The sequence below is a fragment of the Acidiferrimicrobium sp. IK genome (assembly GCF_025499425.1).
Taxonomy (GTDB): domain Bacteria; phylum Actinomycetota; class Acidimicrobiia; order Acidimicrobiales; family Palsa-688; genus Acidiferrimicrobium.
The window spans coordinates 168,232-283,574 of record NZ_JAIMCB010000005.1 but is presented as its reverse complement, the minus strand read 5'-3'; the positions used below and the strand labels follow the sequence as shown (position 1 = coordinate 283,574).

The following is a 115,343-nucleotide window of genomic DNA, read 5'->3' as shown; positions in this document are numbered from 1 at the left end:
GAGTTCTACCGGGCCCTCGGGTTGCGCCGCGTCGAGCTGATGGTCAACTCCCTCGGCGACGCGACGTGCCGGCCGCCGTACCGGGCGCTGCTGATCGAGTACCTAGAAGCACGAAGCGGCGACCTCTGCGACGAGCACCGCGACCGGTTCAGGGAAAACCCGCTTCGGGTCCTCGACTGCAAGCGCCCGACGTGCAAGGCGGTGGCCGCTGACGCACCCAAGCAGGTCGAGCACCTCTGCGACGCGTGCGGCGCCCACTTCGCCCGGGCCACCGGCGGCCTCGACGCGCTCGGCATCCCCTGGACCCTGGCCACCAACCTGGTCCGAGGGTTGGACTACTACACCCGGACCACCTTCGAGTACGCCGGACTGGCCCTGGACTCGGCGCAAAACGCCGTCGGCGGCGGCGGCCGCTACGACGCGTTGGTCGAGGAGATGGGCGGCCCGTCGACGCCCGGTATCGGCTTCGCTCTCGGCGTCGAACGGATCCTCATGGCCTGTGACGCGGAGGGGACCCTGGCCGCCCCCGACGCCGCGGTCGACGTGTTCGTCGTGGACTTCGCCGGCGGGGACGCCGCCCGCGACCTCACCGCCCAGCTGCGGGCGGCGGGCGTCCGCGCCGACCGGTCCTTCGACGGGCGGTCCGCGAAGGCCCAGTTCAAGGTGGCCGACCGCTCCGGCGCCCGCCTGGCGCTGGTCGTCGGTCCCGACGACGCCGCCGCCGGCACGGTCATGATCCGTCCCCTGACCGGGGACCGGACCCAGTGGGCGACGCCTCGCGACCAGGTCGTCGCCGAGGTGGCGCGGCTGCTGGGCTCGTAGTGCCCGACGATCTGTTCGCGGCCGCGGTCAACGACCGTCTGGCCGGCCAGGCGCCGCTGGCGGCCAGACTGCGGCCGAGGACCCTCGACGAGGTCGTCGGCCAGGAGCATCTCCTCGCCCCGGGGAGGCCGCTGAGGGCCCTGATCGAGGCAGACCGCCTGTCGTCGGTCATCTTCTGGGGTCCGCCCGGCACCGGCAAGACCACCCTGGCGCAGCTGGTGGCCGGCGCCACCTCCCGGGCCTTCGTGCCGATGTCGGCGGTGACCGCCGGCGTGAAGGACGTGCGCGAGGCGGTGGCCGAGGCCCGCCGCCAGTTGGGGGAGCAGGGGAGGGGCACCATCCTCTTCCTCGACGAGGTGCACCGCTTCAACCGGGCCCAGCAAGACGCCCTGCTCCCGTCGGTGGAGGACGGCACCTTGACCCTGATCGGCGCCACCACCGAGAACCCGTACTTCTCGGTCAACGCCCCGCTCCTGTCGCGCTCCACCTTGTTCCGGCTGGAGCCGCTCAGCCCCGACGCCCTCACCACCCTGGTCCGCCGGGCGCTGCAGCGGGAGGGAGCCGACGCCGAGCCCGAAGCGGTGGCCCTCCTCGTAGGCCTGGTCGACGGCGACGCCCGAGCCGCCCTCACGTCCCTGGAGGTGACCCTCGCGCTCACCGACAGCCGGGCGGCCTCCCGCCCGGGCGCCGACACCAGCGGCCGGGTCGTGACCGTGGCCGACGTCGAGGCGGCCCGCTCCACCCGGGCGTTGCGCTACGAGGAGGACGACCACTACGACGTGGTGAGCGCCTTCATCAAGTCCATCCGCGGTTCGGACCCAGACGCCGGCCTGTACTGGCTGGCCCGGATGCTCGCCGCCGGCGAGGACGCCCGGTTCGTGGCCCGACGGCTGGTCATCCTCGCCAGCGAGGACGTCGGGATGGCCGACCCCCAAGCGCTGCTCGTCGCCGACGCGGCGGCCCGCGCGGTGGAACTGGTCGGGCTGCCCGAGGCCCAGCTCAACTTGGCCCAAGCGGTCGTGCACCTGGCTCTGGCCCCAAAGTCCAACACCGTGACCGCCGCCCTGGGCGCGGCGCAGGCCGACGTCGCCGGGCAGCCGGTCGGCCAGGTGCCGGCCCACCTGCGCGACGCCCACTACCAGGGAGCGGCCCGCCTGGGGCACGGCGACGGATACCGCTACCCCCACGACGACCCGCGCGGCTGGGTGGAGCAGGCGTACCGGCCCGAGCACCTCGAGGGCCGGAAGTACTACCAGCCGTCGTCTCACGGCGCTGAGCCTCGCCGGGCGGAGGACTGGCGGCGGCGGAGGGAGAGCTGACCTGCCTAGCCGGCGGCTGGGTCGCTGATCGGGGCGGTGCTGCGTGACGGCTGGATGAGGGCCTCGACGTCGGGGAGGACTACCAGCGGGGGTGCGGCCTGCGCAGGGCGGCCTTCCAGCGGCTGGTAGGGGCGCTGCACCCTGCCTTTGCGGTGGAGCGGAACCGGCTTTTCGGCCTTCGGCTGCCTGAGCTGTCCCAGCGCCGCGACGCCGAGGACGGCGAGTTGTACCGCGCCGGCCAAAGCGAACGCCGGTCGTAGCCCGAGGGTGGTGGTCCCCAGCCCTCCGGCGAGCGCCCCGAGCACGCTGGATCCGATCAGCACCATACGGAACGTGATGGCTACCCGGCCCATCATGACGTCCGGTATGAGGCGTTGACGCAGCGACATGCTGGCGACGTTGCCGACCGACACGCTGGCGGACTCTGCTGCGACGGCGACGCCAGCGGCGACCACCGAGACGTCCCCAGCCAACAGCAGGTAGGCCAGGCCGGCCACCACCCCAGAGGCCACGATCGACCCCCTGGGGCCGAGCAGACCGGCGCAGCGGCGGGCGATCAGCGAGCCGCCGATGGCGCCGACGGATCCGACCGCCAGGAGCACCCCGTAGCCCGCCCGGCTGGTGTGCAGCGCGCCCGTGGCGTAAAGGACCAACACCCCGAGAACCGCGCTCTGGGCGAAGGCGAACGTACCGATGACCAGCGCCAGAGACCGAAGCTCGCGATGTCCGATGAACCACCAGAACCCCTCGGCGATGTCCTGGCGCATGGAAGAGGCGCGTCGGGCGGGCTGGGAACTCGGCAGGCAGCGCCGGAGAAGCACCGCTGACACCGCGAACGACAGGGCGTCGACCAAGAACGGAAGCGGCCGGGCCAACTCGAATACCAGGCCACCCAGCCCTTGGCCGGCCAGCTCGCGGCTCGTCAGGTCGACCGCTCCCAGGCCGCCGTTGGCCGCCTCGAGCTGATCGGACGCGACGATCGCTGGTAGCGCGGCCACGGTGCAGGCCTTGAACACGATGTCGCCGCAGCCGAGCGCGCCCAGGGTGAGGTAGATCAGGGGGAGCGAGTCGTGACCACTGGCGACGGCCCCCGCGAACGCCGCGAAGATCAGCAGGCGCCCGACCTCGACGATGAGAGCGAGGCGGCGGCGGTTGGTCCGGTCGACGACGGCGCCGGCGATGGGACCGATCAAGAAGGCGGGTAGCTGCCCGGCAACGGTGACCCCGGCGATCAGCAGGGGGTCGTGGGTGAGGGACAGCGCAAGGAGAGGGAAACCGATGAAGACCAGCCCGTCGCCGAGGGACGACGCGCCCGTGGCCACCCACAGACCCCGGTAGCGGGCGCCGAGGTGGTGTCGTGACAGCCGAAGAGTCACGATGCCCTTTCGAGTGACAAAGCCGGCAGGAGACGACGCATCCGGCGGCGACCAGCAAAAATCTCTCAGGTCGCCGCCGGAAGCTGCCGATATTGCACTTGCGCCCGGCTATGCGGGTTCAGCCACATCGGCGGGCGCGGTGCGTAGAGATCAGGACCACATGTTCTTGCGCATCGTGGGAAACCTCCCTTCGTTCATCACCTGTGCGTGGAGAGGGCAGGGACCCGTCACATTCGCGTGTGGCGGGTCCCGCACACTTCTGTGCCGATCGAACGGTCCCGCACCAGGCGGTGCCATCGCTGGGTCACAGATGCGCCACGTAAAGTAGCGAAGTTCGGAAAAGCCCGCAAGTTTTGGCTCCTGACAGTGGTCAATCAGACCGATAAGGAATAAATACGCCTCCCGATTTGACCGGGCGGCGCTGACCGGTAGGCGCGATGTTCACGAGGCAGGTCCATGACCACGACTGACCAGGCCGTCTCAGCCAGGCGCCGGATCAGTCGGCACGCGGTGGCATCCTGGCTGCTCGTCGCCGGGCTGCTGGCAGGATCGGTCCTCGTAGGTTGGCGTCTGGCCCTTCGCACACCAACCACCTGGTCCGGCCGCCTGCCCGTCATCGTGGTCGGCGTGTTGCTGGTCGCCTCGCTGCTAGCGCAGTGGGTCATTCCTGTCAGGCAGCACGGCATCTCGGTGTCGCCCGCCAACTGCGTGGTCGTCCTAGGGATCGTGTTTCTCAGCCGGATCGACCTACTCGCCGTTGCGGCAAGCGCGATGTTGCTGTGCACAGTGCTCAAGAGGCACGCCCCGCTCAAGGCGATGTTCAACACGTGGAACACGACGCTGGCCACAGGTCTGGCTGCCTTTGCCTTCGACGCGGTGCTCGGCCACGCCACCCCGGCGAGCGGGAGAGGCTGGCTGGCCCTGGTGGTAGCGTCGCTGGTCTTCGACGTGGCGACCACGGCCGGCATCATTGGTGTGCTCAGCCTGCAGGGCGTCTTCACCTTCGACCAGCTATCGGCGTTCGTGCTGCCGCTCATCGTGACGCCGGCGGTCAACATCGTCCTGTCAATCGTCGCGGTCGACGCAGTGTGGTCAAACACCTGGGCCCTCGCTCCCTTGGCACTCATACCAGCAGGGATCACCCTCGGCTTTCGCTACCACACCCGCCTGGCCGGCCGCTTCGCCAACCTGGAGAAGCTCTATCAGTTCACCCAAGGAGTCTCTGGTCTTTCCGACGAGGGTGACGTCCTCTCGTCATTGCTCTCCGGCCTGCTCAACGCTCTGTCGTGTGAGTACGCGCAATTGACGATCTCCGACCTGGGAGTGGTGCGCAGCTACCAGCTGCGACGAGACGGGGTAGTGGCGCTCACCGAGGCCGACCGGTTGCCGCCGGTGGTCGCGGAGTTGGGTCCCGGCCAGGACGTGCTGCTTCTCCCCAGGCGTGCCAGCGGCGACGCCGGGCGGGCGCTGGCAGAGCAGGGGTTGAATGACGCGATAGTGACCCGCCTCCCGACCGATGGACCCGAGCGGCGCTACCTGGTGGTGGCCGATCACGATGGTCCCGATACCTTCGGGCGAGCCGATCTTCGCTTTGCCGAGACCCTGGCTGCCCAGAGCGCCCTGGCCCTGCGGAGCACCCGGCTGCTCGACGAGCTGCGCCAACAGGTGATGATCCGCGAGCACGAAGCTCTCCACGACTCGCTGACCCAGCTGGGCAACCGGGCCCTTTTCGCCCGGCGGACCGCGGCGGCGCTCGCTGCGCGCCCAAGCATGGCCCTGGTCGGCGTGCTGCTGCTCGACCTGGATGGCTTCAAAGACGTCAACGACACCTTGGGGCACCACATCGGCGACACCGTCTTGCAGGAGGTGGCCGAGCGGTTGCGCACGACTGTCGGCGCCATCGGGGTGCCGACCCGCCTGGGCGGCGACGAGTTCGCCATCCTGGTCCCGGTGATCGAGAACGTCGCCCGGCTTCGGGACCTGGCCCACCGGGTCTTCGACGCGGTGTGCGAGCCGATGAGGGTGGACGACCTCACGCTGGCGGTGAGGACCAGCATCGGCGTCGCGTTCGGGCCCGACCACGGGGAGGACACGGCCTCGCTGCTCAAGGGGGCGGACGTCGCCATGTACGCCGCCAAGGTTTCGGTGGAGCGCATCGCGGTGTACGACCAGGCCGGAGACGGCAACTCCACCCGCCGGCTGCTGCTCGGGTCGGAGCTGCAGACCGCAGTCCAAGCCGGGGACCTGTCGCTCGACTACCAGCCCAAGGTCGACATGGCGACCGGCGACGTCCTCGGTTTCGAGGCGCTCCTCAGGTGGCGCCACCCGGTGTTCGGTCTGGTCCCCCCCGAGGAGTTCGTTCCGGTGGCCGAGCAGTCTGGGCTGATCGACTCGGTCACGTGGTGGGTGCTCCGCGAGTCGCTGTGCCGGCAGGTCGACTGGGCGAGGGCTGGCTTCGACGTCAGCGTCGCGGTCAACGTCTCGGCTCGCTCGCTTCTCGACAGCACGCTCGCCCAACGGCTGCAGGACCTGCTCGTCGAGACAGGCGCCACACCGCAGCGGCTGACCCTAGAAGTCACCGAATCCTCGGTGATGGCCGACGCGGTGCGCGCCGCGACGATCCTGCGCGAAGTCTCGGCGCTCGGGGTCTGCATCGCCGTCGACGACTTCGGCACCGGCTACTCCTCGCTCAGCCGGCTGCTCCAAATGCCCGTCGATGAGCTCAAGGTCGACCGTTCGTTCGTGTCGACGATGATGGAGTCACCGGACAACTGGGCCATCGTGTCGAGCACCATCAGCCTCGGGATCTCGATGGGGCACTCGGTCACAGCAGAGGGCATCGAGGACGCCGAGACATGGAAGTCGCTGAGCGCCATGGGATGTCACGCCGGCCAGGGGTACCTGATCTCCCGTCCGATGCCGTCGTCGAAGACCCTCCCTTGGCTGCGGACCTACGCCAAGCGGACCGCCCGCCGTCCCTTCGAGGTCAACCCCGCGGAAGGCGACCAAGTAGAGGTCTGAACCCGGCGCGCGGGTTAGGGTTTCGGGCATGGGCACCCCGCTTGTGCGCTCGAGGTCGTGACCGCGGCAGCTGGACAGTCGGCGGACGTCGCTATAGCCGTCAGCGTCGTGGCCACCCTCATAGTGGTGGCGCTCCTGGCTGCTTTGCGCTCATGCCTCTCGGCCGCCCGGCGGCTCCGGGCGGCGGCCGACACTCTTGAGGCCGACGTGCGCGAAGTGATGCGCTCCGTCGACGGCACCCTCGCCCAGGCCAGCGCCGAGCTGGAGCGAGTTGATGACCTGATCGGGTCAGCCGAGCAGCTCACCGAGGTCGTAGGGGCGGCGTCCCGAGTGGCGTACACCTCCCTGGCCAGCCCGCTGATCAAGGTGCTGGCGTTCTCTCGGGGGACCAGCCGGGCCTCGCAGCGGCTCCGCGGCCGTAAGCGGGCCCTCCGAGCGAGAGGCCGCTAGGGATGTTCAAGCGGGTCCGGTGGGTCGGTATCGGAGCGGTCCTCGGTGCCGGCGGCTCCATCTACGCCCAGCTGAAGGTCCGCCGCACCGCGCAGCGTTACCTCCCGCCGGAGGTGAGCGCGCGGGTTGCCGACCGGGCTCGATGGCTGGGCCAAGAGGTGCAAGAAGCGGTCGCCGAGGGGCGCAGCGCGATGGCCGAACGTGAGGCCGAGCTGCGGGCCCGGATCGACCCCGGGGCCTCCCAGAGGGGTACCGACGTCCGAGACGCGGTGGCCCGACCGCTGCCCGCTCCCCGGTCGAGGCGGGGCGGCCTTCCGGCTCGGCGCGATCCGCGGGCCCGACGGCGCTAGCCTCTAGCGGTCATGCCTGACGTTGCGCCCAGCCCGGCGTGCCCGTCGGCCGGCGCCCCGGGGGACCCGGTGACCGGATCCGTCGAGCGTGCCGCCCGACCCCTCGCGGCCACCGGCCGGCTCCTCGGCCTCGACCTGGGCAGCCGCCGGATCGGCGTCGCCGTATCCGACTCGCAGCGTCGCTTGGCGACGGGAGTCACCGCGATCGCCCGCCGGGACCCTGCATCGGACCACCGGACGGTCGCCGACCTGGTCGACGAGTACGAGGCGGTAGGGGTGATCGTCGGCGTCCCGCTGTCGCTGTCAGGCGCCGCGGGACCCGCGGCTCGCGCTGCTACAGCCGAGGTCGAGCAGCTCCGAGCAACGCTCGACGTGCCGGTGGACACCGTCGACGAGCGCTTGACCACCGTGCAAGCGTCCGCCGGGATGCGCGCCGCAGGCCGGCGGTCCCATCAGCAGCGAAGCGTGATCGACCAGCAGGCCGCTGCCGGGCTGCTCCAAACGTGGCTCGAGCAGCACCGGGAGGGGGGATGACCGACGGTTACGGCGGCCGCCGGCCGCCCGCAGGGTGGGAGGACGACCGGGCCTACGGGTCGGGCGGAGCTCTCGCAGGGGAGGGCAGTTACGCCCATCTGGCTGGGACCCGCTCGGAGCCCTACCACCACGACCCCTACGAGGACGGCGGGGGGGCCGGAGAGCACTACGCGCCGGGCGAGCACTACCGCTCCGACGAGCACTACCCAGAGGACGACCACGCCAACAGCTGGGCCGACGAGGAGGGCTACCCGGAGGACGCCGACTACCTGGAGGAGGAGGACTACTCCGAGCACGGCGGTCACGTCGATGAGTACGGCCGTTGGGTCTACGACGGCGATCTCCACGACGGCCGGGACGGCTATCGAGGTGGGCCCGGGGGGCGGGCCGGGCACGCCCGGCGCCGTCCATCCCGGCGCCGTCACCCGGTGCTCACCGTGGTGGCCGCCTTGTTCGCGGTGTTCGTTCTCGTCGTCGTCGGGTTGTTCTTCCACTTCGAGGGAGAGATCAGCCCGAGCGGGCATCCCGGCAAGCTGGTCAGCGTGACCATCCCCGCTGGGGCATCGTCGGCGGAGATCGGCTCGATCTTGGCCAAGGCGGGGGTGATCCACGGGTCGAGCCTGTTTAGGTACTACGTGAAGCTGAAGGGTGCGGGTCCCTTGCTTCCCGGTACCTACTCGCTGGCGGTCAACGAGAAGTACGACCAGGCCATCGCCGCGCTGAGCGCCGGGCCTCCGCTCGTGGTCGAGCGGCTGGTGATCCCCGAGGGTTTCACCATGCAGCAGATCGCCGCCCGCATCGCCTCGCTGCCCAAACTCGGCTTGTCCGCGCCGAAGTTCCTCGCCGCGGCCAGCAGCGGGCAGGTCCGCTCGCCGTATGAGCCCTCCGGCGTCAACAACCTCGAAGGACTGGTGTTCCCCGCGACTTACGAAATCAAGCAGGGGATGAGCGAGACAGACGTGCTCCAGTCCCTGGTCGACCGCTTCGACCAGGAAGCTACCAGCCTCAACCTGACCCAGGCGGCGGCCACCTTGAAGATGACGCCCTACCAGGTCATCACCGTGGCGTCCATCGTCGAGCGGGAAGCCAAGCTCGACGTCGACCGAGGCCCGGTGGCCAGCGCCATCTACAACCGGCTGCGGATCGGCAAGCCCCTCGGCGCCGACTCGACCCTGGTCTATGCCCTGCGCCAGTCCAACCCGGCGATCTCGGTGAACTCGATCAACTACAACCAGCCCAACCCGTACAACACCCGCCTCAACCGGGGGCTGCCTCCCACCCCGATCGCCAACCCCGGCGTGCCCTCCCTGACCGCCGCCGCGGCGCCGCCGGCCACCAACTACCTGTACTTCGTGGAGACCAACCCCGACGGAAAGCTGAGCTTCGCGTCGACCGACACTGGGTTCGCCCACCTGGAGGCGCAGTGCCGGGCGGCCAACCTCTGCTAGCGCCGAGCGCCAGCACCCACCTGGCCGCAGTCATCGGCGACCCGGTCCGCCACTCCCTCTCGCCGACCATCCACAACGCCGCCTACCGGGCGATGGGGGTGGACTGGGTGTACGTGGCGCTGCCGGTCCCCGCTGGCCGGGGCGCCGCGGCTGTGGAGGCCATGCGGACCCTCGGGCTGGCCGGCATGTCGGTCACCATGCCCCACAAAGCGGCCGTGCTGCCGGCGTTGGACCGACTGTCGGATACGGCCCGTCGGCTGGGCGCGGTCAACACCGTCAGCCGCCACGGCGACGATCTCGTCGGTGACAGCACCGACGGAGCCGGCTTCATAGACGCGCTGCGCGAAGAACGCAGCTGGGAGCCGCCCGGTCGACGCTGCCTGGTGCTGGGCACCGGCGGCGCGGCCCGGGCCGTCAGCCACGCGCTCGGCCATGCCGGCGCGGCGTCGGTGGGGGTCGTCGGCCGGCGACCCGACGCGGCCGCCAGCTGCGCGGCGCTGGCGGGCGGCGCCGGGGCGGTGGTCGCAGTCGAGGCCATCGCCGACGCCGACATCGTCGTCAACGCCACGCCGGCGGGAATGCCTGGCCGTCCGGACCTGCCGTTCGACCTCGATCCGGCGCGCCTCGGCAGCGGCCAGCTCGTCGTCGACTTGATCTACAACCCGCGCACCACGCCGCTGATGGTCGCAGCCCGCGCCCAGGGCGCGGCGGCCGCCAACGGCCTGGGGATGCTTATCCACCAAGCAGCCAGGCAGATCGCGGTGTGGACCGGGCAGCCGGCCCCGATCGATGCCATGCGCAGCGCCGTCGACAATTCGTGACAAACAGGCGACGCCCGTAGCTGGTGCTCAAGGGTGCCTCCTGTCCGGCCGATATCTACCGAAGCACGCATGGAGGAGGCCCTGGCATGTCGCTCGCCGGATCGCTGGACGAATTCGCTCTCGCCGACATCATGTCGCTTCTGGCGGCCACCTCCTCGCGGGGAGTGCTCCACCTCGACGCGCCGGCCTACTCCGTCGAGCTGGCGGTACAAGGCGACTGCCTGCTGGACATCCCCGGCACCTCCCTCGTCGATGTCCTCGATCGGCTCCTCAGCACGAACGGCGTCCGCTTCCGGTTCGAACCCGATTCCCACCACCGCGACGGGCAACTGATGCCGTCGGCCCCGGCGGTGGAGGAGGCGATGCAGCGCCGGGCCGCCCGAGCCGAGATGGCCTCCATCGTGCCTTCCGGAGCCTGGATGCTCTCCCTCGCCGCGGTGCCAGTCGCCCAGCCGCTCGTCATCGATCACGATGGGTGGGCGGTCGTAAGGGCCGTCGGTGACGGGCGCGACATGGACGCTGTGGTCGCCCGGCACGGGGCCGACCCGCTGTCGGTCTACCGCACGGTGAAACGGCTCATCGACAGCGGCGTGGTGCGGGTGGCGCCCCCCGCCGGCCAAGACTGGCCTGCGGTCGAGCAGCCGGACGCCCTCGGCGGCTCCGCCGCTGACGAAAGCGCTGTCGTCGCCGGCGAGCTCGCCCCGGCGCCGCAAGACTTGTGGGGCCCGACCGCTACGCCCTTCGACCACGCCGTCCCAGACGCGGTCACCGCAGGAGTCTGGGACACCCCCTCGGGCGAGGTGCCCGAGCCAAGCAGCGTCACCCATCACAGCCGCAGCCTGTTCGGGGCGTTCGTGAGCGAGACGTGGCCCGCGCCTGAGATCCTGCCCGGATCCGACGCCGACGCCGGTTTGCGCTTCCCGGAAGCACCCGCCCCCGCGGCGCCTGCCGTGGCAGCCCCGGCGACCCCCGTGGCCGTAGCGGTGGCGGACACCGAACCGGCGCTGGCCGACGCCGAACCGGCGCTGGCCGACGCCGAACCGGCGCTGGCTGACCGCGGCCCATGGCCGGCTGCGGAACTGGCGTCCCTGCTCGCCCAGGCCCGCAACGAAGAGTCAGGGTGGCGCAACGAGCGGCCCCGGCACGCCGACGCCGTGAGCGACCCGCCGGTCGCGGAGCGGACCCGTCCCCCGGAGCGAGCGGCTCGCAAGCGCTTCTTCTCCTCCGCGAAGGCGTGAGATGACCGCGCCTGCAACCAGCGGGCACTCACAGCAAGACGAGCAGATCGGAGCCCTGCTGGTCAGCAGCGGGCGCCTGAGCGCCGGCCAGCGCGACGCCGCCTTGGCCGCCGCCGACCAGCGGGGTGTCCCGCTCAGCCGGGTGCTGATCGAGGACCGTCTGATCAGCGAGGCCGACCTGGTCGCCACGCTCGCCACCCACCTGGGTATGGCTTTCGTCGACCTCTCCGAGTACCCAGTCGACGCGGCCGCCACCCGGCTGATCTCCGACGCGGTCGCCCGCCGGTACATGGCGATCCCGATCGGTTGGGACAACGGTCAGCTGCTCGTCGCGATGGCCGACCCGTCCAACGTCGTCGCCATCGACGACATCCGCACCCTCACCGGCGCGTCGATCAAACCGGTAGTCACCGTCGCCAGCGGCATCAACGACGCACTGGCGCGCTACCACCGCTTCGACAACGAGGCGGAGAGCGTCTCGATGGAGGCGGCGAGCAGCTACGAGACCGACAGCGGCCTGACCTCGATCCGCGAGGTGGTCGAGGACGCGCCGATCGTCAAGCTGGTCAACATGATCATCACCCAGGCGGCCGCCGACCGGGCGTCGGACATCCACATCGAGCCGGGGGAGCGCGACCTGCGGATCCGCTACCGAATCGACGGCGTCCTCCACCAGGTGATGATGCCCCCCAAGAGCATCCAAAACGGCATCATCAGCCGGCTCAAGGTCATGGCCGACCTCAACATCGCCGAACGGCGGGTCCCCCAAGACGGGCGGATCACCACCGTCATCGACGGCCGGTCGATCGACCTGCGGGTCGCGACCCTGCCGACGGTGTGGGGCGAGAAGATCGTCATGCGGATCCTGGACAAGTCGACAGCGCTGCTGCGCCTCTCCGACCTCGGCTTTCTCCCCGAGAACATGGAGCGCTACGAGCGGTCCTACCGCAAGCCCTACGGCACCATCTTGGTCACCGGACCCACCGGTTCGGGCAAGTCGACGACGCTGTATTCCACCTTGAACATCCTCAACGACGAGTCCAAAAACGTCATCACCGTCGAGGATCCCGTCGAATACCAGCTCCACGGCATCAACCAGGTCCAGGTCAACATCAAAGCCGGCCTGAGCTTCGCCGCCGCGCTGCGCTCGATCCTTCGCTCCGACCCCGACATCGTGCTGGTGGGGGAGATCCGGGACAAGGAGACCGCGGTCATCGCCATCGAAGCCGCCCTTACCGGTCACCTCGTGCTCTCCACCCTCCACACCAACGACGCGGCGAGCACCCCGAGCCGCCTCATCGAGATGGGCGTCGAACCCTTCCTCGTCGGCAGCGCCATCGACTGCATCGTCGCCCAGCGCCTGGCCCGGCGGGTCTGCGAGAAGTGCGCAGAGCGCTACGTGCCCGACCGCGCCGAGCTGGAAGCGGTCGGCTGGGACTACGAACGCCTCGGCGGCCTCGATGACACGCTGGTGCTGCGCCGAGCCGTCGGGTGCGGGGCGTGCGGCCAGACCGGCTACCACGGCCGTTTCGCCATCCACGAGGTGCTCGAGGTGACCGAGATCGTCGAGCGGATGATCGTCGAGCGCAGCCACTCCGACGACATCCGCAAGGCCGCGGCAGCGCAGGGGATGCTGACCCTGCGCCAAGCCGGGCTGCAAGAAGCGCTGCGGGGCCGGACTTCCATCGAGGAGATCCTGCGCGTCACCGCCTGACCGGCGCCGTCTCAGCAAAATAGTCCTCAGCCGGCGGCGCCAGGATGCCGAGTACTAGACATGGCCTCAGCGTCGCGCCAACTCGGTGAATACCTCGTCGAGCACAAGGTGATCTCCCGCAGCCAGCTGGAGGCTGCGCTGTCCCGGGAAAGCTCAACGGGCGTACCGTTCAGCAAGATCGTGATCGCCGAGCGGCTGGTGTCGGAGCGTGACCTGGTCGGCGCGGTGGCTCACCAGCTCGGCTTCCGGTTTTGGGATCCGGTGACGATGCCGATCCAGCCCATGGTCCAGGGGCTCCTCCCCGAACCGATCGCCAGGGCCCACCGGGTCGTGGTGATCGACATCGTCGATGACAAGCTCCTCGTCGCCATCGGCGACCCCCACGATCAAGAGGCCCTCAACGCCGTCAAGGAAGCCACCGGATGGGACGCTCTGCCGGCGCTGGTGTCGCCGGCGGACCTGATCCGGGCTATCGAGGTCGAGTACGGTCCCGGACCGGAGGCGGCGTCGAGCGGGGCCCCGAAGAGCGACGAGGGCGACGAGATCAGCGGCGGCCGGCTTCACCTGAACTCCCTGCTGGCGGAGATGATGGCCTTGGACGCGTCGGACCTCCACCTGAGCGCAGGGCGCCCGCCGAGCGTTCGGGTCCACGGCGCCATCCGCCCGTTGGAGGGGCACGAGCCGATGATCGGCTCCGACCTGCGGGAGATGGTCTACGGAGTCCTGGCGCAGCGACAGCGGGAGCGTTTCGAGGCCGAGCACGAGCTTGACACTTCGCACACCGTCCCTGGCTTGGGCCGCTTCCGGCTCAACGTGTTCCAGCAGAAGGACTCGGTCGGCGCGGTGTTGCGGGCCATCCCGTTCAAGATCCGCCCGCTCGCCGAGCTGGGCATCCCGGCGACGGTAGAGCAGTTCGCCAAGCTCCCTCGCGGCCTGGTGCTGGTGACCGGTCCCACCGGGTCGGGAAAGTCCACCACCCTGGCGTCGCTCATCGACATGATCAACTCCTCCACGCCGTCGCACATCATGACCGTCGAGGACCCCATCGAGTTCCTCCACGACCACAAGCGGTCGGTCGTCAACCAGCGAGAGGTCGGCGTCGACACCCACTCCTTCGCCGAAGCGCTCAAACACGTCCTGCGCCAGGACCCCGACGTCATCCTCGTCGGCGAGATGCGCGACCTGGAGACCATCTCGACCGCGCTGACCGCGGCCGAGACCGGCCACCTGGTCTTCGGCACCCTCCACACTCAAGACGCCCCGCAGTCGGTGGACCGGGTCATCGACGTTTTCCCGTCCCACCAGCAGCAGCAGATCCGGGTGCAGCTGGCCTCGGCCCTGCAAGGCGTGGTCACCCAGCAGCTGATCCCCGTCGCTCGTGGGGGAGGCCGGGCCGTGGCCACCGAGGTGCTGGTGGTGACCCCCGCCATCCGCAACCTGATCCGGGAGGGCAAGGTCCACCAGATCTACAGCAGCATGCAGGCCGGCGGCCAGTACGGGATGCAAACCATGGACCAGTCACTCGCCCAGCTGGTCCGAGACGGTGTGGTCAGCCTGAGCGCGGCGCTGGAGCGCTGCGCCAACCCGGCCGACATCCACCGTCTCGTCGGCTCCGGCCGCTGACCCCGAGGATCTAGAGAAAGAGACGGTCGTGGCAACCACGTTCGCTTACAAGGTCCGCAACTCCGACGGCAAGGTCCTCACCGGAACGCTCGACGCCGACAACACGGCGCTGGTCGCCAACAAGCTTCGGGCGATGGGCTACACGCCGATCGCCATCGACCAGAAGGCAGCTGTCAGCTTCAAGACCGAGATCACCATTCCCGGCCTGTCGAACCGGGTGAAGCTGAAGGACCTGTCGGTCTTCTGCCGGCAGTTCGCGACGATGATCGACGCCGGGCTGACGCTGTTGCGCAGCCTCGCGATCCTCGCCGAGCAGGCAGACAACAAGTACTTCGGCAAGATCATCGACGAGATCCGCCTCGACGTAGAGCAGGGGCTCTCCCTCTCCCAGGCGCTGGCCAAGCACCCGAAACACTTCTCCAACCTGTTCGTGGCCATGGTCAAGGCCGGCGAGGCCAGCGGCTCGCTGGATCGGACCCTCCTCAAGCTGGCCGACACGCTGGAGAGCCAGGTCGAGCTGCGTGGGAAGATCCGCAGCGCCATGGCCTACCCGGTGGCAGTCCTGTGCCTTGTGATGCTCATCATGGCGGCGATGCTGCTGTTCATCGTCCCGATCTTCTCCAAGATGTACAAGGACCTCAACGGCACCCTGCCCTTGCCAACGCGGATCGTCATCGGCGTTTCGCACGTCCTGACCACATCCCTGCCGTTCGTGATCGTTGGCGCGGTGATCAGCGGATACCTCCTGCGTCGCTGGCTCAAGACCGACACCGGCAGGGCAGCATGGGATCGGACGAAGCTCAGGATCCCGGTGTTCGGCAAGCTGGTCCAAAAGACAGCCATGGCTCGGTTCGCGGGCACGTTCTCCACGCTCCTCCGCTCCGGCGTTCCGCTCCTCGACGCGCTGGACATCACCAAGGAGACCGTCAACAACACGGTTATCGCTAACGGCTTGGAGGCGGTCGCCGAGGGGGCCAAGCAAGGCGAATCGCTCACTCAGCGGCTACCGGATCACCCCGTCTTTCCTTCAATGGTCGTGCAGATGATGTCTGTCGGCGAGGAGACCGGCGCGCTCGACGACCTCTTGGCGCGCATCGCCATCTTCTTCGAGCAGGAGGTGTCGGCGACCGTCGACGCCCTCACGTCCCTTCTCGAGCCGATCATGATCGTCGTCCTGGGCGGTGCCGTGGGCACGATGGTGATCTCGCTGTACATGCCGATGTTCAACATCATCAAGCTCATCAAGTAGCTCACGCGGGCTCGACGTGCGCCCCGGCCCAAGGCTGGGTCGGGTGGCCGGCGTGTCAGCGGTGCCGGTCTCTGAAAAAGGCCTAAAGGTCGGGCGCTTACAGCACGACACCATAAGTGCGAGCGATGCTCTTGACATCAGATCCCCAAAACATCCGAAGAGTAATCGGTTGCTGAGGGAGCCTGGAGGACTCAGTGCCGGCGAAGCCGGCGAGGCCGAGAGGCCGAACACGCTGGCTCGCACCACTGACAACAGAACCCCACAAAGGAAGGCAACATGTTCAAGTCCATCACCGATAAGGCCGAGCGTGAAGAGGGCTTCACCCTCATCGAGCTCATGGTCGTCGTTCTGATCATTGGCATCTTGATGGCCATCGCCATCCCGACGTTCCTCGGCGCCAAGAACAGCGCTAACGCCCGAGCCACCCAGTCCGACCTCCGCAATGCCATCACTGCGGAGCAGACGTACTACACGAACAACGGACAGGTGTACGGCGCGGCAACTGACGTCAGCGCCCTCGAGCCAGCGCTGAAGTGGACTGCCATGGCTTCCAGCACCGCTGCCTCGACAGGCAACGGCGTCGACGTGGACCTCACGAGCAGCACTCCCGGGTCGTCCGCAGTGGTAGTCGGCGCCCTGGGCGCTGACGGGAACGCCTACTACGTCTATGACAACAACGGTGTCGTCTCCTACGAAACCATCGCCAAGGGCACATCGCCGATGGCGTACACGGCCCTTCCCACCACCACGGTGACTGCAACCAGCTCAAAGGGAGCGTGGGCAACCGCCTGGTAGGTCGCTGCAAAGAGTCAAACCCAACTGGTGAGGAGGGAGGCCTTAGGCCTCCCTCCTCGACGCGTCAGGGAGCCGTTTAGGTCGAAGCCTGGTTAGGGCGGAGGGATTGGAGTCCGTCAACTGGAGGCTGCGTGACCATGAGTACCGCCACTTGTAAAGGCGGACCCGCCGGCTGCCGATAGGACAACGTGGAGAAGATTGCGGATCTGACGCAGCATCACCTGCGGCGTAGTCGAGCGGTCGGCCTGGACATCGGCTCCTCGGCGATCCGCGCCGTTGAGCTCTCCGGCGGGACCGGCCGCCAACAGCTTAAGGCTGTCGGCCAGGTCGGCATCGAGCCGGGCCTCGTTGTTGAGGGGGAAGTTCGAGACCCGGGCGGGGTGGCGGAGGCGCTGCGGCGGCTGTGGACCCAGGCCGGATTCTCCTCACGCGATGTCGTCGCCACCGTCGCCGGTCAGCGGGTGATCGTTCGCGAAGCGGCGGTGACTGCCATGTCCGCCGCTGAGTTTCGCACCGCCATGCACTTTGAGGTGCAGGACCTCATTCCCATCCCGGTGGCAGAGGCGGTACTCGACTTCGAGATCCTCGGCCCGGTAGAGGGCAACGGTGACGGCGGTCGTCAGATGCGTATCCTTCTCGCCGCGGCCGAGCGGAGCTCGGTTCAGCGCCTCCTCGATGCGCTGCGCCAGGCGAACCTAGATCCGGTCGCTCTCGACGTTTCGCCCGTGGCGTCGGCGCGCGCCGCCGCTCGCACTGCGGGGGAACGCTTCTGCCTAGTGACCGTCGGCGCCGAGCTCACGTCCGTGACGCTGCGAACCAAGGCCGGCGGCCTGGTGAGTCGGACACTGTCCATCGGCGCTAATCACCTGACCGTCGGACTCGGTCAACGCCTCGGCATTCCGCGAAACGATGCCGCCGCGGTGATGCGCTACGCCAGCCGGGCCGAGGGATCAGCGGCCTCCCGAGCCGGGGCGCTCGTGATCGATGAGGCCGAGCCTCTCGTCGCGCAGATCGCCGAGTCGCTCGACTACTTCCAAAGCCAGAGCGCGATCGGGCAGCTGGAGCGGCTGCTAGTCGCCGGCGGGGGCGCCCTCACCCCTCACCTGACTGAGATGCTCGAGGCCCGAGTGGGTGTCCCCGTGGTGCTCGCTGACGCCTTCGCAGGGATCGATATAGCTCAGGATGTCCTCGCCCCTGACGACCTTGTCCGGGCCCGGACTGTCAGCCTTGCCGCGGTCGGTGCCGCGATGTGGCAGGCCCAACCCGTCGACGCACGGGTCTCCCTGCTCCCGAGCGAGGTCATCCTTGCGCGCCGCCGGCGCAACGCCCTACTCGCTGGTGTCGCTGCAGTAGCGGTCCTTGCTGGTGGCCTCGGAGCCCTCTGGTACCACAAGTACGAGGGTTACACGCACGTGCGCAGCGAGGCGAATGCCCTCGAGGCGCAGAGCGTTGCGCTGAACGCCTCGAGCTCGTCGCTCGCTCGTGTGACGTCATACTTCGCTACGGTCGACGCGCGGCAGCGGGCGCTGATAGCCGTAGGCGCCGGGGTCGACTGGCCGACGCTCCTTCGCCAGATCTCCGCGGCGATGCCGGCCAACACAGTGCTCGGGACCATCCAGCTCACCGCCACGCCGACGACATCGACAACCGGCACCACGAGCACAGCTGCCTCCGCGACGGCGACCGGGCTGGCCCAAGTCACGATGTCTGTGAAAGCCCAGGGAGGTGTCGAGACGGTCGCGGCGTGGCTTCGGGCCATGACCGGCGTACCGGCCCTCACGAATGTCTGGGTCGCCAGCTCGACAAGCGACGGGACCACGACGACGTTCACCTGCAACGCGACGGTCGGGGCGAAGGCCCCCAAGACCAGCTACACCTGGGAGAAGCTGAAGTGAACAGGAAGCTCGCCGGCGTGTTCGGCCTAGTCGTTGTCGTGCTGGTCGCAGCTTGGTACTCGCTGTTGTGGGCGCCTGCGACCCACAGCGCCGCCAAGGCCGACCAGCAGCTCGTCACGGCGACCAACAACCAGTTCCAGGCATCGATGCAGCGGGCCGCTCTGGTCGGGAAGGAGAAGCTGCTGCCCGGTGAGGCAGCCAAAGCCGCCGCGCTCGACGCGGCAGCACCCGCCGGGTCGGATATCGCCGGCATGATCGATCAGGTTTCTTCCATCGCCACTGCGAGTGGTGTGACGTGGCAGGCCGAGAGCCAAAGCCAGGCACCAGCATCCAGCACAGGCGCGGCCAGCAGCGGGTCCTCTTCCGCGGGCGGTGCGAGCGGGTCATCGATCGGGACGCTCAGCGTGACCCTGTCGGTCACCGGCACCTACAACCAGCTTCTCGACTTCGTGACCCGACTGCAATCGGCCCCCCGACTAATCAAGGTCACCAGCCTGGCGTTGGGTGCGTCCGCCGGGACCTCCTCGGCGGCCACTTCAGGGGCCCCCTCAAGCGCAACGACATCGAGTGGCGGGAACTCGGTGATGACCACACAGGTGAGCGCAACCATGTTCGAGACCGCAGCGCAGCTGCCTGCGGCTCCTAAGTCGTTGAAGTAGTCAATGCACGCGGCCGCCGAGCTCTTGAGAGGGAAGGCCGACCGGAGCGATGACGGATTCACGATCATCGAGCTCCTCGTTGCCCTCGCGATCCTCACGATCGTCGTGGTCTTCAGCGCGCAGGAAATGGTCTCGGCGGTCGCCGTTTCAAGCGACAGCCAGAAGCGGATCGTGGCGAGCAACGTCGTGGCCAACGCAATGGAGCATCTGCGTGCGCAGTCGGCCACCGTCGCCGGTTTCAACTCGGTCCCCGTCCAAGTCAATCAGGCGCCGGTGACGACGAGAGTGGGCGGCACTCTGTACACGGTCACCGAGAGCACCGAATGGGTCGTGCGCGGCACGAACGGCTCAGTGTGTAACAACCCGGGCAACAGCTCGCTCCTCCTAGAGGCGACGGTGGCCGCGAGATGGGGGACGGCGTCGGTCGTCGCCTCTACGACGCTGCTGTCACCTCCCAACGGGAGCACCAACCCGGCGAACGGCGCCCTGCCAGTGCAGGTGCTCACGGCCGACAGCATCGGGGAGGGGGGCGCCGTAGTCACCGCAACCGACCTCCACACCGGACACGCCTACACCAGCGCACCCACCGGCGCAGACGGCTGTGCCTTTTTCGCATCGCTGCCCCCCGATACGTACAAGGCGACCGTCTCGGTGGGCAGCGGCGGGGTCGATCCCACTGAGAACCAGAATCCATCCCAACAAGAGGCGGTGTCTGCCGGGACCGTCGGGCAGCCGCTGACCTTCCAGTTCCAGCAGGGCGGAACCGTGTCTTGGTCCTTCTCCCCGGACCCGGGCCTGTCATGTGCACCAGCCACCGCGCTGTGCCCGGCGTCGGGCATGCCTATCTCCGTCGCTGACACGCCCATCGGTACGGCCCTCGGCTACCTCTACCCGACCCAACGCACGAACGCCACAACGGGGACAATCTCCCCCCTATTCCCCAACTCGGCCGCGAGCTACCCCTCCTACCGGGTCTTCGCCGGAGCCTGCACAGACGCCGACCCACTCGGCGTCAACTCGCTCGGCCAGAGCTTCTACCAGAACGCACCAGCATCCACCGCTTCAGTCACGAGTAACGGCGTCGTGAGCGCCAGCGTCCCGCTCTATCCCATCGCGCTCGCGATCAACGACTCGTCGGGGCAGCCGGTCACCAATGCCACGTCGAGTACGGTCACTGCCGTTGCCGGAGGGAGCGGTCTCGCCCAGGGCGGCGTCTGCCCTAGTGGAGCGCAGCCCTCGCCGTACCAAGGCCCGCCCACCTACGGTCTGAGTCCGGTCACGGCGGCGGGGACGACGGTCACGGGAGTAGGCCTCGGACACCTGGCGATCACAGTCTCGGTGACCGTCGGCACTACGACGTTGACCGGATCGGCGACGGTCTGGGTTCAACCGGACGGCACCTATGCCACCAATTCCGACGGAAGCCCCGGAACCAAGTACCCCACCGGCGGAATTGCCGCGTTCCCGTCCGCCTCGGTAGTACCGGTCACGGTGAGTTGAACTGATGCGTCTTCGAGTCCGGCGACCCGACCCCAGCGCGCGTCGTGCCGCTGATGAATCTGGGTTCAGCCTCATCGAGATGACCGTCGTCCTGCTGCTGCTGGGCGTCGTCCTACCCATAGGTTACGAAGCCGTCACCGCTGCCCAGCGGGAGTCGGTCGCCGTCTCCAACCGCAACAGCGCGTCCAACCAAGCGGAGCTGGCCGCCGATGTTCTAACCAGACAGCTGCGGGCTGCCATCGTCCCAGCCGGCCTGACCAGTCCTGTGCTCCTCGCCGGAGCCAACGAGATGAAGTGGTATTCCAGCCTGGGAAACCCGCTAGGCCCGACTCTCGTCGACGCCTATGTCTCGACAGTCGGGGCGAAGACCGTGCTGCAGGAGACCTTGTCTCAGCCTGTCGCCGGCGGCGGCTACGGGGCCGCGGTAACCACAACGCTGGCCACCGGAGTGGTCGTCCCCGGCGCAGCCGCGGCCACTAACTGTCCTTCGGCCGCCGAGCCGTCGACAGCGCTGTTCCAATACGCCACGCTCAGCGGCGCGGTGTGGACCTGCGCTGTCCCTTCTGCCGACCCACTCGCAGCGGTCACACTCACCGTCACCACCACTGCCCTGGCGTCGGCCTCTGCCATCGTATCCCCACCGACCACGATCACCGCCACCATAAACCTTCGGAACGTCGACTATGCGAACTAAAGCCCGGCCTCGATTCCAGCACATCCGTCGGAGCATTTCGCGAGATGACGCGGGTATCGCCATGATCATCGCGCTGCTAATCATGATGGTCCTCACGCTGATCCCCACTGCGATCTTTGCGGAGGACCTTCAGGGGCTGCCGTTGGCGCGCCATGAACAGGATTACCAGGCCGCGCTGCAAGCAGCGGATGCCGGTGTGGCGGACTACGTCAACCGACTCGACAACAACACGACTTACTACACGTACAGCAACGCGGCAGGCGAACGTCCAGACCCAGGCAACCCGGCCTTCAGCGGCTGGACCAATGTCCCGCAGAACGTGCCGGTCGGCACCGCGCCCGAGTGGTTCCGTTACGACGTCAACAACACCAACACCGGGCCAGCGGGCACGATGCTGTCGACCGCGCAGACCGGGCTGGTCCGTCTGATCGTTTCGGGCGCAGCGGGTGCCCATCAGCAGGTTGTTCGCACCCTCGACGTCACGCTCAAGCTGTCGGGCTTCACCAACTTCCTCTACTTCACGAATTACGAGGTGACGAGCCCTCAGCTAAGCGGCGTTCCAGCCGCTGAATGCAACTTCCAGGCTTGGGCCTACAGGCCGGCCGCCACCATTCAGCAGACCCAGTCATTCGGAAAACATAACTACACGGTGACCTACACGGTGCCTGCTGGCTACGGGCCCTACATCGGACCTCCACTCCCACCGTCACCGGACTACGGGGGGTACCCATACTTGCAAGACTGCTCCTCCCAGTTGATCTCCTTCTACGGGAACGGCAGCGTAAACGACGACCAGCTGAACGGACCCGTGCACTCCAATGACGAGCTTCACATGTGCGGTACGCCGTCGTTCCCGCAGGGTGCCGACTCCGCCTACGACCAGAGCACCAGCCTGAGCCAGCCAGGCGTCAGTAGCTACGGCGGCCAGGGCGCGTGGTCCGACTTGTGCCCCACGAGCCAGCCTCTGTTCAAAGGGATCCCGAGCGCCGACTGTGGCTCCTCACCGTCGCAGCCGGCAGCTTCGACCTGCGAGCCCTCCGGATCGTACGAGCCATTTCCTACGAACAACGGCCAGATGCCCAACGACCTCGCGATCTCCAACCAGGGAGGCGGCTGCGCCTACCAGGGCCCGGTGACCGTCGTGTTCGGCGGATCGACGATGTCGGTCACCGTGCCGTCCGGATCGGTGGCCCTGACGCAGGCCGGCGCCAACTACTCCTGCAGCGGGAGCAATATCCCGCTCCCACCCAACGGGCTGATCTACGATAGCGACGGATCGGGCACGGGGTGTTCGAATCCCCCGCAGACCACGAACTGCCAGGCCAACGTCACCGTCAGCGGGTCGGTCGTCGGTCGGGTGACCGTCGGATCGGCGACCAACATAACCATCGCAGGCGACCTGACTGACAGCCTGACTGGAACCAACATCATTGGCCTGTGGGCCGGGCGGGACATCGTCATTCAGCACGGCGGCAACACCTACGGTGGATTCAGTTGCAGCCAAATCGCCTGCCACCCCAACCTCACGATCGACGCCGCGCTGGTTGCGCTCGACAGCGTCTACGTGGCGAACTGGGGAAACCCCGATCCCCAGGGCTGGAGTGTAGGCGCCGACGGCAAGCTCACGATCAACGGCAGCCTGGCTCAGCAGTATCGCGGTCCTGTTGGGACCAGCTCAGGTGGTACGCCCGTATCGGGATACCTCAAGAACTACAACTACGACCCCCGCCTGCGGTTCCTCGAGCCTCCGTACTTCGCCTCGTCGATCCCCCCGAACTGGACAAACCTGAGCTTCGCCGAGTGCTCCGCCACTGCAGTGCCGTCGGCTAGCTACTGCTGAGCAGGCAAGCGCTCAAGGCGCGAGCTGCGCCTGTCGAAGGAGGGGTGATGACGGATTTGTCACACGCACCTGCCGGGACCGCAGCCTCGTTTGTCGTGAGTCTCGGTCCGCGCCGTGACTGGCGCTCGGCTCTGAGCAGCATCGGTGACGTCCCCGGTCGGGCCGCTGCACGCGACTGGGTCGCCCAGGCGAAGGTCGACGCCATGGCGGAGGTGGCCGAGGCGCAAGTCAAGCGGGAGCGAGAGGTCGCCGACGCGGCCGCCGCGGTCCAAGCTGCACGCACCCGCGTCGATGGCTCCGCTGCTGAGCAGGTCGCGGCCGCGCAGCGCCACACCCGACAGGTCGAACTGGTCGAGACGGTAAGGGCCGCCGTCGCGGCGCGCCACGAGAGCCTCGCCGAGTTGAGGGCGGCAGCGGAGTCGATGCTCGCGGCGGTGCGGGAATGGCAGCACATCGACGACCAGGCGCAGAACACCGAGGCGGCCTTGGTCACCCTGTGGGAGCGCCACGCCCTACCCGGGGCGGTGTCGGTAAACCTCGAGTCGGCGATGTCGGACATGACCGAGGCGGAGCGGGTTCTCTGGCGCGCCGACCGTCGACGCAGAAGCGCGGTGGCCACCGCGGAACGTGAGCTGGCCCGGGCCCGCCTGAAAGCCGATGACAACGACGAGTCGTTGCGCCGCGCGTTCAGCAGTTGGTGGGATGGTGACCCCGAGCCGGACCGGTTTGCGTTGGTCGGCATGGTCCGCCTGCGCGAGGCAGCGATGAGACGAGGCCAGGCGGGGGGCGAAGCAAGGTTGGCCGCCGAAGCGGACCTGGAGGCGGCTCAGGCACGCCACGCCGAGGCTCTGGCAGCCGCGAGCAACGCTGCGGCCGACGACTTACCCCCCACAGACGTCGGCGCGCTCGTGATGCGCAGGATCGCATCACTGGCAGCAGGGAGCGGCGAGGTGCTGGCCTTGCACGATGTCTGCCGCGACCTGGACGACGACACGCTGGCCCAGGTTCTGGAGGGGCTCTCCACTGCGAAGGAGTTGAGCGTTGCATATGTGACGTCCGATCCCCGCGTGCTGGCGTGGGCCATGACCCTTCCCGAGGATGTCGGCGGCATCGCCGGCGTCCACACCGGCGTAGCGCAGGATTGACAGGAGCCACCATGTTTCGGCACATCCGCACCAAGTTCGCCGTCGCCCTGGCCCTGCCCCTGGCCGTGCTGGTAGCGCTGGCGTCGCTCGGGATCGTCACCAGCCTCCACCGCCAACAATCGCTGCGCCAGCAGCGCTCGCTCGCCGCCGCCGCTCTCGGTCCGAGCGGCTTGGTGTCGGCCCTACAAAACGAGCGGAACGAGGCGGCCCTCGGGCTGCTCGGCCTCGACAAGGCCGTCAATCTCGGGGTGGTCTCCAACGGTCAGGCCCGCGGCGCTACCTCTGTTGCCACCGCGCAGTTCGAGTCCACCGTGGCCGCCGCGCCGGTCGCGGCGTCGCTGTACGAGCCGGCCATCGGCAGCATGAGCCAGCTGGCGGCCATCCGCCGCAGCGTCGACCAGTTCAGCGGGACCCGCCCGCTCAGCGACTCCGCCGCGATCGGTATCGCAACCCAGGTCTACAACCGCTACAGCGCGGTCGTCGCCGTCTTCCTCAACGCCACCTCGCAGGTGGCGGCCAGCATCAGCGACACCACCCTGCGCAACGGGGCCGAGATCCTCTACGCCAGCCTTCGCCAGAGCGAGGCGCAGGCCCAAGTGGTCCACGACGTGTTCGACGGGCTGCCCGCCGGTGGCCTGAACGCGGCCAACGGCCTCCTGGCTATTACCGCCACCGACCTCGGCAACTACCAGGCGTGGACCACCCGGCTGAGCGCCCTAGAGGTCGACCCGTTCACCTCGGCGGCGGCCATGCTGGCCAACCCGGTCACCACCGGCGGGTTCACGAAGCTCGTGGACTCCTACCTCGCCGGCGCGAAGCCTGACTTCGTGAAGCTGCTCGGTGCCACCGCGGCCGGCACAGCCGGCAGCAGCGGCGCCACCCCCTACAAGTTGGCGACCATGCAGATTTCCACGCTCGGTCAGCAGCGGGCCACGTCGCTGGTCAACGCCGCCAAACACCAGGTCTGGCTGTACATCGCGCTGGCCGTGCTGGCCGTCCTCTTCGGCTTGGTGGTCGTCTTGAGGGCCAGCCATCGCATAACCCGGCCGCTAGTTCGCCTGGCCCGCCAAGCCGACGACATGGCCACCCACCGTCTGGGGGCGGCTGTCGAGGCGGTCCTTTCCGGCGCCGCCCTCTCTGACACCGACCTGGTCCGGGTGGACGTTAAGGGCAACGACGAGGTCGCCTCGGTCGCCAGGGCCATCTCCGCCCTGCAAGACAGCGCCATCACCCTCGCCACCGAGCAGTCGACGTTGCGCCAAAACCTGGCCGACGCGCTGACCAACCTAGGGCGGCGCAACCAGAACCTGATCACCCGCCAGCTGGACTACATCACCGCAGTCGAGAAGGACGAGACCGACCCGGAGAAGCTCGAGCAGCTGTTCCGCCTCGACCACCTCGCGACCCGCATGCGCCGCAACGCCGAGTCGCTCCTGGTGCTCGGAGGGGCCGGCTCGCCCCGGCAGTGGTCCGGGCCGGTCCAGGGGCTCGACGTGGTCCGCTCCGCGGTATCCGAGGTCGAGGACTTCCGTCGGGTCCGGCTCGCCACCATCGAGCCGGTGGCCATCGCCGGCCAGGTCACCTCCGACGTGGCCCACCTCCTCGCCGAGCTGCTCGAAAACTCGCTCACCAACTCACCGCCGAACGCGCATGTGTCGGTCGACGGAGCCGTCGTGGCCACCGGGTACCGGTTGCGGGTGGTCGATCGTGGCATCGGCATGGACGCCGCCGCCCTCGCGCAGGCCAACCAGCGCCTCACCGGTGCGGACTCCTTCGCCGGAGGCTCGAGTCGCTATCTGGGCCTCTACGTCGCTGGCAAGCTCGCGGCTCGCCACGGCATCGCGGCCCGTCTGGTGCGGGGGGAGGACGCCGGCCTCGTAGCCGAGGTCGACCTGCCCTTCTCGCTCCTCCCGCAGCTGGCGCCGGGCGCCGCCCCGGAGCGGCCCCTGGAGGCGGGGGAGGGGCGCCCCGCCGACGCGGGCACCCCGGCCCCTGCGGCAGCAGCGCCTTTCTCCGCCGTAACGTCGCCCTCCGCGGCGGAACCGGCGGATCCCGAGGTCGACTCCCTCGACGAGCTGCTCCGCAGCCTCGGGGTTCCGGCCGCGGGGACCGGCATCGGCAACGGTGCCGGGCCGGTCGCGGCCCCCGACGCTGCGCCGCCCCTGCCGCCAAGGATCACGGCCTCATCCCCGCAACCCCCCGTCTGGACCCCGCCTCCAGTCGTCGAGCCGCAGCCGCCGGCGTGGACGCCGCCTTCGGTCGCGGAGCCGCAGCCGCCGGCGTGGACGCCGCCTCCAGTCGTCGAGCCGCAGCCGCCGGCGTGGACGCCGCCGCTGGAGGCCGTTGTGGCCGCTGCCGACACGACCCCAGTCCCCGAGTGGCGCGAACCGGAGCCGGCTGCACCGCCATCGGGGCAGTCGTCGGACTTCGAGGGCTGGCTCAACAGCCGGCTGGACCAGCTGGAGGCTTTGAGCCTGGAGCAGGCGGTCACCGCCGCGCCAGCGGCGCCTGGCGACCATCCGGGAGAGGCGTCGGCCGGACCCGGCGAGGCTCCGGGCGAGATCGCGGGTCTGCCCCGCCGCCGCCCGAGCAACGCCGACGAGGCGCCCGACGCCGGGCTGCTGCGCCGTCCCCGTGAGGCCCAAGCGCCTGACGCCGAGCCGCCGGCGAAGGTCAACAGCTCCCTATTCCGCTACCTCGCAGCCGTCGAGCAGCGGCCCGGCTCGAACTAGGAAGGCACTGCCACGATGACCACCGTCACCACCGAGGACGTCAGCAACTTCAACTGGTTGCTGAACAACTTCGTCGAGAGCAGCGCCGGTGTCTGCGACGCGGTCGCCGTCTCCTCCGACGGCCTGCTGATGGCAATGTCGAAGACCCTCGACCGGGCCGGAGCCGAGCAGGTGGCCGCCATCATCTCCGGGCTGGTCGGGCTCGGCAGGGGTACGGCCCGAGCCTTCGGCTTCGAGCCGCTCAGCCAGGTGATCGTCGCCATGGACGGCGGCTTCCTGTTCGTGTCGTCGATCTCCGACGGTTCGAGCATCGGGGTCGTCGCCACGTCGAACTGTGACGTCGGCCTTGTCGGCTACCAGACCTCGCTGCTCCTCGAACGGGTCGGGGGCATCCTCACGCCCGCGCTCGTAGCGGAGCTGCGCAGCGCCGTGCTCCGCTAGCGACAGCCATGGACGATCCCGCCGTGTGGTCGCAGGGCTCTGAGCCTGATGTGGTCCGCCCCTTCGTAATGACTGGGGGGCGGACCAGGAGCTCGCGCGCCGACGTCCGGATGGAAACCATGGTCGAACTGGCCTATGAGGCCGGCACCCGCCCTTCGCTGCCCGAACAGGCAGCCATCGTCGAAGCCTGCCAGGGCGGCCCCATCTCTGTCGCCGAAGTGAGCGCCCACACTGCTCTGCCTCTCGGCGTCACCACCATCCTCATCGGCGACCTGTTGGACACGGGCGTCCTCGAGATGCACCTGACCGATCCAACGGACATCGAAGTGTCCGCGCTCACCAGGATGATCGAACGTGTCAAATCCCTCTGAACCTTCCCGGCACGTCACCGCCGTGAAGTTCGTCGTCGCCGGCGGTTTCGGTGTCGGCAAAACCACCTTCGTCGGCGCCATCTCCGAGATCGAGCCGCTGCGGACCGAGGCGGCCATGACCGACGTCGCGACGGGCGTCGACGACGCCAGCGCAGTGGCCACGAAGACCTCCACGACCGTGGCCATGGACTTCGGCCGCCTGACCGTCGACCGCCGGCTGGTCATGTACCTCTTCGGCGCTCCCGGCCAGGAGCGCTTCACCTTCATGTGGGACGACCTGGTCACCGGCGCGCTCGGCGCGGTGGTCCTCGTCGACACCCGTCGCTTCGACGAGTGCTTCAACGCGGTCGACTACTTCGAGCGGCGCCGGATCCCGTTCGTGATCGGGGTCAACCAATTCGCCGGGGGTCGTCACTACCGCACCGCCGATGTGCGCGACGCACTCGGGCTGGCCGAGACCGTTCCGGTCCTCGACTGCGACGCAAGGCTGCGCTCGTCGTGTCGCGACGTGCTCCTCGAGCTGCTGCAACTGATCCTGCGCATCAAGACGGCCGGCTGAAACTCCCGATTGGTGCCACCAGATTGGTGCCGCCAGCCGGAATTGGTGCCGCTACGCCCGCGCCGGAGCGCCGGGTACTGACGCTTCCTTACACAGCACGCCCCGTCCTGATAGCTGTAGGCGCAGGGCCGGCGGCCCCAGGCGGTGCCCACAGTGTCGGTGCTGTCGGCCAACGCCCTCCGGGGGCGAGGCCGCCCGCCGCCGGCGAGGGCGGTGAGCTAGCGGCCAGCTGCCGCCGCCGTCTCGCCGGGGAGGAGGGGCGAACGGTGCCGGGACACTGCGCCGGCGGCCAGCGCGGCGCCGGCGAGGATGGCCAGCATCGCCACGAGGAACTCGTCTTGGACCTGGGAGCCGGTGTAGGCGAGGGGTGCGGAGGGGGTCGCGGTGCCCGTGACGGAGGTGACCAGGTTCGGCTGGGTCGTCGTTGGGGTCGTCGACGCGGGCGGGGTGGCCGTCTGGGTGCCGGGGGCCACGAACGGGTCGCGGCTGGTGGTGACTGCGGCTGAACCTGCTGCGGTGGTGGGGGTGGTAGGGGCGTCGGTGGTCGGGGTGGTCGTGGAGGAGGTGGTGATGATCGCGGCGCGAAGCGTCCGCGAAGAGGCCTGGGTGGAGGCTCCGCCTTGCGGCGAGGTCGCCCCGCCGATGCTGAGCGAGGGTGCGCTTACCGACTTGTGAAGGGTCACCGAATCCGTCAGCCCCCCGGTGCTCGACCCGGCGGGGGAGGCTGCAGCGGCAGGAGCGGAAGCAGGGGCAGGCGCCGGAGCGGAAGCAGGCGCAGGCGCCGGGGCGGGTGTAGGTGCCGGGGCGGGCGCAGCCACAGGCGCAGGCGCAGCGGGGGGCGGGGGTGGCGGCGGGGGCGGCACTGCGGCGATGGAGTCGACCGTCGCCTGCGATGAGACCACCGGCGCAGCCTGGACGCCAGCTCCAGTCCCAGTCCCAGCGGGCGTCCCAGCGCCAGCGGCCGAGCCACCAGCGGCAGAAGGAGAGACAGCCGCAGCAGAGACCGACCCAGAAGAGACCGACCCGGCAGCGACCGGCGCGGGAGCGACGGTCGTCGACCCCGACGCGGTGACCAGCACCGCGGCTCCGCCGGCGGGCACGTCGAGGGTCACCGACAAGGTGGCGGGAGCGTCGGGCCCGACGGAGGCGACGTCCCAGTGGACGTCGGTGAACGACGCCGAAGGCGGGGGTGGCACCGGCGCGCTGCCCGGCGTCGGAGGCGTCGGCGGCGCAGGGGCGCTGACCGGCACCGCGGGAAGGGAAGGCCGGCTCGGATCGCTCAGCAGCGACACGGAGGTGGCCGAGGCCGGCGGCGGGGTCGCGCCGGCAGACGCGGCGGACCCGCGCCCAGCCCCGGGAGCCAGGGTGACGCCGGCGGGGAGGTAGACGTCCACGCCTGCCGAGGTGGGGGACAGGCCGGGCGCCTCGCTCAGGGTTATGGTCTCGGTGGTCGTCCCCGAGGGGGCAGACGGCGTCGCCAGGTGCGGGGCGCCCGAGTCGGTGACCTTCAGACCGAACGCGCTTACCGTCGCCGAAGCCGGCGCCGGGCCGGCCTGCTCCGCCGCGGCGGGAGAGGCCAGCAGGGGGAGTCCCTGAGCGTAGAGGGGGACGCCGGTGCCGCGTACTGCGCTGGCCACCGCCTGACCCCGGAGGCCGACCACCGCGTTGAGCGTCGCGTCGGTGTTGAGCTGGAAGCTGACCGCGGCGGTGGTGCCCGCCGGCAGGTCGGGGATGCCCCGGATGACTAGCACCTGGGTGCCGTCCTGGGCGGGGGACGCCACGGCCCGGACATCGAGGGGGAGGGGGATGGTCACCCCGCCGATGGTCAGCACCGCGGAGCCGCCCACGTAGCTGGCGCCGGCAGGGAGGGTGTCGGTTAGGACCAGGCCGTACGCGCCTTGGCCGGTCGGCGCGGTGGCGGTCAGGGTGACGGTGACCGGCGCCCCGAGGACCGCTTCCCCGACGGACTGGCCGACGGTGAGGCCTTGGGGGACGGGCTGGGTCGCGGGGCTGGCCCCGAACGCCACACCCGACAGGAGGACGGGGCCGCCCGCCAGGGAGGCCATCACCCCCGCGACGCGCAAAGACCCCTTGCGGCGCCGCTTCCGCCTCGACGTAGAAGACATACGAGGAATATCGGCAGATCGGACTAGTCCTTGAGCCCGGGGTGGGGGTGCCCGCGGCTTGTAGGATCGCCTCCGTGCTGCGCTACCTCACCGCCGGCGAGTCCCACGGCCAGGGACTGGTCGTCATCGTCGAAGGCCTCCCGGCCGGCCTCACCGTAACCGTGGAGGCCATCCAAGCCGAGCTGGCCCGCCGGCGCCTGGGATACGGGCGGGGGCCGCGCATGCGCTTCGAGCAGGACCAGCTGACCCTGATCGGCGGGGTCCGCCACGGCCGGACCCTCGGGTCGCCCGTCGCCATCGAGATCGCCAACACCGAGTGGCCGAAGTGGGAGCAGGAGATGTCGCCGGCCGCCGGCGCCACCGAGAAGCCCCTCACCAAGCCCAGGCCGGGCCACGCCGACCTGCCCGGCATGCAGAAGTACGGGTTCAGCGACGCCCGCGACGTCCTGGAGCGGGCATCGGCGCGGGAGACCGCGGCCCGTGTCGCCGCCGGGGCGGTGGCCAAGGCGCTCCTCGCGGAGCTCGGAATCCAAGTCGTCAGCCACATCGTGCAGATGGGGCCGGTCGCCGCCAAGTCACCCCGCCGGCCCCGCCCCGAGGACCTCGCCGCGGTGGACGCCTCCCAGGTGCGCTGCTTCGACCCCGAAGCGGAGGACGCGATGGTCGCCGAGATCAAGGCCGCGGCGAAGGTCGGTGACTCGCTCGGCGGCGTCGCCGAGGTCATCGCCTACGGCGTGCCCGTCGGGCTCGGGAGTCACGTCCACTGGGACCGCAAGCTCGACGGTCTCCTGGCGCAGGCCATGCTTTCCATCCAGGCGGTCAAGGGGGTCGAGATCGGCGACGGGTTCGACGTCGCATCCCGCCGGGGCTCCGAGGCCCACGACCCGATCAGCTGGGACGCGGCCACCGGCACCTACCAGCGGGAGTCCAACTGGAGCGGCGGCATCGAGGGGGGCATCACCAACGGCGAGCCGGTCGTCGCCCGCGTCGCGATGAAGCCGCTCGCCACCTTGAACCGCCCGGTCCTAAAGACCGTCGACGTGGAGACCAAAGAGGAGACCGTGTCGTTCAAGGAGCGCACCGACGTCACCGCGGTGCCCGCGATGGGGGTGGTGGCGGAGACGATGATGGCGCTGGTGCTGGCCAACGAGGCGGTGCGCAAGTTCGGCGGCGACTCGGTGGCGGAGATCGTCCGCAACCGCGACGCCTACCTCGCGTCGCTGGCGTGACCGGCCCGGACCGCCCCGAGCCGCAGGGCCCCGAGCGCGCCGGCCCAGAGCGGATCCTGCTCATCGGCATGATGGGCGCCGGCAAGTCGACCGTCGGCCACCGCCTGGCCGCCCGCTTGGGCTGGCCGTACCTCGACAGCGACGACGAGATCAAGCGCCGGACCGGCCAGACCGTGCCGGAGATATGGCACAGCCAGGGGGAGTCAGCGTTTCGGGTGGAGGAGGCCGCGGTGCTCGCCGACGCGGTGAGCTCCTCGCAGCCGGTCGTGGTGGCCGTCGCCGGGGGCGCGGTCCTCGACCCGGCCAACCGGGACCGGATCCGGGGCGGGGGGCTGGTCGTGTGGCTCCGGGCCAGGACCGAGACGCTGGTGGCCCGGGTCGGGGCGGGGGCCGGCCGGCCGCTGCTCGACGGCGACCCCGCGGGGGCGCTGGCGGCCCTCTACGACGTGCGCCGGCCGGTGTACGCCGATCTGGCCGAGGTCGCCGTCGACGTCGACGACCGGACCCCCGAGCAGATCGTCGACGCCATCCTCGAGGTGCGAGCGGCGAAGGCGGCGTCTGGTGCTTGAGCTCGAGGTGCCCCTCGCCGACCGGTCCTACCGGGTGCTGGTCGGTTCGGGGGCCCGCCACCGGCTCGGCGAGGTGATCCCCGTGGGGGCCGCCAAGGCGGCGGTGGTCACCCAGGAGGACATCCCCTGGACGGTGGACGCCGGCATCGACCAGCGCACTTTTCTCATCGACGGCGGTGAGGACGCCAAGAACATGGAGACCGTCGAGGAGCTGTGCCGCGGGTTCGCCCGTTGGGGTTTGACGCGCGCCGACGTGGTGGTGGCCGTCGGGGGCGGGATGGTCACCGACGTCGCCGGTTTCGCCGCCGCGCTGTACATGCGCGGGGTGGCGGTGGTCCACGTCGCCACCACCCTCCTCGGGCAGGTCGACGCGGCGATCGGCGGCAAGACCGGCGTCAACCTGCCGGAAGGAAAAAACCTCGTCGGTGCGTTCTGGCAGCCCTCCGCGGTGCTCTGCGACATCGAGACGCTCGGCACCCTTCCCGAGCGGGAGTACCGCAGCGGCCGGGGCGAGATGGCCAAGTACGCGTTCCTCGGCGTCGAAGGCCTGCGCGACATGCCCCTCGACGAAGCCGTCGCCGCGTGCGTGGCCTGCAAGGCCCGGGTGGTCGGCGACGACGAACGGGAGTCGGGCGGCCGGGCGCTGCTCAACTACGGCCACACCCTGGCCCACGCCATAGAGACCGTCGGGCACTACAACCTGCGCCACGGCGAGGCGGTCGCCGTCGGGCTGGTGTTCGCGGCCCGCCTGGCCCGCCGCCTCGGGCGCGTCGGCGACGACCGGGTCGAGGAGCACGAGCACCTGGTCCGCTCCTACGACCTGCCCGACCGGCTCCCAGAGGGAGTAGAGGCGCCGGCGCTGCTCGCCGCGATGGGCCGCGACAAGAAGGCCACCGCGCGAGGGCTGACCTTCGTGCTCGACGGGCCCGCCGGCCTGCAGGTCGTCACCGGCGTCGACCCCGAAGCCGTGACCGCCACCCTGGCGGAGATGCGGTGAGCCCGCCGCTGGTGCTGCTGCTGTCGGGCCCCAACCTCGGGCTGCTCGGCGCCCGCCAGCCCGAGATATACGGGACGGCCACGCTCGCCGACCACGTGGAGACGGCCGTAGCGGCTGGGGCGGCGGCGGGCCTGGCGGTCGAGCACCTCCAATCCGACCACGAGGGGACCATCGTGGAGGCGGTCCACGCCGCCCGGGGCCGGGCCGCGGCGATCGTGGTCAACGCCGGCGCCCTGACCCACTACTCGTGGGCGCTGCACGACGCGCTGGCCGCCTTCGACGGCCCGGTCGTGGAGCTGCACCTGTCCAACCCGGGAGGACGCGACGCCTGGCGGCACACGTCGGTGGTCACCCCGGTCGCCACCGCGGTCATCGCCGGGCTGGGGGGTGCCGGCTACCGCCTGGCCCTCGACGCGGTCGCGTCCCTGCTGGCCCCGGCCCGCTGATCGCCGGCCGGGTCGAGGGCGGGACGGGTCAAGGCCGGGACGGGAACGGCCGATGAGACAGAGGTGACCTTGCCGGTGCTGCCGCTGCTGCTTTGCTGCGCCCTGTTCGGGCTGACCATCGGGTCGTTCCTCAACGTGGTCGTCTACCGGGTCCCCGCCGGCATGTCCGTCGCCCACCCCCGCTCGGCGTGCCCCGGATGCGGCGCGGCCATCCGCCCCCGCGACAACATCCCGGTGGTGTCGTGGATGGTGCTCCGGGGTCGCTGCCGCGGCTGCCACCAGGCGATCTCCGCCCGCTACCCGGCGCTCGAAGCGCTGACCGGGGTGCTGTTCGTCGGCGCCGGGCTGCGCTTCGGGTGGTCGCCGACCCTGCCGGCGGTGGTCGTGTTCTTCGCCGGTCTGCTCGCCCTGGCCGCCGTCGACCTGGAGCGCTACCTGCTCCCGAAGAAGATCGTCTACCCGACCGGCATCCTCACCGCCGCGGTGCTCGTCGTCGCCGCCGCGGCGCAGGGGCAGTGGAGCCGTCTGGCAGTCGCGGCGGCGTGCGGCGCGGTGGCCTTCGGGCTGTTCTTCGCCCTCAACTTCGTCAACCCGGCGTGGCTCGGCTTCGGCGACGTGCGCCTGGCCGCGGTGATCGGAGTGATGCTCGGCTGGCTCGGGGTGAGCTACGTCATCTTGGCGTTCCTCGTCGCCAACGTCACCGGCATCGCGGTGATGGGCGGCCTGATCGGCGCAGGGAAGGCCGGGCGTAAGACGAAGATGCCCTACGGCGTGTTCCTCGCCGTCGGGGCGGTGGTCGCGGTGTTCGCCGGCGGCCCCTTCGGCCACCTCCTGCGCCCCGGGTCCTGACCGGCCGGCACCGCCCGCCCCCGAACCTCGCGGCGGGTGGTAGCAAGGTCGGATGACTTTGACGCCGGTGGCGGAGCTGACCCCGATGGACACCGCCGGGCGCCTGGGGCGGCTCCGGGACCGTCTCGGCGACGCCGGGGTGGACGGGCTGGTCGTCACCAGCTTGACCAACATCCGCTACCTGAGCGGTTTCACCGGGTCCGCCGGGATGCTGCTGGTGCTCCCCGGTGCGACGGTGCTGGTCACCGACGGCCGCTACGGCACCCAGGCCCCCGAGCAGATCGCCGCCGCCGGCGTGGACGCCCGCTGCGAGGTGGCGCCGGCCCCCGACCAGCGTGCGGTGGCTGCCGGCCTGGTCGGCTCGACCGCGGCGCGCCTCGGCCTGGAAGCGGCCCACGTCAGCTGGGCCCGGCAGCGGGCGTTCGCCGAGACCTGGTGGCCCGACGTCGAGCTGGTCGCCACCGTCGGAGTCGTCGAGGAGCTGCGCAAGGTGAAAGACCCCGGCGAGCTGGCCCGCCTGGCCGGGGCCGCGGCCATCGCCGACCGGGCTCTGGCCGCGGTGCGCCCGATGCTGGCCGAGGGGCCGAGAGAGATCGACTTCGCTCACGCCCTCGACGCCGAGATGCGCCGGCTGGGCGCCGCCGGCCCGTCCTTCGAGACCATCGTGGCGTCGGGCCCCAACGGCGCCATGCCCCACCACCGGCCCGGGGCTCGGCGCATCGAGCGCGGCGAGCCGGTGGTCATCGACTTCGGCGCGCTGCTCGACGGCTACTGCTCCGACATGACCCGCACGGTGTGGGACGGGCCGCTCGCCGACCCGGTGCTGCGCCGGGCGGTGGAGGTGGTGGCCGAGTCGCAGGCCGCCGGCGTCGCCGCGGTGAGCGCCGGGGTGGCCGCCGCCGACGTCGACCGGGCGTGCCGGGAGGTGATCGCGGCGGCCGGGTGGGCCGACGCGTTCGTGCACGGCACCGGGCACGGAGTCGGCCTCGACATCCACGAGGCCCCCTCGGTCGCCGCCAGCTCCGGGGATACACTGGCCCCCGGCCATGTCGTCACCGTCGAGCCCGGGGTCTACCTCCCGGGAATCGGAGGGGTCCGCATCGAGGACACCGTCGTGGTGACCGACGAGGGCTGCACGCCCCTTACCAGTACCGCAAAGGACCTTCCCTGATGCCCGCCGTGTCCACCAACGACCTCAAGAACGGCATGAGCCTCAACCTCCAAGAGGGGCTCTTCTCGGTCGTCGAGTTCCAGCACGTCAAGCCCGGCAAGGGCGGCGCCTTCGTGCGCACCAAGCTGAAGAACGTGCGCAGCGGTGCGGTCATCGAGCGCACCTACCGGGCCGACGAGAAGCTCGACCAGGCGCTCATCGACAAGCGGGAGATGCAGTACCTGTACCCCGACGGCGGGGCGTTCGTGTTCATGGACAACCAGGACTACGAGCAGCTGACCGCGGACCGGGCGTCGCTCGGCGCGTCGGTCAACTTCTTGAAAGAAGGCGACACTGCGGTTCTGCAGATGTACGACGGGGAGATCGTCGGCGTCGACCTCCCCGCCGCGGTCGAGCTGACCGTCACCGAGACCGAGCCCGGCGTGCAAGGCGACCGGGTGTCGGGCGCCCGCAAGCCGGCGACGCTCGAGACCGGCCACACCCTCCAGGTGCCGCTGTTTGTCAACATCGGGGACCGGATCAAGGTCGACACCCGCAGCGGCGAGTACATCACCCGCGCTGGTGGCTGACCCCTCCGACGTCCCCCCCCCGCCGGGCCAGGGGTAACAGATGCCCCCCCCCACCCGGCGCGAGCAGCGCGAACGGGTCCTCGGGTTGCTCTACGAAGCCGACGCCAAGGGCATCCCCGCCGCCCAGGTGGTAGCCGAGCTGCCAGTGGCACCCGACGACTTCGTCGTCGACTTGGTCCAAGGCGTCGACGGTCGCGTCGAGGAGGTCGACGAGCTGATCGCCGGCAGCGCCATCGACTGGGCCCTGGACCGGATGCCGGTCATCGACCGGACCCTTCTGCGCATCGCCACCTTCGAGCTGCTGGCCCGCCCGGAGGTACCGACCGGGGCGGTCATATCCGAGGCCGTAGAGCTGGCCAAGCAGTACTCCACCGACGAATCGGGACGCTTCGTGAACGGCGTGCTGGCCTCCATCGCGCTGCGAGTGCGCCCTGGCGGCTGACGCCCCGGGCATGGGGGGCGGCCGCCGCTCAGGTCGGCGGGCGCACCTGCCGATACCTACAGGGGAAGGCGGACGATGACTCTGGGCCAGACATCCACCACGAGAGACGACGAAGGCCCCGCGGTCAACCTGGGCCGGGCGTTTCGCGAGGCTGTCACCGGGATGGCGATCCTCGACCTCGACGGCCGGTTCCGGCGGGTCAACCCGGCGCTGTGCGCGATGGTCGGACGCTCCGAGGCGGAGCTGCTCGGGTTGCGGTCGATGGACGTAACCCACCCCGACGACCGGATCCTCAGCGCGGTGACCATGGACGGGCTGGTGAGCGGCCGGCTGCTCACCGACCAGGTCCGCAAGCGATACGTGCGCCCCGACGGTTCGACGGTCGTGGTGGTGCGCACCACCACCGGGCTGCGAGGCGCCGCCGGGCGGGTCGTGGCGCTGCTCAGCCAGATGGTCGACGTCACCGAGACCGAGGCCGCCCAACAGGCGCTGCGCCAGTCCGACATGCGCTCCCGGGCGCTGATCGCCCACGCCGCGGAGCTGACGGTGCTGGTCGACCGCGACGGGAGCATCGTCTTCGCGTCGCCGGCGTCGGAGCGACTGCTCGGCTACACCCCCGAGGAGGTGGTGGGCCGCCCGGCGTTGGACTTCGTGCACCCCGACGACCTGCAACGGGCCAGCGCCGCCTTCCTCGAGCGCCTGGAAGGCCAGTCGGTCCCGTTGCCGGTCGAGTACCGGGCCTTGCACCGCGACGGCGCGTGGCGTTTCACCGAGGTGCTCACGACCAACCTCCTCGACGAGCCGGCGGTGGGTGCCTTGGTGCTCAACATCCGCGACGTCACCCAGGCCCACGAGTACCGCGAACGCCTGGCGTCGAGCGAGCGGCGGCTGCGGTCGCTGCTCGGCAACGCTTGGGACGCCATAACCCTGCACGGCCCCGACGGCCAGTACCTCTTCTGCAGCCCGGCGGTTACCGCCCAGCTCGGTTACAGCCCGGAGGAGCTGATCGGCACCAGCCCCTTCGACCTGATGCACCCCGACGACGCGCCCATGATGCGGGAGGCCTCGCGGGCGTCGGCGACCGTCGAAGGCGGCGGCGCCGTCCAGTACCGGGTGCGCCACAAGGACGGGTCGTGGCGGTGGCTGGAATCCACCATCCGCAACAGCCTGGACGACCCGGCGATAGCCGGCATCGTCGTGTCGACCCGCGACGTCACCCTCCGGCGCCGCCACGCCGCCCAGCAGGAGGCGGTGACGTTGCTCAGCAGCGAGGGGCTGCGCGGCGGCCCGCTGGACGGGCTGTTCACCCGGACCATCGACGTGGTCGCCGAGGTCCTCGACGTCGGCCACTGCAGCATCCTGCGCACCGAGAGGGCCGGCCGCCTCCGGGTCGTCGCCCGTCACGGGCGAACCCTGTCCGAGTCGTCCTACCCGCAGGAGATCGACGGGCGCCCCACCTCGTTCCCGGCCCGCGCCGTCCTCGACCGGGCGTCGGTCACGTGGGGCCTGGGGACCGACAGCCCCGCCGAGGAGCAGCTGCGGCAGGCCCTGTCCGCGCATGGGCTGGTGAGCGGCGCGGCGGTGGTGATCCCCGGCGAGGACGGACCCTACGGGGTCCTGAGCGTCCGCTCCACCGACCCCGAGCCGCTGTCGAGCGCCGACGTGTCCTTCCTGGAGGCGACCGCCAACGTCCTGGCCGCCGCAGTCGGTCGGCGCAAGGTGGAAGACGAGCTGCGCAGCCGGGCGCAGCACGACGAGCTGACCGGGCTGCCCAACCGGGTGCTGCTGCTCGAACGCCTCGACGGCGCCCTCGTCCGGCTCGGACGCGACGGAGGGTCCGTCGCCGTGCTGTTCATCGACATCGACGACTTCAAGGTGGTCAACGACAGCCTCGGTCACATCGCCGGTGACACGGTGGTGTCCACCGTCGGCGAGCGCGTCGCGGGCGTGCTGCGGGCCACCGACACCGTCGCCCGCTTCGGCGGCGACGAGTTCGTGGTGGTCTGCGAGGACACCGACGAGGCGCGAGCCGGGCGACTGGCGGAGCGGATCAAAGAGGCCGTCGCGGCGCCGATCGACCTGGTCGGAAGGGCCATCGTCGTCACCGCCAGCATCGGTATCGCCATCAACGCCGGGTGCGCGTTGACCTCCGACGACCTCCTGGCGCAGGCCGACACCGCCATGTACGCGGCGAAGACCGCAGGCAAGGACCGCGCCTCGGTCTTCGACGCGTCCATGCGCAAGGAGGTGACCGACCGGCTGAACGCGGCAGCGGGTCTGCGCCAGGCGCTGCCCGGCAACGAGATGGAGCTGTACTACCAACCGGTTGTGCGCACCGACGACCGCAAGATCATCGGCAGCGAGGCGCTGCTGCGCTGGCACCACCCCGTCGAGGGTTTCTTGACCCCCGACCGCTTCATCGGGCACGCCGAGAGCACCGGGCTGATCTTGCCGATCGGGACCTGGGTGCTGCAGTCGGCCTGCCGCCAGGCCAGCCGGTGGGCCGAGCAGGGATGGGCCGGATACGTGTCGATCAACGTGTCGGCCCGTCAGCTGCTCAACGACGACATCGTCGCCGCGGTGGACGCCGCGCTCGAGGCCGCGAGCTGCGACCCGTCCCGCATCCTGCTCGAGGTGACCGAGAGCGCGGTGATGTCCGACCTGCAACGGGCGGCCAGGGTCATCGGGGAGGTGCGCCGCCTCGGTGTCAGCGTCGGCATGGACGACTTCGGGACCGGGCACTCGTCGCTGTCGTACCTCGCCAGCCTGCCGTTCGACTTCGTCAAGATCGACAGGTCCTTCGTCACCGGCTACGCCGACGACCGGCGGGCCGCCGCTCTCCTAGAGACCGTCGCCACGCTGTGCAGGACCCTCGGCCTGCCGGCCATCGCCGAAGGCGTCGAGACCGAAGCCCAGCTCGAGCAGGTCCGCAGCCTCGGCATCCCCTACGCGCAGGGCTACCTGTTCGGCCGTCCGACCTCCGTCGGCCAGACGCTGCTCCCCGCCACGCTCGACCACTCGGAGCACCTGGCCGGCGCCCCCCGCCGGTAGCAGACCGGACCGCTGCAGGCCGGCGGTTCAGCCTCCGAGGCCCAAAAACGGCGTTGTGGTCGGCGTCGGCACGCTCGGCGGGGTGGTGGTGGTAGTGGTCACCGCAGCGGTGGTCGGGGTGGTCGAGGTGGTCGTGGTCCCTTGCGACGGGGCGGTCGTGGTGGAGCCGGTCCCCGGCTTGGACGGCGCGGTCGTCGTCGGGTCGACGGGGGCGGTGGCGCCGGGCGGGGCGACGTAGCCGGGCGGCGGCGTCGACTCGGAGGGAACCGCCCCAGCAGAGGGCACCACCGACGCGGCCGCCGGGTCGGCGTGGCCGGGCAGGACCCGGGCCGGCACCGGCACCCCCGCCGAGTGCACCCGGCCGAAGCCGGCCAGGTCCGACCACCAGATCGGGCTGATGCGCACCACGTCGCCGGTGTGAGGAGCGTTGATCATGAGACCGTCGCCGATGTACATCCCGACGTGGTGGATGTCGGTGGTGCCGTAGAACACCAGGTCGCCGGGGAGCAGCTGGGACAGCGGCACCGGGACCGTCCACGTGTCCTGGTCGGCGGCGACCCGGGGGATCGCGACGCCGGCGTGGGCCCAGGAATACTGCGTCAGGCCCGAGCAGTCGAACACGTCGGGTCCGGTGCCGCCCCACACGTAGGGCTTGCCCAGCTCGGAGAACGCCCACGCCAGCGCCACCGCGGTCGTCGGCAGCGGGGAAGGCAGGGGAGCGGCGGGCGTGAAGTCCAGCGCGGCGGGGGACGTGAGCGACTGGCCGGCCTGGCTGGACACCGCGGCGCGCTCCGCGGACACCAGCGTCGCGGTGGGCGGCGCGAGGACCGCCAGCTCGTCGCGGATCCGTGCGGTGGCGGCGGCCGCCGCGGCCAGCGCGCTCTGGGCGACCGCCTGGTCGTGGAGCGCGGCGCGCTCCTCGCGGGTCTTCTCCTCGGCTGAGGCGAGCGCGACGCGGGCCACCGCCTTGCGCTGAGCCAGGATCCCGTCGGGGCTGAGGATGGTCTCCTCGTAGGCCGCGGCGTCGGTGATCTCATCCGCGGTGGTCCCCGGGTTGGTGGGGACAGCGTCGCCGCTGCCGCTGGTGTAGATCCGCAGCGCCGCTTCGCGCAGCGCGCCTTGCAGGTCCGTCGCCGACACGGCCGCCCGGCGGGCGGCGGCCTCCGCGGCGGCGGCCCGGCCGGCCGCCACGGTCGCGGCGACCTGCGCGTGGTTGGCGGCCACCGACTGGGCGTCGAGGACCTGCTGCGCCTGGGCCAGGGTGGCCTGCAGCGGCGCCTGGCTGGCCGCCACGGTGCTCAGGGAGATGGCCCGCTGCAGGAGGGCGTTGGGGTCCTGGTTGTCGGTGATGTCGCGGGGGACGTTGGGCACCGCGGGCACGACGGTCGGGGCGCCGCTCCCCGAGGGGACCGTCGCGGTGGCCGTCGACGGCGCCGCGGCCGCCGGGGCCGCCGGGGCGACCGTCGCGGCCAGCGACGGGGGCGCCGACCATCCGATCAGACCGCCGGCCGCGACGAGGGCCAGAACCGGCCTCGTGGCGCGCCCCCACCCCCGTCTCCGTCCTCCGCCTACCCCACCAGGGTTCATCGGCCGCCAGTCTGGCATACCGGTCTGATTCGCCCCAGGCACCGAAGCGACCTGCCGGACGCCGACGCGGTAAAGGCCGGTTCGTAGCGGCGGGAGACGGCTATGATCGCCGTTCGACCGTGAAGCTGGTCCTGTGAGGCCGGCACGGACCGAGGAGACGCAGTTGGCCGAACGAGAGCGCGCGCTGGCGCCCCCATACGGGGGCGTTTTCGTCGCCCGCACCACTGTCATGGCGCCCGACGACGTGCAGCGGGCGGTGTGGCGGATGGCCCACGAGATCATCGAGCGCAACCACGGAACCGACGGTTTGGCGCTGGTCGGGTTGCAGACCGGCGGCGTGTGGATCGCCGGCCGGCTGAACGAGACCATCCAGACCGTCTCCGGCGTCGACGTGCCGACCGGCACCCTCGACGTGGCGTTCTACCGCGACGACATCGGGCTGCGACCGGTGCTGCCCGAGGCGGCCACCGACATCCCCTTCGACCTGTCCGGGCAGACCGTGGTCCTCATCGACGACGTGTTGTTCACGGGCCGGACGGTGCGCGCCGCGCTCAACGCCCTGGCCGACTACGGCCGGGCCCGGGCGGTGCAGCTGGCGGTGATGGTCGACCGGGGGCACCGGGAGCTGCCGATCCGACCCGACTACGTCGGCAAGAACCTCCCGACCCGGCGCGACGAGATGGTCGATGTCAGCGAGGCGGGCGTCGTCCTCGGCGACATGGTCAAGAAGTGAAGGCCGCCACCGACCTGCCGCCCGTCGGCCGCCACGCCGGCCAGCCGGCCCGCCGCCATCTCCTCTCCGTCGCCGACCTGGGCGCGGACGGCATCGAGGAGGTGCTGCGGGTCACCGACAGCTTCGTGGAGGTGTCGGGGCGGGCCATCCCCAAGGTGCCGGCTCTGCGCGGCAAGACCGTGGTGTCGCTGTTCTTCGAGGACTCGACCCGCACCCGGCTGAGCTTCGAGACCGCCGCTCGGCGGTTGTCGGCCGACGTGATGACCTTCTCGGCGGCCAGCTCGTCGGTCAACAAAGGCGAGTCGCTGCGCGACACCGTCGAGACGATCGAGGCCATGGGGATCGACGGGGTCGTGGTCCGCCACGCCGGGTCGGGCGTCCCCTGGCAGGTGGCCAGGTGGCTGCGCCAAGCCGCGGTCATCAACGGCGGCGACGGCTGGCACGAACACCCGACCCAGGCCCTGCTCGACTGCTACACGATCACCAGGATGCTCGCGGGGGCCCCGGCGCACGAAGGCGGCCCCGGGTCGCTCGCCGGGGTCCGCATCGCCATCGTCGGCGACATCCGCCACAGCCGGGTCGCCCGCTCCGACGTCTTGGCGTTCAGCGCTCTCGGCGCCCACGTGACGCTGGTGGCGCCGCCGACCCTGCTGCCGCCGAGCCTGGCCGGGTGGCCCGTCGAGGTGTCCCACGACCTGGACGCGGTGCTGCCCACCCTCGACGTCGTATACCTGCTGCGCCTCCAGCAGGAGCGGATGCGCGAAGCCTTACTGCCGTCGCTTCGCGAGTACACCGCGACCTACGGGCTGACCTCCACCCGGGCCCGGCTGCTCCCCGACGACGCGTTGATCATGCACCCCGGCCCGGTCAACCGGGGAGTGGAGATCGCCGCCGAGGTGGCCGACCAGCCGTCCTCGGTGATCACCCGCCAGGTGGCCAACGGCGTCGCCGTGCGCATGGCCGTCCTCTACCTCCTTCTCGGCTCCGGAGTCGACCTTGCCGCCTGAACCGTCCCGTCCCGACCCGGCGCTTCGCCGCCAGCGCCCGGCGACCACCAGCCGCCAGCACACCGGCGTCCGCCGCCGGCCGCCGACGGTCCTGATCCACGGCGGGACCCTCGTCGACCCCACCGGCACCCGCCCCGGCGACGTGCTCATCCAAGACGGCGTCATCGTCAGCGCCGGCAACCGGGTCGAGTCGGCGCCGGCGGGGACCGTCGTGCTCGACGCCGGAGGGTGCGTCGTCGCCCCCGGCCTGGTCGACTTGCACACCCATCTGCGCGAACCGGGCCGGGAGGAAGCCGAGACCGTCGAGACCGGCTCGCGCGCCGCCGCGCTCGGCGGGTACACCGCGGTGGTGGCCATGCCCAACACCGAACCGGCGATCGACAGCGCGGCGGTCGTCCGCCAGGTCCTCGAGCTCGGCCGCGACGCGCTCTGCGACGTGGCGGTCGCCGGCTCCATCACCGTCGGGCGGGAGGGCACCAGGCTGGCCCCGCTGGCGGAGATGGCCGCGCTCGGCGTGAAGCTGTTCACCGACGACGGCAGCGGCGTCCAAGACGCCCGGCTGATGCGCCGGGCCCTCGAGTACGCGTCGTCGCTCGGGGTCACCCTGGCGCAGCACTGCGAGGACTCGTCGCTGGCGGCCGGCGGGCACATGCACGAGGGGGAGTGGTCCAGCCGCCTCGGGATCCCCGGCCAGCCGGCGGAAGCGGAGGAGCTGATGGTCATGCGCGACCTGGCGCTGTGCCGCCTCACCGGGACCCCGGTGCACTTCCTGCACCTCTCCACCGCCCGGTCCGTCGCCATGGTCCGCGGCGCCAAGGCCTCCGGGTTGCCGGTGACCGCCGAGGCCACCCCGCACCACCTCTGCCTCACCGACGCGTGCGTCGCCGGCTACGACACCGTGTTCAAGGTGAACCCGCCGCTGCGCAGCGCGGAGGACGCCGCGGCGATCCGCGCCGGGCTGGCCGACGGGACCATCGACGCCATCGCCACCGACCACGCCCCCCACGCCAAGGAAGCCAAGGAGGCGCCGTTCGACCAGGCGCCGCCGGGGATGATCGGCCTGGAGACCGCGCTCGGGGTGGCGCTGAGCGAGCTGGACCTGCCGATCGAGCGGGTCGTGGCCCTCCTGTCTTGGAAGCCGGCGGCCATCGCCGGCCTGGCCGAACACGGCCGGCCGATCACCGCCGGCATCCCCGCCAACCTCTGCGTCATCGACCCCGAGATGGAATGGACCGTCGACCCGGCCCGGATGGCCAGCCGCAGCCGGAACACCCCGTTCGCGGGCCGGACCCTCCGGGGCCGGGTCCGCCACACCGTCCTGGCCGGCGAGCCCGTCGTCGTCAACGGCCAGGCCCAGAGATGAAAGGGACACCCCCAACGGTGAGCTCCCCCGAGCCGACCAGCCCCGAACCGAGAAGCCCCCGACCGGGACGGCGCCCGAAGGCCCTGCTGGTCTTCGGCGACGGCACGACCTTCGAGGGCGAGGCGATGGGCGCCGCCACCACCGGCGGGGTCGCCGCCGGGGAGGTGGTGTTCAACACCGTCCTCTCCGGCTACCAGGAGGTCATCACCGACCCGTCCTACGCCGGGCAGATCCTGACCTTCACCTACCCCCACATCGGCAACTACGGCGTCAACGCCGCCGACGCGGAGAGCGCCGCCCCGGCGTGCCGGGGCGTGGTAATCCGGGCGCTCACCGACCGGCCGAGCAACTGGCGCTCCGAGGAAGGCCTCGAGGCGTACCTGACCCGCCACGGCGTGGCGGGCATCACCGGCGTCGACACCCGCCGCCTCACCCGCTACCTGCGCGACGCCGGCGCTCGCCCGGCCGCGCTCGGCGCCGTCGAGGGCGACGGCGCGACCGACGAGGCGACGCTGCGGGCCCGGGCGAGCGCCGAGAAGGGCACCGACGGCGTCGACTTGGTGGCGACCGTGTCTACCGCGAAGCCCTACACCTACGGGGACGGCCCCTACCGGGTGGTGGCCTACGACTTCGGGATCAAGCGCACCATGCTCGAGCTGATGGGGCGCATGGCGACCATCGAGGTGGTGCCGGCGTCCACCCCCGCCGCCGCGGTCCTCGACCGGAAGCCCGACGGGGTGTTCCTCTCCAACGGCCCGGGCGACCCCGCAGCGCTGCCCTACGCAGTCGACGCCATCAAGGGGCTGCTCGGCGAGGTGCCGGTGTTCGGGATCTGCCTCGGCCACCAGCTGCTCGGCGAGGCCCTCGGGGCCGGGACCTTCAAGCTGCCCTTCGGGCACCACGGCGGCAACCACCCGGTGCGGCGCCTGGCCGGCGGCCCCGTCGAGATCACCAGCCAGAACCACAACTACGCGGTCAGCGCCGAGGGCCTCGAGGGGGCGGAGGTCACCCACGTCAACCTCAACGACGGCGTGGTCGAAGGGCTGGCCAGCGGCGAGGTGCCGGCGTTCTCGGTGCAGTACCACCCGGAGGCCGGGCCCGGCCCCCACGACGCCCGCTACCTGTTCGAGGAGTTCAGGATCTTGATGGAGACCGGACGCCCGCCCCTTGGCCGCCTGCACAACCGAGAGAGGAGCGCGTAAGTGCCCCGCCGCGACGACCTGCACACCATCTTGGTGATCGGCTCGGGACCGATCGTCATCGGCCAGGCCTGCGAGTTCGACTACTCCGGCACCCAGGCGTGCCGGGTGCTGGCCGAGGAGGGGTACCGGGTCGTGCTGGCCAACTCCAACCCGGCGACGATCATGACCGACCCGGAGTTCGCGGACCGGACCTACATCGAGCCGCTCACCTTGGAGGTCCTCACCGCCATCATCGAGCGGGAACACCCCGACGCGGTGCTGGCCACCCTCGGCGGCCAGACCGCCCTTAACCTGGCGATCGCGCTGCACGAGAAGGGGGTGCTCGCCGAGCACGGCGTGGCCATGATCGGCGCCGACGCCGAGGCCATCGGCACCGCCGAGAACCGCGACCGGTTCAAGGCGGCGATGGGCGAGATCGGCCTGGCCGTCCCCGAATCGGGTTTCGCCTACACCCTCGAAGAAGCGGTGGCGGTGGGCAAATCGATCGGGTTCCCCCTCATCGTGCGCCCCTCCTACATCCTCGGCGGCGCCGGGACGGGCATCGCCCACGACGAGGAGCAGTTCCTGTCGATCGCCGCGGCCGGCCTGGCCGCCAGCCCGGTGTCGGAGATCCTCATCGAGCGTTCCATCGCCGGGTGGAAGGAGTACGAGCTGGAGGTCATGCGCGACCGCGAGGACAACTGCGTGGTGATCTGCTCGATCGAGAACGTCGACCCGATGGGCGTCCACACCGGCGACTCGATCACCGTCGCCCCGGCGCAGACCCTGACCGACGTCGAGTACCAGAAGATGCGCGACGCGGCGTTCGCGGTGATCCGCCGCATCGGGGTGGAGACCGGCGGCTCCAACGTGCAGTTCGCGGTCAACCCGGCCAACGGCGACATGGTCGTCATCGAGATGAACCCCCGGGTCAGCCGGTCCTCGGCGCTGGCGTCCAAGGCGACCGGGTTCCCGATCGCCAAGATCGCGGCCCGCCTGGCGGTCGGCTACTCCCTCAACGAGATCACCAACGACATCACCGGCGAGACCCCGGCCAGCTTCGAGCCGACCATCGACTACGTGGTCACCAAGGTTCCCCGCTGGGCGTTCGAGAAGTTCCCGGGGATCCCCGAGGTGCTCGGCACCCGGATGCAGTCGGTCGGCGAGGCGATGGGCATCGGCCGGACGTTCCCCGAGTCGCTGCAAAAGGCGTTGCGCTCCCTCGAACGGGGCCTGTTCGGGCTGAACTGCGACCCCGGCGAGGTCCGCTACGACCAGTACTCCGACGACGAGCTGGTCCGTCACTCGGCGATCGCCACCCCCGACCGGCCGTTCCACCTCGAGGCCGCCCTGCGGCGGGGCATCAGCGTCGAGCGGCTGGCGTCGGCGACCGGCGTCGACCCGTGGTTCCTCGACCAGCTGATGCTCATCGTCGAGGCCCGGGCCTGGCTGAGCGGCGTTCGAGGCCCCGACGGGATGGGCCGCGACGACTGGCGGTGGGCCAAACGGCTCGGGTTCGCCGACGCCCAGCTCGGCTACCTGTGGGACGTCGACGAAGACCAGGTGCGAGCCGCCCGCCTCGCGGCAGGGGTGAAGGCCACCATGAAGACGGTGGACACCTGCGCCGCGGAGTTCGCGGCCCGCACCCCGTACCACTACTCGACCTACGAGGACGACGACGAGGTGACCGTCGGGTCCCGGCCGAAGATCATCATCCTCGGCTCCGGACCCAACCGGATCGGGCAGGGAGTGGAGTTCGACTACTGCTGCGTGCAGGCCAGCTTCGCCCTCCACGACGCCGGTTTCGAGACGGTGATGATCAACTGCAACCCCGAGACGGTCTCCACCGACTACGACACCAGCGACCGCTTGTACTTCGAGCCGGTCACCTACGAGAACGTCCTCGACGTCCTCGACGTGGAGGCCACCTCAGGCGAGGTGCGCGGCGTGATCGTCTCCCTCGGCGGCCAGACCCCCCTCAAGCTGGCCGACCGGCTCCCGCCGGGACTGGTGCTCGGCACGTCCCCGGAGTCGATCGACCTGGCCGAGGACCGGGAGCGGTGGAACGCCCTGTGCGCCGATCTGGGCATCCCCCAGCCGCCAGGCGGCACCGCGGCGACCATCGACGCCGCGCTCGACGTCGCCCACCGGGTCGGGTACCCGGCGCTGATCCGGCCGAGCTACGTCCTCGGCGGGCGGGCCATGGAGATCGTCTACGGCGACGACGACCTGCGCCGGGCGATGGCCGAGATGGCGCTGTCGGGGTCGCTCGGGCGGGAGGGCGGCCTGTCGGCCGAACGGCCGGTGCTCATCGACCGGTTCTTGGAGGAGGCCACCGAAGTCGACGTCGACGCGGTGCGCGACGCGGCCGGCGAGGTGGTGATCGGCGCGGTCATGGAGCACGTGGAGGAGGCCGGCGTGCACTCAGGTGACAGCGCCTGCGTGATCCCGCCGCCGACCCTCGCCGACGAGGTGATCGCCCAGATCGAGGACCACACCAGGGCCATCGCCGCGGCCCTCGACGTGCGGGGCCCGATCAACGTCCAGTACGCGGTCAAAGACCGCGACGTGTACGTCATCGAGGCCAACCCGCGGGCCAGCCGCACCGTCCCGTTCGTGTCCAAGGCCACCGGGGTGTCGCTGGCCCGGATCGCGGCCCGGGTGATCGCCGGCGCCACCCTGGCCGAGCTGCGCGCCGAGGGCCTGCTCCGGCCGCCGGTCACCGGCGGCCACGTCAGTGTGAAAGAGGCGGTCCTGCCCTTCGACCGCTTCCCCGACGCCGACACCCTCCTCGGCCCGGAGATGCGCTCCACCGGCGAGGTCATGGGCATCGACGCCACCTTCGGGTGGGCGTTCGCCAAGTCCCAGACCGCGGCCGGCGACGACCTGCCGTCGTCGGGGACGGTCTTTTTGACCCTCGCCGACCGGGACAAGCCCGCCGGCATGGCCGTGGCCCGCCGTTTCGTCCAGCTCGGCTTCTCGCTGGCGGCCACCGAGGGCACCGCCAAGGCGCTGGAAGCGGCCGGCATGCCCGTCGCCACCACCGTCGCCAAGGTCGGCGAGGGCGGCGTTGACGCGGTCGAGCTGATCCGGTCCAAGAAGGTCGACTTGGTGATCAACACGCCCCGCGGCCGGGGGCCCCGCGCCGACGGCGCCCACATCCGCCGGGCCGCCAACCAGCACAAGGTGGCGTGCCTGACGACGGTCGCCGCGGCCCGGGCCGCCGCCGCGGGGATCGCCGACCGGGCGTCGGGCCGGCTCCAGGTCCGCAGCCTGCAGGAGTACCACCAGGCCGAGCAGCTGCCGCTCGGCCGTTCGGACTAGGTGCCGAAAGTGGGGCGCCGGGGCGGCCGCCGCCCCTCCGCCGCTGCGGTCGACCTTTCGACGCGGGTCGGCGCGCTGCGCCTGGCCAACCCGATCATGACCGCGTCGGGCACCGCCGGCCACGGCGCGGAGCTGGCCGGGTACATGGACCTGGCCGGGCTCGGCGCGGTGGTGGTCAAGTCGGTGTCCGCCGGCCCGTGGGCCGGGAACCCGCCTCCCCGCCTGGCGCCCCTCGAGTCGGGGATGCTCAACTCCGTCGGCCTGCAAAACCCCGGCGTCGCGGCGTGGCTCGAGGAGCAGCTGCCGCCCCTGGCCGCGACAGGAGCGTCGGTGGTGGCCAGCATCTGGGGTTTCAGCGTCGAGGACTACCGCGCCGTGGCCGGGGCGATCGGCGCCGCCCGGGCGGCCTCGGTGGTGGCGGTGGAGGCCAACATCTCCTGCCCCAACGTCGAGGACCGGCGCCGGATGTTCGCCCACGACCCGGCGGCCGCGGCGGAGGTCACCGCGGCGGCGGTCGAAGGGCTGGCCGGCAGCGGGCTGCCCCTCTGGGTCAAGCTCAGCCCCAACGTCACCGACCTGACAGCCATCGCCGGGCCGGTCCTCGACGCCGGCGCGGCGGCCCTGACCCTCATCAACACGGTGATGGGCATGGCCATCGACCCGGCCACCGGCCGTCCCCGGCTCGGCAACGGCGGCGGCGGCCTGTCGGGGCCGGCCATCCACCCGGTGGCCGTGCGAGCCGTGTTCGAGTGCCGCGCCGCGTTCCCCGCCGCGGCGATCATCGGCGTCGGCGGCGTCAGCCGGGGGGTCGACGCCGCCGAGCTGCTCGCCGCCGGCGCCGACGCGGTGGAGGTCGGCACCGCGTCGTTCGCCGAGCCGGCCGCCGCGGCGCGGGTGCTCGCCGAGCTGACCGAGTGGTGCCGCCGTCACGGGGTGGGCAAGGTGTCGGACCTGATAGGAAGAGCCCATGGCCGCTGATGCCGTAGCCCCCTCCGTCAGGGACCGCCTGGCGCTCGCCCTCGACGTCGACGACGTGGTCGCCGCCCAGCGCCTCGCCCTGCAGCTGCGCCCCTGGTTCGGCACCGTCAAGATCGGGCTCGAGCTGTTCAGCGCGGCCGGCCCGGCGGTCGTCCAGACGATGATCGACGACGGCTACCGGGTGTTCCTCGACCTCAAGCTGGCGGACATCCCGACGACGGTCGAGAAGGCGTCGAGGGTTCTCGGCGCGCTCGGCGTGAGCTACCTGACCATGCACGCCTTCGCCGGCACGCCGATGCTGCGAGCCGGGGTGGAGGGCCTGTCGGAGGGCGCGGCGCGAGCCGGCCTGGAGACACCCAGGGCCCTGGCGGTGACCATCCTCACCAGCGACGCCGACGCGCCGCCCCACATCCTCGGCAAGCGGGTGGCGGTGGCTTCGGAGGCCCGCTGCGCCGGCGTCGTGTGCGCGGCGGGCGACGTGCGGGAGGCGAAGAGCCTGGCCCCCAACCTGCTCGCGGTGGTGCCCGGCATCCGCCCGGTGGGGGTGCCCTCCGACGATCAGAGCCGGGCCGCCACCCCCGAGCAGGCGTTCGCGGCCGGCGCCGACCTGCTCGTCGTCGGCCGGGCAGTGACCGCCGCCCCCGACCGGGAGGCCGCGGCCGTCGCGCTGACCGCGGAGATGGCCGCCGCGGGGGCCTGACCCTCCCCAACCTTGCGCCGCCGGGACGAAACGCCCCCCGCCCCTCGCGCTATGGTGCCCCAATGCCGCTGCCTCCCGCACTGTCACCCGACCAACGGCAGGCCGCCCTGGAGAAGGCCGCCGCGGCCCGTCGGTTGCGCGCAGAGCTGAAAGAGAAGCTGAAGATGGGGTCCTTGACCCTGAAGGAGCTTCTCGACCAGGCCGCGAATGACGAGACGGTCGGCAAGATGAAGGTGCTCGCCGTTCTCGAGTCGCTTCCCGGCCTCGGCAAGGTCAAGGCCCGGCGTCTGATGGAGGAGGTCGGGATCAGCGAGACCCGCCGCCTCCAGGGCCTCGGCGACCAGCAGCGCAAGAAGCTGTTCGAGAAGCTGGCCTGAGGCTCCTCTCCTGATCCTCATCGTGTCGGGGCCGGGCGGCGTCGGCAAAGGCACCGTCGTCGACCGCCTGCTCGACCTCGACGACCGCTTGTGGCTGTCGCGCTCGTGGACCACCCGGGCCCGCCGCCCCGGCGAGCCGGCGGACGCGTACGTCTTCGTCGACCGCGACACCTTCATGCGCCGCGTCGAGGACCACGGTTTCTTGGAGTGGACCGAGTTCCCCGGCAACGGCCGCCTGTACGGAACCCCGCTGCCTGACCCGCCGGCGGGGCGTGATGTCCTGCTCGAGATCGAGCTGGACGGGGCCGGGCAGGTCAAGCAACGCTTCCCCGACGCGGTGCTGGTGCTGATCGTGGCCCCGTCGCCCGAGGAGCAAGAAGCCCGGATGCGCAGCCGCGGCGACGACGAGAAGAGCATCCGCCGGCGGGTCGCGGTCGGGGCCGAGGAGGAGCGGCGGGGCCGGGCCATCGCCGACCATGTGGTGGTCAACGACCAGGTGGACCGGGCCGCGGCCGAGGTCGCAGGTATACTTTCAAAGCACCGCGCCCAACCGCCCGCTTCCCCGAGCACCTGACACGACGGAGTGACCCCCCACATGGCCGAACGCCGCCCCACGATGATGGACCCGCCCGTCGAGAGCCTGCTCGAGCGGGTCGACTCCAAGTTCACCCTCGTGACCCTGGCCGCCATGCGTGGACGTCAGATCAACTCCTACTTCAACCAGCTCGGCGAGGGCCTCGGCACCATCGTGCCGCCGCAGGTCACGTCGGTGTCCCGCAAGCCGCTGTCGATCGCCCTCGAGGAGGTGGCGGCGGCGAAGATCACCTACCACCGCCCGACCGACGAGGAGCGCGCCGGCGAGGCCGCCGAAGGCGAGGAGCAGTAGGCCGCTCGGGGCGTCCCCCCGACCGACCGCAGCGCCCCCGGCATGGCCACCACTGACCGCCGCGAGGCGCTGCGCGGCGCCCGGGTGGTGCTCGGCGTCTCCGGCGGGATCGCCGCCTACAAGGCGGTCGAGGTGTGCCGCCGCCTGATGGACGCGGGAGCTCACGTCTCCCCGGTCCTGACGCAGGGCGCGACCCGCTTCGTCGGTGCGCTGACGTTCTCCGCGCTGGCGTCCGAGCCGGCCCGGACCTCGCTCTACGACGGCCCCGAGCCGATCCCCCACACCCGTCTGGGCCAGCGCGCCGACCTGATCATCGTGGTCCCGGCGACAGCCCGGGTCCTCGCGGCGTACGCCGCGGGGTTGTCCTCCGACCTGCTCACCGCCACCCTGATCGCCACCCGGGCCCCGGTGGTGGTCTGCCCGGCCATGCACACCGAGATGTGGGAGCACCCCTCGGTGGTCGACAACCTCGCCACCCTCCGCCGCCGCGGCGTGCACGTGGTCGAGCCGGAGGCCGGCCGCCTGGCCGGCGGAGACGCCGGCACCGGCCGCCTGGCCGCGCCCGACACCATCGTCGACGCGGCCGGCGCAGTCTTGGCGTCGCGCCTGTCGCTGGCGGGAGTGCGGGCGGTGGTCACCGCCGGCGGCACCCGCGAGCCGATCGACCCGGTCCGCTTCATCGGCAACCGGTCCTCGGGCAAGCAAGGGCACGCGGTGGCCGACGAGCTGGCCGCCCGCGGCGCGCACGTCGTGCTGGTCACCACCACCGACCGCCCGGCGCCGCCCGGCGCCGAGGTGCTGCGGGTGGAGACCGCCGCGGAGATGCAAGCCGCGGTCGGCGCCCAGCGGGCCGGCGCCCACGTGGTGGTCATGGCCGCCGCGGTGGCCGATTTCCGCCCGAAGGCCCAGGCCGCCACCAAGATCAAAAAGGGCGACGGCGTCCCCGACGTCATCCTCGAGGCGACCCCCGACATCCTCGCCGGCCTCGGCGCGGCGCCCGTCGCCGGGCAGCTGCTGGTCGGCTTCGCGGCCGAGACCGCCGGCGGGCGCGACGCCCTCCTGGCCGCGGCCCGCCGGAAGCTGGCGTCCAAGCACGTCGACTTGGTGGTCGCCAACGACGTCGGGCAGCCCGGCGTCGGTTTTTCCCACGACACCAACGAGGTGCTCATCGTCGGTGCCGACGGGTCGGTCACCGACGTGGCCCTCACCACCAAGACGGCCGTCGCCGCCGCGGTGGTCGACGCCATCGCCGCCCACCTTTCTCCACCTCCTCCACACACCAGCAAGGAGCTGACGTGAGCAGATTCACCTTCACCTCGGAGTCGGTCACCGAGGGCCATCCCGACAAGATGGCCGACCAGATCTCCGACGCCGTGCTCGACGCCATCCTCACCGAGGATCCCACGGCGCGGGTGGCCTGCGAGACGCTGCTCACCACCGGACTGGTGGTCGTCGCCGGTGAGATCACCACCACCGCCTACGTCGAGATCCCCAAACTGGTCCGCGACGTAATCACCGACATCGGCTACACCAGCTCCGCGATGGGCTTCGACGGCACCACCTGCGGGGTCACGGTGTCCATCGGCACCCAGTCGCCCGACATCGCCCAGGGCGTCGACACCGCGTTCGAGGTCCGTTCCGGTACCAGCGGCGAGGACATCCTCAACGCGCAGGGCGCCGGCGACCAGGGGATGATGTTCGGCTACGCCTGCGACGAGACCGACGACTTGATGCCGATGCCGATCTGGCTGGCCCACCGCCTGTCGCAGCGCCTGTCGCAGGTCCGCAAGGCCGGGGTCCTGCCGTACCTGCGCCCCGACGGCAAGACCCAGGTCAGCTTCGAGTACGAGGACGGCCGGCCGGTCAAGTTGAAGACGGTGCTGATCTCCTCCCAGCACGCCCCGACGGTGGACCTCGAGACGCTCCTCAAGCCGGACCTGCGCGACCACGTCATCACCCCGATCGTCCCGGCCCGCTTCGCCGACGACGGCTACCAGATCCTGGCCAACCCGACCGGGAAGTTCGAGCTCGGCGGACCGCACGCCGACGCCGGCCTCACCGGCCGCAAGATCATCGTCGACACCTACGGCGGCTCCGCCCGCCACGGCGGCGGGGCGTTCTCCGGCAAGGACCCCTCGAAGGTGGACCGGTCCGCGGCGTACGCCGCTCGATGGGTGGCCAAGCACATCGTGGCCGCCGGCGCCGCCCGCCGCTGCGAGATCCAAGTGGCGTACGCCATCGGCGTGGCGCAGCCGGTGTCGATCATGGTCGACACGTTCGGCACCGAGACCGTCGACCCGGCCAAGATCACCGCGGCGGTACGCGAGGTGTTCGACCTGCGACCCGCGGCGATCATCAAGGAGCTGGACCTGCGCCGGCCGATCTACCGCAAGACCGCCGCCTACGGCCACTTCGGGCGCTCCGACAAGGAGTTCACCTGGGAGCAGACCAGCAAGCTCGACGACGTCCGCAGCGCGCTCGGCCTCTAACCCCGACCGGTCCGAGGCGCCGCGGTCCGCGAGCCGCCCGCCTCGAGGCCTGCCGGTTGTGACCAGCGGGGTTCCGTCCCGGCCCGGGGCGACGGTGGTGCGCGTCGCCCCCGACGTGGCGGCCATCGACAAGGAGTTCGACTACCTGGTCGCCGACCGCGACGCGACCCGGGTCGCGGTCGGGACCATGGTGCGCGTCGACCTGCACGGCCGGCGGGTCGGGGGGTGGGTGGTGGCCACCGGCGTCACCCCGCCCGACGGCGTGACGATGCAGCCGGTCCGCAAGGTTCGAGGCGTCGGCCCCGCCGCCGACCTGCTCGAGCTGGCCGGCTGGGCCGCGTGGCGGTGGGCCGGCCGGCGGGCTTGGGCGATGGCCACCGCGTCGCCTGACCTGGCCGTGACCGCCCTGCCGGCGCCGCGGCTGCGGGCCCCGGCGCCGCCGCCGGGGGCGTCGCTGCCGGTCGACGTGTCCGTGCTTGAACCCGGCGCGCTGACCGTGGCCCGGCTCGGGCCGGCCACCGACTTGACCCCGGTCGTCGCCGCGGTCGCCCAGCGCGGCCCGACGCTGGTGGTCGTGCCGTCCCACCTGAGGGCGTCGGTGCTCGCCGGTCGGCTGCGGCGCGCCGGCGCCGACGTCGCCCTCCTCCCCGGCCAGTGGGCTCAAGCCCGGGCCGGCGCCGGCGTGGTGATCGGCGCCCGGGCCGCGGCGTGGGCGCCCTGCGCCGGCCTAGCCGCGGTGGTCGTGATCGACGGTCACGACGAGGCCTTGGTGCAGGAGCAGGCGCCGACCTGGTCGGCCACCGCGGTAGCCGCGGAGCGGGCCCGGCGCGCCGGGGTCCCGTGCCTGGTCACCAGTCCCTGCCCGCCGCTGGAGCTGCTGGCCGCGGCCGGCGCGCCTTCGGCGCGGCTGCTCAGCGGCGACCCGGCGGCGGAGCGCCACGGGTGGGCCCCCGTCGAGGTCATCGACCAGCGCGACAGCGACCCCCGCCTCGGCCTGTGGTCGCAGCGGGTGGTGGCCGTCGCCCGCGGCGGCGGCCGGACGCTGGTCGTGCTCAACCGGACCGGCCGGGCCCGTCTGCTGGCGTGCAACGCGTGCGGGGACCTGGCCCGCTGCGAACGCTGCGGCGGCGCCCTCGACGAACCCGGCGACGGGGCGCTGCGCTGCCCCCGCTGCGGGCTCGAGCGGCCCACCGTGTGCGCGTCGTGCGGGTCGGCGTCGCTGCGCCGGCTGCGGATCGGGGTGGCCCGGGCCCGCGAGCAGCTCGAGGCGCTGGTCGGGGCGCCGGTAGGGGAGGTCACCGCAGCATCGACGGCGGTGCCCGACACGCCCGTCGTGATCGGCACCGAGGCGGTGCTGCACCGGGTGGAGCGGGCCGACACCGTCGCGTTCGTGGACCTCGACCACCACCTGCTCGCCCCCCGCTACCGGGCCGGCGAGCAGACCCTGGCCCTCCTCGCTCGGGCGTCGCGCCTGGTCGGCGGCCGCCGACGGGGGAGCGGCAGGATCGTCGTGCAGACCCGGCTCCCGGACCACCCGGTGGTCAAGGCCGCGGTCGCCGGGGACCCGTCGATCCTGGCCGCGCACGACGCTCCGCTGCGCGCCGCGCTGCGTCTACCACCGGTCAGCGCCCTGGCGGTGGTGAGCGGCCCGGGCGCCGCCGGCTACGCGGCCGGGCTCCAAGCCCTGCGGGGCGCGCCAGTAGAGGTCCTCGGCCCCGACCGCGACAGGTGGGTCGTTCGGGGACCCGACCACCGGGTGCTCTGCGACGCGCTGGCCTCGGTGACCCGAGGGCCTGGCCGGCTGCGCGTCGAGGTCGACCCGAGCGGGGTGTAGCTACCGGCCGGCGCCACGAAAGGCGCCACAGCCGAGGAAACGCCGCGTCAGCGGCGGGCGAACCGGTCCGGCGGGGAGCGTACAGGCCGCTCCGCGCCGGCGGATCGTGGTGGACGCCGGCTAGCCGGCGGCGCGAACGTCGGCGGCCTGGAGTCCCTTGGGACCCTGGGTCGTCTCGAACGCGACCTTCTGGCCTTCCTCCAGGTTGCGGAAGCCGCCCCCGGAGATGGCGCTGAAGTGAACAAAGACGTCCGGGCCCCCGTCATCTTGAGTGATGAATCCGAAGCCCTTGTCGCCGTTGAACCATTTAACGGTTCCTGTTGCCATGTGTATCTCCTCCTCTCGCGGCCGGTTTCGGGATTACCCCATGGCCGAGTGACTCAGTCAAGCTGAATCATTGAGGGATTGCAGGCAAAAGTTCAAAGATACGGCGCTGCTGTTTCAGTGATGCGGTTGCGCTAGTCGCGCCCTCGGATGCCACGTTATCGCATTTTCCGCTCAGGTCCACTCCCGGCGCCGCAACTCGTAGAGAGCGATGGCCGTGGCGGTGGCCACGTTGAGCGATCCGACCCGCCCGAGCTGGGGCAAGAACGCCACCGCGTCGCACGCGGCGAGGGTCGCCTGCGACAGCCCGTGGTCCTCGTGGCCGACCGCCAGGCAGACGTCGGGCCCGGCGGTCACCATGTGGAGGGGCACCGCGTCGTCGGCCAGCTCGAGGCCGACCACGCTGAAGCCGTCCTCCCTGGCCGCGTCGGCGGCGTCGGGGCTGCGCTCGAAAGCGCTCCACGACAGATACCGCTCGGTGCCCATCGAAGTCTTGCCGACCTTGCCGTTGCCGGGGGAGAGCGCACCGCCGCCGAGGTAGACGTGCTCGACTTTGTACGCGGCGGCGGTCCGGGCGATCGACCCTACGTTCCACGGCGAAGACACCCCGTCTAGCAGCAGGGCCAGGCGCCCGCTGCTGCGCCGGTTCCACTCCCGGTGCAGCCGTTTGAGGTCGGTCGGGTTGAGCTGCCTCATCCGGCGCTCCCGGGGCCGTCGCCGCCGGCGGGGCCGGGAGCCGGGGGTGTCGCAGCCGGCGCGGCGGTCACCCGCAGCAGCCGGTACCCCTGCTTGGAGCCCCTCCGTTCGACGGCCCGGCCGCCCGAGGTCAGCCACGCCGCCAGCGAGTCTGCGCCGAGGTGGCGGTGGACGACCATCCACGCCTCGCCTCCCGGGGCGACCCGGGGCAGCCACCTCTGCAGCATCTCGTGCAGCGCCAGCTTGCCGACCTTGATCGGCGGGTTGGACACCATCGCCGAGAACCGCAGGCCGCCGGGCACGTCGTCGGGGGCCACGGCCCGCACGTTGCCCAGCCCGAGCGACGCCGCGTTGGCGGCGGTCAGGGCCAAGGCCCGCTGGTTGACGTCCACCGCCCACACCGTCGCATCGGGGGAGCGGCGGGCCAGGGTGCAGGCGATCGGGCCGTAGCCGCAGCCGAGGTCGAGGATGTCACCGCCGGGCAGGGGAGGCAGGACCCGCAGGAGGTGCATGGTCCCCGGGTCGACGCGCCCCGCGGAGAACACGCCGCGATCGACGCCGAGCTCGACGTCGACGTCGGGGAGGTGCAAGTGCACTGTCGCCGGCCGGGACGGCGCCGACGGCTCGGCCTGGAAGTAGTGGCCGGCGGCGCCGGGGGGACCCGATGACATTGCCGCCCGAGGCTACCGCCGGGCGGCGCGCTCCAGTCGGGAATGGCCGCCCGCCACCGGTAGGGTGGCGGCGCCCATCACCGGCCCGGCTGCGTCCCAGTCGGACCGCCCGACGCTCGGAGGGTCCCCTGCGACTGGTCTTCCTCGGTACGCCCGACCCTGCCGTCGTGGCTCTGCGCGCCCTGGTGGCCGCCGGCCACGACGTGGCGCTGGTCGTCAGCCGGGCCGACACCCGGCGGGGCCGGCGGGGGGAACCGGAGCCGAGCCCGGTGAAGGCCGCGGCGCGGGAGCTGGGGTTGGAGGTCAGCGACCGGGCCGCGGACGTGGTCGCCACCGGCGCGCAGCTGGGGGTGGTCGTGGCCTACGGCCGGATCATCCGCCCCGAGGTCCTCGCCGAGGTGCCGATGGTCAACGTCCACTTCTCACTGCTGCCTCGCTGGCGGGGAGCGGCGCCCGTCGAGCGGGCGATCATGGCCGGTGACACCGAGACCGGGGTGTGCCTGATGGCCCTGGAGGAAGGGCTCGACACCGGCCCGGTGTACCGGCGGCTGGTAGTGCCGATCGGTCCCGACGACACCGCCGCGGGTCTGCGGGCGACGCTGGCGCAGGTCGGCGCCGACCTGCTCGTCGACGCGCTCCACGAGGGCCTCGGGGACCCCGAGCCGCAGGCCGGCGAGGTGACCTACGCGGCGAAGCTGGACCGCTCGGAGCTGGAGCTGGCGTGGACCCGCCCGGCCGGCGACCTGCACCGCCTCGTGCGGGTCGGGCGGGCGTGGACGACGTGGCGGGGCCGGCGGCTGCTCGTCCTCGAGGCGACACCCGTCGACGTCCCCCAAGGCGCCTCCGCCGGCCCGGGCAGCATCGCCGGGGACGTCGCGCTCACCGGCGACGGCGGCTTGCGGCTGGTGACCGTCCAACCCGAAGGCCGCCGCCCGGTCTCCGGGGCGGAGTGGGCCCGCGGGGCCCGCCCGGCCCCCGGCGAGCTCCTCGGCGCCGGCGGGGAGGCCGGTTGACCCCTTCCCGGCCCGCGCCGCCCCGCCACCCCGCCGACCGGCACCGTCCCGGCTCGGACCGTCCCCCCCGCCCGGGGCGCCCTTCGGCGCGCCGCTTGGCCATCGAGGCGATGCTCGAGATCGACACCGGCGGCCGGGCCAACCTGGTCGTTCCCCGCCTCCTCGCCGACAGCGGCCTCGAAGAACGCGACCGGGGGATGGTCACCGAACTGGTGTACGGGGCGACCCGGATGCGCCGGGCGCTGGACTGGCTGGTCGACCGCCACGTCCGGGGACGGACCGACCCGGAGGTGCGCGCCGCGCTGCGCCTGGGCGCCTACCAGCTGGCGTACCTCGGCACGCCGCCGCACGCCGCGGTCGCCGCGACGGTGGAGGAGGTCCGCAGCCCGGGGAGGGGAGTGGTCAACGCGGTGCTGCGCAAGGTCGCCGGTGACGTGGCCGCCGGGCCGTTGCGCTGGCCGGACCCGGCCACCGAACTGTCCTACCCGGACTGGATCGTCGCCCGCCTGGCCCGCGACCTCGGCCCCGGACCGGCCCGCGACGCGCTCGAGGTAATGAACACCGCTCCATCCGCGACCCGCCGCGCCGACGGCTACACCCAGGACCTGGCCAGCCAGTGGGTCGCGGCGGCCGTCGGGGCGCTCCCCGGCGAGACCGTCGTCGACTTGTGCGCGGCGCCCGGCGGGAAGGCCACCGCGCTGGCCTACGGTCCCGCCGGCCCCCAGCCGGCGGCGCCGGAGCCCGCCGGGCGCCCGGCGCTGGTGGTCGCCGCCGACGCCGAGCCCGACCGGGCCCGGGTGGTCGCCGGCAACGTCACCGGCCTGGGCCTGGCGAACGTCGCCACCGTCGTGGCCGACGGCACCCTCCCGCCGCTGCGACCCGGGTGCGCGGACCGGGTCCTCGTCGACGCGCCCTGCTCGGGGCTGGGCGTCTTGCGCCGGCGGCCCGACGCCCGCTGGCGGGTGCGGCCCGACGACCTGGAGCGCCTCACCGCCTTGCAGCGCCGGCTCCTCGAGGCCGCCGTCGCGCTCCTCGCTCCCGGAGGGACCCTCGTCTACAGCGTCTGCACCCTGACCGTCCTCGAGACCGCCTCGGTCGACCGGTGGCTGGGTGGCACCCACCCGGAGCTGGTGGCGCTGCCACCTCCGGCTGCGCCGTGGGCGCCGGCCGGGCGGGGGGCGCTGCTGCTGCCGCAGGCGGCGGGCACCGACGGGATGTACCTGCTGCGCCTCCGCCGGCCGTGACCCCCGGCGCGGCCCGCCCGACCGCCGGCGCGGCCCGCGCGACCGGCGACGGTGGTCGCTACCCCCGCCGCCGCCGTATCGTCGTCAGGTGATGACCCGCATCGCCCCCTCGATCCTCTCGGCCGACTTCGCCGCGCTCGGCGAGGACATCACCAAGGTGGCTGGCGACGCCGACTGGCTCCACGTGGACGTGATGGACGGCCACTTCGTACCCAACTTGACCATCGGGCCGCCGGTGGTCAAAGCGATCCGCCGCCACAGCGACATGTACCTCGACTGCCACCTGATGATGACCAACCCCGGTCAGTACCTGGAGGCGTTCAGGGCCGCGGGCGCCGACAGCTGCAGCGTGCACGTCGAGATCGGCCACACCTCCGAGCTGATCGACCAGATGCGGGCCCTCGGCCTCGGGGTAGGGCTGGCGGTCAACCCCGAGACCCCGATCGACGACTGCCTCCCGTGGCTCGAGCGCATCGACTTGTTGCTGGTCATGACCGTGCATCCCGGCTTCGGGGGCCAGTCGTTCATGTCCGAAGTGGTCCCCAAGATCGCCCGGGCCCGCCACGCCATCGACGCCGACGGCCACAGCGTGGTGCTGGAGGTCGACGGCGGGATCGACTCCGCGACCGCCGCCGCGGTGGCCGGCGCCGGCGCGGAGATGTTCGTCGCCGGCAGCGCCATCTTCGGCCACGACGACCCCGCCGCCGCGGTCCGAGAGCTGCGCGCCGCGGGCGACGCCGCCAGGCAGCCGGCGTGAGCGCAACCGCAGCCGGCGGGGACGCGACGGGGCCCGAGGCGCAGCCCGGAACGCCGCCGGCCCGGGAAGCGAAGGTGATCACCGTCTCCGACGGGGTCATCGCCGGCACCCGCGAGGACCGTTCGGGCGCCGCGCTGGAAGAGGCGCTGAGCGCCGCGGGGTTCGCGGTGGTCGAGCGCAGCGTCACCGCGGACGGGGTGGCGGCGGTGGCCGGCGAGTTGGCCCGGGCCTGCGCCGGCTTCGCCGGTCTGGTCGTCACCACCGGCGGCACCGGGTTCGCCCCTCGGGACCACACCCCCGAAGGGACCGCGGAGGTCATCGACCGCCCGGCTCCCGGCCTGGCCGAGGCCATGCGCCTGGTCTCGCCGCTCGGTCGGCTGTCGCGGGGCACCGCCGGCATCAAAGGCCACACCATCATCCTCAACACGCCGGGCTCCCCCAAAGGCGCCGTGGAGTGCCTAGGAGCGGTCATCGACGTGATCCCCCACGCCCTCGACCTGCTGCTCGGCGCCCCGACCCACCACCCGTGACCGGGCCCCGGGACGGGCCCGGTGACGACGAGGTGTGGATGGCCGAGGCCCTGGCCGCGGCCGCCGCGGTGCGCACCACCACCGCCCCCAACCCGTGGGTCGGCGCGGTCGTCGTCCCCGCCGGCGACGAGCCGGTCGTGGTCGGGGCCACCTCCCCGCCGGGCGGACCCCACGCCGAAGCCGTCGCCCTCGAACTGGCCGGCGGATCCGCCCGGGGCGCCACGGTGTACGTCACCCTCGAGCCCTGCGCCCACCACGGACGGACCCCGCCCTGCGCCGACGCCCTCATCGCCGCGGGAGTGGCCCGGGTGGTCGTGGCGCTGGAGGACCCCGACCGCCGCGTCGCCGGCGCCGGCCTGGCCCGCCTCCGGGCCGCGGGCATCGCGGTCACCGTCGGCGTCGCCGCCGCCGACGCGACCGAGCAGCTGGCCCCGTACCTGCACCACCGCCGGACCGGGCGGCCGTTGGTGGTCCTCAAGCTGGCCGCCACCCTCGACGGGCGCATCGCCGCCCCCGACCGGAGCAGCCAGTGGATCACCGGCACCGCCGCCCGCCTCGACGCCCACCGGCTGCGGGCCGAGAGCGGCGCCGTCGCGGTCGGGACGGGCACCGTGCGAGCCGACGACCCGGCGCTGACGGTGCGGGGGGTCGAGGGCCCCGACCCGCTGCGGGTGGTGATCGGATCCATCCCCGCCGGCGCCCGGGTGGCCCCCGCGATCGAGCACCGCGGGCCGCTCGGCGACCTCCTCGACGACCTAGGCGGCCGGGGGGTGCTGCAGCTGCTGGTCGAGGGCGGCGCCGGCGTCGCCCACCAGTTCCACCAGGCCGGGCTGGTGGACCGCTACGTGCTGTACCTGGCCCCCGCGCTGCTCGGCGGCGACGACGGCGTCCCGATGTTCGCGGGCCCCGGAGCGCCCACCATGGGCGACGTGTGGCGGGGCCGCATCGCCGGCGTCGAGCGCCTCGGCGACGACGTGCGCATCGACCTGCGCCCCGCCGCCCCGCCCGCCCGGCCGGCGCCGCTGGAGGAACGCAGCTAATCCGCCCTACCGTGACAGTCGTGTTCACCGGGATCGTCGAAGAGATCGGCCGGCTGCGAGCCGTCGAAGCGCGGCCCGGCGCGACCCGGATGGTGTTCGCCGCCGACGTGGTCCTCCAGGGCAGCGCGCCCGGCGACTCCATCGCGGTCAACGGTTGCTGCCTGACAGTGGTGGACAAAGGGGAGGGCTGGTGGGCGGCCGACGCGGTCGGCGAAACCCTCGGGCGGACCAACCTGCGCACCCTCGCGCCCGGCGACCCGGTCAACCTGGAACGACCGGTGCGCTTGGCGGACCGCCTCGGCGGCCACCTGGTGCAGGGCCACGTGGACGGGGTCGGCACGGTGGTCAACCCCGCCCCCGACCTGCGGGTCCGGGTGGCGGAGGATCTGCTGCGCTACCTGGTCCCCAAAGGGTCGGTCACCGTCGACGGCTGCAGCCTCACCGTGGTCGACGTCATCGACGACGGGTTCAGCGTGGCGATCATCCCCCACACCGCAGAGGTCACCGTCCTCGGGCAGCGCCGGCCCGGCGACGGGGTCAACCTCGAGGTCGACGTCATCGCCAAGTACGCCGAGCGGCTCCTCGCCGCCGGCGCGTCGTCCCCTTACGTCCCGGCCCCCGGGTCGGTGACCCCCGAGGCCCTCCCGGAGGAACTGCCATGACGACCAGCACCGTCGAAGAGGCCATCGCCGCGGTCGGCCGGGGCGAGATCGTGGTCGTCGTCGACGACGAGGACAGGGAGAACGAAGGCGACCTGATCGTCGCCAGCGAGCACGTCACCCCCGAGCACATGGCGTTCTTCGTGCGCCACACGTCAGGGTTGATCTGCGCCGCGGTGACCGAGGGGCGCGCCGACGAGCTGGACCTGCCGCTGATGGTGGCCCGCAACACCGAATCGCAGCGCACCGCGTTCACCGTCACCGTAGACGCCCGCCGCGGCGTCACCACCGGCATCTCCGCCGCCGACCGGGCCGCCACCGTCAAAGCCCTCGTCGACCCCGAAACCCGCCCCGGCGACCTGGCCCGCCCCGGCCACGTCCACGTGCTGCGAGCCCGGGAGGGCGGCGTGCTCAAACGGGCCGGGCACACCGAGGCCGCGGTGGACCTGGCCCGCATGGCCGGCCTGGCGCCCTCCGGGGTCCTCTGCGAGGTCGTCACCGCCGACGGCCTCGGGATGGCCCGCCGCCCGGAGCTGGAGGCCTTCGCCGCCGAGCACGGCCTGGTGCTGGTCACCATCGCCGACATGGTCCGCTACCGGCGCCGCAGCGAGCACCTCGTGCGGCGCACCGGGTCGGCGCGCATCCCCACCGAGTGGGGCGAGTTCACCTGCCTGTCCTACGCCAGCCTCCTCGACGGCGAAACCCACCTGGCGCTGGTCATGGGCGAACCCGACGGTCAGGCCAACGTCTTGGTCCGGGTGCACAGCGAGTGCCTGACCGGCGACGTGTTCGGTTCTCGTCGCTGCGACTGCGGCACCCAGCTCCACGCCGCCATGGCCCGGATCGCCGCGGAGGGGACCGGGGTCATCGTCTACCTGCGGGGCCACGAGGGGCGCGGCATCGGCATCACCAACAAGCTCCACGCCTACAACCTCCAAGACGCCGGCTTCGACACCGTCGACGCCAACTTGGAGCTCGGGCTGCCCGTCGACAACCGCGAGTACGGTATCGGGGCTCAGATCCTCGTCGACTTGGGCATCACGACCATGCGCATCCTGACCAACAACCCAGCCAAGCGGGGCGGCCTCGAGGGCTTCGGCCTGGAGATCGTCGAGCAGGTCCCGATCACCTCGGAGCCCAACGCCGACAACATCCGCTACCTCACGACCAAGGCGGAGCGGATGGGCCACAAACTCGAGGGGCTGAGCCCGACGCCGCTGCCCGCTGAGCCCCCGACCGGCGTCCCGCCGACCGGGAGCGAGCAGTGACCCCGCCGGTGGTGGGCACCACCTACCAGGGCCGGATCGTCGCGCCCGCCGGGACCCAGTCGTTCGCGGTGGTGTGCAGCCGGTGGAACGACTTCATCACCGAGCGTCTCCTCGCCGGCGCCCTCGACACCTTCACCCGCCACGGGGTGGGGGAGGGCTCCGTCGACGTGGTGTGGGTGCCGGGAGCCTTCGAGATCCCCCTCGTCGCCAAGTCCCTCGCCGCGTCCGGCCGGTACCAGGCGATCGTCACCCTCGGCGCGGTGATCCGCGGCGCCACCGGCCACTACGACCTCGTCGCCGGCCACGCCGCCTCCGGCGTGGCCCAAGCCGGTCTCGACACCGGCGTGCCGGTCGTGTTCGGGGTGCTCACCACCGAGACCATCGAGCAGGCGATCGAGCGGGCCGGCACCAAAGCCGGCAACAAGGGAGCCGAAGCGGCGGCGACGGCGCTGGAGATGGCCGACCTGCTCCGCCAGATCGTGCCCCGGTCGGTCTAGGCCGTGCTGCGCCTGGTCCTGCCCAAAGGATCGCTCGAGAAGGCCACCCTGGAGCTGTTCGAGGCCGCCGACTTGGCGGTGACCCGCTCCTCGGAGGTCGACTACCGGGCGACGATCAACGACCCCCGGATCGCCGACGTGCGGATCCTGCGCCCGCAGGAGATCCCCCGCTACGTCGCCGAGGGGATGTTCGACCTCGGGATCACCGGCCGGGACTGGATCGAAGAGACCGGCAGCGACGTCCACTCCCTCGGCCAGCTGCGCTACTCCAAAGCGACGTCGCGGCCGATCAAAGTGGTGCTGGCCGTCGCCGCCGACTCGCCGGTGCGCACCGTCACCGACCTCGACGACGGGGTGCGGGTCAGCACCGAGTACGTGGGGCTCGCGACGCGCTACTTCGAGCGGCACGGCATCAAAGCCGACGTCCGGCTGTCCTACGGGGCCACCGAAGCCAAGATCCCCGAGATCGCCGACGCGGTGGTCGAGATCACCGAGACCGGCCGGGCCCTTCGGGCCGCGGGGCTGCGCATCGTCGACACCATCCTCGAGTCCTACACCGAGCTGGTCGCCCACCCCTTGGCGTGGGCCGACGACGACAAGCGCCACGCCATGCAGCAGCTCCACAGCTTGCTCGAGGGCACCCTGGTGGCCCGCACCCGGGTCCTGGTGAAGCTCAACGTCAGCGAACCCGACCTCGACGCGGTGATCGCCATCGTCCCGGCCATGAAGTCCCCGACGATCTCGAAGCTGTTCGGCACCGACGGCTACGCGGTGGAGGCGGTGGTCCCCAAAGCGACGATCAACACGCTGATCCCGGCCCTGAAGGACCACGGAGCGACCGACATCATCGAACTGCCGATCGCCAAGATCGTCCCGTGACCACGCAGCGGGGCACCGTCGGCGAGTTCGACGAGCACGTCGGGCTGGGCGCCGTCGCCGGCGACGACGGGGGCAGCTACCGGTTCCACTGCACCCAGATCGCCGACGGCTCGCGGACCATCCCGGTCGGGGTTCGCGTCGAGTACTCGCTGGCGGCCGCCCACGGCGGCCGGTGGGAGGCGGTCGAGGTCCGACCGCTCACCTGAGCGGACCGGCCGGCGCCGGCCGGTCGGGCTAGGGCTGCTGGCCGGCTTCCGCCTGGCTGCGGCGCAGCGCCGCGGTGATCTCCACGAACGCGTTCCGCAGCTGGGTCAAACCGTCGGCCAGCTGGGGCTCGGCCTCCCCGAGGCGCCCCTCCAGTCCCTCGACCAGCGCGGCCAGGGCGTCGATGGCCAGCCGGGCCTGCGCCAGCTGCGGCGGCTGCAGCGACAGGTGCACCGCGGCCAGCTCGAACAGCCCGTAGGCGTGGTTGGCGATCACCGCCTCGGCCGGGGCCTCGGCCAGCTGCTGGCGCAGCTCCTCGAGGTGGGCCAGCATCTCCGCCTCCTCGGGGGTGGCGCCGGGGCCGCCGGGCCCGCCCGCCGGGGGTGCCTGACCGCCGCCGGGAGGCGCAGCCGGCGGCGGCGTAGCCCCGCTCGGGGAGGCCGGCTCGGGTCCCCGCCGGATCGGTCGCTCCCCATCGGGCGTCCAAAGCGTGCTCATTGCGCTACCCTATCCAGTACAACTTCATCGAGAAGCGGGGCCTCACCGCCCCCACCCGTCCACTGCACCCCGCTTCTGGGGTAGGTGCGCCGGGTTGATCGACCGCCAGGGGCGGGCGTTGCTCTCTCGACGCCTGTCCCTTTTCGCGTGTGCCCACACGCGCCAACCCAAGGAGTGAACTCGCATAGCTGAGCAACACGAGCACCGGATGAACGACCGGATCAGGGCCAGGGAGGTCCGCCTCATCGACTCCGACGGGGGTCAGCTGGGTGTGAAACCCCTGCCCGAGGCCCTGTCGATCGCCCGCCAGCTCGATCTGGACCTGGTGGAGGTCGCTCCTGATGCCAACCCGCCCGTGTGCCGGATCATGGACTACAACCGCTTCAAGTACGAAGCGGCGCAGCGGGCGAAAGAGTCCCGCCGCAAGACCACCAGCACGAGCATCAAGGAGATGAAGTACCGCCCGAAGATCGGGACCGGTGACTTCGACACCAAGACCCGCCAGGTGGCCCGCTTCCTAGGAGAGGGCCACAAGGTCAAGATCACCATCATGTTCCGGGGTCGCGAGATGAGCCACCCCGAGCTCGGTAAGAAAATCCTCGATCACGTGGCCGAGACGGTCGGCGACGTGGCCAAGGTCGAGGCGGCCCCCAAGCTCGACGGCCGCAACATGATCATGGTGTTGGCGCCCGACCGGAGGCAGCCCCCCAAGCCTGCGAAGGCCGGCGGCGAACCCCCCGAGGGCGGCCAGTCTCCCGACGGCGGCCAGCCGCCGGCCGGCGGACCGGCGCCCGACGCCCCCGCCTCGGCCGGGGCGAACCCCGCGCCCAGCGCACCCGCCCAGCCCGCTGGCTCCGACGGGTCCGCAGGACAGAGCAGTACCGCAGCGCCGGCACCCCCGGTCGCCGCGGCGAGCAGCAACCAGCCCTCACCGGCCCCCGGTGGGGGACCGTCGGCCTGAACCCGCCGGCGAAGTCCAGACAGGAGCAACGACGATGCCCAAGATGAAGACTGACCGCGGCGCCGCCAAGCGGTTCAAGGTGACCGGCACCGGCCGCCTCCGCCGGCGCCAGGCGTTCCGCAGCCACATCCTCGAGAAGAAGTCGAGCACCAGGACCCGCCGCCTCGGGCGCGAGGTCGAGGTGGCCCCCGGCGACGCCAAGGCCGTCAAGCGCCTGCTCGGGCTGTAGGCCCCACCCCACCGACCCCATCCCCACGAACAGAAGAAGGAGCCTGCAATGGCACGGGTCAAGCGCTCGGTCCACAGTCGCAAGCACCGCCGTGCAGTCCTGGAGCAAGCCCAGGGCTATTACGGCAACAAGAGCCGCAGCTACCGGGCGGCCAACGAGCAGGTCATGCACTCGCTGCAGTACGCGTTCCGCGACCGCCGGGCCCGCAAGGGCGACTTCCGGCAGCTGTGGATCCAGCGGATCAACGCCGCGGCCCGCCTGCACGACATGAGCTACAGCCGTCTCATCGCCGGCCTCCGCATCGCCGAGGTTGAGGTCGACCGCAAGGTCCTGGCCGACCTGGCCGTGCGCGAGCCCGCCGCGTTCGCCGCGCTCGTCGAGGTGGCCCGCCAGGCGGTCCCCGCCGACGCGGGCAGCGCCGGAACGAAGTCGGCGTAGGACCCGGAGCCCGGACAGCCCCGCCCCGGCGGTCATCCTGACGGCCCTCACCTACCGGCACCAACGGGTGCAACGGCTGCGGCGCCTCCTGGGGCGCCGCAGCACGCGCCTGGCCGAAGGGTGTTTCGTGGTCGAGGGGACCAAGGTGCTGGGCGAGGCCCTGGCCGCGGGCGCCCGCGTCGAGTCGGTCTACGTCGACCGCTCCGCCGGCCCCGAAGAGGAGGCGGTCGTCGCCCGGGCCGCCGACGCCGGGTCCCGGGTCTTCGACCTGGCCCCCGGCGTGCTGGAGCGGGTGGCGGGCACCGTCACCCCCCAGGCCCTCCTCGCGGTGGTCGCCACCGTCGATGTCCCCCTGGAGCAGATCGACGTCGCCGGCCCGGCGCTGGTCGTGGTCTGCGCGGACGTGCGCGACCCGGGCAACGCCGGGACGGTCCTGCGCTCCGCTGAGGCCAGCGGCGCGGCCGCTGTGGTGTTTTGCGAAGGGTCGGTCGACCTGTACAACCCGAAGACCGTCCGGGCCTCCGCCGGGGCGGTGTTCCACGTCCCGGTGGTAGCCGGACCGTCGCCCGCCGACGCGCTCGACGCGCTCGGGGGCCTCGGCCTGCGCCGGCTGGGCACCGTCGCCCGCGACGGCGTCGCCTACACCGACACCGACCTTCGGGGACCGACCGCCCTGGTGCTCGGCAACGAGGCGACCGGTCTGCCGCCGTCGGTGGAGGGCCACCTCGACGGGCTGGTCACCATCCCGATGGCCGGGCGCTCCGAGTCACTCAACGTCGGCATGGCCGCCGCGGTGCTCTGCTTCGAGGCGGCCCGCCAGCGCCGGGCCCCCGCCGCGCTGACCCATGCCTGAGCCGGCGGTGCTCGCCGGCGAGGCGATCCCGGCCGAGGCGGTGCTGGCGGGCGGCGGCGCCCTCCTCGCGGCGCTGCCCGACGCCACGCTGGTCCTTGACGAAGCCCGGCGGATCACCGGGTACAACCAGGCGGCGGTCGCTCTCCTCGGCGGCGGCCCGCCGCTCGCCGGTCAGGACTGCCGAAGCGCCCTGTCGGCGCGCGACGACACCGGCCGGCCGCTGTGGCCCGACGGTTGGCCCCGCGGCGCGGCCCTCCGATCGGTGCGGGCGATCCCGCCGCGCCCGGTCACCGTGCGCAGGGCCGACGGCACAGACGTGACGGTCATCGCGGCCGGCACCTACCTGCGGGACCGGGCCGGGCTGGTCGCGGGAGCGGTCCTGTCGCTGCGGCGCCCACCGCGACGCGTCGGGGGCGAACCGAGCGCCATCGAGGTGGTGTCCACCGTCAGCCACGAGCTGCGCTCTCCGCTCACGTCGGTCAAGGGCTACACCAGCTTGATGCTCAACCGGTGGGACCGGCTGAGCGACGACCAGAAGCGGATGATGCTCGAACAGGTCAACCACGACGCCGACCGGGTGGTGCGCCTCATCACCGAGCTGCTCGACATCAGCCGGCTCGAGACCGGCCGCCTGGTCCTGCGCCGCCAGCTCGTCGACGTGGCCCGCCTGGCCGCGACCGTGGTCGCCAAGGTCCGCCTCGAGTACCCCGACCTCGACGCCGACATTCGCTTCGACGAGGCGATGCCCCAGGCGTGGGCCGACCCCGACAAGCTCGAGCAGGTCCTCACCAACCTGGTCGAGAACGCCTGCAAGTACGCCACGCCCGAAGGCCTTCTGGTGCAGGGACGGGTCACTCCCGCCACCCCGCCGCCCGGCGAGATGATCAACGTGGTGGTGACCGACCGGGGCGAGGGCATACCGTCGGGAGACCTGCCGAAGGTTTTCACCAAGTTCTTCCGCCGTTCCGAGGGCAAGCCCACCGGTTCGGGTCTCGGGCTGTGGATCAGCCGGGGACTGGTGGAGGCCCACGGCGGGGCGCTGACCGCCGAGTCCCCTCCCGGGCAGGGAGCCTCGTTCCGTTTCACCCTGCCCGTCGTCGATGTAGAGAAGCTCCAGGAGCCGTGACAGACCCCAAGCCCCAATCCCCCGACCACCTCGCCGAGCAGGTCGCCGCCGCCGAGGCGGCCGCCGCCGACGCGGTGGCCGGCGCGTCTTCGCCCGCCGAGCTGGGCCGGGTCCAGGCCGAGACGGTCGGCAAGCGCTCGGCGTTCGCCCGGCTGAACACCACCCTCGGGTCCCTCGACCCCGACGCCCGCCGGACGGCAGGCGCGGTGATCAACGCGGCCCGGGCCCGGGTGGTGGAACAGATCGAAGCCCGCCGCGTCGTGCTGGCCGCCGCCGAGCGCCACGCCCGCATCGAGGCCGAACGCCTCGACCTGACCGAGGCCGTGGCGCTGGCCGCTGGGGGAGAGAGCAGCCAACCGGTGCTGCGGGGCCACCTCAACTTGGTGACCCAGACCCGCGACGAGCTTGAGGACACCTTCGTGGCGCTCGGCTTCGCGGTCGCCGAGGGCCCCGAGGCCGAAACCGACTGGTACAACTTCGAGGCGCTCAACATGCCGCCGGCCCACCCGGCTCGGGGGATGTGGGACACCCTCTACCTGAAGCTCGGCGCGCCCGAGACCGTTCTCCTGCGCACCCACACCTCGCCGGTGCAGGTCCGCCTGATGGAGCGCCAGCGGCCGCCGATCTACGCGGTCATGCCAGGCCGCTGCTACCGGCGCGACACCCCCGACGCCCGCCACCTCCCGGTGTTCCACCAGATCGAAGGCCTAGTCGTCGACCGGGGCATCACCTTCGCCGACCTGGCCGGCACGATCGAGGCGTTCACCACGTCGTTCTTCGGTCCCGACATCCACTCCCGTCTGCGCCCGTCCTACTTCCCCTTCACCGAGCCGTCCGGCGAGTTCGAGGTCACCTGCCCCATCTGCGGCGGCGACGGCTGCCGGACCTGTTCGGGGTCGGGCTGGATCGAGCTCGGGGGGTGCGGGATGGTCGACCCCAACGTCTTCGCCGCGGTCGGGATCGACCCCGACGTGTACAGCGGCTTCGCGTTCGGGTTCGGGATCGACCGCCTGGCGCAGGTACGCACCGGCCTGGCCGACATGCGCGCCCTGCTCGACAACGACATCCGCTTCCTCACCCAGTTCTAGGAGCCACCCGTGCGAGCCCCTCTCTCCTGGCTGCGTGACTACGCGCCCTTCGACGCCCCCGTCGAGCAGCTGACGACCGCCTTCTCCGAGCTCGGCTTGGTCGTCGACGGCGTCGAGCGCATCGGCGCCGACCTGCGAGGCGTCGAGGTCGTGCGCATCCTCGACATCCGACCCCACCCGAAAGCCGACCGTATCCGCCTCGTCGACGTCGACCGGGGCGACGGCGACGCGCTCCAGATCGCCTGCGGCGCGTGGAACATGGCCGTCGGCGACCTGGTGCCCCTCGCCACCATCGGGACCGTCCTGCCCGGCGGCATGGAGATCGGCCGGCGCAAGATGATGGGCGAGTGGTCCAACGGGATGCTCTGCGCGCCCGGCGAGGTGGGCCTCCCCGAAGTGGCCGGCGTCGACGGCCTGCTGATCCTGCCGCCCGGCCTGGCCCCTCCCGGGACGCCCCTCGCCGAGGCCCTCGACCTGCGCCCCGACGTGGTGTTCGACCTGGACATCACCGCCAACCGACCCGACGCGTTGTGCATGGCCGGCATCGCCAGGGACCTGGCCGCCGCGCTGCACCTCCCTTTCGCCTACCCGGAGCTGGACACGCCGGCGGTCGACGGGTCCCTGCCCCGAGCCGCCATCACCGTCGAGGACCCCGACCTCTGCCCCCGCTTCACCGGCACGGTCCTCGCCGGCGTCGAGGTCGGGCCGTCACCGACGTGGCTGGCCCGCCGGCTGGCCCTGGCCGGGATGCGCCCGATCAACAACGTCGTCGACGTGTCCAACTACGTCATGCTCGACGTGGGCCAACCCAACCACGCCTACGACTTCGAGCGGCTGGCCGGCGGCGGCATCGTCGTGCGCCGGGCCGGGCCCGGCGAGACCGTAACCACCCTCGACGACGTCGAACGCTCCCTCGACACCGACGACTGCGTCATCTGCGACGCCACGTCCCGGCCGGTCGGGGTGGCCGGGATCATGGGCGGCGCGGCGTCGGAGACCACCGACGCGACCACCACGGTCCTGCTCGAGGCCGCCTACTTCACGCCCATGGCCATCGCCCGCACCGGCACCCGCCTCAAGCTGCACAGCGAGGCCCGGTACCGCTTCGAGCGGGGCATCGACCCGGAGATCGCCGACCGGGCGGTCGAGCGGTTCATCGGGCTGCTTCGCGAGTCGGGCTGCCCAGGCCTGCGCCGCGGCGCCACCGTCGACGTCCGAGCCGACGACCAGCTGCCGACCCCGCCGACGGTGCTGCTGCGCACCGAGCGGGTCAACGCCCTGCTCGGCACGTCGCTCGGCGAGGACGTCATCGCCGGGCTGCTGGACTCCATCGGCTTCGCCACCCACCACGCCGGCGACGGGGTGCAGTCGGTGGCGGTCCCGCCGTGGCGTCCCGACAGCTCCAGGGAGATCGACGTGATCGAGGAGGTGGCCCGCCTCCACGGCTACCGGCGCATCGAGCGGACGGTGCCCTCCGGCGAGCGGACCGCGGCCGGTCTCACCGCCTACCAGAAGCAGAGGCGGGCGGTGCGCGCCATCCTCGCCGGCGCCGGCCTGTCCGAGGCGTGGACCACCACCTTCCTGGCCCCCGGCGACCTGGAGCGCGCCGGTCTGTCCCCGCACGCGGTCGAGATCGAAAACCCGCTGGACCGCTCCGAGTCGATCCTGCGCACGTCGCTGCTCCCCGGGCTGCTCAAGGCGCTGCGCTTCAACGCCGACCGCCAGGAGCCGGACCTGCGGCTCTTCGAGATCGGGCGGGTGTTCGAGCCGCCGGCGGGGGACGCGGTGGTACCCGAGGAGATCGAGACCCTCGCCGCGGTCGCGTCCGGCGCCGGCGTCGACGGCCGGGTCGCAGCCCGGATCTGGGCGGTGCTCGTCGACGCCTTACGTCTCGAGGATCTCCAGGTGGTGGCCGGCGAAGTGCCGGGTTTGCACCCGGGGCGCTCGGCGCGCGTCGTCGGCCCCGACGGGCCGCTCGGCGTCCTCGGCGAGGTCGATCCCGACGTCAGCGCCGGCTACGGCGTCGCCGGCCGGGTGGCGTGGCTGAGCGTCGACCTGCCCCACCTGCTCGGCCTGCCCCGCCGCAGCCTCCAGGCCCGGCCGGTCAGCCGGTACCCGGCCAGCGACGTCGACCTGGCGTTCGTCGTGGCCGACACCGAGCCGGCCGCCGCGGTCCACGCCACCGTGGCCGCCGCGGCGGGGGAGCTGCTCGAGTCGGTGCGGCTCTTCGACGTGTACCGCGGCGTCGGCGACGACCGGCGCAGCCTGGCGTTCCGGCTGCGTTTCCGCAGCCCGGAGCGGACCCTGACCGACGCTGAGCTGGCCACGATCCGCTCCCGGGTCATCGAGGCGGTCGCCGCCGCGCACGGCGGCGAGCTGCGGGCCTGACGCCGGCTAGAACAGGCCGAGCGGCTCGGGGCTGTAGCTGACCAGGAGGTTCTTGGTCTGCGAATAGTGCTCGAGCATCATCCGGTGGTTCTCCCGACCGACGCCGGAGATCTTGTAACCACCGAACGCCGCGCCGGCGGGGTACAGGTGGTAGCAGTTGGTCCACACCCGGCCGGCCTGGATGGCCCGCCCGACGCGGTACGCCCGGCTGCCGTCGCGGGTCCACACCCCGGCCCCGAGGCCGTAGAGGGTGTCGTTGGCGATCCGGACGGCGTCGGCCTCGTCCTTGAAGGTGGTCACGGCCAGCACCGGCCCGAAGATCTCCTCTTGGAACACCCGCATGCCGTTGTCGCCCTTCAGCACGGTCGGGGCGAAGTAGTAGCCCTTCGACAAGTCACCGCCGGGCTCGACCCGGTGACCGCCGATCAGGCACTCGGCGCCCTCGTCGTGGCCGATCTCCACGTAGGAGGCGATCTTGTCCAGCTGGTGCTGGGAGACCTGCGGGCCGATCTGGGTGGTCGTGTCGAGCGGGTTGCCCTGGCGGATCTTCGCGATGCGGTCCAAGCAGCGGGCCATGAACTCGTCGTAGATCGACTCTTGGACCAGCGCCCGCGACGGGCAGGTGCACACCTCGCCCTTGTTGAACGCGTAGAGGACCAGGCCCTCCACGGCCTTGTCGAGGAACGCGTCGTCGGCCGCCATCACGTCGGCGAAGAAGATGCTCGGGGACTTCCCGCCGAGCTCGACGGTCGAGGGGATGATGTTCTCCGCCGCGTACTGCATGATCAGCCGGCCGGTCGTGGTTTCGCCGGTGAACGCGATCTTGCTGATCCGCGGGTTGGTGGCCAGCGCCTTGCCGATCTCCGCCCCGGGACCGGTCACGATGTTGAGCACCCCCGGGGGCAGCAGGTCGCCGATCACCTCGGCCAGCTTGAGGATCGACCACGGGGTCGGCGACGCCGGCTTGAGGACGACGCAGTTGCCTGCGGCCAGGGCCGGGGCCAGCTTCCAGGCCGCCATCAGCAGCGGGAAGTTGAACGGGATGATCTGCCCGACGACGCCGAGCGGCTCGTGGAAGTGGTAGGCGACGGTGTCCTTGTCGATCTCGGTGCTCGACCCTTCCAGGGACCGGGTCTCTCCGGCGAAGTAGCGGAAGTGGTCGGCGGAGAGGGGGATGTCGGCGGCGAGGGTCTCGCGCACTGGCTTGCCGTTCTCCCACGTCTCGGCCACCGCCAGCATCTCCAGGTTGGCCTCGATGGCGTCCGCGATGCGGTTGAGGACCTTGGCCCGCTCGGTCAGTGACGTCTCGGCCCACGCCTGCTTGGCTGCGTGGGCGGCGTCGAGGGCCAGCTCGATGTCCTCCGCGCTGGAGCGGGCCACCTCGCAGATCGGCTCGCCGTTGACCGGCGACAGGTCGAGCATGTACTCGCCGTGGACCGGCTCGACCCACTTGCCCCCGATGTAGTTCTCGTAGCGGGACTTGACCTCGACGATGCTCCCCGGCTGGCCCGGAGGGGTGTACACGGTTCCCTGGACGGTCTTCTCTGTCGTCGTCACGGTCATGGTCAGGTCTCCTTGCGGTGCTGCGTCTGTGCCTTCCACCGAAAGGCGGCACAGGCGTCTCGGCGGGAGACTGTTGTCGCCGCTGACGCTACGGCTCGCCCTGGCCGGCACCCAGGGCCGAAGGTAACCGGCCGCCGACGCATGGGACCCTTTCTCGGCCGGCGGGTAGGGATACCCCCACGCCGGGGACACGGGAGGGCCCCATTCCAGGCCCCGGGCGGCTGGCTTAGGGCCGAAGCGTGATCCGAACCGTCCTGCGCCCCTGGCGGCCCAGCACCCTGTGGGGACTGGCCTACCTGGCGACCGACGTCACGGTCGGGTGGGTCCCCTTCGCCGTGGTCGCGGTGATCCTGGCGGTCGGCCTGTCGTTCCTCGCCAGCATCGTCCTCAGCCTGGCGGCCGTCCCGATCCTCTGGCTGGGCTTCGCCCTGGCCGAGGGGCTGGGCCGCGTCGGGCGGTCCCGGGCGGCGGCTCTCCTCGGCGTCGAGCTGGCCTACCCGCACCAGCCGCTGACCGCCCCGTCGCGCCTGGGGCGCATGTCCGCCCGGCTGCGCAGCGCCAGCCGGTGGCGGGAGATCGCCTACCTGCTGGTCGAGCCGTTGGTCGGCGGCCTCCTCGGAGCGGTGGCGATCACCGCCTGGGCCGCCGGCGCGGTCCTCGCCGGGCTGCCCCTGTTCGGCCCGTTGCTGCCCGACCGGCGGGCCCATTTCGGGATCGTCACCTTCGACGCCGGACGCCCGTGGGCGACCCTGCTCGGCGCCGCGGTCCTCGCCGTCGTCGCCCCGTGGCTGACCGTGACCGCCGTCGCCGCGGTCAGCAGCCTGGCCCGGAACCTGCTCGCGGCCCGCCCCGAGCCGCTCCTCGCGGCGCGGGTGGCCAAGCTGGAGGAGAGCCGGGGCGCGGCGGTCGCCGGCGCAGAGACCGAACGCCAGCGCATCGAACGCGACCTCCACGACGGCGCCCAGCAGCGGCTGGTCAGCCTGGCTATGGAGCTGGGGCGGGCCAGGGAGAGCTTCGACGCCGACCCGGAACGGGCCAGGGCTCTCATCGGCACCGCCCACGACGAGGCCAAGGCGGCTCTCTCCGAGCTGCGGGACCTGGTGCGGGGCATCCACCCGGCGGTGCTGTCGGATCGGGGCCTCGACGCGGCCCTGTCCGCGGTGGTGGCCCGCTGCCCGGTGCCTGTAGACCTGCGCGTCGAGCTGCCCCGTCGCCTGCCCGCCCCGGTGGAGAGCGCGGCGTACTTCGTGGTCACCGAGGCGCTGACCAACGTGGCCCGCCACAGCGGCGCGACCCGCGCCAGCGTCAGCGTGGCTGCCGGCCCGGCGTCGCTGGTCGTCGACGTGCGCGACGACGGCCACGGCGGCGCCGATCCCTCCGGGAGCGGCCTCGCCGGCCTCGACGCCCGGGTCCGGGCCCTCGAGGGGTGGATGACGGTGATCAGCCCGCCCGGCGGACCGACCAGCGTGATCGTGGAGATCCCGTGCGCATCGTGATCGCCGAGGATTCGGTGCTGCTGCGCGCCGGTCTCACCAGGCTCCTGGAGGAGGCCGGCGAGGAAGTGGTGGCCGCGGTCGGCGACGCCCCGGCGCTGCTCGACGTGGCCTGCCGGCTGCAGCCCGACGTCGCCATCGTCGACGTCCGGATGCCGCCCGACCTCACCGACGACGGCCTGCGGGCCGCGGTGCAGATCCGCCGCGACTGCCCGGCGGTGGGCATCCTCGTCCTCTCCCAGTACGTCGAGGAGACCTACGCCACCGAGCTGATCGCGGCGGGCACCGAGCGGCTCGGCTACCTGGTCAAAGACCGCGTCGCGGACGTCCCCGAGTTCCTCGACGCGGTGCGCCGGGTCGGGTCGGGCGGCACCGCCCTCGACCCGGAGGTGATCAGCCAGCTCCTGGCCCGCAGCCGCCAGCGCGATCCGCTGGCCCGGCTGTCCAAGCGGGAACGCGAAGTCCTGTCCCTGATGGCCGAGGGGCGCAGCAACCAGGCCATCGCCGCCAACCTGATCGTGTCCGACAAAGCAGTGGAGAAGCACGTGAGCAGCATCTTCGCCAAGCTCGACCTGCCCCCCGCCGAGTCCGACCACCGTCGGGTGCTCGCCGTGCTGCGGTGGTCCCAGCAATGACCGGCCCTGACGGGACCGGCGGTTCGACCTTCGGTGTGATCGCCCCGGCCAGCCACGCCCGGGGGTGGCGCGCCGCGGGTCTCTCGCTCCTCGTCGTCGCCTTGGTCGGCGCCGGCTGGTCGGTGCTCGGCAACGTCGCCCGCCAGCCGATCCACCACAGCCGCAGCTTCGCCGGTCCCGTCACCGCCGTCGACGTCGACGTCTCCAACGGATCGGTGACCGTCGTCGCCGGCCCCGGCCAAGGGGTCCGGGTCGTGGCCGCCGGCGACCGCGGCCTGAGCACACCGAGCGACGACGAGCAGCTGGCGGGCGGTGTGTTGAAGATCCGCTCCGGCTGCGCCCTGCCCCTCGACAACACGTGGTGCCGGCTGTCCTACACGGTGACCGCACCGGCCGGCGCGGCTGTCTACGCCCACTCCGGTAACGGCACGGTGACCGTCAGCGGTGTGCACGGCGACGTCGACGCGTCCAGCGGCAACGGCACTGTGCGCCTCTCCGGGCTGGGCGGCGCCCTGCGGGCCCACTCCGGCAACGGGTCGGTGATCGCCGTCGGGCTGGCCGACCCGACCGTCACGGCCAGCAGCGGCAACGGGTCGGTCAGCCTCGCCTTCGCGGCCGCGCCTCTCCAGGTCGGCGCCCACTCCGGCAACGGGACGGTGACGGTCACCGTTCCCGCCGCCAGCGGCCCGTACCACGTCATCGCCGGCGCCCACACGACCATCGAAATCCCCACCGACCCAACCGCGGCGCGCACCATCAACGCGTCGAGCTCGAACGGGTCGGTCAGGTTGCGATCCGGCTGAACCCCCGGCGCCCGGTCCCGCACCGGGCCCGTCGCACACCCCGCAGTACCCCGGGCGCGTCCAGCCGGCGCGCCCTTCCTCCCCTCGCGTCCCGAAAGGAACCCTCAATGCTCCGACGCCTCGCGTCCTCATGCTTCCGCCACCCCCGCCGGGTGCTGGGCGGCTGGCTCCTGCTGCTCGTCGTCGCCGTCGGCGTCGGCCAGGCCGCGGGAGGCACCTGGCTCACCGCCGACCGCCTCCCCGGCACCGACTCCCAAAAGGCGTACGACGTACTGGCCCGCAACCTGCCGGCCAAGGACGCCCAGAGCGACAGCGTCGTGTTCTCGCCCGTCGCCGGCCATAACCCTGCGGTCACCGCGTTCTTGCAGCAGGCCGCGCAGGTACCCGGAGTGGTCACCGTCGGGCCGCTGCAGATGGCGCCTAGAGGCTCGCCGGTCGGCCGGGCGGAACTGTCCCTCGCCGTCGGGCACCCCGCCGCGGCGGCCGCCACCACCCTCGAGCAGCGGGCCCGTGCCCTCCAACGCCAGGGGGTCACCGTGGCCTTCAGCGGAGACGCGTTCAGCAGCGGGTCGGTTCCCTCCTCGGAGATCATCGGGATCCTCGCCGCGCTGGTTGTGCTGGTGATCGCCTTCGGGTCGCTGATCGCGGCCGGGCCGCCGATCCTCGTCGCCCTGCTCGGGATCGGTGTGGCGATCCCCGGCGTTCAGGTGCTCTCCCACCTGGTCGGCATGGCCGACTTCACCACCCAGGTGGTGGCCATGATCGGCATCGGCGTCGGGATCGACTACTCCCTGCTGATCCTCACCCGCTACCGGACCGCCCGGGCGGCCGGCCGCGGCCATCACGACGCCGCGGTCGAAGCCGTCGGGCGCGCCGGGCGGGCAGTGGTCCTCGCCGGAGCGACGGTCATGGTGTCCTCGCTCGGGATGATGCTGATCGGCATGGCCACCTTCACCGGCCTGGCGGTGGGGCTGGCCTTCGGGGTGGCCGTCGCGGTCGCCGCCGGGCTCACCCTGCTGCCCGCCATGATCGCCTTGCTCGGCGACCGCCTCGACGCCGGTCGGGGGCGGGGCCGGCGCCGGGGTCGCGTCGGCGCCGGCGGCAGGGTCGGCGGCGGGGCCCGGTGGGCGGCCGTGGTCACCCGCCGGCCCCGCCAGTGGGCCCTGGCCGCGCTCGTCGTCGCGGTGGTGCTGGCCGTGCCCTTCGCCCGCTTGCACCTCGGCCAGCCGGGGGCGGCCACCGACCCCGCCGGCAGCACGACCCGCACCGCCTACCACCTCACCGCGTCGGCTTTCGGCCCCGGGACGGAAGGACCGATCCTCGTCGTGGTCGACGGTCCCGGCGTGACCCGCGGCGGCGCCGGGGCGGTGGCGGCGACGGTGGCCAAGGTGGCGGGGGTGGCCTCCGTCGGCCCGGTGCAGACGTCGCCCTCCGGGCGCGTCGCGGTGTTCGAGGCGGTCCCGACGACCGGCCCCGCGTCGCCGGCCACCGAACACCTGCTGCGCCACCTGCGCCACGATGTCGTACCCGCCATGGAACGCTCCGACGGGGTCGCGGTCCACCTGGGCGGCGACACCGCGAGCAGCATCGACTTCGCCGCCTACACGGCGCAGCGCCTGCCCCTCTTCGTCGGCGCGGTCCTCGCCATCTCCATGCTCCTGCTCATGGTGATGCTGCGATCGGTACTGGTGCCGCTCAAGGCCGTCGTGCTCAACCTGGTGTCGGTGGCCGCCTCCTTCGGGGTCATCGTGGCGGTGTTCCAGTGGGGGTGGGGGACCGGGCTGCTCGGCACCTCGGCCGCCCCGATCGCCCCTTGGATCCCGGTCATGGTCTTCGCCATCGTGTTCGGCCTGTCGATGGACTACGAGGTGTTCCTCGTCAGCGCCATCAGGGAATCGTGGGACGGCGGCGCCGGCCCCCGCCTGTCGGTGATCACCGGCATGGCCTCCACGTCGCGACTGATCACCGCCGCCGCGACGATCATGGTCCTGGTGTTCGGCTCCTTCGCCACCTCGAACCTGGTGGCTCTCAAAGTGCTCGGCGTCGGCCTGGCCGTCGCCATCGCGTTCGACGCCACGGTGGTGCGACTGGTCCTGGCCCCGTCGATCATGACCGTCCTCGGCAAGTGGACGTGGTGGATGCCAGGCCGAGCCGTCCGCCCCGAAGCCCCCGCAGACGAGCTCCCCAAGGCGCTCAGGCCGCGGGCAGGGAGCTCAGCCGCCGGATCCGGGTGATCCGGTCGGTGCGGTAGCTGGCTACCTTGACGCTCCAGCTGTCCAGCGGTCGGGGTCGGTCGTTGCCGTAGAAGGTGGTGAGGGGGCCCTCCTGACAGTAGGAGTCGGCCCCCTCCACCTGCTCCACGGAGTCGTCGCTGAGCGTCACCTCGAAGGCCATGGGCCCATCATGCGCCGGTCCGCCTGTGCGCAACCAGACCCCGGTCGCTGTGACTTCGATGTGCACAACAAGCCGGTTGTCCACAGGCCCGGGCCGCTACCCGGTCGCATGACTATGCACCGCTGTGTATGATCGTCGGCGTGTCGTCTTCCCGCCAGGCTGCGGTCCTCGGTGCCTCCGGCTTCGCCGGGGCCGAGCTTTTGCGCCTGCTCGCCGGCCACCCGCACCTGAACGTGACGGCGGTCAGCGCGGAGAGCCAGTCGGGGGTCCCTGTCGCTGAGCTGTACCCCAGCCTGGCCGGGGTGTACCCCGACACCGTCTACGCCCCGACCGGCGTGGAGGCCGCGGAGGGCGCCGACGTGGTGTTCCTGGCGTTGCCTCACGGCGCCTCGCAGGATCTGGTGGCCGCACTGATCGAGGATCACGAGCTGGTGGTCGACCTGGCCGCGGACTTCCGGCTGAAGGACCCCGAGCTGTACCCGACGTGGTACGGCGAGGCCCACCGCTACCCCGAGCTGCTGCCCGCCGCGGCCTTCGGTCTCCCCGAGCTGTTCCGCGACGACCTGCCGGGCGCCGGGCTGGTCGCCGCCGCCGGCTGCTACGTGACCGCCGCGTCGCTGGCCATCGCCCCGCTCGTGCGGGCCGGGGCGGTCGAAGCGACCGGCGTCATCGTCGACGCGGCCAGCGGCGTGTCCGGCGCCGGCCGGGCCTTGAAGGCCAACACCCACTTCAACTCCGTCGACGAGGACTTCAGCGCCTACGGGCTGCTCAATCACCGCCACACGCCCGAGATCGAGCAGGCCACCGGCGCCCAGGTCCTGTTCACCCCGCACCTGGCACCCATGAACCGCGGCATCCTGGCCACCTGCTACCTGCGGCCCACTCCCGGTGCGCCCGACCCCCTCGAGGTGCTGCGCGACGCGTACCGGGGTGAGCCCTTCGTCGTGGTGTCGGAACGGTCCCCCTCGACCAAGGCCACCCTCGGCTCCAACACCGCGCACTTGACCGCCCGGCGCGACCCCCGCACCGGATGGGTGGTGGCCATCTGCGCGCTCGACAACCTGACCAAAGGAGCTGCGGGCCAGGCCATCCAGTGCGCCAACGCGGCCCTCGGCTACGACGAGACCGCCGGCCTCCCGATCGCGGGTCTCTACCCTTGACGCCCGAGGTCAAAGCCGGCGTGCTGGTCGAGGCGCTGCCCTACATCCGGCGCTTCTGGGGTCAGGTGGTGGTCGTCAAGTACGGCGGCAACGCCATGGGCGCGGACGGCGGCGCCGAGGACCTGGCCGGCTTCGCCCGCGACGTGGTCCTCATGCGCAGCGTGGGCATGCACCCGTTGGTGGTCCACGGCGGCGGCCCGCAGATCGGCGAGATGATGGAGAGGTTGGGCAAGGTCCCCGAGTTCCGCGACGGCCTGCGGGTGACCGACGCCGAGACGCTCGACATCGCCCGGATGGTGCTGGTCGGGAAGGTCAACCGGGATCTGGTCTCCGCCATCAACGTCCACGCCCCGCTCGCCGTCGGCGTGTCGGGCGAGGACGCCTCCATCCTCACCGCGACGGAGCGGGACCCGGCCCTCGGCTTCGTCGGCGACGTCGCCACCGTCGCCCCCGACCTCCTGCGCCGGCTCATGGCCGAGGACCTGATCCCCGTCGTCGCCACGATCGGCACCGACGGCGCCGGTCAGGCGTACAACATCAACGCCGACACCGCGGCGGGGGCCATCGCCGCGGCCGTCGGCGCGGCGAAGCTGGTGTACCTCACCGACGTGGACGGCATCCGCACCGACAAGACCGACCCCTCCACCCGCATATCGCAGATCACCGCCGACGACCTCGAGCCGCTCCTCGCCGACGGCACCGTCGGCGAGGGGATGATCCCGAAGGTCCGCAGCTGCGTCGCCGCGGTGCGCGCCGGGGTCGGCTCCGCGCACGTCCTCGACGGGCGCGCCCCCCACGCCCTGCTCCTCGAGATCTTCACCGACGAAGGGATCGGAACGATGGTGCTCCCATGAGCGACGCTGCGCCCGGCTACCGGGCCCACCTGATGTCGACCTACCCCGAACCGCCCGTGACCTTCGTGCGCGGCTCGGGAGCCCACCTCTTCGACGACGACGGCAAGGAGTACCTGGACTTCCTGTCCGGGCTGGCCGTCACGTCCCTCGGCCACGCCCATCCGACGGTCGCGGCGGCGATCTGCGAGCAGGCCACGACGCTGCTGCACACCTCCAACCTGTACGGCACCCGCCCCGGGCCGGAGGTGGCGGCCACCCTCGACCGGCTGATCGACGCCGGGCCGGGCAAGGTGTTCTTCACCAACAGCGGCGCCGAGGCCAACGAGTGCGCCATCAAGCTGGCCCGGAAGTGGGCCGGTCCGGTCGTCGGCGGCCAAGGCCGCTACGTGGTGATCAGCGCGTTCGGCAGCTTCCACGGCCGCACCCTGGCCACCCTGCACGCCACCGGGCAGCCGGCCAAGCACGAGCCGTTCCAGCCCCTGCCCGAAGGGTTCCGGCACGTGGCGTGGAACGACGCCGCGGCGCTGGAGGCGGCCATCGACCCGTCCGTCGCCGCGGTGCTGATCGAGCCGCTGCAAGGTGAGGGAGGCGTCAACCCGGCCGGTCCCGGCTACTTCGCCGCGGTTCGCCGGCTCTGCGACGAGCGGGACCTGCTGATGATCGTCGACGAGGTCCAAGCCGGGCTCGGCCGCACCGGCCGCTGGTTCGGTTTCCAGCACTACGACGTGCAGCCCGACATCGTCACCATGGCCAAGGCGCTGGGCAACGGCATGCCGATCGGCGCCTGCTGGGCCCGCGACGAGGTCGCCGCCTCGTTCGTGCCCGGCGACCACGGGACCACCTACGGCGGCCAGCCCCTGGCGGCGTCGGCGGCCAAGGCGGTCCTGGCCGTCATGGAGGCCGAGGACGCCCCCGCCCGGGCCGAGAAGGCCGGCGCCCACCTGGCGTCCGCCCTGCGCCAGCTTCCCGGCGTCGCGTCGGTCCGGGGACTCGGCCTGCTGCTCGCCGCCGAACTCGACCCGGGCCTCGACGCCCGGGCGGTCGCCGCCGCGGCGCTCGGCGAAGGCCTGGTCGTCAACCCGGTGACCGCCACGTCGCTGCGCCTCGCGCCGTCGCTGCTGGTCAGCGCCGACGAGATCGACGAAGCCATCCGCCGCCTGGGCCGGGCCCTGGCCGCGACACCCGGATCGGACGCATGAGACACGTTCTCGACATCGACAACCTGACCCCCGACGACCTCACGACGGTCCTCGACCTGGCCGAGGTGGTCCCCGCCCCGCAGGTGATGGCCGGTCGGGGCGCGGCGCTCATCTTCGAGAAGCCCTCCAACCGCACCCGCAACTCCACCGAGATGGCCGTCGTCGGCCTCGGCGGCCACCCGGTGACCATCCGGGCCGAGGAGATCGGCCTCGGCGTCCGCGAGCCGGTACGGGACGTCACGATGGTCCTGGCCCAGTACCACGCGGTGCTCGGCGCCCGGGTGTTCGAGCACCGGGTGCTCGAGGAGATGGCTGCCCTCGACGTGATCCCGGTGGTCAACCTGCTCTCCGACGTCGCCCACCCCTGCCAGGCGCTGGCCGATCTCCTCACCCTCCGCCAGCGCTGGGGGGCCCTGGCCGGGCGCACCCTGGCGTGGGTCGGGGACGGCAACAACGTCGCCCGGAGCCTGACCCTGGCCGCGGCGATGAGCGGGATCACGGTGCGCGTGGCGTGCCCGCCCGGTCACGGCCTCGACGAGGTGGCGCTCGACGCGGCCCGCGGGTTCGGTCCCGTCGAAGTCGTCGCCACCCCGGCCGACGCGGTCGCCGGCGCCGACGTCGTGGTCACCGACACCTGGGTGTCGATGGGCCAGGAGGACCAGCAAGCGGCCCGCCTGGACGCCTTCGCCGGCTATCAGGTGAACTCCAAGCTGATGTCGGGAGCCGGGCCAGACGCGGTGTTCCTCCACTGCCTGCCGGCCCACCGGGGCGAGGAGGTCACCGCCGAGGTGATCGACGGGCCGGCCAGCCTGGTGTGGGCCGAAGCGGCCAACCGGATGCACGCGGCGCGCGGCCTGCTGCAGTGGATATTGCGGTGAGGGGCGCACGGTGAGGCTCTCGAAGAACCAGCGCCAGCACCGCATCGGGCAGATCCTCGAGAGCGAGGCGGTCACCAGCCAGGCCCAGCTCGTCGAGCTGCTCGCCGCGGCCGGAGTCGACGCGACCCAAGCGACGGTGTCTCGCGACCTCGAGGATCTCGGCGCGGTGAAGGTCCGCACCGGCGGCGGGGAGTCGGTCTACGCGGTGCCGGAGCTGCCCAAGGACCGGGTCGCTCCCGGCGACCACCTGCGCCGGGTGCTCGGCGAGTGGGTCGTCGAGGTGGCCTCGTCTGCCAACCTGGTGGTCGTGCGCACCCCGCCCGGATCGGCCCATGTCGTCGCCTCCGCCCTGGACCGGGCCGGCCTGCCGGGCATCATCGGCACCGTCGCCGGCGACGACACGTTGCTGGTGATCGCCGAGTCCGGCCCTGCCGGCGGCCGCGTCGGGGCCTCCCTGCGCGAGCTGGCCGGCCTCTGACCGGCCCCTTTTCCCCGACCCCTTAAGCACCGACACCCCCCAAAAAACAACACCAACAGAAGGAACGAGAGAGCAATGGCGAAGCGAGTGGTACTGGCTTACAGCGGTGGCCTGGACACGTCCGTGGCCGTCCGCTGGATGGGCGAGGAGCTCGGCGTCGAGGTCATCGCGCTGGCCGCGGACGTCGGCCAGGGCGGCGACTGGGACGAGATCAAGGAGCGGGCCAAGGCCGCCGGCGCCGTCGAGGCCATCGTGTTGGACCTGCGCGAGGAGTACGCCAACGAGTACGTCGCGCCGGCCCTCAAGGCCAATGCCAAGTACGAGGGCAAGTACCCGCTCATCTCCTCCCTGTCGCGACCGGTCATCGTCAAGCACCTCGTCGCCGCCGCCCGCCAGTTCAACGCCGACGCCATCGCCCACGGCTGCACCGGCAAGGGCAACGACCAGGTCCGCTTCGAGGTGTCGACCATGGCCCTGGCCCCCGACCTCGAGGTCATCGCCCCGGTCCGGGGCTGGGGCCTCACCCGCGAGCAGTCCATCGAGTACGCCGAGCGGTGGAACATCCCGATCACCGTCACCAAGTCCAGCCCGTACTCCATCGACCAGAACCTGTGGGGCCGGACCATCGAGTGCGGGATCCTCGAGGACCCCTGGGAGGCTCCCCCCGAGGACGTCTACGAGCTGACCACCCCGACCGCGACCGACCCCGTCGAGCTGGTCATCTCCTTCGAGCAGGGGCTGCCCGTCGCCATCGACGGCCGCCGCCTGCCCCTCCACGAGCTGATCGGCGAGGTCGACCGGATCGTCGGCAGCTACGGCTGGGGTCGCATCGACATGGTGGAGAACCGCCGGGTCGGCATCAAGAGCCGGGAGATCTACGAATGCCCCGGTGCGCTGGCCCTCCTCATGGCCCACGCCGACCTGGAGGACCTGACCCTCGAGCGCGACCTGGCCCACGAGAAGGCCCGCCTCGAGCCCCGCTACGCCGACTTGGTGTACGACGGGCTGTGGTTCTCGCCGCTCAAGCAGGCCCTGGACGCGTTCGTCGACAAGAGCCAGGAGTTCGTGACCGGAGACGTGCGGTTGCGCTGCGAGCTGCCCGGCCGCTGCATCGTGGCCGGACGGCGCTCCGAGGTCAGCCTGTACGACTACGCGTTGGCGACCTACGAGGCCGCCGACCGGTTCCGCCACCAAGACGCCGAGGGCTTCGTGCGGCTCTGGGGGCTAGGGGTCGCCACGTGGGCGGCGCGCCAGGTCGGGCGCGCCTCGGGCGGCGAGTGACTCGCGCCCCGCTCGGCCGGACGGCGGCGCTGTGACGCTCTGGGAGGGGCGCTTCGGGTCCGGTCCGGCCGCCGAGCTGTGGCGTTACACCGTCAGCCTGCACTACGACAGCCGCCTCGCCACCGATGACCTGGCCGGGTCGCGCGCCCACGTGCGCGGCCTGGCTCGGGGCGGGATCCTCTCCGAGGAGGACGCCGGGATCCTCCTCGCCGCGCTCGACCGGGTCGAAGAGGAGCTGGCGACGGGGGAGTTCGTGCCCGGCGCCGGTGACGCCGGCGCCGCCGACGAGGACATCCACACCGCCATCGAACGGCGGGTCACCGAGATCGCCGGGGACGTCGGCGCCCGGCTCCACACCGGCCGGAGCCGCAACGACCAAGTCGCCACCGACCTGCGGCTGTTCACCAAGCGGGCGCTGCTCGAGGTGGCGTCGCGCGTGGTCGACCTGCAGTCGGTGCTGCTGGCGCGGGCCGAATCGGCGTTCGCCGACGAGATCTACCTGCCCGGCTACACCCACCTGCAGCGGGCCCAGCCGGTGCTGCTGGCCCACCACCTCCTGGCCCACGGCTGGGCGCTTGCCCGGGACGTGGACCGGCTCTTCGACGCCCGCCGCCGCCTCGACGTCTCGCCGCTCGGCGCCGGCGCCCTGGCCGGCAGCAGCCTGCCTCTCGACCCCGACGGCGTCGCCGCCGACCTGGGGTTCGCGGCCCGCTTCGACAACAGCCTCGACGCGGTGTCGGACCGTGACTTCGTGGCCGAGAGCCTGTTCGTCCTCACTCTCATCGGGGTGCACCTGTCGCGCATCGGCGAGGAGATGGTGCTTTGGACCAGCGACGAGTGGGGGTTCGCGACCCTCGACGACGCCTATGCGACGGGCAGCTCGATGCTGCCTCAGAAGAAGAACCCTGACATCGCGGAGCTGGCCCGCGGCAAGTCCGGCCGGCTGATCGGCGACCTGGCCGGCCTCCTGGCCACGTTGAAGGGACTTCCCCTCTCCTACAACCGTGACCTCCAGGAGGACAAGGAACCCCTCTTCGACGCCGTCGACCAGATCACCGGCGGGGTGTCCGCGCTCACCGGCCTCCTGGCTAGCGTCTCGTGGGACGCGGGGCGCATGCGCGCCGCGGCCGACACCCAGTCGGCCGCCGCGGTCGACCTGGCGGAGTGGATGGTGGAGCGGGGGATGCCCTTCCGCCAGGCCCACTCCGTCGTCGGCGGTCTGGTGCGCGACGCCCTCCAGCGGCGCGTCCCGTTGGCCGAGCTGGTGCAGGCCCACCCTGCGCTCGGGGAGGCCGCGGTATCCCTCCTCGAGCCCGGCGTCGCGGTCACCCGCCGGACCACGCCCGGCGGCGCCGGCCCGGTGCCCGTCGCCGCCCAGCTGCACCGCTTCGCCGAGGTCCTCGAGGCCGAGCGGGTACGCCTGGCCGCCGGCTAGCCCGTGGGCGGCGTGGCGGGCCGGGGTGCGGTGCCGGAGGCAGGGTGCCGGCGGTGAAGGCGGAGGTGCCGGCGGTGGAGGCGGAGGGCCGGTAGTGAGGGCCGGTCTGGCGGTGAGCGCCGGTATGCCGGTGAGGTCGTGATGGTGGCCGGCCGGCGCCTGCCCCGCACCTGGTACCGGGGCGACGCCCTAGACGTGGCGCCGGCGCTGCTCAACAAGGTGGTGGTGACCGCCGGCGGCCGGGCGGCCCGGATCGTCGAGGTGGAGGCCTACCGGGGCGGCGACGACCCTGGCAGCCACGCCTTCCGGGGGCGGACGCCGCGCAACGCGGCGATGTTCGGCCCGCCGGGGCACCTCTACGTGTACTTCACCTACGGGATGCACTGGTGCGCCAACGTGGTGTGCGCAGCGCCCGGCGTGGCCCAGGCGGTGCTGCTGCGGGCCGCGACGCCCGTCGCCGGGGTGGACGCCATGCTCGCCGGGTCGCCCCCGCCCCGGGCCAGGGATCTGTGCCGGGGACCGGCGCGCCTGTGCCGTGCGCTCGGGATCGGCCCGGCCCACCTCGGCGCCGACTTGGTGACCGGACGGCTGGCGCCGGGGGCAGGCGGGGCGGGGGAGGGGGTGTGGCTGGTCGACGACGGGGTCGCCCCGCCGCCGGCACCGGCCAGCGGCCCTCGTGTCGGCCTGCGGGCCGGGGCCGACCGGCCGTGGCGGTTCTGGGTGCCGGGCCACCCCGACGTCTCCGTCTACCGTCCCGCGGCGGTCCGCCGGCGGGGGAGCGCCGGCACCTGAAGATGTCCGGCGGGTGACGGGCGTGTGACGAATAACTCACCGTACGACTGGCGGGATGGTCCCGACCCCGCTAATGTCTCCTCCGCTTCGCAGAACACCGGGCCACAACGTTGAGCAAGAAGTTGCTTGACAAGCTGACAACCGGTGGTAATATGAGAAGCCGCCCAACACGCACCACGGTGCGCCGGGCGAGTCGGAAAGGAAGCGACCACTGGTTGCACCGGACCGGCCGAAGCAGAGGGTACCTCCGCTCCCTTGGAGCGTGTACACCTGCGGCAGTGCACCTTGAAAACGGAACAGAGGAAGCCAAAAGCTCGTGCGGGCGTGCATGGCGCGGCAGTTCAGCGTCGTGCTCGTCAACAAAGCAATCAGCACATGACGGACAAACAATCTGTTCTTGTGCCAGTTGGGTGTCAATGCTCGCCAGAGCGACACCCGACTCTTCAAATGATTTTCGGTCCGTTCCTACGGGGACGGGACGACGATCTCGATGGAGAGTTTGATCCTGGCTCAGGACGAACGCTGGCGGCGTGCTTAACACATGCAAGTCGAACGAGGTCCATCCTTCGGGAGAAGACCTAGTGGCGAACGGGTGCGTAACACGTGAGCAACCTGCCCCGAAGACCGGGATAACAGCGGGAAACCGCTGCTAATACCGGATGTCCCCACTGGATCGCATGGTCCGGTGAGGAAATGGATTCCGCTTCGGGAGGGGCTCGCGGCCTATCAGCTTGTTGGTGGGGTAACGGCCCACCAAGGCAACGACGGGTAGCTGGTCTGAGAGGACGATCAGCCACACTGGGACTGAGACACGGCCCAGACTCCTACGGGAGGCAGCAGTGGGGAATCTTGCGCAATGGGCGAAAGCCTGACGCAGCAACGCCGCGTGAGGGATGACGGTCTTCGGATTGTAAACCTCTTTCAAGCAGGGACGATAATGACGGTACCTGCAGAAGAAGCTCCGGCCAACTACGTGCCAGCAGCCGCGGTAATACGTAGGGAGCAAGCGTTGTCCGGAATCATTGGGCGTAAAGAGCTCGTAGGCGGTTTGGTAAGTCGGATGTGAAACCTCCAGGCTCAACCTGGAGCCGCCATCCGATACTGCCATGACTTGAGTCCGGTAGGGGCCCACGGAACTCCTGGTGTAGCGGTGAAATGCGCAGATATCAGGAAGAACACCGGTGGCGAAGGCGGTGGGCTGGGCCGGTACTGACGCTGAGGAGCGAAAGCGTGGGGAGCGAACAGGATTAGATACCCTGGTAGTCCACGCCGTAAACGTTGGGCACTAGGTGTGGGACCTTTCAACGGGTTCCGTGCCGTAGCTAACGCATTAAGTGCCCCGCCTGGGGAGTACGGCCGCAAGGCTAAAACTCAAAGGAATTGACGGGGGCCCGCACAAGCGGCGGAGCATGTGGCTTAATTCGAGGCAACGCGAAGAACCTTACCTGGGTTGAACTACGCAGGAAAAGCCGTAGAGATACGGTGTCCGCAAGGGCCTGCGATAGGTGGTGCATGGCTGTCGTCAGCTCGTGTCGTGAGATGTTGGGTTAAGTCCCGCAACGAGCGCAACCCTTGTCCTATGTTGCCAGCGGGTAATGCCGGGGACTCGTAGGAGACTGCCGGGGTCAACTCGGAGGAAGGTGGGGATGACGTCAAGTCATCATGCCCCTTACGTCCAGGGCTGCACACATGCTACAATGGCCGGTACAGAGGGCTGCTATTCCGCGAGGATGAGCGAATCCCAAAAAGCCGGTCTCAGTTCGGATCGCAGTCTGCAACTCGACTGCGTGAAGTCGGAGTCGCTAGTAATCCCGGATCAGCAACGCCGGGGTGAATACGTTCCCGGGCCTTGTACACACCGCCCGTCACACCACGAAAGTTGGTAACGCCCGAAGCCAGTGGCCCAACCGCAAGGAGGGAGCTGTCGAAGGTGGGACCGGTGATTGGGGTGAAGTCGTAACAAGGTAGCCGTACCGGAAGGTGCGGCTGGATCACCTCCTTTCTAAGGAGTATTTGGCGGATCACAACGATCCGTCCACTCCCAAGTTGACGCACGAGTTACTTGGTTTCCCTCCGTTCGCATCTTTTGCAGGCAATGCACGCTCACAAGGCGTGTCCTCAGGATGCGAGCCGGCGGGAAGCCCCGACTCTCCTCTGTTCCGTTTTCCGGGGGCACAGCCCCCGCATGCCGACGGCTCCGCCGTCCGGTGTGATCAATAGTTTCGGCAACGTCGGCCCTCGGGCCGACCTCTTGCTGTGCGGGCACCCCGTCGCCTCGGCGGCCCGGTGCCTCTGCCCCTTGAGAATTCCATAGCGAGCACGAGCATCTTTTTGTTCTCCAAGCTACAAAGAGCCAACGGTGGATGCCTTGGCGCCTAAAGCCGATGAAGGACGTGGGTGGCTGCGATAAGCCACGGGGAGCTGCCTACCAAGCTTCGATCCGTGGATGTCCGAATGGGGAAACCCACCACAGCTTGACTGTGGTACTCCCGCTTGAACACATAGGGCGGGTAGAGGGAACCAGGGGAATTGAAACATCTCAGTACCCTGAGGAGAGGAAAACAACAGTGACTCCCTGAGTAGCGGCGAGCGAAACGGGAAGAGCCTAAACCGAGCCGGTGCAATAGCCTGGTGGCGTTGCCGGTTCGGGGTTGTGGGATCTGATGGGAGGTGCACCAGCGCCTCCACGGAGTTACAAAGCTGATACCTAGCAGATAGCGTTTTGGAACGTCGCACCATAGAGGGTAAGAGTCCCGTATGCGAAAGGTAGCAGCCTCCGTTCAGACACCCGAGTAGCACCGGAACCGTGAAAGTCGGTGTGAATCTGCGAAGACCACTTCGTAAGGCTAAGTACTCATAGGCGACCGATAGTGAACTAGTACCGTGAGGGAAAGGTGAAAAGCACCCCGGGAGGGGAGTGAAATAGTACCTGAAACCGTTGGTTTACAAACAGTCAAAGCGTCGTCGACCCTCGTGGTCGGCCGCGATGGCGTGCCTTTTGAAGAATGATCCAGCGAGTTACCGTTCGTGGCAAGGTTAACCCGTGAGGGGGAGCCGGAGCGAAAGCGAGTCTGAACAGGGCGTTCAGTCGCGGGCGGTAGACCCGAAGCCGAGTGATCTATCCATGGGCAGGCTGAAGCGGGGGTAAGACCCCGTGGAGGGCCGAACCCACCCTGGTTGAAAACAGGGGGGATGACCTGTGGATAGGGGTGAAAGGCCAAGCAAACTCGGTGATAGCTGGTTCTCCCCGAAATGCATTTAGGTGCAGCGTCAGACGTTCAGCATCGGAGGTAGAGCACTGGATGGGCTAGGGGGCCCACAAGCTTACTGACCCCAACCAAACTCCGAATGCCGATGCTCCAGAGTCTGGCAGTGAGACCACGGGGGATGAGCTTCGTTGGTCGAAAGGGAAACAGCCCAGATCGCCGGCTAAGGCCCCTAATTCGGAACTAAGTGGTAAACGATGTGGGATTGCACAGACAGCCAGGAGGTTGGCTCAGAAGCAGCCATCCTTAAAAGAGTGCGTAATAGCTCACTGGTCGAGTGATCCTGCGCGGACAATGTAACGGGGCTCAAGTTCCGAGCCGAAGCCGCGGGCCTCAGCGCAAGCTGGGGCGGTAGGGGAGCGTCGATCCAGCAGTGAAGCGGGGGTGTGAACCGTCGTGGAGCGGGATCGAGTGAGAATGCTGGAATGAGTAGCGAGAGAGGGGTGAGAAACCCCTCCGCCGTAAGCCCAAGGGTTCCTGGGGAAGGCTAATCCTCCCAGGGTGAGTCGGGAGCTAAGGCGAGGCCGAGAGGCGTAGTCGATGCACAACCGGTTGATATTCCGGTACCACCGTGTCCGCGCCAATCCCAATTTGGGGTACTAAGGGGCTGCCTTCGGGCGAACCGACAGACCTGATGCGGGCAGCTTCGGCGGGACGCAGGAGGGTAGGTGATCCCAGTTATTGGATTCTGGGGTAAGCGTGTAGGGAGAGGACCAGGCAAATCCGGGCCTCATACATCCTGAGACGTGATGCCGAGTCGTTTTAGACGAAGTCACTGATCCCATGCTGCCAAGAAAAGCGTCGTTGTTAGTTGGCACGGTGCCCGTACCCCAAACCAACTCAGGTGGGCGGGTAGAGAATACCAAGGCGATCGAGAGAACTGTGGTTAAGGAACTCGGCAAAATACCTCCGTAACTTCGGGAGAAGGAGGGCCTCATTAGGGTGAGAGACCTAGCGTCTCGAGCTTGAAGGGGCCGCAGAGACCAGGGGAAAGCGACTGTTTACTAAAAACACAGCAGGGTGCGAAGTCCTAAGACGATGTATACCCTGTGACGCCTGCCCGGTGCCGGAAGGTTACGGGGAAGGGTTAGTCCGCAAGGGCGAAGCTCTGAACCTAAGCCCCGGTAAACGGCGGCCGTAACTATAACGGTCCTAAGGTAGCGAAATTCCTTGTCGGGTAAGTTCCGACCTGCACGAATGGCGTAACGACTTTCCTACTGTCTCAACCACAGACTCGGCGAAATTGAAGTACGAGTAAAGATGCTCGTTAGCTGCACCAGGACGGAAAGACCCCGTGGACCTTCACTACAGCTTGATGTTGGTTTTTGTTACATGTTGTGTAGGATAGGTGGGAGACTTGGAAGCTTCGGCGCTAGCCGGGGTGGAGTCACCGTTGAAATACCACCCTGCATGTGACGGGAATCTAACCCACGTCCGTTATCCGGATGGGGAACAGCGTCAGGTGGGTAGTTTGACTGGGGCGGTCGCCTCCTAAAAGGTAACGGAGGCGCCCAAAGGTTCCCTCAGGCTGGTTGGCAATCAGCCGTTGAGTGCAATGGCACAAGGGAGCTTGACTGCGAGACCTACAGGTCGAGCAGGTGCGAAAGCAGGGCATAGTGATCCGGCGGTTGCGTGTGGAAGCGCCGTCGCTCAACGGATAAAAGGTACCCCGGGGATAACAGGCTCATCTTCCCCAAGAGTCCATATCGACGGGAAGGTTTGGCACCTCGATGTCGGCTCGTCGCATCCTGGGGCTGAAGTAGGTCCCAAGGGTTGGGCTGTTCGCCCATTAAAGCGGTACGCGAGCTGGGTTTAGAACGTCGTGAGACAGTTCGGTCCCTATCCGGTGTAGCCGTAGGAAATCTGAGGAAGGCTGTCCCTAGTACGAGAGGACCGGGACGGACGAAGCTCTCGTGTGCCAGTTGTCCTGCCAAGGGCACTGCTGGTTGGCGACCTTCGGAAGGGATAAGCGCTGAAAGCATCTAAGTGCGAAGCTCGTTCCAAGATGAGATTTCCCACTGGGTCAACCAGGTAAGGCCTGTGGTAGACGACCACGTTGATAGGCCGGAGGTGTACGCACAGTAATGTGTTCAGCCGACCGGTACTAATCGGCCGAGGGCTTGGGACAAATCGCTCGTGCTCGCTATGGAACGCTCACAGGGGCGCCACCAACAGGTGGCTGCCCGCCTCGCTGCTTCGGCGCGGGGTGTCAACTGAGCAAGGTTTCCGGTGGCCATAGCGACGGAGTCACACCCGTTCCCTTCCCGAACACGGAAGTTAAGCCCGTCAGCGCCGATGGTACTTGGGGGGTCTCCCCCTGGGAGAGTAGGACGTCGCCGGAATATTCTTGGAGAAAGCCCCACGCTTCGGCGTGGGGCTTTTTCGCGTTTGCTTTGGCTCTGGCATCGGCGCCGAGATGGGAGAGGGCGCCACCCCGGGGCCCGGTACGATAAAGGGATGGCAGAAGCCCCCCGTTCCCCGCGCCCGCGCCCATCGGGCAACCGGTCCCCCCGGGGAGACGGCGGCGACGGGCGCGCCAGCGCCCGCGACGACGACTGGCAGCGAGGCCGCCGCCAAGGCGTCCCGGGCTCCGGGGCGGGACGTCCGGCCGCACCGAGACGGTCTGACGGGAACGGGAGGAGCGGCGCCGGCAGCGGAGGTGGCGGATGGGGCGGTGGCAGGACGGATCGCGCCGGCGGGCTGCGCAAGGCGTGGCGCCAAGAAGACGACCGCGGCGGAGGCCGGTCCGGGACGGGATGGTCCGGTTCGGGTGGTGGAGCTCCTAGCGGCAGGGGCGGCGGCGCCGGAGGCGGCGGGCGTAGCTACGGCCGCGACGGCGGTGCTCAACCGGCCCGTCCGGCGCGCTCCGGGGGCTGGAGCCGCGACCAAGGCACCGGTGGGCCGAGCCGAGGCAGGCAGGACTGGAGCGCCAGCCGCGACGCCCGCGCTGGCGCCGCCGGGGGGCAGTCGAGGGCCGGGACTCCGGCCCGTGGCGAACGCGGGGCCAGCGCAGCGCCGGCCCGAGGGTTCCCGGCCCGGCGTGACAGCGGCAGCTTCCCGCCCCGGCGCGACGGCGGGGGACGCCGGGATGCGCCTGGGCGCGGCGGGGCCTGGGAGGAGCGTGCCCCGGCCCCTCGAGGCGCGGCGCGCGGCGAATACCGCGGCCGGAGCGGTGACAGCCCGTCCGGTGGTTCGACCGGATGGGCCGGCCGGTCCAGCGAGCGGTCGGCTGCCGGCAGACCAGGAGGAGAACGCTCGACCGGCCGGTTCGATGGCGCTTCGACGTCGGGCCGCGAGCCCGGGGCGCGCTCTGGGCGCGGTCGCGCCGAGCGCGCCGACGGAGGCAGGGACAGCCGGTTCAGCCGCGACAGCGGCAGGGACAGCCGGTTCGGCCGCGGCAGCGACGGCGGCCGGGACAGCCGCTTCGGCGGGAGCGGTAGCGCTAGCGGCAACCGCTTCGGCGGCGGTCCCAGACGGGACGCGCCTGGCGGTGAGGAGCCGGCCGCAGGAAGACGGGGGGGAGCGCCCTACGGCCGCGACGCCGCCGAGCGCGGGACGGACCGGGACGGCCGGCGCGGGCGGCGCCCCGACGGCGCCAGCAGCAGCCGGTTCGATGCCAGCGACCAGCCCGCCCGCCGGCGCCCCGACAGGGAAGAACGCGCCGGCCAGGGCTTCGGTGGCCGCCCGGCCGGGCGCGGCGCCGGTCGCGACGAGCAGCCCGAGCGCGGCACTGCCGGCTGGGGCAGCGTGGCTCGCCGCGGCGCCAGGGCGCTAAGAGACGACAGCGGGCCCAGCGCATCGGAGGAGTGGCGCGCCGCGGTCAGTCGAGCCGATGGCGACGACGGCGCCGGGTGGGAACCCGACGAGGTCTGGGTGCTCGAGCCCGAAGAGGAGGTCGACGCTGCGCCCCGGGCGGGCGCAGGCCGCCCGGCGGACGGCGACGGGCGGATCACCGGGCGGGAGGAGCGCCGCACCGACCGCGCCCGCCGTGAGGCGGCTTCCCGGCGCGAGGAGAGCGGCGCCGAGACGACCGTGGGATCGCCGCGCCACACGGTGCCCCGCCCGGTGGTCGACGAGCTGTCCTCGGCCGCCGGCGCGACCAGAGGCGCGAAGTTGGCTGGCCGTCTGGCTGACGCCTCGCACGCCTACGACCGGGAGCGCTACCAAGAGGCGCGCCGCATGCTGCGGCCCCTGGTGGAGGAACTCCCCGACGCGGTCGCGGTGCAGGAGCTCTACGGGCTGACGCTGTACCGGATGGGGCAATGGGCGCAGGCGGCCAAGCACCTCGAGCGGTACAAGGAGCTGAGCGGCTCCTACGACCAGCATCCGGTCCTCGCCGACTGCTACCGGGCGCTTCACCGCTATCCGGCGGCCGAGGCCCTGTGGGACGACCTGCGCGAGGCGTCCCCTTCCGCCGAGCTGGTAGCCGAGGGCCGCATCGTCGCGGCCGGGTGCAGAGCCGACCAGGGGGACCTGCAAGGGGCCATCGCCGTACTGGAGCGGTCATCCAAGCGGGTCAACCACCCCCAGGAGCACCACCTGCGCCAGTGGTACGCCCTGGCCGACCTCTACGAGCGAGCCGGGGACCTGCCCCGCGCCCGTGACCTCTTCGGCCGGGTAGGCACCGCCGATCCCGAGGCGTTCGACGTCCGGCAGCGGCTGCGGGCGCTGCGCTGACGGTCGGGGCGCTGCCCTACGGGCCGGCCCCGCCGGTCAGCAGCCTGAGCCGCCGCCGGCCAGCTGCCGGGCCGTGCCGGCCCGCGACCGAGCCCGGCGGCCCGCGGTCGGCGGTCCGCGGTCGGCGGTCGGCGGGATCGTCACTGCCCGGCGGCGAGCGGGTCAACCCTGCTCGACGGCGACCGCAGCGGCCTCAAGGCTGACGGCGGCCTCCACCAAGGCCCTGGCCGCCCGGCGCCGGGACCCGGCCCGCACCACCCGGTCGGCGACGACCTCGGTACGGCTCTGCGTCGCTCCGCCGGCGGAGAAGAACCTCCGGCGGACCCGACCGACGACGACCAAGTCGGCGTCAGCTTCGAGGGACGGACCCCACGCCGGGGGATCGAACCACACCACCGGCACGCTGTCGGCCGGCCCGTCACCGGTACGGGTGCGAAGCTCCAACCGCAGCAGGACCGCCTCGGAGGCCAGCACCTGCGCCCGGGCCGACCTGGTCAGGGTGCCGTGCAGCACCACGTAGTTGAGCATCTCCGCGCTCTCCTCTGAACGGTGGTCCGGTTCCCGCCTCTGCGCGCCGGGTCGAACCACGCCGGATGCCGCCGGCTGCGAACGCCAGCGGCGAGACGGCCGGCGCAACGGCCGGCGAGAGACCGCCGGGAGGAACCACCCCGGCAAGACGTCTACCCCAGGCTATCGACGGGGTGCGACAGGCTCCCAACGAGGGCCTACGCGGTGATGAACCCGCCCGACTGGTGCTCCCACAGGCGTCGGTAGGTGCCCACCGGGCTGGCGTGGAGCAACTCGCGGTGGGTGCCGATCTCGGAGATCCGCCCGTCCTCGACCACGACGATGCGATCCAGCTGGGCGATGGTCGAAAGCCGGTGGGCGACCACCAAGGCCGTCGACCCGGCCATCAGCCGCCACAACGCCTCCTGCACCAGCAGCTCGCTGGCCGAGTCCAACGCGCTGGTGGCCTCGTCGAGGATCAGTAGGGGGGCGGCTTTCAGCATGGCCTGGGCGATGGCGACTCGCTGGCGTTGGCCGCCGGAGAGCTTGAGCCCCCGCTCGCCGACGACGGTCCCGTACCCCTCGGGGAGGGCGTTGACGAACTCGGCGACGTGAGCCGCTCGCCCGACCGCTGCGACGCGAGCCCGGTCAGGGACCCCGGGCTGGCCGTACCAGATGTTGTCGGCGATCGACCGGTGCAGCATCTGGGGGTCCTGGGGCACGTAGGAGATCGACCGGCGCAGGCTGGCCTGGGTCACCTCGGCGATGTCCTGACCGTCGATGAGGATCCTCCCGCCGTCGAGGTCCATCAGGCGCAGGACCAGTCTGGAGATCGTCGACTTGCCGCTGCCGGACGGTCCCACGACGCCGACGTGCTCGCCTGGGCTCAACGACAGCTCGAAGCCCTCGAGGAGCGGTTGCTCCGGCGAGTAGGAGAAGCGGACGTGCTCGAAGCGCAGCTCGCCTCCATCCACGACCAGCTCCTGGGCCGACGGGGAATCGACCACCGCCGGCGGGGTGTTGACCAGCCCCACCAGCTTCGCGGCCCGACCGAGCCCTCGGCTCAGCTTGCGGATCTCCTGGAAGCTGTCGAGCAGCTGCCCGGAAACCTCGGCGGCGTAGAACAGCGTCAGGTAGATCACGCCGGTGTGGACCCGGCCCTGCACGGCTAGGAGGATCCCGACCAGCATCGACCCCCACGTCATCATCCCGACCGCGCCGCCCATCCACGCCCGGGTAACGGTGAACACCCGCCGGCCGACCAGGTCGGCGCGTACGGACTCCGCCAGGAGAGACTCGACCAGGCGGGACTCGGCCGGCTCGCCAGCCGCGGTCAGCACCGTCACGACGTTGCGGATCACGTCCGCGGCGGTGCCTTCGGCTCGCGAGTGGGCCTCTGAGAACTGCTTGGACGCCTCGCTGACGGGACCGGACCGCTTGACGACGATCACCGCGAACGCCGCGGCCAGGACCAGGATGACCACCGCGACCGGCCACGCGACGACGGCCAGGACCACGACGGCGGCCAGGACGACGACGGCGATGCGCAGCACGCCCCACTGCAGAGTGTCGAGCCCGTCGACCATGGCCCAGGAGAACGAGCTGAGCGACGACGCGACCTCGCCGGCGGCGTGGTCGATGTGCCACCGGTAGCCGAGGTTCAACAACCGCTCGAAACTGCGGTGGATGGCGTTGGCGAACGCCTTCAGGGACCCTTCCCACTGCAGCCACCCCGAGACCCGAAACACCACCTGACCGGCCACCACCAGCACCGCGTAGAGCACGATGAGGCTGCCGAAGTGCGGCCACAACCCGCCGCGGCCTGGGCGCAGCGTCGCGATGCGGTCGAGGACCGCGGCGAACACCAGCGGCGTGGCCACGTCGCTGATGCCGACACCGACGACGAGAGCGACGGCCCCTCCCAGAAGGTGCCGGCGGTACGGGCGGGCCAGGTCCGCGCAGTACCGGATCGTCTGGCGCGGCGTCGCCGCGACGCCTTCGGTCGTGTCCACCCTGCTCCTCGTGTCGTGCTCCGCGAGTGGAGCGTGCTCCTGGTGCCCCGCCGGAGGCAGCCCGGTCCGGCCGCCGCCCGCCGGCCGGGACCTTCCGGCAGGGCAGCCGGCGGGAGGACGAGTCTGGCAAACCGCCCGGACCGGGGCCAGCGAGTTTCGCCCCGGAGGGACCGGCGACCCCAAACGGGCGGCCAGCAGCTAGAACCGGCGAGCCCCGGGGGCTAGCCGCGGGGCGGCGCGCGGTGGGGCGGGCCCCGGAGCGAAAGCGGGGAGCAGACGTCACAAACCCGCACGCCGGCACCGGCTCGCGCCGTCTGCTCAACCCCGGCCGGACCCGAGGCTCACCCCGGGAGCCTCAGCCCCTGGCCATCTCCTCGAGCAGCACCGCCACGCCCTCCCGGTCGTGGTGGGGCAGCACCCGATCGGCGAGAGCGAGCACCTCGGCCACCGCGTTGGACGGCGCCATCGCCGTCCCGGCCCACCCCAACACCGACAAGTCGTTGTGGTTGTCGCCGACCGCTACTACGTCGTCGACGTGAACCCCGAGGCGGGCGCACACCCGCTCGAGGGCATAGGCCTTGGTGATGCCCGGCGCCCCGATGTCCACCCAGTCCAGCCCGGAGGTGGTGGTGTGCCCCTCCTCGCCGACCACCCCTTCGAGCATGGCGATGAGCTCCAACGCCCCGGTGCCGGGAAGACGGACGATCAACTTGATGCACGGCTGCTCGAGCGCCGCTTTGATGTCGGGCACCTCCTCGATCTCCTCCTCCCACGTGACCGGCCGGTCGAAGAAGCTGGTCTCGTGGCAGAAGCGGTCCAGGTTGTCGGTGGCGAACACCGCGCCCGGGATAGCGGCGCGGACCCGCTCCACCAGCCGGGTGGCGATCGCGGCCGACAAGTTGAGTTCCTCCACGACGGTGCGCTCCTCCATGTCGATGGTGACCGCGCCGTTGGAACACACCGCATAGGGCCCCAAACCGGCGCCGTCGACTGCGCTCCACATGGCCTGAGGCGGCCGGCCGGTGACGGGGACCACGTGGATGCCCGCGGCCCTCGCGGCGACGACGGCGGCCGCGGTGCGCGGCGTCACCTTCCCCGACGCGTCGAGCAGCGTCCCGTCGAGGTCGGTGGCGACCAGCCGACGCGGGGGGATCGAGCTCACCTGGCTACCGTAGCGACGCTCGCGCCTAGGCTCTGGGTGCATCCATACGAGCTCGAGGAGCTGACCACGATGGACCTACAAACCCTTCTCGGCGACGAGGCCGAATCGCTGCTTGGACACGAGTGCAAGACCGTCGCCCGCGACGACCTGCACCTTCCAGGTGGTGACTTCATCGACCGCATCGTGTCGGGGACCGACCGCCCGGCGCCGGTCCTGCGAAGCCTCGGCCAGCTCTACGGTCACGGCCGCCTGGGCGGCACCGGCTACATCTCGATCCTCCCCGTCGACCAGGGCATCGAACACTCCGGCGCGGCCAGCTTCGCCAAGAACCCCGCCTACTTTGACCCGGCCAAGATCGTGGAGTTGGCGATCGAAGGCGGCTGCAACGCGGTGGCCACCACCTACGGCGTCCTCGGGGCGGTGAGCCGGAAGTACGTGCACAAGATCCCCTTCATCGTGAAGCTCAACCACAGCGAGCTGCTCACCTACCCGGCCAAGTACGACCAGGTGATGTACACGTCGGTGCAGGCCGCCTTCGAGCTCGGAGCCGCCGGCGTCGGGGCCACGATCTACTTCGGATCCGACGAGGAGACCCGCCAGATCCAGGAGGTCTCCGAGGCGTTCCAAGAGGCTCACGCCCTCGGCATGTTCACCGTGCTGTGGTGCTACCTGCGCAACAGCGCCTTCAAGAAGGACGGGGTCGACTACTCGACCTCCGCCGACCTGACGGGGCAGGCCAACCACATGGGCGTGACCATCGAGGCCGACATCATCAAGCAGAAGCAGCCGGAGAACAACAACGGCTACGGCGCCATCGGCTTCGGCCGCACCGACCCACTGGTGTACGACAGCCTGACGACCAACCACCCGATCGACCTGACCCGCTGGCAGGTAGTCAACTGCTACATGGGTCGCAGCCCGCTGATCAACAGCGGAGGCGAGTCCAAGGGGCAAAACGACCTGGCCCAAGCGGTCCGCACCGCAGTGATCAACAAGCGGGCCGGCGGAGCGGGGCTGATCGTCGGGCGTAAGGCCTTCCAGCGCCCAACTAGCGAGGGTGTCGACCTGATCCACGCCATCCAAGACGTCTACCTGGACAAGTCGGTCACCGTCGCTTGATCCCCGCCGGCGCAGCGGGCACGGGTCGGGCTCAGATCTCGCCTCGGCCTGTGGCGTCGGTCACAACCAGGCTGGTCTCGGGCCGGGAACACAACCGAACCTGAGGAAATGGATGTCGGCGCCCTAGAGTAAACCCCAGCTCTCGTATTTGCAGGGAAGGGACCCTCGATGGCCGATACCGCCATTCCGCCGCGCACCGCTCCTCCGAACACCATCGAGTTGGATCGGGTGGTCATCCGGTTCGCCGGTGACTCGGGCGACGGCATGCAGCTCACCGGTGACCGCTTCACCGAGTCGTCGGCCATCTTCGGCAACGACCTGTCGACGCTGCCGGACTTCCCGGCCGAGATCCGGGCCCCCGCCGGCACCCTGGCGGGGGTCTCGGCGTTCCAGGTCCACATCTCCGACCACGACATCCTCACGCCGGGCGACAACCCGAGCGTGCTGGTCGCCATGAACCCCGCGGCGCTGCGAGCCAACCTCAAAGACGTCGCGCCGGCAGGGACCATCATCGTCAACAGCGACAGCTTCGACGAGCGGGCGCTGGCCAAGGCCGGGTACGTGTCCAACCCGCTGGAGGACGGCACCCTCAAAGACTTCACCGTCTACGAGATCCCGATGACGTCGATCACCCTCGAGGCGGTCAAGCCGTCGGGGACCAAGCCCCGGGACGCCGAACGGTCCAAGAATCTCTTCGCTCTCGGGGTCATCTCCTGGATGTACACCCGGCCGGTCGAGACCACGATCGCCTGGATCGAGGCCAAGTTCGCCAAGAACGAAATGGTCAAAACCGCCAACGTCCTGGCCTTCAAGGCCGGGTACAACTTCGGCGAGACCGCCGAGCTTTTCGAGTCCAACTACATCGTCAAGCCCGCCGCGCTCGAACCCGGCGAGTACACCAACGTGTCGGGCAACACCGCCCTGGCGTGGGGCTTGGTCGCGGCGGGACAGCTGGCCAAGCTGCCGCTGTTCCTCGGGAGCTACCCGATCACCCCTGCGTCGGACATCCTCCACGAGCTGTCCAAGCACAAAAACTTCGGCGTGCGCACCGTGCAGGCCGAGGACGAGATCGCCGGCATCGGCGCCGCGCTGGGCGCCTCCTACGGGGGGTCGCTCGGCGTCACCACCACCAGCGGCCCGGGCATCGACTTGAAGACCGAGACGATCGGCTTGGCCGTCAACCTCGAGCTGCCGCTGGTCATCATCGACATCCAGCGCGGCGGTCCTTCTACCGGCCTGCCGACCAAGACCGAGCAAGCCGACCTGCTCCAGGCGATGTTCGGCCGTCACGGCGAGGCGCCGGTCCCGATCGTCGCCCCCGACACCCCGGGCGACTGCTTCTTCGCGGCGATCGAGGCGGCCCGCATCGCGGTGAAGTACCGCACCCCGGTGTTCCTGCTCTCCGACGGCTACCTGGCCAACGGCGCCGAGCCGTGGAAGATCCCCGACGTCGACAGCCTGCCCGACATCAGCGTCGACTTCGCGACCGCCCCCAACCACACCCGCGCCGACGGCGGCGAGGAGTTCTGGCCCTACCTCCGCGACGCCGAGACCCTGGCCCGGCCGTGGGCGGTTCCCGGCACGCCCGGCCTCGAGCACCGCATCGGCGGCTTGGAGAAGGCCGACGGCGCGGGGACGGTCAGCTACGACCCGGCCAACCACGAGAAGATGGTCCACCTGCGGGTCGACAAGATCGCCGGCATCGCCAGGGACATCCCCCTCGTCGAGGTCGACGACCCCGACGGGGACGCCGAGCTGCTGGTCCTCGGGTGGGGCAGCACCTACGGCGCCATCGCGGCGGGTCTGCGCCGGGTGCGGCTGCAAGGCCATCACGTCGCGCACGCCCACCTCCGCCACCTAAACCCGTTCCCCGCCAACCTGGGCGAGGTCCTGCGCCGGTACCGCACCGTGCTGGTACCGGAGATGAACCTCGGTCAGCTGTCCACCCTGGTGCGGGCCCGGTTCCTCGTCGACGCGAAGGGCCTCAACAAGATGTCCGGCCAGCCGTTCCGGGCCGGCGAGATCGAGCGGGCGGTGCTCGACCTGCTCTCCGCCGACGCCCCCGCGGCGGCCTCCGACTCGAAGGGAAACTAAGCGCATGACCGACGTGGCCGTCCCCGTGACGACGAAGAAGGACTGGACCAGCGACCAGGAGATCCGCTGGTGCCCCGGCTGCGGGGACTACTCGATCCTCACCGCGGTGCAGATGCTGATGCCCGAGCTGGGCGCCCGGCGGGAGGACACCGTGTTCATCTCGGGCATCGGGTGCAGCTCCCGCTTCCCGTACTACATGGACACCTACGGCGTGCATTCCATCCACGGCCGGGCGCCGGCGCTGGCGACGGGGCTGGCGGTGTCCCGGCCCGACCTGCACGTGTGGGTGATCACCGGGGACGGAGACGCGCTGTCGATCGGCGGCAACCATCTGCTCCACGCCCTGCGCCGCAACGTCGACATCACCATCCTGCTGTTCAACAACCAGATCTACGGCCTGACCAAGGGCCAGTACAGCCCGACGTCTGAGACCGGCAAGGTCACCAAGTCGACGCCGTTCGGCTCCCTGGACCACCCGTACAACCCGGTCAGCTTGGCGCTCGGAGCGGAGGCCAGCTTCGTGGCCCGCACCCACGACATGGACCGCAAGCACATGATGGCCACCTTCAAGCGGGCCTACGAGCACAAGGGCGCCGCGCTCGTCGAGGTCTACCAGAACTGCAACGTGTTCAACGACGGTGCTTTCGAGGCGATCCTGACCAAGGACAACCGGCCCAGGATGCTGATCAACCTGGTGCACGGGGAACCGATCCGCTTCGGCGCCGAAGGGGAAAGAGGCGTGGTGGTCACCGCCGAAGGAGCCCGGATCGTGGACGTCGCGGACGTCGGCGAGGACGCCCTCGCCATCCACGACGAAACCCGGCCGGACCCGAGCGTGGCCTTCGCCCTCTCCCGCCTGTCCGACGGCCCGACTAGCCCCACGCCCATCGGTGTGTTCCGCGCCGTCGAGCGCCCCGACTACGGGTCGATGGTCAACCAGCAGGTCCGCCACGCGTCCGAGCAGAAGGGGCCCGGTGACCTGGCCGCCCTTTTGAGCTCGGGCGCGACGTGGACTGTCACCGGATCGTAAGGGTCAGACGGGGCCATAACTTTCGCCTAGCTGGGTAGGGTGCGACGCATCCATCGGGCGCGCAGACGTGCGTCTGGAAGGAGCGATGCCCTCGTCATGACGACCACCGACTCCCAGCCCGTCGAGGTCCACCTGACCCCCGAGGACGTGGCCGCCAGCCTGGCCAGCGACGTCCGGGTCGGGTTGACCTCCGATCCCAAATGGCTCCCCGCGAAGTGGCTCTACGACCAGCGGGGCTGCGAGCTGTTCGAGGCCATCACCGAGCTACCGGAGTACTACCCGACCAGGGCGGAGCGGGCCCTGCTGGCCGCGCACGCCCCCGAGATCGCAGCGGTGGCGCCGGCCACCACCCTCATCGAGCTGGGCTCGGGCACCTCGGAGAAGACCCGGCTGCTGATCGCCGCCCTCCAGGCTCAGGGGTCGCTGCGGCGGTTCGTGGCCTTCGATGTCGCGGAGCCGACCCTTCGAGCTGCGGTGGCCGACCTGTCAGAGGCGCACGAGGAGCTGGTCGTGGAAGGCATCGTCGGTGACTTCGAGCGGCACCTGGACCGGCTGTCACCGGGCCCGGGGCGGATGGTCGCGTTCCTCGGCGGGACCATCGGCAACTTCGACGAACCCAACCGGCTTCGGTTTTTCTCCACCATGGCCGCCGCGCTCGAACCCGGCGAATGGCTGCTGCTCGGCACCGACTTGGTCAAGGACCCGGCCCGTCTCGTCGCGGCCTACGACGACGCCGAGGGGGTCACCGCGGCGTTCGAGACCAACGTGCTGGCCGTGCTCAACCACGAGCTGGGCGCCGACTTCGATCTCGAGCGCTTCGGGTACGTCGCCCGGTGGGACCCCGACCTCGAGCGCATCGAGATGGGCGTGCGCAGCCTGGGAGCCCAAAGCGTGCGCATCCTCGCGCTGGACATGAAGCTCGAGCTGCTCGACGGCGAGGAGATCAGCACCGAGGTGTCGGCCAAATTCCGGAGGGTCGGCGTGAGCCGCGAGCTGGCCGCCCACGGGTTCGAGATGGTCGGCTGGTGGACCGACCCCGACGGGGACTTCGCCGTGAGCTGCGCTCGGCGCAGCGAAGCCGGCGGGCGTCTCAGCGACCAGCTGTGACCGCCCTCCTCCGGCCGCCGATGGGAGCCCCCCAGCCGACCGGCGACGGGTACCTGGCCGTCCGCCAGCAGACCGAGTCGCTGGCCGAGCCTCTCTCCCCGGAGGACCAGACGGTTCAGACCATGGCCGACGTGAGCCCGACCAAGTGGCACCGAGCGCACGTCACCTGGTTCTTCGAGCAGTTCGTGCTGCTGGCCTACCAGCCCGGCTACCGCCCCGTCGACGACCGCAACCTGTACCTGTTCAACTCGTACTACGAGGGGGCCGGACCCCGCCACCCCCGGGCCGAGCGGGGACTGCTCACCCGGCCGGGCGCGGCGGACGTCACCGCCTACCGGGCCCGGGTCGACGACGCGATGGTGTCGCTCCTCGCCGGCGATCCGCCGCCGGAGGTCGCCGCCACCGTCGAGCTGGGGCTTCACCACGAGCAGCAGCACCAAGAGTTGCTGCTGATGGACATAAAGCACGTCCTCGCCGCCAACCCGTTCCGCCCGGCCTACCACCCCGAGCGGCCGCCGGCACGCGCCGAGCGCCCGGTCGGATGGACGTCGCTAGAGGGAGGCCTGGTGGAGATCGGGGCCCCGACCGACGGGCCGTTCAGCTACGACAACGAGACGCCGGCGCATCGGGTGTGGCTCGAGCCTTTCGCCATCGCCGACCGTCTGGTCAGCGCCGGCGACTGGCTGGCGTTCATGGCCGACGGCGGGTACCACCGCCCCGAGCTGTGGCTCTCCGACGGGTGGGCCGAGCTGAAGGCGTCCGGTCGGGAGGCGCCGCTGTACTGGGAGGCGGACGGCGCGGGTGGCTGGCGGATACACACCCTCGGCGGGTGCCGGCCGGTCGAGCCGTCCGAGCCGGTGGTCCACGTCAGCTACTACGAGGCTGACGCCTTCGCTCACTGGGCCGGCGCCCGGCTGCCCACCGAGGCGGAATGGGAGCACGCTGCGGCCTCGCTGGCGCGCCCGGCGGTCCGCCCCGTCGCGCTGCACCCGCAGGCCAGCGACGACGGCGGCTGGTACGGGCAGGTGTGGCAGTGGACGGCCAGCGCCTACCTCGCCTACCCCGGGTTCGCTCCGGCGCCGGGCGTGGTGGGGGAGTACAACGGCAAGTTCATGTCCGGCCAGCACGTGCTGCGAGGCTCGGCGTGCGTCACCCCGCCCGGCCACGCCCGCCTGACGTACCGCAACTTCTTCCCGCCCGCAGCGCAGTGGGCGTTCAGCGGGCTGCGCCTGGCCCGCAGCCTCTGACCGCCCGCAGCCTCTGACCGCCTGCAGCCTCTGACCGCCTGCGGGCCGGACCGCCCGAGGTCCAGTCGACCACCCCAGGGGGTGGGCAACTGGACGTCGTAGCGCCGGCCGGTGGCGACCCGCCGGCTAGTAGCCGCCGAAGCCCGAGCCGTAGGAGTAGCCGTACGGGCTGGAGCCGCCCTGGAGCTGGGTCGACGAGCTCGACGAGCTGCCGGTGGTGGTCGGGCCGATGCTGCCCTTCTCCAACGTGGCCAGCTCCGCGGTGATCGTGGAGGTGGGGATGGCGAACCCGATGTTCTGCGCGGTGTTGGTGCCGCTGCTCGACGCTGAGGCAGTGTTCATGCCGATCACCTCGCCGGCGGCGTTGACCAGGGCGCCGCCGGAGTCGCCGGAGCTGATGGCCGCGTCGGTCTGGAGCAGGGTGGTGAGGTGCTCGTTGTTGTCGGTCGTGATCGAGCGGTTGAGCCCGGAGATGATCCCGTTGCTGACCGTGAACCCGCCGTTTTGGAGGTCCAACGCATTGCCGATGGCCAGGACCGAGTCGCCGGTCTGGACGGTGGAGGAGCTGGCCAAGGTGACCGTCGGCAGGTTGGAGTACCCCGAGACCTTGATCAACGCGATGTCTTTCGCCGCGTCCTCCCCGACGAGGGTCGCGGGGTGGGTGCTGGTCTGCCCGTCGAAGGTGACGGTGATGGAGGTGGCGCCCGCGAGGACGTGGGCGTTGGTCAGGATCAACCCGTCGGAGCGGATGATCATGCCGGTCCCGGCCGCGGCGGTGGTGGTCTGGCCGGCGCCGAACGGGTTGAGCCCGCTGCCGAACGCCGACGACGCCGAGGACGTGCCGGTCGTGTGGATGTCGACCAGCGCCGGCTCGACCTTGGCCACCACCGACTGGATGGTGCTGCCCGCGGCAGCGGTGGAGGTCTGGGCGGCCACGGTGTGGATCACCGGGGCGCTCCCGCCGTTGGTGAGCAGCGCGGTGGCCGCCGCGCCGGCTCCTCCGCCGGCGACCAGGGTGGCGCCGAGCGCAGCGGCGCCGAAACGGCGCCGGAGGCTGCCGGCGGGATGGGCTCCGCGTCCCCGCATGGCCGGGTCCTGCGCGGCGCCCGAAGGGCTCCCGTCGGGGACGGCAGGAGCACCCCACGCGGGGCCGGTGCCCTCCGGGTCCGGTGACGAGGTGCTGGTGAAGGGATCGTTGCGCATGGCGTGCTCCGGGGGTAGCGGGCTTGGTTGCCATCACTGTCTCCGCCGCCCCTCAACGGCCACTGAGAGGCAGGGCAACACCGCCTGAGATCCTCCTGACAGCACGCTGAAACGGCCCCCCGTTGACTGTGCCAGTCAACGATGGTATGTTCAAACGGTGCGAAACGCCGCAGTGGCCCCGCCCCCGAAGCCGCCACCTTCCAGGGCCCGGCGCGCCACGGTGGTCCTGTCGGGGAGTACCGCGCTGGTGACCGGCGCCGGGAGCGGGATCGGCCGGGCCACGGCGCTGGCCTTGGCCGCCAAGGGGGCCAAGGTCGTGGCGCTCGACATCGACGCCGAGACCGCGGCCAAGACCGCAGCGGACACCGGAGGTCACAGCTACCAAGTCGACGTCGCCGACCGGGTTGCGGTCGTCGAGATCGCCGCGGCGGTCACCGCGGCCCACGGGACGCCCGACGTGGTGGTCAACAACGCCGGAGTGGGCATGACCGGCCGCTTCCTCGACATGGACGCCGACGACTGGGACTGGATCGTCGGGATCAACCTGCTCGGCGCGGTCAACGTGACCAAGGCGTTCGGCCCGGCCATGGTGGAGCGCGGTTCGGGCCAGGTGGTCAACGTCGCCTCCGGCCTGGCCTACACGCCGCGAGCCACCGAGCCCGGCTACGTCACCACCAAAGCGGCGTTGCTGGCGTTGTCGCAGTGCCTGCGCGCCGACTGGCACGACGCTGGCGTCGGCGTGTCGGTCGTCTGCCCCGGTGTGATCAACACCAACATCGTGCGGTCCAACACCCGCTACCGGGGCAGCCGCGACGGCGGCCAGGCCCGGGCCCGGGCCGAGCAGGTCTTCGCCAAGGGTCATCGCCCCGAGCTGGTCGCCGACGCCATCATCAGCGCCGTCGAACGCAACCGCAGCGTGGTACCGGTCGGTTTCGAGTCCAGGCTGGGGTGGTGGCTGCGCGGGGTCCTCCCCCAAGCCGCGACCGACCGGGCCGCCCGCATGAGCCTCGGGGGTCTGTGACCGTGACCGCCCGGACCAAGACCGTGCTCGGCGTCGCTGCGGCCGCGGCGGTGCTGGCCGCGCCCCGGGTCGCGGCACACCGCTGGAGCGCCAACCCGGACCTGACCGACGGGGCGCCGCTGGTCCTACCGGAGGGCGAGGACCGCACGGTCACCACCGGCGACGGTGCTCGCCTGGCGGTACGGATCTGCGGCGACCCGACGTCTCCGACCGTGGTGCTGATCCACGGGTGGACCGCGGAGAAGCGCATCTGGGGTCCCGTCGCCCGGCGCCTGGTCAAAGACGGGCGTCGCGTGGTGGTCTACGACCAGCGGGCCCACGGCTCGTCTACCGCTGGCATCGACGGGCTGACCGTCGCCGCCATCGGCGACGACGTCGACTCGGTGCTTCGCACCCTCGACCTGCGCGACGTCGTGCTGGCCGGCCACTCGATGGGCGGGATGGCCGTGCAGTCCTTCGCCAGCCGCCACAAGGACGTCCTGGCCGAGCGGGTGGCGTCGATGGTGCTGGTGTCCACCGCCTCGTCGAGCGTCAGCTTGGGGCCGGCCTTCACCCGGGTGGCCGGTGCGGTGGTCGGCAGCCCCCGGGTCGATGCGGCCATGCGCCGGCCGACGCTCGGGCCGCTGCTGGTGCGGGGCTCGGTTGGGCGCAAGGCGTCCATGACCCACCTGCTGGCCACCCGCGAGTCGTTCCTCGCCACCGCCCCCGACACCCGGCGGGACTTCCTCGAGCAGATGGCGATCATGGACCTGCGCCCCGAGCTGGCCGGAATCCACACCCCGACCGTGGTGGTCTCCGGCACCCGCGACACCCTCTTGGCTCACAAGCTCAGCAAGCGCCTGGCCGCCAGCATCCCCGGGGCGACGCTGGTGGCCATCCCCGGCGCGGGCCACCAGCTGCCGTTCGAGGCGCCGGACCGCCTGGCCCAGATCCTCTACGACGCCGGCCAAGCCGGCTCCGCCGGACCCGTTTCTCGTACGGAAGGAAGCCTCCCTTGACCGTCACCGAACCGACTCCGATCACGACAGCCGACCCGATCACCGCCACCGGTCCGGCCTCCGGCGCCGCGTCGGCGGCTCCCGGGGGCGGCGAAGACCGCGACGCCACCTTCGCGTCGATCGTCCGTCGCCTGTCGAAGCAGTCCGTCGAAAAGCACTTCGACGCCTACGCCGACATCGACTGGGACGACCCCCTGATGGCCATCGACCCGGCCGACCCCCGCTTTTTGCTGTGGACCGGTGACCCTCTGGGAGCCACCGAGTGGTACCGCTCCCAGCCCGCCGACGTGCAGTCACGCGTCGCGCTGTACCGGGTGGCGTCGGCCATGCGCACCGGGTGGGAGTTCGAGAACGTCCTCCAGCGCGGCCTGCTCAACATCGCGTTTTGGATGCCGAACGGCGCCGAGCAGTTCAGGTATCTGCACCACGAGACCATCGAGGAGTCGCAGCACTCGTTGATGTTCCAGGAGTTCGTCAACCGCACCGGTATGCCCGTGCACGGCATGCCCACGGTCATCAAGAAGGCCGCGGAGCGGGCGGTGCTCCCCCTAAGCCGCCGCTTCCCGGAGCTGTTCTTCCTCTTCGTGCTCGGCGGGGAGGACCCCGTCGACCACCTGCAGCGCCAGCAGCTGCGCCGCGGCGGTGTGCACCCGCTGGTGGAGCGGATCATGCGGATCCACGTGACCGAGGAAGCCCGCCATGTGTCCTACGCCCGCAACTACCTGAAGGCCGAGGTCCCCAAGCTGGGACGGGTCCGCAGGGGAGCGCTGTCGCTGATCACGCCACCCATGTTCGGGGTGATGACCCGGCTCATGGTGGACGTCCCGCCGAGCATGAGCTTCCGTGCCGGTGTGCCCAAGTCGGTGATCTCCGAGGCCCGCAAGACGCCGAAGCGAGCCAAGCTCCTCGTCGAGGCGTCGGCCAAACCCCGCAAGCTGTGCGAGGAGCTGGGGCTCATGAACCCGGTGTCGCGGCGCCTGTGGAAGCTTTTCGGCGTCGCCGGCGGCCCCGAGACCTGAGGTCCCCGGTCAGGGGCGGCCGGCGGCCTGCGAGGCGTCGGCCGGGGCTGCGGACAGCGCCACGGGGGTGTGCCGCCCCCCTTTGGCGTCGTACATCGCCCGGTCGGCGGCGGCGACCGCGTCGGCCACGGTGGTCTCGCCTCCGGTGACCAGCGCCACGCCGAGGCTTGCCGTCACCGGGTGGTCCCAACCTTCGACGGTGAGCGCCGAAAGCCCGTCGCTCATCCGGTCGACGACGCACGCCAGGTCGCTGACAGAGGAGATCGCAGGGCAGACGACGAGGAACTCGTCGCCGCCCAACCGGCCGACGCTGTCAGCGGAGCGGATCGCTCCCATCAGGGCGGCCGCCACCTGCTCGAGGACCACGTCCCCCGCGGCGTGACCGAGCTGGTCGTTGACCAGCTTGAAGTCGTCGAGGTCGACGAAGACCACCCCCACCCGTTGCCCGGGCTGGCGCAGATGGTCCTTGAGGGACTCGAGGACCGACGCCCGGTTGAGCAGGCCGGTAAGCCCGTCGTAGGCGGCTTGGGCCTTCAAGTCGGTGACGTCGACCACGCAGACCAAAACGCCGAGGACTTCGCCGGCGTCGACGACCGCGCTCAGGTCGACCCGGCACCGGAGGGGCGGCCCGAGGGGGCCGCGGGGGATGGTGACCTCCAAGACGCCGTCCTGGCCGGTGGACAAGACGGAGCGGACCGAGCCGTCGAGGCGGCGTCCGTCGCAGTCGGGTAGGGCCGCGCACAACTGCTCGAGGCGGGTGATGTCGGGCAGGCCGACCAGCCGCAGCATCTGATCGTTGGCGTAGCTCACCGACCCGTCGGCCGCGAAGTGCACCAGACCCACCGGGACGGTGTCGGTGACCCGTCGTAGGAGGCGCTCCTGGCGGCGCAGCGCCTCCATGGCCGCAACCTCGTCGGAGACGTCGACTAGGTGGCACACGACCCGGGCCGTTCCGTCGTCAGGGCGCGGGTCGTTGGAGGTCTCCAGCCACAGCCACGTGCCGTCGCTGCGCTGGTAGCGGAGGCGGACCGACTGGCCGCCGCCGTTGAGCATCATCTGCATCCAGTTGTCGATCGAGCGGGCCTGGTCCTCCGGGTGGATGAGGTCGAGCGAGCTGCGCCCCACCACCTCCGCCGCGGTCCAGCCGAGCATCCGCTCCGCGTTGCGGTCGACGTCGACCACGATGCCGTTGGAGGACTTGGTCATCGTCGCCAGCCGCGGTCGCAGCTGAGACGGTTGGCGACGCCGCAGGCTGGCGGTAGGCCCCTCGCTCCCGAACGACACGGTCCGGACGGTGACGCCCAGCTCGTCGCGAAGGTCGAGGTAGGTGACGGTGACGTGCTCGTCGGGTCGATCGAGGAGCCGGGCCCGGGCGCTGCCCACTCCGTGGGTGCCCGAAGCTAGGAACGCGTAGGTCACATCCACCGTGTCGTCGGCTACGACCAGCTCGAGCAGGGAGCGGTCCTCGATTCGGTGGCCCTTCCCTAGGACGATGGAAGGGGGGAACGGCAACACCTTGCCGTCGTCGCCGACCGCGCCGACGATCCCGGTGGGGTGATCGATCAGCCACTCCTTCAGCGCGTCGAGGCGAGACCGGGCCGGGCTCGTCTGGCGCGATGGCGGCGGTTGCTGCACGCCGGCGTCCGTGGTGCGCATACCCTTGTATCGGTAAACGCAACACAGGCTGGAGGCCGGCGGGTCGCGCTGCGGCGCCGATCTCGCCGATTACCGGTATGGGCGGGATGGGCGGTATCGCACGTTTTCTGGGCGGAGGGCCGGCGACGGGTCAGCCGATGAGCTCTCGGATGACCATCCCGGTGCGGGGCTTGGGCCAAAAAAACGTGGTCTTCGGCGGCATGCGGGTCCCGCCCCGGCTGATCGCGGCGATCTGCTGCACCGTCGCAGGCCGCAGCAGCACCGCCGCGGTGCCGGCCCCGGCGTCCACCGCGGCGACAGCCAGGTCCCAGCCGTGCTGGAAGCTGACCTCGGCGCCGGTCAGGGCGGCCAGGGCGACGTCGAGGCGGCTGGAGTCCAAGTCGTGGGCGGCGGCCGCGGTGGTCTCGTCGGTCGGGACCGCCAGCCACGCACCCGACGACGTGACCACCGCCAGCGCCCCGGCCTCGGTCATGCGGGTCAGGATCCCGGCGTCGGCCGCCCCGGTCGGCACCAGCTTGAATGCCCGGCCCAGCGCGGCGAGCACCTCGCCGGCGTCGACGCCGGCGATGACCCGGTGGATGGCCTGCACCGACAGTTGCGCTTCGTCCAGCTCCACGACGAGAGCCATGACCGCCCCCGCACCGGGGGAGCGGTCCTCGGACTGGAACGCCAGCGCGGTCTCGTAGCGGTGGTGGCCGTCGGCGACGAGCACCGGCTGCCCGGCCACGTGGGCGGTGATGGCGGCGACGCGCTCTGGGTCGTAGATCGGCCACACCTCGTGCACGACGCCTTCGGACTCGGTGGAGTGCAGCCCGTCCCCGGTGTGCTCCGCGGGGTGGGCCGGCGCCCCGCAGAGAGCGGCGAGTCCGGTCGCTGGTGTCAGCGCCCAGATCGGGGACAGGTTGGCGCGCGTCGCCCGCAGCAGCTGCAGGCGGTCCGACTTGGCCTTCGGCGTGGTCTCCTCGTGGGGGAGGATCCCCGCTCCCGGCGGCTCCAGCCCGAGGGCGCCGATCACCCCGATCGTCGAGCGATCGGTGCCCGTGTCGTCGGTGAAGCGCATCCGGTATCCGTAGAACGCCGGCTGCGGGTCGCGGTGCAAGACCCCGCCGTCGCGCCAAGCGTCGAGCAGCTGGGCTGCTTCGGCGTACGGGTCGGCGGCCGGCGCGTCGGGGTCGCCCGGCGCGGCGACGGGGAGCTCGAGGCGGACGACGTTGTAGGGGGAGCGCTCGAGGAGCGCCTGCCGGTCGTCCTCGGAGATCACGTCGTAGGGCGGGCAGACGACGTCTTCGAGGGCCGCGATGTGGGAGGGCGAGTAGCGCAGGCCGGGGAACGGCTCGAAACGGGGCACTGCCCGTGCGTAGCGGACGCGCCGGCCGCTCGGCAAGTGCTCGCGCCGGCCGCCGGGCAGGGAGTCGCCGCAGCGACGGCGCGCGAGAGTGTCCCGTGCTCTGGGTCCTCGATCTCGACGGTGTCGTATGGCTGGCCGGACGTCCGATACCGGGCTCGCCCGAGGCGGTGGCCCGCATCCGCGACGCCGGCCACCGGGTGGCGTTCGTGACCAACAACGCCGGCCCGACGATCGGCGAGCACGCCGACGCCCTTCGCCGGGCCGGGGTCGACGCCAGACCCGACGAGGTGGTGTCCTCCGCCCAGGCCGCCGCGTCGCTGCTCGAGCCGGGCACCACCGCCGCCGCGGTCGGCGGCCCAGGGGTGAGCGAGGCGCTGGCCGAGCGGGGCGTCGCCGTGGTCCACCCCGGCTCCGGCCCCGACGCGGTGGTGGTCGGACGGGCACCGGTCCTCGACTACGACGAGCTGGCCGCGGCCTCCAGCGCCATCCGCGGCGGGGCGCGCTTTGTGGCCACCAACACCGACGCCACGTTCCCGACGCCCGACGGGCTCCTGCCCGGCGCCGGAGCGGTGATCGCGTTCCTGACCGTCTCCTCTGGAGTGCAGCCGACCGTGGCCGGCAAGCCCCACCAGGCCGTCGCCGACTTGGTCCGGGACCGTTTCGGCCCGGTGGGAATCATGGTCGGCGACCGCCTCGACACCGACGGGCGCTTCGCCGCCCTCATCGCCGCACCGTTCGGGCTGGTCCTCACCGGCGTGACCCGCCCCGACGAGGTCCCCACCGACCCCGCGCCAGCGGTGGTCGGCGACGACCTGTCCGCCCTCACCGACGCCGTCCTCGCCGGGTGCTTGCAATAGCAAGCGCGACGCTTGGGATCGGAGTAGCATGGAGGGCATGGCCAGCGACGACAGGTTCAGGCAGTATTCGGAGGCCGGCGAGGAGTTCCTCGAGGCCGCACGCAGCCGGGCGGTCGAGTTCCTCCGGGAGCTCGCCAAGGCCGGCCAAACCACCCAGAAGCAGGCCACCGGCCAGGTCGAGGACCTGG

100 protein-coding genes and 3 rRNA genes (2 of these 103 only partly in view) are annotated in these 115,343 nt (G+C 71.2%); 88 read left to right on the top strand and 15 right to left on the bottom strand.

Going from position 1 to position 115,343, the window contains the following annotated elements; all coding sequences use genetic code 11:
• Both hisS and K6U06_RS10740 read left to right on the top strand, forming a co-directional pair.
• Positions 1 to 822 carry the 3' portion of a histidine--tRNA ligase gene (hisS, locus tag K6U06_RS10745; RefSeq protein ID WP_262321921.1) on the top strand. It extends 435 nt beyond the left edge of the window, so the window shows 822 of its 1,257 coding nt (coding positions 436-1,257); its start codon lies beyond the left edge, outside the window; it ends in the stop codon at positions 820 to 822.
• Positions 822 to 2,141 carry a replication-associated recombination protein A gene (locus tag K6U06_RS10740; RefSeq protein WP_262321920.1) on the top strand — a complete coding sequence of 440 codons (1,320 nt, stop codon included), beginning with the start codon at positions 822 to 824 and terminating at the stop codon, positions 2,139 to 2,141. The genes hisS and K6U06_RS10740 overlap by 1 nt, the downstream gene beginning before the upstream one ends.
• Positions 2,142 to 2,146: 5 nt before the next feature.
• Here the strand turns inward: K6U06_RS10740 and K6U06_RS10735 are convergent, their stop codons facing one another.
• On the bottom strand, positions 2,147 to 3,517 hold the full coding sequence (locus K6U06_RS10735; protein ID WP_262321919.1) for an MFS transporter: 1,371 nt from the start codon (positions 3,515 to 3,517) through the stop codon (positions 2,147 to 2,149).
• A gap of 456 nt (positions 3,518 to 3,973) precedes the next feature.
• Here K6U06_RS10735 and K6U06_RS10730 point away from each other — a divergent pair, with 456 nt between their 5' ends.
• The 21 genes from K6U06_RS10730 (at position 3,974) to K6U06_RS10625 (ending at position 28,596) form a co-directional block, all read left to right on the top strand.
• A complete protein-coding gene (locus K6U06_RS10730; protein WP_262321918.1) occupies positions 3,974 to 6,538 on the top strand; it encodes a putative bifunctional diguanylate cyclase/phosphodiesterase in 2,565 nt (854 codons plus the stop codon).
• 57 nt (positions 6,539 to 6,595) lie between these two features.
• A complete protein-coding gene (locus tag K6U06_RS10725) occupies positions 6,596 to 6,988 on the top strand; it encodes a hypothetical protein (RefSeq protein WP_262321917.1) in 393 nt (130 codons plus the stop codon).
• A gap of 2 nt (positions 6,989 to 6,990) precedes the next feature.
• Positions 6,991 to 7,338 (top strand): hypothetical protein, encoded by a 348-nt coding sequence (locus tag K6U06_RS10720; RefSeq protein WP_262321916.1) that lies wholly within the window; start codon positions 6,991 to 6,993, stop codon positions 7,336 to 7,338.
• A gap of 12 nt (positions 7,339 to 7,350) precedes the next feature.
• The gene (gene ruvX, locus K6U06_RS10715) at positions 7,351 to 7,872 is read left to right on the top strand and encodes a Holliday junction resolvase RuvX (RefSeq protein WP_262321915.1); all 522 of its coding nucleotides are present in this window, start codon (positions 7,351 to 7,353) and stop codon (positions 7,870 to 7,872) included.
• Entirely contained in the window at positions 7,869 to 9,320 is a 1,452-nt protein-coding gene (gene mltG / locus K6U06_RS10710) for an endolytic transglycosylase MltG (protein WP_262321914.1), read from the top strand. The genes ruvX and mltG overlap by 4 nt, the downstream gene beginning before the upstream one ends.
• A complete protein-coding gene (gene aroE / locus K6U06_RS10705; RefSeq protein ID WP_262321913.1) occupies positions 9,296 to 10,141 on the top strand; it encodes a shikimate dehydrogenase in 846 nt (281 codons plus the stop codon). The genes mltG and aroE overlap by 25 nt, the downstream gene beginning before the upstream one ends.
• An 86-nt stretch (positions 10,142 to 10,227) precedes the next feature.
• Positions 10,228 to 11,379: a DUF4388 domain-containing protein gene (locus K6U06_RS10700; RefSeq protein WP_262321912.1), complete on the top strand. Its 1,152-nt coding sequence runs from the start codon at positions 10,228 to 10,230 to the stop codon at positions 11,377 to 11,379.
• Position 11,380: 1 nt separating this feature from the next.
• On the top strand, positions 11,381 to 13,093 hold the full coding sequence (locus K6U06_RS10695) for a GspE/PulE family protein (protein ID WP_262321911.1): 1,713 nt from the start codon (positions 11,381 to 11,383) through the stop codon (positions 13,091 to 13,093).
• Between the two features lie 60 nt (positions 13,094 to 13,153).
• Complete coding sequence (locus K6U06_RS10685; protein WP_316044712.1) at positions 13,154 to 14,716, top strand: PilT/PilU family type 4a pilus ATPase; 1,563 nt, start codon at positions 13,154 to 13,156, stop codon at positions 14,714 to 14,716.
• A gap of 28 nt (positions 14,717 to 14,744) precedes the next feature.
• Positions 14,745 to 15,965: a type II secretion system F family protein gene (locus tag K6U06_RS10680; protein ID WP_262321910.1), complete on the top strand. Its 1,221-nt coding sequence runs from the start codon at positions 14,745 to 14,747 to the stop codon at positions 15,963 to 15,965.
• Between the two features lie 276 nt (positions 15,966 to 16,241).
• The gene (locus K6U06_RS24525; protein WP_316044711.1) at positions 16,242 to 16,760 is read left to right on the top strand and encodes a type II secretion system protein; all 519 of its coding nucleotides are present in this window, start codon (positions 16,242 to 16,244) and stop codon (positions 16,758 to 16,760) included.
• Positions 16,761 to 16,948: 188 nt separating this feature from the next.
• On the top strand, positions 16,949 to 18,655 hold the full coding sequence (locus K6U06_RS10670; protein WP_262321909.1) for a pilus assembly protein PilM: 1,707 nt from the start codon (positions 16,949 to 16,951) through the stop codon (positions 18,653 to 18,655).
• Positions 18,652 to 19,314 (top strand): hypothetical protein, encoded by a 663-nt coding sequence (locus K6U06_RS10665; RefSeq protein WP_262321908.1) that lies wholly within the window; start codon positions 18,652 to 18,654, stop codon positions 19,312 to 19,314. Before K6U06_RS10670 ends, K6U06_RS10665 begins: the two co-directional genes overlap by 4 nt.
• Before the next feature lie 3 nt (positions 19,315 to 19,317).
• Positions 19,318 to 20,814 carry a prepilin-type N-terminal cleavage/methylation domain-containing protein gene (locus K6U06_RS10660; RefSeq protein WP_262321907.1) on the top strand — a complete coding sequence of 499 codons (1,497 nt, stop codon included), beginning with the start codon at positions 19,318 to 19,320 and terminating at the stop codon, positions 20,812 to 20,814.
• A gap of 4 nt (positions 20,815 to 20,818) precedes the next feature.
• Complete coding sequence (locus tag K6U06_RS10655; protein ID WP_262321906.1) at positions 20,819 to 21,508, top strand: prepilin-type N-terminal cleavage/methylation domain-containing protein; 690 nt, start codon at positions 20,819 to 20,821, stop codon at positions 21,506 to 21,508.
• A 61-nt stretch (positions 21,509 to 21,569) separates the two neighbouring features.
• Positions 21,570 to 23,348 carry a pilus assembly PilX N-terminal domain-containing protein gene (locus K6U06_RS10650; protein WP_262321905.1) on the top strand — a complete coding sequence of 593 codons (1,779 nt, stop codon included), beginning with the start codon at positions 21,570 to 21,572 and terminating at the stop codon, positions 23,346 to 23,348.
• A gap of 95 nt (positions 23,349 to 23,443) precedes the next feature.
• Positions 23,444 to 24,493: a hypothetical protein gene (locus K6U06_RS10645; RefSeq protein ID WP_262321904.1), complete on the top strand. Its 1,050-nt coding sequence runs from the start codon at positions 23,444 to 23,446 to the stop codon at positions 24,491 to 24,493.
• 11 nt (positions 24,494 to 24,504) lie between these two features.
• Positions 24,505 to 27,225: an ATP-binding protein gene (locus K6U06_RS10640; protein ID WP_262321903.1), complete on the top strand. Its 2,721-nt coding sequence runs from the start codon at positions 24,505 to 24,507 to the stop codon at positions 27,223 to 27,225.
• Between the two features lie 15 nt (positions 27,226 to 27,240).
• Complete coding sequence (locus K6U06_RS10635; RefSeq protein ID WP_262321902.1) at positions 27,241 to 27,666, top strand: roadblock/LC7 domain-containing protein; 426 nt, start codon at positions 27,241 to 27,243, stop codon at positions 27,664 to 27,666.
• Between the two features lie 8 nt (positions 27,667 to 27,674).
• Positions 27,675 to 28,037, top strand: coding sequence for a DUF742 domain-containing protein (locus K6U06_RS10630; protein WP_316044710.1), 363 nt, complete (start codon positions 27,675 to 27,677; stop codon positions 28,035 to 28,037).
• Complete coding sequence (locus tag K6U06_RS10625; protein ID WP_262321901.1) at positions 28,021 to 28,596, top strand: GTP-binding protein; 576 nt, start codon at positions 28,021 to 28,023, stop codon at positions 28,594 to 28,596. Before K6U06_RS10630 ends, K6U06_RS10625 begins: the two co-directional genes overlap by 17 nt.
• A 218-nt stretch (positions 28,597 to 28,814) precedes the next feature.
• Here K6U06_RS10625 and K6U06_RS10620 read toward each other — a convergent pair whose 3' ends face one another.
• Complete coding sequence (locus tag K6U06_RS10620; RefSeq protein ID WP_262321900.1) at positions 28,815 to 30,722, bottom strand: hypothetical protein; 1,908 nt, start codon at positions 30,720 to 30,722, stop codon at positions 28,815 to 28,817.
• A gap of 74 nt (positions 30,723 to 30,796) precedes the next feature.
• Between K6U06_RS10620 and aroC the strand changes: the two genes are divergently transcribed.
• From aroC to K6U06_RS10575, 9 genes are all read left to right on the top strand, one after another.
• A complete protein-coding gene (gene aroC / locus K6U06_RS10615; protein ID WP_262321899.1) occupies positions 30,797 to 31,951 on the top strand; it encodes a chorismate synthase in 1,155 nt (384 codons plus the stop codon).
• Positions 31,948 to 32,520 carry a shikimate kinase gene (locus K6U06_RS10610; RefSeq protein WP_262321898.1) on the top strand — a complete coding sequence of 191 codons (573 nt, stop codon included), beginning with the start codon at positions 31,948 to 31,950 and terminating at the stop codon, positions 32,518 to 32,520. The genes aroC and K6U06_RS10610 overlap by 4 nt, the downstream gene beginning before the upstream one ends.
• Positions 32,510 to 33,517, top strand: a complete 1,008-nt coding sequence (locus K6U06_RS10605; RefSeq protein ID WP_410051029.1) for a 3-dehydroquinate synthase family protein — start codon at positions 32,510 to 32,512, stop codon at positions 33,515 to 33,517. The genes K6U06_RS10610 and K6U06_RS10605 overlap by 11 nt, the downstream gene beginning before the upstream one ends.
• Complete coding sequence (locus K6U06_RS10600; RefSeq protein ID WP_262321896.1) at positions 33,514 to 33,963, top strand: type II 3-dehydroquinate dehydratase; 450 nt, start codon at positions 33,514 to 33,516, stop codon at positions 33,961 to 33,963. Before K6U06_RS10605 ends, K6U06_RS10600 begins: the two co-directional genes overlap by 4 nt.
• A gap of 63 nt (positions 33,964 to 34,026) precedes the next feature.
• The gene (locus K6U06_RS10595; RefSeq protein ID WP_262321895.1) at positions 34,027 to 34,812 is read left to right on the top strand and encodes a prepilin peptidase; all 786 of its coding nucleotides are present in this window, start codon (positions 34,027 to 34,029) and stop codon (positions 34,810 to 34,812) included.
• A 52-nt stretch (positions 34,813 to 34,864) separates the two neighbouring features.
• Positions 34,865 to 35,983, top strand: a complete 1,119-nt coding sequence (locus K6U06_RS10590) for an aminopeptidase P family protein (RefSeq protein ID WP_262321894.1) — start codon at positions 34,865 to 34,867, stop codon at positions 35,981 to 35,983.
• Positions 35,983 to 36,552 (top strand): elongation factor P, encoded by a 570-nt coding sequence (efp, locus tag K6U06_RS10585; RefSeq protein WP_262321893.1) that lies wholly within the window; start codon positions 35,983 to 35,985, stop codon positions 36,550 to 36,552. The genes K6U06_RS10590 and efp overlap by 1 nt, the downstream gene beginning before the upstream one ends.
• A gap of 40 nt (positions 36,553 to 36,592) precedes the next feature.
• Positions 36,593 to 36,994, top strand: coding sequence for a transcription antitermination factor NusB (gene nusB, locus K6U06_RS10580; RefSeq protein ID WP_262321892.1), 402 nt, complete (start codon positions 36,593 to 36,595; stop codon positions 36,992 to 36,994).
• 75 nt (positions 36,995 to 37,069) lie between these two features.
• Positions 37,070 to 40,045: a bifunctional diguanylate cyclase/phosphodiesterase gene (locus K6U06_RS10575; protein ID WP_262321891.1), complete on the top strand. Its 2,976-nt coding sequence runs from the start codon at positions 37,070 to 37,072 to the stop codon at positions 40,043 to 40,045.
• A gap of 27 nt (positions 40,046 to 40,072) precedes the next feature.
• On the opposite strand, the gene K6U06_RS10570 is transcribed toward K6U06_RS10575, so the two are convergent.
• The gene (locus tag K6U06_RS10570; protein ID WP_262321890.1) at positions 40,073 to 41,632 is read right to left on the bottom strand and encodes a C40 family peptidase; all 1,560 of its coding nucleotides are present in this window, start codon (positions 41,630 to 41,632) and stop codon (positions 40,073 to 40,075) included.
• A 163-nt stretch (positions 41,633 to 41,795) separates the two neighbouring features.
• On the opposite strand from K6U06_RS10570, the gene pyrR reads away from it, so the two are divergent.
• The 13 genes from pyrR (at position 41,796) to K6U06_RS10505 (ending at position 56,504) form a co-directional block, all read left to right on the top strand.
• On the top strand, positions 41,796 to 42,365 hold the full coding sequence (gene pyrR / locus K6U06_RS10565) for a bifunctional pyr operon transcriptional regulator/uracil phosphoribosyltransferase PyrR (protein ID WP_316044709.1): 570 nt from the start codon (positions 41,796 to 41,798) through the stop codon (positions 42,363 to 42,365).
• A complete protein-coding gene (locus tag K6U06_RS10560) occupies positions 42,362 to 43,372 on the top strand; it encodes an aspartate carbamoyltransferase catalytic subunit (protein ID WP_262321889.1) in 1,011 nt (336 codons plus the stop codon). Before pyrR ends, K6U06_RS10560 begins: the two co-directional genes overlap by 4 nt.
• A gap of 91 nt (positions 43,373 to 43,463) precedes the next feature.
• Positions 43,464 to 44,735: a dihydroorotase gene (locus tag K6U06_RS10555; protein ID WP_410051028.1), complete on the top strand. Its 1,272-nt coding sequence runs from the start codon at positions 43,464 to 43,466 to the stop codon at positions 44,733 to 44,735.
• A gap of 17 nt (positions 44,736 to 44,752) precedes the next feature.
• On the top strand, positions 44,753 to 45,937 hold the full coding sequence (carA, locus tag K6U06_RS10550) for a glutamine-hydrolyzing carbamoyl-phosphate synthase small subunit (RefSeq protein WP_262321887.1): 1,185 nt from the start codon (positions 44,753 to 44,755) through the stop codon (positions 45,935 to 45,937).
• On the top strand, positions 45,938 to 49,240 hold the full coding sequence (gene carB, locus K6U06_RS10545) for a carbamoyl-phosphate synthase large subunit (protein WP_262321886.1): 3,303 nt from the start codon (positions 45,938 to 45,940) through the stop codon (positions 49,238 to 49,240).
• 9 nt (positions 49,241 to 49,249) lie between these two features.
• Positions 49,250 to 50,218, top strand: coding sequence for a dihydroorotate dehydrogenase (locus tag K6U06_RS10540; protein ID WP_262321885.1), 969 nt, complete (start codon positions 49,250 to 49,252; stop codon positions 50,216 to 50,218).
• On the top strand, positions 50,208 to 50,918 hold the full coding sequence (pyrF, locus tag K6U06_RS10535; RefSeq protein WP_262321884.1) for an orotidine-5'-phosphate decarboxylase: 711 nt from the start codon (positions 50,208 to 50,210) through the stop codon (positions 50,916 to 50,918). The genes K6U06_RS10540 and pyrF overlap by 11 nt, the downstream gene beginning before the upstream one ends.
• Positions 50,919 to 50,980: 62 nt before the next feature.
• Positions 50,981 to 51,295 (top strand): integration host factor, actinobacterial type, encoded by a 315-nt coding sequence (mihF, locus tag K6U06_RS10530; RefSeq protein WP_262321883.1) that lies wholly within the window; start codon positions 50,981 to 50,983, stop codon positions 51,293 to 51,295.
• A 22-nt stretch (positions 51,296 to 51,317) separates the two neighbouring features.
• Positions 51,318 to 51,869, top strand: a complete 552-nt coding sequence (locus K6U06_RS10525; protein WP_262321882.1) for a guanylate kinase — start codon at positions 51,318 to 51,320, stop codon at positions 51,867 to 51,869.
• A 9-nt stretch (positions 51,870 to 51,878) separates the two neighbouring features.
• Positions 51,879 to 52,181, top strand: coding sequence for a DNA-directed RNA polymerase subunit omega (gene rpoZ, locus K6U06_RS10520; protein ID WP_262321881.1), 303 nt, complete (start codon positions 51,879 to 51,881; stop codon positions 52,179 to 52,181).
• Between the two features lie 42 nt (positions 52,182 to 52,223).
• Positions 52,224 to 53,480, top strand: a complete 1,257-nt coding sequence (coaBC, locus tag K6U06_RS10515) for a bifunctional phosphopantothenoylcysteine decarboxylase/phosphopantothenate--cysteine ligase CoaBC (protein WP_262321880.1) — start codon at positions 52,224 to 52,226, stop codon at positions 53,478 to 53,480.
• A complete protein-coding gene (gene metK, locus K6U06_RS10510) occupies positions 53,477 to 54,670 on the top strand; it encodes a methionine adenosyltransferase (protein ID WP_262321879.1) in 1,194 nt (397 codons plus the stop codon). The genes coaBC and metK overlap by 4 nt, the downstream gene beginning before the upstream one ends.
• 58 nt (positions 54,671 to 54,728) lie before the next feature.
• A complete protein-coding gene (locus tag K6U06_RS10505; RefSeq protein ID WP_262321878.1) occupies positions 54,729 to 56,504 on the top strand; it encodes a hypothetical protein in 1,776 nt (591 codons plus the stop codon).
• Between the two features lie 120 nt (positions 56,505 to 56,624).
• On the opposite strand, the gene K6U06_RS10500 is transcribed toward K6U06_RS10505, so the two are convergent.
• The 3 genes from K6U06_RS10500 to K6U06_RS10490 form a co-directional block, all read right to left on the bottom strand.
• A complete protein-coding gene (locus K6U06_RS10500) occupies positions 56,625 to 56,831 on the bottom strand; it encodes a cold-shock protein (protein WP_262321877.1) in 207 nt (68 codons plus the stop codon).
• Positions 56,832 to 57,002: 171 nt separating this feature from the next.
• Complete coding sequence (locus K6U06_RS10495) at positions 57,003 to 57,524, bottom strand: TrmH family RNA methyltransferase (RefSeq protein WP_262321876.1); 522 nt, start codon at positions 57,522 to 57,524, stop codon at positions 57,003 to 57,005.
• The gene (locus K6U06_RS10490) at positions 57,521 to 58,195 is read right to left on the bottom strand and encodes a class I SAM-dependent methyltransferase (protein ID WP_262321875.1); all 675 of its coding nucleotides are present in this window, start codon (positions 58,193 to 58,195) and stop codon (positions 57,521 to 57,523) included. The genes K6U06_RS10495 and K6U06_RS10490 overlap by 4 nt, the downstream gene beginning before the upstream one ends.
• An 89-nt stretch (positions 58,196 to 58,284) precedes the next feature.
• Here K6U06_RS10490 and K6U06_RS10485 point away from each other — a divergent pair, with 89 nt between their 5' ends.
• From K6U06_RS10485 to K6U06_RS10440, 10 genes are all read left to right on the top strand, one after another.
• Positions 58,285 to 59,208, top strand: a complete 924-nt coding sequence (locus K6U06_RS10485) for a methionyl-tRNA formyltransferase (RefSeq protein ID WP_410051027.1) — start codon at positions 58,285 to 58,287, stop codon at positions 59,206 to 59,208.
• Positions 59,209 to 59,303: 95 nt separating this feature from the next.
• Positions 59,304 to 60,452 (top strand): transcription antitermination factor NusB, encoded by a 1,149-nt coding sequence (locus K6U06_RS10480; protein ID WP_262321873.1) that lies wholly within the window; start codon positions 59,304 to 59,306, stop codon positions 60,450 to 60,452.
• Between the two features lie 91 nt (positions 60,453 to 60,543).
• Positions 60,544 to 61,209 (top strand): ribulose-phosphate 3-epimerase, encoded by a 666-nt coding sequence (gene rpe, locus K6U06_RS10475; RefSeq protein ID WP_262322012.1) that lies wholly within the window; start codon positions 60,544 to 60,546, stop codon positions 61,207 to 61,209.
• Positions 61,206 to 61,739, top strand: a complete 534-nt coding sequence (locus K6U06_RS10470; RefSeq protein WP_262321872.1) for a molybdenum cofactor biosynthesis protein B — start codon at positions 61,206 to 61,208, stop codon at positions 61,737 to 61,739. Before rpe ends, K6U06_RS10470 begins: the two co-directional genes overlap by 4 nt.
• On the top strand, positions 61,736 to 62,779 hold the full coding sequence (gene ribD / locus K6U06_RS10465) for a bifunctional diaminohydroxyphosphoribosylaminopyrimidine deaminase/5-amino-6-(5-phosphoribosylamino)uracil reductase RibD (protein ID WP_262321871.1): 1,044 nt from the start codon (positions 61,736 to 61,738) through the stop codon (positions 62,777 to 62,779). The genes K6U06_RS10470 and ribD overlap by 4 nt, the downstream gene beginning before the upstream one ends.
• A gap of 20 nt (positions 62,780 to 62,799) precedes the next feature.
• On the top strand, positions 62,800 to 63,441 hold the full coding sequence (locus tag K6U06_RS10460) for a riboflavin synthase (protein ID WP_262321870.1): 642 nt from the start codon (positions 62,800 to 62,802) through the stop codon (positions 63,439 to 63,441).
• Positions 63,438 to 64,706, top strand: coding sequence for a bifunctional 3,4-dihydroxy-2-butanone-4-phosphate synthase/GTP cyclohydrolase II (locus tag K6U06_RS10455; protein WP_262321869.1), 1,269 nt, complete (start codon positions 63,438 to 63,440; stop codon positions 64,704 to 64,706). Before K6U06_RS10460 ends, K6U06_RS10455 begins: the two co-directional genes overlap by 4 nt.
• A gap of 11 nt (positions 64,707 to 64,717) precedes the next feature.
• Positions 64,718 to 65,203 (top strand): 6,7-dimethyl-8-ribityllumazine synthase, encoded by a 486-nt coding sequence (ribE, locus tag K6U06_RS10450; protein WP_410051026.1) that lies wholly within the window; start codon positions 64,718 to 64,720, stop codon positions 65,201 to 65,203.
• Positions 65,204 to 65,206: 3 nt separating this feature from the next.
• Positions 65,207 to 66,082: an ATP phosphoribosyltransferase gene (gene hisG, locus K6U06_RS10445; protein ID WP_262321868.1), complete on the top strand. Its 876-nt coding sequence runs from the start codon at positions 65,207 to 65,209 to the stop codon at positions 66,080 to 66,082.
• Positions 66,079 to 66,288: a cold shock domain-containing protein gene (locus tag K6U06_RS10440; RefSeq protein ID WP_262321867.1), complete on the top strand. Its 210-nt coding sequence runs from the start codon at positions 66,079 to 66,081 to the stop codon at positions 66,286 to 66,288. The genes hisG and K6U06_RS10440 overlap by 4 nt, the downstream gene beginning before the upstream one ends.
• A gap of 28 nt (positions 66,289 to 66,316) precedes the next feature.
• Here the strand turns inward: K6U06_RS10440 and K6U06_RS10435 are convergent, their stop codons facing one another.
• A complete protein-coding gene (locus K6U06_RS10435; RefSeq protein ID WP_262321866.1) occupies positions 66,317 to 66,784 on the bottom strand; it encodes a DUF1844 domain-containing protein in 468 nt (155 codons plus the stop codon).
• Between the two features lie 184 nt (positions 66,785 to 66,968).
• Between K6U06_RS10435 and infC the strand changes: the two genes are divergently transcribed.
• From infC to pheT, 7 genes are all read left to right on the top strand, one after another.
• Complete coding sequence (gene infC, locus K6U06_RS10430) at positions 66,969 to 67,745, top strand: translation initiation factor IF-3 (RefSeq protein ID WP_262322010.1); 777 nt, start codon at positions 66,969 to 66,971, stop codon at positions 67,743 to 67,745.
• A gap of 34 nt (positions 67,746 to 67,779) precedes the next feature.
• Positions 67,780 to 67,974, top strand: coding sequence for a 50S ribosomal protein L35 (gene rpmI, locus K6U06_RS10425; protein WP_262321865.1), 195 nt, complete (start codon positions 67,780 to 67,782; stop codon positions 67,972 to 67,974).
• Between the two features lie 48 nt (positions 67,975 to 68,022).
• A complete protein-coding gene (gene rplT, locus K6U06_RS10420; protein ID WP_262321864.1) occupies positions 68,023 to 68,412 on the top strand; it encodes a 50S ribosomal protein L20 in 390 nt (129 codons plus the stop codon).
• A 67-nt stretch (positions 68,413 to 68,479) separates the two neighbouring features.
• On the top strand, positions 68,480 to 69,265 hold the full coding sequence (locus K6U06_RS10415; protein ID WP_410051016.1) for a TrmH family RNA methyltransferase: 786 nt from the start codon (positions 68,480 to 68,482) through the stop codon (positions 69,263 to 69,265).
• Positions 69,258 to 70,391 carry a PAS domain-containing sensor histidine kinase gene (locus K6U06_RS10410; RefSeq protein WP_262321862.1) on the top strand — a complete coding sequence of 378 codons (1,134 nt, stop codon included), beginning with the start codon at positions 69,258 to 69,260 and terminating at the stop codon, positions 70,389 to 70,391. Before K6U06_RS10415 ends, K6U06_RS10410 begins: the two co-directional genes overlap by 8 nt.
• On the top strand, positions 70,388 to 71,479 hold the full coding sequence (gene pheS / locus K6U06_RS10405; RefSeq protein ID WP_262321861.1) for a phenylalanine--tRNA ligase subunit alpha: 1,092 nt from the start codon (positions 70,388 to 70,390) through the stop codon (positions 71,477 to 71,479). Before K6U06_RS10410 ends, pheS begins: the two co-directional genes overlap by 4 nt.
• Positions 71,480 to 71,488: 9 nt before the next feature.
• A complete protein-coding gene (pheT, locus tag K6U06_RS10400; RefSeq protein ID WP_262321860.1) occupies positions 71,489 to 73,867 on the top strand; it encodes a phenylalanine--tRNA ligase subunit beta in 2,379 nt (792 codons plus the stop codon).
• A 6-nt stretch (positions 73,868 to 73,873) separates the two neighbouring features.
• Here pheT and K6U06_RS10395 read toward each other — a convergent pair whose 3' ends face one another.
• Positions 73,874 to 75,430, bottom strand: a complete 1,557-nt coding sequence (locus tag K6U06_RS10395; RefSeq protein ID WP_262321859.1) for an aldehyde dehydrogenase family protein — start codon at positions 75,428 to 75,430, stop codon at positions 73,874 to 73,876.
• Between the two features lie 239 nt (positions 75,431 to 75,669).
• On the opposite strand from K6U06_RS10395, the gene K6U06_RS10390 reads away from it, so the two are divergent.
• The 4 genes from K6U06_RS10390 (at position 75,670) to K6U06_RS10375 (ending at position 80,595) form a co-directional block, all read left to right on the top strand.
• On the top strand, positions 75,670 to 76,926 hold the full coding sequence (locus K6U06_RS10390) for a sensor histidine kinase (protein ID WP_262321858.1): 1,257 nt from the start codon (positions 75,670 to 75,672) through the stop codon (positions 76,924 to 76,926).
• Entirely contained in the window at positions 76,914 to 77,558 is a 645-nt protein-coding gene (locus tag K6U06_RS10385) for a response regulator (RefSeq protein WP_262321857.1), read from the top strand. The genes K6U06_RS10390 and K6U06_RS10385 overlap by 13 nt, the downstream gene beginning before the upstream one ends.
• The gene (locus K6U06_RS10380; protein WP_262321856.1) at positions 77,555 to 78,361 is read left to right on the top strand and encodes a DUF4097 domain-containing protein; all 807 of its coding nucleotides are present in this window, start codon (positions 77,555 to 77,557) and stop codon (positions 78,359 to 78,361) included. The genes K6U06_RS10385 and K6U06_RS10380 overlap by 4 nt, the downstream gene beginning before the upstream one ends.
• A gap of 107 nt (positions 78,362 to 78,468) precedes the next feature.
• Positions 78,469 to 80,595 carry an MMPL family transporter gene (locus tag K6U06_RS10375; protein WP_262321855.1) on the top strand — a complete coding sequence of 709 codons (2,127 nt, stop codon included), beginning with the start codon at positions 78,469 to 78,471 and terminating at the stop codon, positions 80,593 to 80,595.
• Here the strand turns inward: K6U06_RS10375 and K6U06_RS10370 are convergent.
• On the bottom strand, positions 80,555 to 80,755 hold the full coding sequence (locus tag K6U06_RS10370; protein ID WP_262321854.1) for a hypothetical protein: 201 nt from the start codon (positions 80,753 to 80,755) through the stop codon (positions 80,555 to 80,557). The two genes, K6U06_RS10375 and K6U06_RS10370, sit on opposite strands and share 41 nt — an antisense overlap.
• A gap of 140 nt (positions 80,756 to 80,895) precedes the next feature.
• Between K6U06_RS10370 and argC the strand changes: the two genes are divergently transcribed.
• The 12 genes from argC to K6U06_RS10310 all read left to right on the top strand — a co-directional run bounded on the left by argC (position 80,896) and on the right by K6U06_RS10310 (position 96,775).
• Complete coding sequence (gene argC / locus K6U06_RS10365) at positions 80,896 to 81,915, top strand: N-acetyl-gamma-glutamyl-phosphate reductase (RefSeq protein WP_262321853.1); 1,020 nt, start codon at positions 80,896 to 80,898, stop codon at positions 81,913 to 81,915.
• Positions 81,912 to 82,769, top strand: coding sequence for an acetylglutamate kinase (gene argB, locus K6U06_RS10360; protein WP_262321852.1), 858 nt, complete (start codon positions 81,912 to 81,914; stop codon positions 82,767 to 82,769). The genes argC and argB overlap by 4 nt, the downstream gene beginning before the upstream one ends.
• Positions 82,766 to 83,968: an acetylornithine transaminase gene (locus K6U06_RS10355; protein ID WP_262321851.1), complete on the top strand. Its 1,203-nt coding sequence runs from the start codon at positions 82,766 to 82,768 to the stop codon at positions 83,966 to 83,968. The genes argB and K6U06_RS10355 overlap by 4 nt, the downstream gene beginning before the upstream one ends.
• Positions 83,965 to 84,846, top strand: coding sequence for an ornithine carbamoyltransferase (gene argF, locus K6U06_RS10350; RefSeq protein ID WP_262321850.1), 882 nt, complete (start codon positions 83,965 to 83,967; stop codon positions 84,844 to 84,846). Before K6U06_RS10355 ends, argF begins: the two co-directional genes overlap by 4 nt.
• Before the next feature lie 10 nt (positions 84,847 to 84,856).
• The gene (gene argR, locus K6U06_RS10345; RefSeq protein ID WP_262321849.1) at positions 84,857 to 85,324 is read left to right on the top strand and encodes an arginine repressor; all 468 of its coding nucleotides are present in this window, start codon (positions 84,857 to 84,859) and stop codon (positions 85,322 to 85,324) included.
• 75 nt (positions 85,325 to 85,399) lie between these two features.
• Entirely contained in the window at positions 85,400 to 86,605 is a 1,206-nt protein-coding gene (locus K6U06_RS10340; RefSeq protein WP_262321848.1) for an argininosuccinate synthase, read from the top strand.
• A gap of 31 nt (positions 86,606 to 86,636) precedes the next feature.
• On the top strand, positions 86,637 to 88,040 hold the full coding sequence (gene argH / locus K6U06_RS10335) for an argininosuccinate lyase (protein WP_262321847.1): 1,404 nt from the start codon (positions 86,637 to 86,639) through the stop codon (positions 88,038 to 88,040).
• Between the two features lie 141 nt (positions 88,041 to 88,181).
• Complete coding sequence (locus tag K6U06_RS10330; protein ID WP_262322009.1) at positions 88,182 to 88,832, top strand: DNA-3-methyladenine glycosylase; 651 nt, start codon at positions 88,182 to 88,184, stop codon at positions 88,830 to 88,832.
• Between the two features lie 487 nt (positions 88,833 to 89,319).
• Positions 89,320 to 90,834 (top strand): 16S ribosomal RNA (locus tag K6U06_RS10325).
• A gap of 334 nt (positions 90,835 to 91,168) precedes the next feature.
• Positions 91,169 to 94,226: ribosomal RNA gene (locus tag K6U06_RS10320) — 23S ribosomal RNA — on the top strand.
• A gap of 97 nt (positions 94,227 to 94,323) precedes the next feature.
• Positions 94,324 to 94,440 (top strand): 5S ribosomal RNA (rrf, locus tag K6U06_RS10315).
• Together the 16S, 23S and 5S rRNA genes form the textbook arrangement of a ribosomal RNA operon.
• Before the next feature lie 1,405 nt (positions 94,441 to 95,845).
• Complete coding sequence (locus K6U06_RS10310; RefSeq protein WP_262321846.1) at positions 95,846 to 96,775, top strand: tetratricopeptide repeat protein; 930 nt, start codon at positions 95,846 to 95,848, stop codon at positions 96,773 to 96,775.
• Positions 96,776 to 96,937: 162 nt separating this feature from the next.
• Here the strand turns inward: K6U06_RS10310 and K6U06_RS10305 are convergent, their stop codons facing one another.
• The 3 genes from K6U06_RS10305 to K6U06_RS10295 all read right to left on the bottom strand — a co-directional run bounded on the left by K6U06_RS10305 (position 96,938) and on the right by K6U06_RS10295 (position 100,456).
• A complete protein-coding gene (locus K6U06_RS10305; RefSeq protein ID WP_262321845.1) occupies positions 96,938 to 97,303 on the bottom strand; it encodes a hypothetical protein in 366 nt (121 codons plus the stop codon).
• A 197-nt stretch (positions 97,304 to 97,500) separates the two neighbouring features.
• On the bottom strand, positions 97,501 to 99,294 hold the full coding sequence (locus tag K6U06_RS10300) for an ABC transporter ATP-binding protein (RefSeq protein ID WP_262321844.1): 1,794 nt from the start codon (positions 99,292 to 99,294) through the stop codon (positions 97,501 to 97,503).
• Positions 99,295 to 99,649: 355 nt separating this feature from the next.
• Positions 99,650 to 100,456 carry an HAD family hydrolase gene (locus tag K6U06_RS10295; protein WP_262321843.1) on the bottom strand — a complete coding sequence of 269 codons (807 nt, stop codon included), beginning with the start codon at positions 100,454 to 100,456 and terminating at the stop codon, positions 99,650 to 99,652.
• Between the two features lie 69 nt (positions 100,457 to 100,525).
• Here K6U06_RS10295 and K6U06_RS10290 point away from each other — a divergent pair, with 69 nt between their 5' ends.
• From K6U06_RS10290 to egtB, 5 genes are all read left to right on the top strand, one after another.
• The gene (locus K6U06_RS10290) at positions 100,526 to 101,575 is read left to right on the top strand and encodes a class I fructose-bisphosphate aldolase (RefSeq protein WP_410051025.1); all 1,050 of its coding nucleotides are present in this window, start codon (positions 100,526 to 100,528) and stop codon (positions 101,573 to 101,575) included.
• 168 nt (positions 101,576 to 101,743) lie between these two features.
• On the top strand, positions 101,744 to 103,669 hold the full coding sequence (locus tag K6U06_RS10285; protein WP_262321841.1) for a 2-oxoacid:acceptor oxidoreductase subunit alpha: 1,926 nt from the start codon (positions 101,744 to 101,746) through the stop codon (positions 103,667 to 103,669).
• A 4-nt stretch (positions 103,670 to 103,673) separates the two neighbouring features.
• Positions 103,674 to 104,699, top strand: coding sequence for a 2-oxoacid:ferredoxin oxidoreductase subunit beta (locus K6U06_RS10280; protein ID WP_262321840.1), 1,026 nt, complete (start codon positions 103,674 to 103,676; stop codon positions 104,697 to 104,699).
• Positions 104,700 to 104,795: 96 nt separating this feature from the next.
• Complete coding sequence (gene egtD, locus K6U06_RS10275; protein ID WP_262321839.1) at positions 104,796 to 105,806, top strand: L-histidine N(alpha)-methyltransferase; 1,011 nt, start codon at positions 104,796 to 104,798, stop codon at positions 105,804 to 105,806.
• Between the two features lie 20 nt (positions 105,807 to 105,826).
• Positions 105,827 to 107,053 (top strand): ergothioneine biosynthesis protein EgtB, encoded by a 1,227-nt coding sequence (gene egtB / locus K6U06_RS10270; protein ID WP_410051024.1) that lies wholly within the window; start codon positions 105,827 to 105,829, stop codon positions 107,051 to 107,053.
• 126 nt (positions 107,054 to 107,179) lie between these two features.
• Here the strand turns inward: egtB and K6U06_RS10265 are convergent, their stop codons facing one another.
• The gene (locus K6U06_RS10265; RefSeq protein WP_262321837.1) at positions 107,180 to 108,256 is read right to left on the bottom strand and encodes a S1C family serine protease; all 1,077 of its coding nucleotides are present in this window, start codon (positions 108,254 to 108,256) and stop codon (positions 107,180 to 107,182) included.
• 157 nt (positions 108,257 to 108,413) lie between these two features.
• On the opposite strand from K6U06_RS10265, the gene K6U06_RS10260 reads away from it, so the two are divergent.
• Genes K6U06_RS10260 through K6U06_RS10250 form a run of 3 tightly spaced genes read left to right on the top strand, consistent with a single transcriptional unit; the run spans position 108,414 to position 111,294 of the window.
• Positions 108,414 to 109,277: an SDR family NAD(P)-dependent oxidoreductase gene (locus K6U06_RS10260; RefSeq protein WP_262321836.1), complete on the top strand. Its 864-nt coding sequence runs from the start codon at positions 108,414 to 108,416 to the stop codon at positions 109,275 to 109,277.
• Positions 109,274 to 110,275, top strand: a complete 1,002-nt coding sequence (locus K6U06_RS10255) for an alpha/beta fold hydrolase (RefSeq protein ID WP_262321835.1) — start codon at positions 109,274 to 109,276, stop codon at positions 110,273 to 110,275. Before K6U06_RS10260 ends, K6U06_RS10255 begins: the two co-directional genes overlap by 4 nt.
• Complete coding sequence (locus tag K6U06_RS10250; RefSeq protein WP_262321834.1) at positions 110,272 to 111,294, top strand: AurF N-oxygenase family protein; 1,023 nt, start codon at positions 110,272 to 110,274, stop codon at positions 111,292 to 111,294. The genes K6U06_RS10255 and K6U06_RS10250 overlap by 4 nt, the downstream gene beginning before the upstream one ends.
• A gap of 9 nt (positions 111,295 to 111,303) precedes the next feature.
• Here K6U06_RS10250 and K6U06_RS10245 read toward each other — a convergent pair whose 3' ends face one another.
• Together K6U06_RS10245 and K6U06_RS10240 are read right to left on the bottom strand one after the other, a co-directional pair.
• Positions 111,304 to 112,950 (bottom strand): sensor domain-containing diguanylate cyclase, encoded by a 1,647-nt coding sequence (locus K6U06_RS10245; RefSeq protein WP_262321833.1) that lies wholly within the window; start codon positions 112,948 to 112,950, stop codon positions 111,304 to 111,306.
• Positions 112,951 to 113,080: 130 nt separating this feature from the next.
• Positions 113,081 to 114,298 (bottom strand): DUF1015 domain-containing protein, encoded by a 1,218-nt coding sequence (locus K6U06_RS10240; protein ID WP_262321832.1) that lies wholly within the window; start codon positions 114,296 to 114,298, stop codon positions 113,081 to 113,083.
• 95 nt (positions 114,299 to 114,393) lie between these two features.
• Between K6U06_RS10240 and K6U06_RS10235 the strand changes: the two genes are divergently transcribed.
• Positions 114,394 to 115,155, top strand: a complete 762-nt coding sequence (locus K6U06_RS10235; protein WP_262321831.1) for an HAD-IIA family hydrolase — start codon at positions 114,394 to 114,396, stop codon at positions 115,153 to 115,155.
• Positions 115,156 to 115,192: 37 nt separating this feature from the next.
• Positions 115,193 to 115,343, top strand: partial view of a hypothetical protein gene (locus K6U06_RS10230; protein ID WP_262321830.1) — the 5' portion only. The gene runs 362 nt beyond the window's last position; the window shows 151 of its 513 coding nt (coding positions 1-151); it begins with the start codon at positions 115,193 to 115,195; its stop codon lies beyond the right edge, outside the window.

Coding starts and splice junctions, on each gene's coding strand:
- coaBC (WP_262321880.1), top strand. CDS start 52,224: ATGGCCACCACTGACCGCCGCGAGGCGCTGCGCGGCGCCCGGGTGGTG.
- K6U06_RS10570 (WP_262321890.1), bottom strand. CDS start 41,632: ATGAACCCTGGTGGGGTAGGCGGAGGACGGAGACGGGGGTGGGGGCGC.
- K6U06_RS10660 (WP_262321907.1), top strand. CDS start 19,318: ATGCACGCGGCCGCCGAGCTCTTGAGAGGGAAGGCCGACCGGAGCGAT.
- K6U06_RS10290 (WP_410051025.1), top strand. CDS start 100,526: ATGGACCTACAAACCCTTCTCGGCGACGAGGCCGAATCGCTGCTTGGA.
- K6U06_RS10590 (WP_262321894.1), top strand. CDS start 34,865: ATGACTTTGACGCCGGTGGCGGAGCTGACCCCGATGGACACCGCCGGG.
- ruvX (WP_262321915.1), top strand. CDS start 7,351: ATGCCTGACGTTGCGCCCAGCCCGGCGTGCCCGTCGGCCGGCGCCCCG.
- egtD (WP_262321839.1), top strand. CDS start 104,796: ATGACGACCACCGACTCCCAGCCCGTCGAGGTCCACCTGACCCCCGAG.
- K6U06_RS10455 (WP_262321869.1), top strand. CDS start 63,438: ATGACGACCAGCACCGTCGAAGAGGCCATCGCCGCGGTCGGCCGGGGC.
- K6U06_RS10355 (WP_262321851.1), top strand. CDS start 82,766: ATGAGCGACGCTGCGCCCGGCTACCGGGCCCACCTGATGTCGACCTAC.
- K6U06_RS10395 (WP_262321859.1), bottom strand. CDS start 75,430: ATGACCGTGACGACGACAGAGAAGACCGTCCAGGGAACCGTGTACACC.
- K6U06_RS10375 (WP_262321855.1), top strand. CDS start 78,469: ATGCTCCGACGCCTCGCGTCCTCATGCTTCCGCCACCCCCGCCGGGTG.
- K6U06_RS10410 (WP_262321862.1), top strand. CDS start 69,258: ATGCCTGAGCCGGCGGTGCTCGCCGGCGAGGCGATCCCGGCCGAGGCG.
- rpmI (WP_262321865.1), top strand. CDS start 67,780: ATGCCCAAGATGAAGACTGACCGCGGCGCCGCCAAGCGGTTCAAGGTG.
- K6U06_RS10635 (WP_262321902.1), top strand. CDS start 27,241: ATGACCACCGTCACCACCGAGGACGTCAGCAACTTCAACTGGTTGCTG.
- K6U06_RS10330 (WP_262322009.1), top strand. CDS start 88,182: ATGGTGGCCGGCCGGCGCCTGCCCCGCACCTGGTACCGGGGCGACGCC.
- K6U06_RS10575 (WP_262321891.1), top strand. CDS start 37,070: ATGACTCTGGGCCAGACATCCACCACGAGAGACGACGAAGGCCCCGCG.
- K6U06_RS10620 (WP_262321900.1), bottom strand. CDS start 30,722: ATGTCTTCTACGTCGAGGCGGAAGCGGCGCCGCAAGGGGTCTTTGCGC.
- mltG (WP_262321914.1), top strand. CDS start 7,869: ATGACCGACGGTTACGGCGGCCGCCGGCCGCCCGCAGGGTGGGAGGAC.
- K6U06_RS10700 (WP_262321912.1), top strand. CDS start 10,228: ATGTCGCTCGCCGGATCGCTGGACGAATTCGCTCTCGCCGACATCATG.
- K6U06_RS10495 (WP_262321876.1), bottom strand. CDS start 57,524: ATGAGGCAGCTCAACCCGACCGACCTCAAACGGCTGCACCGGGAGTGG.
- K6U06_RS10650 (WP_262321905.1), top strand. CDS start 21,570: ATGATCATCGCGCTGCTAATCATGATGGTCCTCACGCTGATCCCCACT.
- K6U06_RS10500 (WP_262321877.1), bottom strand. CDS start 56,831: ATGGCAACAGGAACCGTTAAATGGTTCAACGGCGACAAGGGCTTCGGA.
- K6U06_RS10305 (WP_262321845.1), bottom strand. CDS start 97,303: ATGCTCAACTACGTGGTGCTGCACGGCACCCTGACCAGGTCGGCCCGG.
- mihF (WP_262321883.1), top strand. CDS start 50,981: ATGCCGCTGCCTCCCGCACTGTCACCCGACCAACGGCAGGCCGCCCTG.
- rplT (WP_262321864.1), top strand. CDS start 68,023: ATGGCACGGGTCAAGCGCTCGGTCCACAGTCGCAAGCACCGCCGTGCA.
- K6U06_RS10695 (WP_262321911.1), top strand. CDS start 11,381: ATGACCGCGCCTGCAACCAGCGGGCACTCACAGCAAGACGAGCAGATC.
- K6U06_RS10370 (WP_262321854.1), bottom strand. CDS start 80,755: ATGGCCTTCGAGGTGACGCTCAGCGACGACTCCGTGGAGCAGGTGGAG.
- K6U06_RS10265 (WP_262321837.1), bottom strand. CDS start 108,256: ATGCGCAACGATCCCTTCACCAGCACCTCGTCACCGGACCCGGAGGGC.
- egtB (WP_410051024.1), top strand. CDS start 105,827: ATGGGAGCCCCCCAGCCGACCGGCGACGGGTACCTGGCCGTCCGCCAG.
- K6U06_RS10640 (WP_262321903.1), top strand. CDS start 24,505: ATGTTTCGGCACATCCGCACCAAGTTCGCCGTCGCCCTGGCCCTGCCC.
- K6U06_RS10630 (WP_316044710.1), top strand. CDS start 27,675: ATGGACGATCCCGCCGTGTGGTCGCAGGGCTCTGAGCCTGATGTGGTC.
- K6U06_RS10340 (WP_262321848.1), top strand. CDS start 85,400: ATGGCGAAGCGAGTGGTACTGGCTTACAGCGGTGGCCTGGACACGTCC.
- K6U06_RS24525 (WP_316044711.1), top strand. CDS start 16,242: ATGTTCAAGTCCATCACCGATAAGGCCGAGCGTGAAGAGGGCTTCACC.
- K6U06_RS10380 (WP_262321856.1), top strand. CDS start 77,555: ATGACCGGCCCTGACGGGACCGGCGGTTCGACCTTCGGTGTGATCGCC.
- K6U06_RS10720 (WP_262321916.1), top strand. CDS start 6,991: ATGTTCAAGCGGGTCCGGTGGGTCGGTATCGGAGCGGTCCTCGGTGCC.
- K6U06_RS10280 (WP_262321840.1), top strand. CDS start 103,674: ATGACCGACGTGGCCGTCCCCGTGACGACGAAGAAGGACTGGACCAGC.
- argF (WP_262321850.1), top strand. CDS start 83,965: ATGAGACACGTTCTCGACATCGACAACCTGACCCCCGACGACCTCACG.
- efp (WP_262321893.1), top strand. CDS start 35,983: ATGCCCGCCGTGTCCACCAACGACCTCAAGAACGGCATGAGCCTCAAC.
- K6U06_RS10685 (WP_316044712.1), top strand. CDS start 13,154: ATGGCCTCAGCGTCGCGCCAACTCGGTGAATACCTCGTCGAGCACAAG.
- nusB (WP_262321892.1), top strand. CDS start 36,593: ATGCCCCCCCCCACCCGGCGCGAGCAGCGCGAACGGGTCCTCGGGTTG.
- K6U06_RS10435 (WP_262321866.1), bottom strand. CDS start 66,784: ATGAGCACGCTTTGGACGCCCGATGGGGAGCGACCGATCCGGCGGGGA.
- rpe (WP_262322012.1), top strand. CDS start 60,544: ATGACCCGCATCGCCCCCTCGATCCTCTCGGCCGACTTCGCCGCGCTC.
- pyrF (WP_262321884.1), top strand. CDS start 50,208: ATGGCCGCTGATGCCGTAGCCCCCTCCGTCAGGGACCGCCTGGCGCTC.
- K6U06_RS10730 (WP_262321918.1), top strand. CDS start 3,974: ATGACCACGACTGACCAGGCCGTCTCAGCCAGGCGCCGGATCAGTCGG.
- K6U06_RS10285 (WP_262321841.1), top strand. CDS start 101,744: ATGGCCGATACCGCCATTCCGCCGCGCACCGCTCCTCCGAACACCATC.
- K6U06_RS10490 (WP_262321875.1), bottom strand. CDS start 58,195: ATGTCATCGGGTCCCCCCGGCGCCGCCGGCCACTACTTCCAGGCCGAG.
- K6U06_RS10245 (WP_262321833.1), bottom strand. CDS start 112,950: ATGCGCACCACGGACGCCGGCGTGCAGCAACCGCCGCCATCGCGCCAG.
- K6U06_RS10655 (WP_262321906.1), top strand. CDS start 20,819: ATGCGTCTTCGAGTCCGGCGACCCGACCCCAGCGCGCGTCGTGCCGCT.